The organism is Xanthomonas sp. NCPPB 2250 (assembly GCF_056725265.1).
In genome coordinates, this window is sequence record NZ_CM161520.1 from 3,374,521 (window position 1) to 3,489,863 (window position 115,343).

A 115,343-nucleotide genomic window follows, 5' to 3' on the forward strand; every position below is an offset into this window, starting at 1 on the left:
CGCACCGAGCAGCAGGCCGCCAGCCTGGAAGAAACCGCCGCGTCGATGGAAGAGCTGACCGCCACGGTGAAGCAGAACGCCGAGCATGCGCGCCAGGCCAACCAGCTCGCCGCCGGCGCGGCCTCCGTGGCCTCGCAGGGCGGCACCGTGGTCGGACAGGTCGTCACCACCATGGACGGCATCGAGGCGGCCTCGAAGAAGATCGCCGACATCATCGGCGTGATCGACGGCATCGCCTTCCAGACCAATATCCTGGCACTCAATGCCGCGGTGGAAGCGGCACGCGCCGGCGAGCAGGGCCGCGGTTTCGCGGTGGTCGCCAGCGAGGTCCGCACCCTCGCCCAGCGCTCGGCCAGCGCGGCCAAGGAGATCAAGACGCTGATCGACGACTCGGTCGAGCGCGTGAGCGCGGGTTCGGCGCTGGTGGCCCAGGCCGGCACGACGATGCAGGACATCGTGGCCTCGGTGCAGCGCGTGACCGACATCATGGGCGAGATCGCCGCCGCCTCGCAGGAGCAGTCGGCCGGCATCGAGCAGGTCAACCACACCGTCACCCAGATGGACGAGACCACCCAACAGAACGCCGCCCTGGTCGAGGAAGCCACTGCCGCGGCACGCGCGATGGAGCAGCAGGCCGGCGACCTGGTGGAGATCGTCGGCCAGTTCCAGGTGCGCAGCGAGACCTATCCGATGGTGGCGCAACTGGTGGCCCGCGCCACCGCCAACGCGGCGTAGCACGGACGCGCCGTACGGCACGCACGCCACGGAGGGAGGGGCCGTCATTGACGGCCCCGTCCCACACACGGCAACCCGGCCGACGTCGCCGTAGGAGCGGCTTCAGCCGCGACGCGTTACCGGTAAGGCATCGCGGCTAAAGCCGCTCCTACCGCAAAAGAAAAGCCGCCCGCCTCCACCATCCGCACAAAGAAAAAGCCGCGCATCCGCGCGGCTTTTTTGTTCATAGGAGGAAATGTTTCAGGACCAGGAAATCACGCTTTTACGAATCCCCACTCCCGAATCCCCACTCCCAGCCCCATCAGGGCCTACGCGCCAGCGCCTCGACGTCCTTCGACTTCGGCAGCAGGTCCTGCTTGGTGACCTGGAACGGCCCAATCGACAGCAGCGGCACCGCCACGATCACCGAGGACACCACCACCACCACCGCGCCGATCATGTGGGTCAGCGCCAGGCCTTCCATCGACTCGCCGCCGTACAGGTACAGCGCCAGCGCCGACAGGAAGAACATCACCGCGGTGATCACCGTACGCGACAGGGTCTGGTTGATCGACCGGTTCAGCACCTCGATCGGCTCCACGCGCAGGCTGCGGAAGTTCTCGCGCACGCGGTCGAACACCACGATGATGTCGTTGATCGCAAAGCCCATCACCGACAGCAGGCCGGCCAGCACGGTCAGATCGAACTCGCGGCCGGTGACCGACACGTAGGCCACCGTCACCAACAGGTCGAACAGCGCGGTCAGGCTGGCCACCACCGCGAACTTCCACTCGAAGCGGAAGGCGATGTAGATCAGGAAGCCGACCAGCATGAACACCGTGGCGTAGACGCCGTTCAAGGCCAGGTCCTTGCCGACCTGCGGGCCGACGAACTCGCCCGGCTTGACCGTGGCCGGGTTCTGCGGCGTGCTCACCGCCTTGCGCACCTGCTCGGCGAGGTTCTTGGTGATGTCCTCGTTGTTGTGCTCGCCCTGCGGCTGCAGGCGGATCACCACCTCGTTGCCGCTGCCGACGTTCTGCACCTGCGCATTTTCGAAGCCGGCCTTGGCCAGTTGCTCGCGCACCTGGTCGACGTCGACCGGCTTCTGGAAGCTGGTCTGCACCAGCGCGCCGCCGGTGAACTCCAGCGCGTAGTTGAAGCCCTTGGCGAAGATCACCGCGAACGAGGCCAGCGCCAGCACCAGCATCAGCACCAGGGTCGGGTGCCGCCAGCGCATGAAGTCGATCTTGGTGTCGTTGGGGATCAGGTGAAGCGGGAAGATTTTCATTGGAGACCGCTCTGCGTTTTTTTGGACCCCGCGCCTGTCGGCGCGGGGACGTGCGGAAGGTGGCGTGCGTGGCTCAGATGGCCACGGACTTGATCTTCTTGCGACGGCCGTAGATCAGCACCGCCAGCGCGCGCGACACGGTGATCGCGGTGAACATCGAGGCGAAGATGCCGATGATCATGGTCAGCGCGAAGCCCTTCAGCGGGCCGGTACCGAACGCGTACAGCGCCACGCCGACGATCAGGCCGGTGAGGTTGGCGTCGAGGATGGTGCCGCCCGCCTTCTCGTAACCGGCGGCGATCGCCGACTTGGGCGGCACGCCCAGGCGCAACTCTTCGCGGATACGCTCGTTGATCAGCACGTTGGCGTCCACCGACAGGCCCACCGACAGCGCCAGGCCGGCGAAGCCCGGCAAGGTCATGGTGGCGCCGAACAGCGACATCACCGAGACCACGATCAGCAGGTTCATCAGCAGCGCGACCGAGGTGATCAGGCCGAACATGCGGTAATACACGCTGAAGAACACCAGGGTGAACAGGAAGGCGTAGACCACCGCGGTGATGCCGCGCTCCACGTTCTCCGCGCCCAGGCTCGGGCCGATCACGTATTCCTCGACGAAGTCCATCGGCGCCGCCAGCGAACCGGCGCGCAGCAGCTTGGCCAGGTTCTCGGCCTCGGTCTTCTCCAGGCCGGTGGTCTGGAAGTTCTTGCCGAACACGCCGGCGATCCGGGTCGGCGCCAGCGCCTCCTCGTTGACGCGCACGCTGCGCACTTCCTTGCCGTCGACCATGGTCACGGTGGGGATGCGCTCGATGTAGACCACCGACATCAGCTTGCCGGTATTGGCGCTGGTGTAGTCGAACATGCGCTGGCCGGCGGCGTTGTTGAGCGTGACCGCCACGGCCGGCATGCCGTTCTGGTCGGTGCTGACGGTGGCGTTGACCATCTGGTCGCCGGACACCAGCACGCGCTTGCTCAGCAGCACCGGGGCGCCGCTGTCGCGCAGGCGGTAGACCTTGGCGTCGGGCGGGATGTTGCCGCTGCGCACCGCGTCCTCGGCGTTGCCGTCGACCACGCCGCGGAATTCCAGCGTGGCGGTGGCGCCGATCATGCGCTTGGCCTCGGCGGTGTCCTGCACGCCCGGCAGCTCGACCACGATGCGGTCGTCGCCCTGGCGCTGGATGATCGGCTCGGCCACGCCCAGCTGGTTGACGCGGTTGCGCAGGGTGGTCAGGTTCTGCTCGATGGCGCCGGCGGCGATCTGCTTCAGCTCGGCCTCGGGCACGGTCACGGCGATGGTCTGCCCGGACACGGCGTAGCTCAGGGTCGGCTGCGCCTTGGCGATGGCCGCGCGCGCGGCGCTGGCATCGACGCCCTCGCCCAGGCTGACCTGGATGCTGTTGTCGGGACGGCGCTCGACCGAGCGGTAGGCCAGACGGCTGTCGCGCAGCGTGGTGCGGATGTCTTCGGCGAAGGCGTCCAGGCGCTTTTCCAGCGCCGCCTTCTGGTCGACCTGCAGGGCGAAGTGCACGCCGCCGACCAGGTCAAGACCCAGCACCATCGGCTTGCCGCCCAGGCGCGACAGCCAGTCCGGCACGGTCGAGGCCAGATTCAGCGCCACCGTGTAGTTCTCGCCCACCTGCTGGCGCAGCACGTCGTTGGCACGGGTCTGCGCCTGCAGGTTCGGCAGGCGCACCATCAGGCTGTCGCCTTCCTTGTCGACCAGCTTCGGGGTGATCCCGGCCGTCTTGAGGTCGGCGAGGACCCGCTCGCGCAGGGCGTCGTCGATCTTGCCGCCGCGGCTGGCGGTGATCTGGACCGACGGATCCTTCTGGTACACGTTGGGCAGCGCGTACAACGCGCTCAACGCCAGCACGATCAGGATGAGGACATACTTCCAGCGCGGAAACTCGAGCATTGCGGGACCCCGCACGACGCCACGCCGGCGTCGCGCCTAGCAGTAGGAGAAATGGATCAGGCGGACTTCAGCGTGCCCTTCGGCAGGACATTGCCGACGGCGCCCTTCTGCACGCGGATGCGCACGTTGTCGGCCACTTCGATGGTGATGAAATTGTCGCCGATGTCGGTGACCACGCCGGCCACGCCGCCGGAGGTGATGACCTCGTCGCCGCGGCCGAGCTTGTCCAGCATCGATTTGTGTTCCTTCTGGCGCTTCATCTGCGGCCGGATCATCACGAAATACATCACCGCGATCAGGATGATGGGCAGCAGGAACATCTGCAGGCCACCACCGGCCGGGGCGGCGCCGCCAGCGGTCTGCGCCTGGGCGACGGGAATCAGGAAATCGAGCGGATTCATCGGGTACGTCCTATGGTTTGGGCAGCCCGACGCCCTGGGGCACGGACCGCTGGTTTGCCTTGCGGCAGCAAGCAGCCGCCGATTATGCCACGATCTTCCTTCACCCTCCGGAACCGCTGCCCTGCCCTTGCGGCGCAGGAACGGCGCCATGCGCAGTGGGAAGGCAGGCCGGCACCGACGGGCGATGGCGATCTGGCGTACAGGGTCCTGGCGACTGCGTCCGGGAGAGGACCAGGGTTCGGCGGTGGCCGGACCCTCCCCAACAACACGAGGCTGCGCCCGGACCCTCACCCCAACCCCTCCCAAACGGCACGAGGCTTCGCCCGGACCCTCACCCCCAACCCCTCCCAAACGGCAAGAGGCTGCGCCCGGACCCTCACCCCCAACCCCTCCCAAACGGCAAGAGGCTTCGCCCGGACCCTCACCCCAACCCCTCTCCCGGGGGGAGAGGGGCTTTAGCCTTGCTCCGTTGGGAGTGGGGTGGCTTCGACCCCGCGCGCCGCATAGAAGGACCGCCGGAACTGGGCAAAGGTTCCCGCGGCGATCGCCGCGCGCATGTCGGCCATCAGCTTCTGGTAGTACCAGAGGTTGTGCAGGGTGCCCAGCATCGGCGCCAGCATCTCGTTGCAGCGGTCCAGGTGGCGCAGGTAGGCGCGGGTGTAGCCGCTGCTGCAGGCATGGCAGCCGCAGCCTGGCTCGATCGGATCGAGGTCGCGCTCGTACTTGGCGTTGCGGATGCGCACCGTGCCGAAGGAGGTGAAATAGTGGCCGTTGCGCGCGTTGCGGGTCGGCATCACGCAGTCGAACATGTCCACGCCGCGGGCCACGCCCTCGACCAGGTCCTCCGGGCGTCCCACGCCCATCAGGTAGCGCGGGCGGTCGCCCGGCAGGCGCGGATGCAGGTGCTCGAGCATGGCGTTGCGCTCGTGCTCCGGTTCGCCCACGGCCAGGCCGCCGATCGCGTAGCCGTCGAAGCCGATCGCCTGCAGGCCCTCGATCGAGCGGCTGCGCAGGTCCGCATGCACGCCGCCCTGGACGATGCCGAACAGCGCGGCGTCGTTGCCCAGCGCGTCGTGCGCGTCGCGCGAGCGCTGCGCCCAGCGCAGGCTCAGCTCCATCGAGCGCCGCGCCACGTCCTCGGTGGCCGGGTACGGGGTGCACTCGTCGAAGATCATCACGATGTCCGAATCGAGCACCCGCTGGATCTTCATGCTCTCTTCGGGCCCCAGGAACACCTTGGCGCCGTCGGTCGGAGAGGCGAAGGTGACGCCCTGCTCGCTGATCTTGCGCCGGTGCGCCAGCGAGAACACCTGGAAGCCGCCGGAATCGGTCAGGATCGGCCCGTCCCAGCGGGCGAAGCCGTGCAGGCCGCCGTGGTCGCCGATCACGTCCAGGCCCGGGCGCAGGTACAGGTGGAAGGTGTTGCCGAGGATGATCTGCGCGCCCAGCGCCTTGATCTGCTCGGGCAGCACGCCCTTGACCGAGCCGTAGGTACCCACCGGCATGAACGCGGGGGTCTCGACCGTTCCACGCGGGAAGGTCAGGCGGCCGCGGCGCGCGGCGCCGTCGGTGGTGTGGAGCTCGAACTGCAATCGGGACATGGTCTGGCGAATCTCGGTAAGCCGGGCATTGTCGCATTGCCGGGCCGCTGGCGCCGAACCGCCTGGCGGTGCGCCGCCCAGGGGAAGCACCACGGTCGGCCGGCGCCATGCGCGTCGGGCACGCACAGCGCGGGACCCGCCCAGGACCATGCCATGGCGCGTACCCGGCGCCGCCCTGCCCTGGCGGCGCGACACCGATGTCGCGCCGTCGCCGGCCATCCTGGGTGGCGCGCCGCTTCAGTCCGCCGCGACGAAGCCACCGGTCTGGCGCGCCCACAGCCGCGCGTACAGCCCGCCGCGGGCGACCAGCTCGGCGTGGGTGCCGGTCTCGACGATGGCGCCGCGGTCCATCACCACCAGCCGGTCCATCCGCGCGATGGTGGAGAGCCGGTGGGCGATCGCGATCACCGTCTTGCCGGCCATCAGTTCGTCCAGGCTGTCCTGGATCGCCGCTTCCACTTCCGAATCCAGCGCCGAGGTGGCCTCGTCCAGAATCAGGATCGGCGCGTCCTTAAGCAGCACGCGGGCGATGGCGATGCGCTGGCGCTGGCCGCCGGACAGCTTCACGCCGCGCTCGCCGACCTGCGCGTCGTAGCCGCGCTGGCCCTCGCCGTCCTGCAGTTGCTCGATGAACTCGTCGGCGCGCGCCTTGGCCACCGCCGCGCGCAGTTGCGCCTCGCTGGCGTCGGGGCGGCCGTACAGCAGGTTGTCGCGGATCGAGCGGTGCAGCAGCGAGGTGTCCTGGGTGACCAGGCCGATCTGCTGGCGCAGGCTCTCCTGGGTGACGCCGGCGATGTCCTGGCCGTCGATCAGGATGCGGCCCTGCTCCAGGTCGTACAGCCGCAGCAGCACGTTGACCAGGGTCGACTTGCCGGCGCCGGACGGCCCGACCAGGCCGATCTTCTCGCCCGCGCGCACCTGCAGGTCGAGCCCGGCGATGACCCCGCCGCGCTTGCCGTAGTGGAAGTGGATGTGCTCGAAGCGGACCTCGCCGCGCTCCACGCGCAGCGGCACCGCGTCGGCGCGATCCTGCACCTGCGCCGGCTGCGCGATGGTCTCCATGCCGTCCTGCACCGCGCCGATGTCCTCGAAGATGCCGTTGACCGTCCACATGATCCAGCCGGACATGTTGTGGATGCGGATCACCAGGCCGGTGGCCAGGGTGATCGCGCCGACGCTGATCTGGCCGCGGCTCCACAGCCACAGCGCCAGCCCGCAGGTCACCGCGATCAGGAAGCCGTTGATGATGGCGATGGCGCTGTCCATCGCGGTGGTCATGCGGGTCTGCCCGCGGTGCTTGACCGCCAGCTCGTCGATCGCCTCGCGCACGTAGGCCTGCTCGCGCCCGGCATGCGAGAACAGCTTGAGCGTGGCGATGTTGGTATAGCCGTCGACGATGCGGCCCATCGCCTTGGAGCGCGCGTCCGAGGCGATCCAGGCACGGTGCTTCATCCGCGGCACGAAGTAGACCATCAGCGCCACGTAGGCCAGCACCCACACCAGCAGCGGCGCCATCAGCCAGGGATCGGCCTGGGCGAACAGGTACAGCGCGCTGCCGGTGTAGACCACGATGTACCAGAGCGCATCGACCATCTGCACCGCCGACTCGCGCAACGAGGTGCCGGTCTGCATGACCCGGTTGGCGATGCGCCCGGCGAAGTCGTTCTGGAAGAAGCCCAGGCTCTGCCGCACCACGTAGTTGTGCATCAGCCAGCGTGCGCGGTTGCTCAGGCCCGGCACGATGGCCTGGTTCACCAGCAGGTTGTGCAGGGCCACGAACAGCGGCCGCGCCAGCAGCACGACGAACGCCATCCACAGCAGCTCGCCGGCATGGCGCTGGAAGAAGTCCGGCCCCGGCTGCTCGGCGACCATGTCGACGATGCGGCCGAGGAAGTCGAACATCGCCACTTCCACCAGCGCCAGCGCCAGACCGGCCAGCAGCGTGGCGAGCAAGAGCGGCCACAGCGGACGCAGGTAATGCAGATAGAAGCGCACCACCCCGCGCGGCGGCATCTGCGTCTCGATCTTCGGGAAGACCTCGATCAGGGACTCGAACCAGCGGAACATCGCCACGCCACGCGAAAAAGGGGCGTCAGGGTAGCGTATCGGGCGTCGCGTCTTGTGACGCTGGGATTGGGGATTGGGGATTCGCAAGAGCGGCTCCCCGAATGCGTCATCCCCGGCGTAGGAGCGGCTTCAGCCGCGACCGGGCCTTATCGGTAAAGCCTGGTCGCGGCTGAAGCCGCTCCTACGAATCCCGAATCCCCACTCCCGAATCCCGGCCTCACTCCGGCGTCAACACCAGATCCTGGAAATCGAAGCTGAAATCGGTCAGCGGCGAGATCGCCTGCATGCGCGCCTCGCGCACCTTGCCGTCGGCGGTCAGGGCGAAGCTCAGGAAGGCGTCGGCGTTGAGCGAGCGGTCGCGCCAGCGCACGATGAAGGTGTCGTGCTGCCAGTGCTCCAGGGTGCCGACCAGCTGCGCGGTCTTGCTGAACTGCAGCTCCAGGCGCTTGCCCTGCTGGCGCACCACCACATCGCCGTACCACGGGTCGCGGTAGGTGCCGGCATAGCCGGACAGCGGCAGCGACGGGGTGGACTTGGCGTCGCGCGCGGCCACGTGCTTGGCCCAGTCCTCGTCGGCGCTGGCGTCGGCCTTGGCCACGGCCTTGGCGTAGGCGGCGGTCCAGTCGGTCGCCGGCGCGCCCAGGTAGGCGTCCAGCACGCGCAGGGTGATCGCGTTGAAGGCGGCGCCCACTTCCTGGTTGGTCAGCACGATCACGCCCAGCTTGCGCTCCGGCACCAGGGTCAGCCGCGAGACCATGCCCGGCCAGCCGCCGGTGTGCCAGACCAGCTTGGCGCCGCGGTAATCGCTCAGGCTCCAGCCCTCGCCGTAGCCGGCGAAGTTGGGCTTGGCCGGCAGCAGTTCCGGCACGCTCGGCTCGGAGACCGCGATCGGCGTGATCATCTGCCACATCTCCTGCTGGCGCTGGGCGCTGAACAGCTGCCGCGCCTGGCCGTCGGCCGACGGCAGGCGCCCGCCGTCGAGCTGCACCTGCATCCACTTGGCCATGTCGTGCACGTTGGCGTAGATGCCGCCGGCGCCGGAATTGTTGGACCAGGTCAGCGGTGCCACCGTGCGCAGCTCGCGGAAGTCGAACTTGGCATGGCCGACCGCGGCTTCATCGCCGGGCTGCAGGTGGTCGCTGTTGATGCGCGCGCCGGTCATGCCCACCGGCACGAAGATGCGCTGGCGCACGAACTCGGCATAGCTCTGTCCGGAGACCTGCTCGATCAGCTTCTGCGCCACCGCGTACAGGATGTTGTCGTAGGCGTAGCGGTCGCGGAAGCCGCCCTTCAGCGGCACGTGCGCCAGGCGCCGCACCACTTCCTCGTTGCTGTAACTGGTGGCCGGCCAGAACAGCAGGTCGCCCGCCCCCAGGCTCAGGCCGCTGCGATGGCTGAGCAGGTCGCGCACGCGCATCTCGCGGGTGACGTAGGCGTCGGACATCTGGAACCACGGCAGGTGGTCCACCACCCGGTCCTCGAGCTTGAGCTTGCCTTCGTCGGCCAGGATCGACAGCGCGGCGGAGGTGAAGGCCTTGGTATTGGAGGCGATGGCGAACAGGGTCTGCGCATCCACCGGCTCCGGCTTGCCGAGTTCGCGCACGCCGTAGCCGCGCTCCAGCACCACCTGCCCGTCCTTGACGATGGCGATGGCGATGCCGGGCACGTCGAACTGCTTGCGCACGCGCTCCACCTGCGCGTCCAGGTCCTGCAGCCCCGGCGGCAATGCGGCCGGCGCCGGTGCGGGAACCGCGGTGGGGGCCGGCGCCTGCGCCTGCACGGTGGCGCTCATCGCCAGCAACAGGCCGCAGCCCATCGAGATGCTCTTCAACTGCGTCGCTCCTGAAGAAGGGAAACCAAGGCCGCACACTGGCGCGCGTCCCGGGCGAGTGTAGAGCCTGCGGGGCGGTTTGCGGCGGAACCACGGTGCGCCGCGGCGACGCCAAGCAGTGCCGGATGCCGTCCAGGCGGGTGGCGACACCCGCCGCCAACGTCCACCCCGCACGCAGCGGCCAGCGTCGTTTGGCGGCCATTCCCGCCCTGCACGCACGCATGGCGCACGCCATCGCGCAGGCGACGAACACTCGCGGCACAGGCACACGCCGCGCACCACCCAGCCACGCCACCAGGCCGCTGACGCCCACGACCACGCCCCGCAACGCCGCGCTGCGGCACAATCGCCCCCCGCCCGCCGCCGGACACGCCCGCATGAACGACCTCTTCGACTCCGCCCCGGCCGCGCCGGACGGCATCCGTGTCGGCATCGGCGGCTGGACCTACGCACCATGGCGCGGCGGCATGTTCTATCCGCAGGGCCTGGTGCAGCGCCGCGAGCTGGAATACGCCAGCCGCCACGTCACCAGCATCGAGATCAACGGTACCTACTACGGTGCGCAGAAGCCGGAGACCTACGCGCGCTGGCGCGACGAGACGCCGCCGGGCTTCCTGTTCTCGGCCAAGGCGCCCAAGCGCATTACCGCATTGCGGCGGCTGGCCGGCGCCGGCACGCAGATCGAGGATTTCGTCGGCGGCATCGCCAGCCTCGGCGACCGCCTCGGCCCGCTGCTGTGGCAGTTCGAGCACGGCCATCGCCTGGACCTGGACGACCTGGCCGCGTTCCTGGACCTGCTGCCGCGCAAGGCCGGCGGACACCGGCTGCGCCACGTGCTGGAAGTGCGCGATCCCGATTGCGTCGGCCCGGAACTGCTGCAGCTGACCCGCCGGCACGGCGTGGCCACGGTGTTCACCGATTCGCCCGAGTTCCCCTCCTTCGCCGACCTGGGCGCCGACTTCGTCTATGCGCGGCTGATGCGCAGCCGCGCCGACCTCGCCCATGGCTACCCGCCGAAGGAATTGCAGGCCTGGGCCGCGCACGCGCAGGCCTGGCGCCGCGGCGAGGATCCGCAGGCGCTGCCGCACGCCGATACGGCCGTGGCCAAGACCACGCCGCGCGAGGTCTTCGTCTACTTCATCAGCGCGGCCAAGGAACGCAATCCCGCCGCGGCGATGGCCCTGCTGAAGATGCTGGGGTCCGCCGTACAGGCGTGACGCGCTCGGCCACGCGCACGCGACGCCCGGCACGGCGCAAGCGCGACCGCCGACGCCACGGTCGCAGGACGGCTGAACCGGCCCCCGAGCGCGCATGGCCGGCGACACCTGGCGGTCGCCGCACTGCGGTACAACAGCGCCCGTCCGGCGCCGTCGCCGGGCCGCGGCCGCGGGCCGCGCCTGCACACGCGGAGTCCCTCGATGCGGATCAAGCACACGCTCGAACGTCTTCCCGGCGGCATGATGCTGGCGCCGCTGCTGCTCGGCGCGCTCTGCCACACCCTGTGGCCGCAGGCCGGCGCCTGGTTCGGCTCCTTCACCCAGGGCCTGATCGGCGGGCTGGTGCCGATCCTGGCGGTGTGGTGCTTCTGCCTGGGCGCCTCGATCCGGCTGCGCAGCGGCGGCCGCGTGCTGCGCGCCTCCGGCGTGCTGGTGCTGACCAAGATCGCGGTGGCGTGGCTGACCGCGATGATCGCCGCGCGACTGTTGCCGCCGGGCGGCATCGTCTCCGGCATCTGGAGCGGGATGTCGGTGCTGGCAATGGTCGCGGCGATGGACATGACCAATGCCGGCCTGTTCGCCGCGCTCATGCAGCAGTACGGCCGTCGCGGCGAGGCCGGTGCGATGGCGCTGATGTCGCTGGAATCCGGCCCGCTGGTGACCATGCTGATCCTCGGCACGGCAGGCGTCGCCCGCTTCGAACCACGGCTGCTGCTCGGCGCGGTGCTGCCGCTGCTGGCCGGTTTCGCGCTCGGCAATCTCGACCCGGCGCTGCGCGCCCTGTTCGCGCGGGCGGTGCCGGCACTGATCCCGTTCTTCGCCTTCGCCCTGGGCAATACCCTGGACCTGCGCATGGTCGCCCACGCCGGCGTGGCTGGCGTCGCGCTGGGCCTGCTGGTGATCGTGGCGACCGGGATCCCGCTGCTGCTGGCCGATCGCTGGCTGGCCGGCGGCAACGGCAGCGCCGGCCTCGCCGCCTCCAGCACCGCCGGCGCGGCGGTGGCCACGCCCGCGCTGGTGGCGGCGGTGGCGCCGCAGTTCCGCGCCACCGCGCCGGCCGCGACCGCGCTGGTGGCAACCTCGGTGGTGGTGACGGCGCTGCTGGTGCCGCCGCTCACCGCCGCCTATGCGCGCAGGATGGCGCGGACCGCGTCGCCGCCGGCGCCAGACGCCTGATCCGTGTGGCGATCCGCGACCGTCGCGGCGCGCTTTGCGCGACAATACGCGGATGCCGATGCACCCCACCACCAAAGCCCAGCTGCAAATCCATTTCTGCGTCCTGCTGTGGGGGATCACCGCGATTCTCGGCAAGCTGATCACCCTGCCCGCGCTGCCGCTGGTGTGGTGGCGGATGCTGATGGTGGTGGCCGCGCTGGCGCTGCTGCCGCGGGTGTGGCGCGGCCTGGCGGCACTGACGCCGAAACTGGCGCTCGGCTACGCGGTGGTCGGCGCCCTGGTCGGCCTGCACTGGCTGACCTTCTATGGCGCGATCAAGCTGGCCAACGCCTCGGTCGCGGCGACCTGCATCGCGCTGGCGCCGGTGTTCACCGCGGTGATCGAACCCTGGGTGGCGAAACGGCCGTTCCGTCCCAGCGAACTGGCCTTCGGCCTGGCGGTGCTGCCGGGCGTGGCCCTGGTGGTCGGCGGGGTGCCGCACGGGATGCGCGCCGGCGTGGCGGTCGGCGCGGTGTCGGCGCTGCTGGTGGCGGCCTTCGGCTCGCTCAACAAGCGCCTGGTGGACCATGCCGATCCGCTGACCGTGACCGCGCTGGAACTGGGCGCCGGCACCCTGACCCTGACCGCGCTGGCGCCGTTGCTGCCGTTCGTGCTGCCAGCGTTGAGCGGACCCTTGCTGGTGCTGCCCAGCCTGCACGACACCGCGCTGCTGCTGGCGCTGGCGCTGCTGTGCACGCTGCTGCCGTTCGCCCTGGCCCTGGTCGCATTGCGCCGGCTCAGCGCCTACGCGGTGCAACTGGTCACCAACCTGGAACCGGTCTACGCGATCGTGTTCGCGATCGTGCTGCTGGACGAGCAGCGCCAGCTCACCGGGCTGTTCTACCTCGGCGTGGCGGTGATCCTGGGCGCGGTGTTCCTGCATCCGCTGCTGACCCGCACGCGTCCGCTGCAGCACCCTGAGCTGCTGGCGACCTGCGAGGCGAAGAACGTGGTGGAGTGAGCGCTGGGGCGCTCACTTCGGGATTGGGGATTGGGGATTCGGGAGGCGGGATTGGCCCCATCCTGCGCATTTGCGGCATGACCGCAGGCCCAACTCAAAGGTGCGGCATGTTCGGGGAGGCGCGGTACTTCTAGCCCCTCTCCCCCCGGGAGAGGGGTTGGGGTGAGGGTACGGCGCGAAAGCGTCAGGAGGAGTGTGAGTGCGCGATACGGCGCACCTCCCTCATCCGCCCCTGCGGGACACTTCCCCAAAACGGGGCCATGGTCCCGGCGAGAGAAGGAAGAACTTAGGTGTCGCTCCGCGATGAAGTGGCGTGCCTACGCCGCCAGCGACACGCAGTCGCGACCGGCACGCTTGGCCTGATACAGGCCCTGGTCGGCGCGCTTGAGCAGGTCCTCGGCGCTCTCGCGGCCCTGCAGCGTGGCCACGCCGATGCTGGCGGTGAGCGGCACGCCGAGCTGCAGCAGGCTGGTGTCCTGGCGCAGGCGCTCGCAGGCGCGCATGGCCTGCGCCGCGTCCATCCCCGGCAGCAACAGCGCGAACTCGCCGCCGCCGTAGCGCGCCACGACGCTCTCGGGCGGCAGGCGCGCGCGCAGCATGTCGGCCAGCGCCAACAGCGCCTCATCGCCCTTGTCGTGACCATGCAGGTCGTTGACGCTCTTGAAGTAGTCCAGATCCAGGATCGCCACGCTGAGCGGCGCCGAACCCGGCTGCGCCGCCTCGGCGTGGATCATCAACGCGGTGGCGAAGGCGCGGCGGTTGAGCAGGCCGGTCAGCGGATCGGTGCGCGCCTGTTCCAGCAGTTCGGCGTTGAGCGATTCCAGCGATTCCTGGTACTGCAGCAGCTGTTGCTCGTACCAGGCGCGTTCGCGCAACTGCAGCGCCAGCGCATGGCTGCTGCGGCGCAGTTCGATCAGCTGCATCACCTGCCGCGACAGCGCCTGCAGCGCCGCCAGTTGTTCCGGCTGCAGGGTGCGCGGGCGGTTGTCGAGGACGCAGACGGTGCCCACCGGCAAGCCATCGCGGGTCAGCAGCGGCGCGCCGGCGTAGAAGCGCACCCCACCCTCGGTGACCAGCGGGTTGTGCTGGAAGCGCGCATCGGCGGTGGCATCGGCGACCACCATCACCTGCTCGGGGGTCAGGATGGTGTGGCCGCAGAACGACTCGTCGCGTGCGGTGCTCAGCAGGCAGACATTGCGCTGCGCCTTCAGCCACTGGCGCTCGTCGTCGACCAGCGAGATCAGCGCCGAGGGCGTGTCGCACAACTTGGCGGCGATGCCGACCAGATCGTCGTAGGACGCTTCCGGTTCGGTGTCGAGGATCTGCAATGCGTGCAACGCCTGCAGGCGTGCGGCTTCGTTGTCGGGCTTGCGGGGCTTGATCACGGAATACCCGGCGGCGGCGATGGTTCGCGTTGCGCAGTATGGCCAAATCCGCGGCGGACGCCAGCCCTGGCGGGCGCGCCGCCTGTACGGTTGGGCCGCGCGGCGGCGGCCGACCGCCGACACTGCGACGTGGTTACCACTCCTGGCGCTGCGGCAGCAGGCCGCGCAGTTCCTGTTCGGTGAGATTGCGCCACTGGCCCGGCTTCAGCGCGCCGAGCTTGATGTTGTCGATGCGCACGCGGCGCAACTGGGTGACCCGGTAGTCGAAGGCCGCCGCCATCAGCCGGATCTGCCGGTTGAGCCCCTGCTCCAGCACGATGCGGAAGCCGAACTTGGCGATCCGCGCGGTGCGGCACGGCAGCGTCATCTGGTCGTGCACGCGCACGCCGCGCGCCATGCCGCGCAGGAACTCGTCGGTGACCGGCTTGTTCACCGCCACCAGGTATTCCTTCTGATGGCGGTTCTCCGCACGCAGGATCTCGTTGACGATGTCGCCGTTGCTGGTCATCAGGATCAGCCCCTCGGACTCCTTGTCCAGGCGCCCGATCGGGAAGATGCGCTGCTCGTGGCCGACGAAGTCGACGATGTTGCCCTTGACCGCGCTCTCGGTGGTGCAGGTCACCCCGACCGGCTTGTTCAGCGCGATGTAGACGTGGCGGCGCCCGCTCTTGGTCTTGGCGCGCGCGCGCAGCGGCTGCCCGTCGACCTTGACCTCGTCGCCCTCGCCCACCACCGAACCGACCCCGCCCGGCTGGCCGTTGACGGTGACCCGGCGCGCGGCGATCAGCCGATCGGCCTCCCGGCGCGAGCAAAAACCGGTCTCGGCGATGTGCTTGTTGAGGCGGACTGGCATTGGGCGGGGATTTGGGATTAGGGATTGGGGATTCGTCAAAGCACGTGATCGCGTGCGGCGACGATACGGGTAGCCAGGCAATGAACACGGTCAGGTGTCAGGCGAACGGCGACCAGGCCGCGGCTCGCATGCCCGAGTCACCGCACGGAAGCGACCTGACCGACGGCACGGGAGACATCAGGATCAGGGAACGCGACAACCAATCCCCAATCCCGACTCCCCAATCCCGGCCTCTCAGCGCTTCGGCGGTCCCTTGCGCGGCGGCCGGTCGGCGGCGAAGCGGCCGGCCGGGCGCGGGCCGGCGGCGTTGGGCTTGCCGCCGGGCTTGCCGGTACGGGCGAACTTCGGCTTGAACGGCGCGCCGCCGGCATCGTCGCCCTCGAGCTTGCGCATCTGCAGTTGCTGACCGGACACCCAGACCTTCTTCAGGTGCGTCAGCAATTCGCGCGGCATGTCCGCCGGCAGGTCCAGCACCGAATGGTCGTCGTGGATGTCGATGCGGCCGATGTATTTGCTCTCCAGCCCGGCTTCGTTGGCGATCGCGCCGACGATGTTGGCCGGCTTGACCCCATGCTGGTGGCCGACCTCGATGCGGTAGGTCTCCATGCCCACTTCCGGCGCGCCGCGCGGCGCTTTCGGCGCCTTGTCGCGGCGCGGCGCCTCGAAGCTGCCGACGTCGCGGTGGTAGTCGAAATCCTCGCCACGCGCGGCCGGGGCCGGACGCGCCGGACGCTCGCCGTCGTCGCGCCGCGGCGCACGCGGCTCGCGCTCGAACTTCGGCTCGAACCGGGGACGGTCCTGGCGCTCGCCACGCTCGGGCCGCTCGCGGCGCTCGAAACGCTCGCCCTGCGGCGGACGCGGACGGTCCGGGGCCAGCAGCAGCGGCGTCTCGCCCTGCAGCAGGCGCGCCAGCGCGGCGGCCACTTCCACCATCGGCACGTTCTTCTCGGCCTCGAACTTCTGCAGCAGATCGCGGTACATGTCGATGCCGCCGCTGGCGATGGTCTCGCTGATCTTTTCCATGAAGCGGCTCACGCGCTGGTCGTTGACCGCGTCGACGCTGGGCAGCTGCATTTCCTCGATCGGCTGGCGGGTGGCGCGCTCGATCGCGCGCAGCATGCCGCGCTCGCGCGGGCTGACGAACAGGATCGCCTCGCCGCTGCGCCCGGCCCGGCCGGTGCGGCCGATGCGGTGCACGTAGCTTTCGGTGTCGTAGGGGATGTCGTAGTTCAGCACGTGGCTGATCCGCTCCACGTCCAGGCCGCGCGCGGCCACGTCGGTGGCGACCAGGACGTCGAGCTTGCCGTCCTTGAGCTGCTGGATCACCCGCTCGCGCTGCGCCTGCTGGATGTCGCCGTTGATCGCCGCCGCGGCCAGGCCGCGCGCCTGCAGCTTCTGCGCCAGCTCGTCGGTGCCGGCCTTGGTGCGGGCGAAGATGATCATCGCGTCGAACGGCTCGACCTCCAGGATCCGGGTCAGCGCGTCGAGCTTGTGCAGCCCGCTCACCGCCCAGTAGCGCTGGCGGATATTGGCCGAGGTGGTGGTCTTGGAGGCGATGATCACCTCGGCCGGGTCGTTCAGATAGGTCTGCGCGATGCGCTTGATCGCCGGCGGCATGGTCGCCGAGAACAGCGCCACCTGGCGCGAGTCCGGCAGCTTCTTCAGCACCGCCTCGACGTCGTCGATGAAGCCCATGCGCAGCATCTCGTCGGCTTCGTCGAGCACCAGCGTCTTCAGCTCGGACAGGTCCAGGGTGCCGCGGTCCAGATGGTCGATCACCCGCCCCGGGGTGCCCACCACCACGTGCACGCCGCGCTTGAGCGCCGACAGCTGCTGCACGTAGGGCTGGCCGCCGTACACCGGCAGCACCTGGAAGCCGGGGATCGCCGCGGCGTAGCGATGGAACGCCTCGGCCACCTGGATCGCCAGTTCGCGCGTGGGCGCCAGCACCAGCGCCTGCGGCTTGCGCTGGGCGAAATCCAGCCGCGAGAGGATCGGCAGCGCGAACGCGGCGGTCTTGCCGGTGCCGGTCTGCGCCTGGCCGAGCAGGTCGCGGCCGGTCAGCAGCGCCGGGATGGTGGCGGCCTGGATCGGCGACGGCGACTCGTAGCCGACGTCGGCGACGGCTTTCATCACAGCAGGGGAGAGGCCGAGATCTGCGAACAGCAGCGGCGCGGGGGTATCTTGGGACATGGGAGACTCCGGGGGCGCCGCAGAGAACCGGCAGGCGCAAAGAAGCACCTATTGTGCGCCCTGCCGGGCCGCATGTCGAAACCAGGTGAACGACACCGTTCAGGCGTGACCCTCTCCGCACTGCCGGACGCCGGCCACCGCGGCCGCCTCCAGCAGGCGCGGCGGCGCGGGCCGCGGCGACGGCGATAGCCCCCAGCCGCCGACATGGCGGGCGTTTTGCCCGCGAATGACCGACAATGGGCGCCGATTTCCGAGCAAGCCCCCAATGCAGACCATCGATCTCCAGCTAGAAAGCGACTACGTGGAACTCAAGCACCTGTTGAAACTGACCGGCCTGTGCGACAGCGGCGGCGCGGCCAAGGCCGTGATCAGCGAAGGCCAGGTGCGCGTGGATGGCGAGGTCGAACTGCGCAAGGCCTGCAAGGTGCGCGCGGGCCAGGTGGTGCAGCTGGGCGACGTACAGGTGCAGGTGCTCGGCAAGGCATGACCGCCATCGGCGCCCCTGGCCTGCCACTCGCCGGCCGGTGGCGCCGGACAGCGCGGATCCCCGCACGATGCTGATCACGCTCGGCATCCGCAACATCGCGCCGTCTGCGGAAGATCCGCACCACGACGTGTACATCGCGCAGCTCGACCCCGACGCTGCGCAGCCGTTCCGCCTGGGCCAGTCCATCCGCGGCGGCCATGCGGAGCGCGGCGGTTCCATCTCCCTGGCGCTGGACGAACTGGAAGGCTGGACCGGCGACTGGCGCCAGCACCTGCGCCACGCCGGCTGCGCCTGGGCCATCGCCCCGATCGAAGCGGCGCTGCGCAGCGGCGACCTGCAGAGCGCCCTCGACGCGCTGGTCGCCGGGGCGGAACAGCGGCGCATCGACGCTAATTAGGATCTCTGCTGCACCGGGTGCTTTCCTTCCGTCCCGGGCGCCCCCTTCCATCTGACTGATGCCATGCGCTCTTTGTGGTCGCTTCGCCATGCGTCCCGCACTGGGATGACAGCCCTGCGCCCTCCTCGCCATCGCCGCGCCCTCTGCCCGCACACCTTGTAGGAGCGGTTTCAGCCGCGACGAGGTGATGCAGGGAATCGGGATTGGGGATTGGGGATTCGCCAAAGCGTCGCCTGCGGCGTATCGCCCCCGTGTAGGAGCGGCTTCAACCGCGACCGGATTGCAAAGGGGAAAGCCCCATCGCGGCTGAAGCCGCTCCTACGACAAGCGACAAGCAAAGCGGTTCATACCCTTCTCGGCAAAGGCCAGGCCGAGGTCGCATCAACGGAATCGCCGCCGCGCATACACCTCAGCGCGCCATGGCCGCCACGCGCTGGGTCAGGTGCGCCGCGATCGCGCGCTTGAACGGCGCGACCCGGTCGGCCACGCGCAGCGCGGCGCTGCGCAGGGCGCGCGCCGGCAGGCGGTCGTCGGTGTACAGCGCGGCAATCGCATTGGTCGCTTCGTACAGCGGCCGCGTGGCCAGGCGGTGCCCGCGCTGGTAGCCGGCCAGCAAGGCCGGCGCAGCGATGTCGCCGCCGCGCGCCACCGCGTCGTGCAGCGCGCGCGCCAGCCGCGCTTGGCTCTGCAGGCCGAAGTTGAACCCATGCGCGGTCACCGGGTGCATGCCCACCGCGGCGTCGCCGATCAAGGCATAGCGCTCGGCGACGAAGCGCTGCGCATAGACGGCCACCAACGGGTACGCCTGCGGCCGCACCAGCGGCGTCATCGCGCCCAGGCGGTGCTCGAAGCAGGTACTGATCTCCGCCCCCAACGCCGCCTCGTCCATCTGCAGCAGCGCCTGCGCGCGTTCCGGCGGCAGGGTCAGCACCGCCGAGGCCTCGTTGCCGTGCAGCGGCAGCAGGGCCATGGTCCGGCCGTAGCCGAACCACTCCCAGGCGGTCTGATGGTGCGGGCGCTCGTGGCGCACCCGGCACACCAGCATGGTGCGGCCGAAATCGCGCAGCTGCGCGCCGATCCCGCTCATGCGCCGGGTACTGGAGAAGCGGCTGTCGGCGGCGACCACCAGGCGCGCCGCCACGCTGCGCCCGTCGGAGAGCTGCAACTGCGCCTGGCGCGCGTCGCGACGCAGCGCCTGCACCGAGACACCGTTGAGCAGGCTCAGACCGGGCTGGTCCTGCACCGCGGCGAAGGCAGCGCGGCGGATCAGGTGATTGGGCACCAGCCAGCCGAGATCGCCACGGCCGTCCTCGCCCGCGGCGAAGGTCAGCGCGAACGGCGAGGAGCCGTTCATCACCCGCGCATCGCGCAGCGGCGCGATCGCCTGCGGGTCGATGCGCGCCCACAGGTCCAACTGGTCCAGCAACGCCCGCGAAGCATGGGTCAGGGCGATTTCGCGGCCGTCGAAGGCGGCCTCGGCCAGCGCCGCGCGCGGCTGCGGCTCGATCAGCGCCAGCGACAGGCCGCTGCCGGCCAGCGAGCGGGCGAAGCACAGGCCGGAAGGGCCGGCCCCGACGATGGCGATATCCACTTGCATGCGGCGACTCCGTGATCGGACCCGGCCAGGATACGACCGCCGCGCACCGCGTCCTTGATCTGGATCAGCGCTGCGACGATCGGTCGCAGCCCGTGGTGCTCAGAACAGCGCCCACACCAGCTGCAGGATCGCCCACAGCGACACCACCCACACCAGGCTGCGCACGTACGGCACGCCCGCCGCGTACAGCGGCACGTAGGCCACCCGCGCCCACAGGTAGATTTGCGCCGACAGCGCGGTGTGCGCATCGCCCTTGCCCAGCGCCGCCACCGCCACCGCCGCGGCGGCGAAGAACGGGAAGGTCTCCAGGAAGTTGCGCAGCGCGCGGTCCAGGCGCCCGGCCACGCCGGCCGGCGGCGGTTGCGGCGCATCGCGCGCGCCGGCGTTCCACTTCAGTCCGCGCTGCGCGGTGACGAAGGCGGAGGCGAGCAGCAGTTGCGCGATCCCGAGCAGGATCGCCCAGGCCAGCATGCGGATTTCGATGGGCATCGGAGCCTCGGAGGAGAGGAAAGGAAGACGGCGCGCAGCATGCCGCTCAATCGGGCATGGCCACGTGATAGCCGACCAGGCGCCAGGTCTTGTCCTCGTCCAGCCGCAACGACACCAGCTCGCGCACAGGCTGCGGCGCATTGGCGAAGCGGCTGGGGAAGCTGATGTTGACGTAGGTACCCGGCGGCACCTGCGAGCCGGCGGCGTACTGCACCCGCGCCACGCTGGCGACGCCGCGGCCGAGCAGCGCGCCCAGCCGCGCACGCGCGGCGTCGATCTCGCGCACGAACACCGCACGCGTCACCGCCTTCTTCGCCACAACCGAGGCGCCGTCCCACAGCTCGCCGGTGCGCCCGGCATCGACCAACTGCGCGGCGCGCAGGCCGGCCTGGGCCATCTGCGCATCCTGCTTGGCCAGCGGTCCAGGCGCGGGCGCGGCAGCGGCGGCATGGCGCGGCGCCGGTTTCGGTGCCGCCGTTGGCGCGGCAGCAGGTGCGGCGGGTGCCGCTGGCGGGGCAGTCGTCGGCGCGGGCGCGGACGATGCCGGGGGCGCGTTCTGCGCGGAAGCGGCGCTAGCAACGAGGGCCAGCAGGACGGGAGTGAGGCGGAACGTGACGGAGATGGACAAGGACATCGCTCGGCAGCGGCGGTGGCAAGGGCCGCAGTCTACGCGGCCTGCGTGGGCCAGCGCAGCGGCCCTACGGCGTCTCCTCGCTCGCCACTACCGTATTCTCGCTCGCCACTACCGCGGCCGCGGCCGGGGCGGCATAGCGCTGGCGGTGCCAGGCACGCCAACTCGCCCACAGCGCCCACGCGGTCGCCGCGAGCAGGCCGAACAGGCTCAGCAGCGAACCGGTCCGCGCCAGCCACGGCGCATGCAGGCCATTGGCGAGGTGCAGCAGCACTTCGGCGATCACGAAACCGCCCAACGCCAGCAACGCCGGGGGCAGGTACAGCCGCAGCATCAAGCGGGTTCCGGCGGCCATGCGCGCGCTCCGGGATGGGATGCGGCGACGCTAGTCCCGCGCCCATGCCCGCCACGTGAATGGGCGGCATGCGCCGCAGCGGCCGTTCAGGCGCCGGGCGAGGCCAGCGGCAGGGTCGCCACGTCGATTTCCGAGAGCGGGCTTTCCGCCGGACAGGCCTGGTCCGGGAACCCGAAGCGCTGCTTCAGCGCCTGGCCGCAGGCGGTCAGGCTCTCCAGGTCCACGTCCTTGCGGGTCTTGCACTCCTGGTCGAAGGCGACCAGGAACGCATCCTTGCGCCGCACGAAATCGTCGCCGCACTTGCGCAACTGCTTGATCCGCTCCAGGTCGTCCTGCACCGCGTTGGTGCCGTCGAGCCCGTACTGCTTGAGTTCGTCGCTGGTGAGCAGGCGCAGGCTGCGGTTGGGTACGGTCATCATCAGGTCGGCCACCGCCACCGCCACGCCGTTGCGCTCCAGGTAGTCCTTGACGTTGCCATAGACCTCCTGCAGCTCGCGATTGAGCTCGGCGCGCGAGGTCGCGGTGGAACTGATCCGCATCATCCGGTGGATGCCGACCTTGCCGGAGATCAGCCGGTTGTCGCCGGCGGCCAGCACGAACACGCAGGCGCTGTGGCAGACCGAGCCTTCGCGCACCCACACGGTCCAGCCGGATTCGCCGATCGCATCGCCGGCACGGATCGCCGCCTCGACCTGGCCGCCGCTGGAATCCAGATCGAGCACGCGCTTGCCGATGCCGGTCTGCCTGGCCACCTCGGCCAGGCGCCGCACCATTTCGGCGAAGCCGGCGTTGATCTTGCCGACATAGCGCACCCGCATCAGTCCTCGCTCGCGGCACGGTGCCAGCGCCGCTTCCACGGCGGGCCGGTCCAGCCCGGCCAGCGGCTGGCCATCGCCGGCCTCGGCGGCATAGTCGGTGTCGCAGCTGATGAAGGCCTCGCCGTTCTCCAGGGTGGCCTCGTCCCAGGCCTGCGGATCGCGCTTGGGCGTGACCGCATGCGGCGGCGGTGCCGGCGGCGTACCGATCGAGACCATGTGCTCGCCATCGGCGGACGGGCTGTCGGCGACGGTCCGCGGTGCCGACGCCGGCTGCTGCCCGCAGGCCAAGAGGCCCAAGCAACACAGCGACAACCAGCAGAGTCTGAACGGAGCGGCCAAACGGGGGTCCATTGGGAGCATGAAAAAGACAGGCGCCAGGCGCCCGTGGACCTAGTCTAGTGCCGCCGCGCGGAACCTCCCCAACTGCGCCTAAACCGCGGGCACCGCGGCCACGCGATAGCCGCGGCATTGCTGTCCGAAAACGGCCAGTGCGCCGCGCCGAGGCCGACTAGACTGGCGCCATGCCTGCCCTCGCCGCTACCGACCACGCCCTCTACGACCGCGCCCGCCAGTCCCGCGACGCGCGCTTCGACGGCGTGTTCTTCACCGCCGTGCGCAGCACCGGCATCTACTGCCGGCCGGTGTGCCCGGCGCCGGCGCCCAAGCGCAGCAACGTGCGCTACTACCCCAGCGCCGCCGCGGCCGCGGCGGCCGGCTACCGGCCGTGCCTGCGTTGCCGCCCCGAACTCTCGCCGGAGGCGCAGCAGCACCTGGGCGAAGAAGTCGTGCGGCGGGCGCTGGCACTGATCACCGAGGGCGCGCTGCAGGACGCCAGCGTCGCCGCGCTGGCGGCCGAACTGGGCATCAGCGCGCGCCAACTGCAGCGCCTGTTCGTGGCCCAGCTCGGCGCCACCCCGGCGGCGGTGCACGCGACCCGGCGCCTGTTGCTGGCCAAGCAACTGCTCACCGAGACCGCCTTGCCGATCACCCAGGTGGCGCTGGCGGCCGGCTTCAACAGCCTGCGCCGCTTCAACGCCGCCTTCCTCGACGGCTGCGGCATGCCGCCCTCGGCGATCCGCAAGCAGCGCACCGACAGCCCCGGTGGCGATCTGGTGCTGCGCCTTGGCTACCGGCCGCCACTGGACTTCCCGGCGATGCTGGCCTTCCTGCGCAAGCGCGCGATCCCCGGCATCGAGCGCATCGGCGAGGCCAGCTACGAGCGCGTGCTCGGCCCCTGCGAGGCCTCCACGCGCATCCGTGTCGAGGCCGATCCGCAGCGCCACGAACTGCGCCTGCACATCGCCGCGGCCGATCCGCGCGCCATTCCCGACATCGTGCGCCGGGTGCGCCGCGTATTCGACCTGGATGCCGACCTGCGCGCGGTGCATGCCACGCTCGGCGACGATCCGCTGCTGGCGCGCGCCATCGCGCGGCGCCCCGGGCTGCGCGTGCCAGGCGGCTGGGACGGCTTCGAAGTGGCGGTGCGCGCGGTGCTCGGCCAGCAGGTCAGCGTGGCGGGCGCCGCGACCCTGGCCGCGCGCCTGGTCGATCGGCACGGCGCCGCACGGCCCGGCCAGCCGCCGGGACTGGACCGCGCCTTCCCGACCCCGCAGGCGCTGCGCGACGCGCCGCTGGAAGCCATCGGCCTGCCGCGTTCGCGTGCGGCGACGATCCGTGCGCTGGCGCAGGCGGTGCTGGACGGCCGCCTGTCGTTCCGTGCCGGCCAGCGCCTGGACGACTTCGTCGCCCACGCCATCACCTTGCCCGGCATCGGCGCCTGGACCGCGCAGTACATCGCCCTGCGCGCGCTCGGCCAGCCCGACGCCTTCCCCGCCGGCGACCTGGTCCTGCAGCGCATGCTCGGCGCGGACGGCGCACGCCTGAGCGAGCGCGCCACCGAGGCGCGCGCGCAGGCCTGGCGGCCATGGCGCGCCTACGCGGTGCTGCACCTGTGGCACCTGGCCAACGATCCTCCCGAGGAGACCCGCGCATGACCGCGTCCCCGCTGTACTACGACCGTTTCGATACTCCGATCGGCATCCTGACCGTCGCCGTCGGCAGCGATGGCGTGCGTCACATCCTGTTCCCCGAGAACCGCTACGACGCCCGCGGCCGCGCCGACTGGATCCACGATCCGGCGCCCGTGCGTGAGGCGCGCGAGCAGTTGCTGGCCTACTTCGCCGGCGAGCGCGACCACTTCGACCTGCCGCTGGCGCCGCACGGCACCGACTTCCAGCGGCGGGTGTGGCTGGCGCTGGCCGAGATCCCGTTCGGCGCGACCTGGAGTTACGCGCAATTGGCACAGCATGTGGGCCAGCCGCGTGCGGTGCGCGCGGTCGGTGCCGCCAATGGCCGCAACCCGCTGCCGATCGTGCTGCCCTGCCATCGGGTGATCGGCGCCAACGGCGCGCTCACCGGCTTCGGTGGCGGCCTGCCGACCAAGGCCGCGCTGCTGGCGCTGGAGCGACGCGATGGCGGCGACGCGGCCGCCGGCACCATGGCCCCGCTGTTCGACTGAGCGTCGCAGCCATGCGGCGGCGACGCCGCGAGCGCTGCGGCATCGCGCGCCCCGGATACCGATGCACGCGCGCGGCAGGCGCTGTCTTCGCCACGTCACCGTCCGCGCTTTATGATGCCGCGATGATGTCTTCCGTCCTGCGCTCCACGCTCGTCTGCGCCACCCTACTGCTCGGTGCCTGCGCCTCCGCCCCCTCCACATCGCCGCACGCGACCGCCGCGGCCGCCGCACCCAGCGCCGCCGCACCGGCGAGGCTGCCCACGCCGGTGCTGCTGATCTCGATCGACGGCCTGCGCGCGGACATGCTCGATCGCGGCATCACCCCGAACCTGAGTCGCATGGTCCACGACGGCGTGCGCGCGCAGTGGATGACGCCCTCCTATCCGTCGCTGACCTTCCCCAACCACTACACCATCGCCACCGGCCTGCGCCCGGACCATCACGGCATCGTCCACAACAGCATGCAGGACCCGCTGCTGGGCACGTTCCAGCTCAGCGATCGCGCCGCGGTCAGCGATGGCCGCTGGTGGGGCGGCGAGCCGATCTGGGTCGGCGTCGAGAAGGCCGGCCTGCACGCGGCGACGTGGGCCTGGCCGGGCAGCGAGGCGGCCATCCAGGGCGTGCGCCCCAGCCGTCGCCAGGCCTTCGACGCGGACATGCCGCCGAACGCGCGGGTCGACCAGGTGCTGGGCTGGCTCGACGATCCCAACGCGCCGCGTCCGCAGCTGCTGACGCTGTACTTCGAACAGGTGGACGAAGCCGGCCACGACCACGGCCCGGAGTCGCGCGAGTACGCGCAGGCGGTGGCCAAGATCGATGCGGCGATCGGACATCTGCTCGACGGTCTGGCGCAGCGCGGCGAACTGGACCGGATCAACCTGGTGCTGGTCTCCGACCATGGCATGGCCGCGGTACCGCCCAAGCAGGTGCTGGCGGTCGAGGAGATGGTCCCGCCGCAACAGGTCACGGTGATCAGCTACGGGCAGTCGGTGGGCATCGCGCCGCGCGCGGGCCAGGAGGCGGCGGTCGAGGCGCGCCTGCTCGGCGCGCATCCGCAGTACGACTGCTGGCGCAAGGGCGAACTGCCGGCGCGCTGGCACTACGGCAGCAATCCGCGCATCCCGCCGATCGTGTGCCAGATGCACGAGGGCTGGGATGCGCTGCCGCGTGCGCGCATCGCCGAGAAGCCGCGCAGCCTGCGCGGCTCCCACGGCTACGACCCGGCGCTGCCGTCGATGCGCGCGGTGTTCGTCGCCCGCGGCCCGGCCTTCCGCCAGGGCGTCACCCTGGCGCCGATCGACAACGTCGACGTCTACCCGCTGCTGACCCGCCTGCTCGGCATTCCCGCCGCCCCCAACGACGGCGATCCGCAGGCGCTGCTGCCGGCGCTGCGCTAGGGCGGGTCCCCCATCCCGAGCATGCCGCGCCGCGATTGCGCGTGCCTGTGGCAAGGAAGAGCGAGGAAGTGGATGCCCGTCCACGCCCGAGCGATAACGCGGCCACGGGCGCGCGCAATCGCGGCCCTTCGGCTTGGGTCTGGCAGGCGCGCGGCCGGCGCCGCGCGGCTTGACCTGACGGCCAGTCAGGCGCTGCGCCACGCAACGCCGGCAGCGCGCCTGCCAGACCCAACGCGGCATGCTCGGGGATGGGTGACACGCCCTGAGCGCCACGACAATGGTCGCGGCGCAGCGACGCCCGCCCGTGGCGACGCGTGCGACAATGGCCGCATGCATTCGCCCGACTCCGCGCAACCACCGCGCCTGCGCCAACTGATCTCGCAGGAGAGCTGGAAGCAGCGCGCCGTGCTGTGGGGCGGCGCGGTGGCGGTGGCCCTGGTCTCCATCGTCTTCGCCAAGGCCAGCGACGCCGCCTTCCACGTGTTCCAGCGCATCACCGCGCATTCGCCGTGGTGGGCGCTGCTGCTGACCCCGGGCGTGTTCGCCCTGCTCGCCTGGCTGACCAACGGCGCGCTGCGCCCCACCCGCGGCAGCGGCATTCCGCAGGTGATCGCCGCGCTGGAGCGCCCCGACGACGGCTTCCGCCAGTCCAACCTGTCGCTGCGCGTGTCCGCCGGCAAGCTGTTGCTGACCACCATGGCCCTGTTCGGCGGCGCCTCGATCGGCCGCGAAGGCCCCACCGTGCACGTCGGCGCCAGCCTGATGTACGTGTTCGGGCGCTGGTTCGGCTTCCGCGACGCGCGCCAGGCCAGCCATTTCCTGCTGGCCGGCGGCGCCGCCGGCATCGCCGCCGCGTTCAACACGCCGCTGGCCGGCGTGGTGTTCGCCATCGAGGAACTGAGCGGACGCTTCGAGCACCATTTTTCCGGCACCCTGCTGACCGCGGTGATCGTCGGCGGCGTGATCTCGCTGGGCTTGCTCGGCGACTACACCTACTTCGGCCGGGTCGCCACCGCCGGCCTGCCGCTGGGCAAGGCCTGGCTGGCGATCCTGCTGTGCGGCGTGGTCGCCGGCCTGCTCGGCGGCGCCTTCTCGCGCATGGTGCTGGCCAGCGCCGCCGGCAGGCCACGCTGGCTGGGCGACCTGCGCCGGCGCCAGCCGGTGCTGCTGGCCGCGCTGTGCGGCCTGGCGCTGGTGCTGCTGGGCCTGATCTTCGGCGCCGGCGCGTTCGGCACCGGCTACGAGCAGGCGCGCAGCCTGGTGCAGGGGCACGCCAGCGTCGGCCACGAATTCGGCCTGATGAAGCTGCTGGCGAACCTGGTGTCCTACGTGGCCGGCATCCCCGGCGGCCTGTTCTCGCCGGCCCTGGCGGTCGGTGCCGGGCTCGGCCACAACCTGGCAGTGCTGATGCCGGGCGTGGACCCGCGCGTCTTCGTGCTGCTGGGCATGTGCGCCTATCTGACCGGGGTGACCCAGGCGCCGCTGACCTCGGCGGTGATCTCGCTGGAACTCACCGACAGCAGCGACATGCTGCTGCCGATCCTGGCGACGGTACTGATCGCCCGCGGCGCCTCGGCGCTGGTCTGCCGCACGCCGATCTATCGCGGCCTGGCCGAGCTGTTGCTGGTGGCGCCGCCGCCGGCGCCCACGCCGCCCGCCGAAGAGGACGCGCCGACCTCGCTGGTGGCCGACCTGGCCGGCAGCGACCACGACGACCGCGACGACGGCCCCAGCGCGCCGCGTCCGCACTGAGCGGCGGCTCGCCTCGAGCGGCCGCGTGTCCTGAGCGGCAAACGAACGACCGGGGAGTTCGCCTCCCGCTCCATCCTCCTCGCTGCAGGACCTTCTGTCTCCGCCTCACGGCGACCGCCAGGCATGAACGCCAGGCATAAAAAAACGCGGCGCAAGCGCCGCGTTTTTCGTCGCAACCGGTGGCTGGCTCAGCCAGCCTTGGCGACCGTCTTCTTGGCCACGGCCTTCTTCACCGCCGGCGCCTTGACCACCGACTTCTTCGCGGCCGGCGATGCAGCGCCCACGGCCACCTTGCTCACGCTGTGCGAGCGCGAATTGCCGTAGCTGGCGTTATAGCGCTTGCCCTTGGCGGTCTTGCGGTCACCCTTACCCATGCTCATCGACTCCTGAATGTGTTTGCGAAAACCCCCGCGAGATGCACGGGGTTTGGCGAGGCCAACGCGGTCAGCGCCCTCGCGCAAGGGCGGCAAGCCTACCACGTGCGCTCAATGGGCGCAGCTTGCGTCGTGCACGTGGCCGTGGTTCAGGCGCAGGTTGAGCAGGTGGGCCAGGCCGACCAGGGTGCCGCCGAAGGTCATGATCGCCGCGTGCGGCGCCACCGCGTGGTGCAGCGCCGGCACCAGCAACCCGGCCCACAGTGCCAGCAAGCCGAGGATGAGCAATCCCAGCGCCTGCCACACGCGGTGCCGGCGATACCCAAGCACCAGGCTGAACAAGCCCAGGCAGGTCACGAACAGCACCAAAGTGCGCTCCACGCCCTCGCCGAGCCACATCGCCAGGCCCAGCGACGGCAGCACCGCCAGCGCCAGCGGCAACACCGCGCAATGCACCGCGCACAGCAGCGAACCGGTGGCGCCGAGGCGGTCGAGCGCGGCGCGCAGATCGAACGGTGAGGACATGACGGTCGGCACGGGTTGAAAGTGTTACGGAATAATATAACATTCGGCCGCCGGCGACCAGCGCGTCCCGTGCCCCTTCCCCGACCGTCCACCGCCGCTGTGCGGTGCCGGCAGCGCGCACGTCGCCCCCGACTGTCCCTCCTAATGGAATGCCCATGCCCTCTCCCCGTCCCGTCCTGTTCCGCCGTTCCGCCCTGTCCCTGGCCCTGCTTGGCCTGCTGAGCCCGTCGCTGGCCCTGGCCGCCGACCCGACCACTGCGACGACCGCGGCCGATGCCACGCCGCCGGCTAGCGACAGCCGCCACGGCGCAGGCCACAAGCAGGACCGGCACGTGAAGGACATGGACCAGGTGGTGGTCACCGCCAGCCCGCTGCGCGATGCCGCCGGTGCGCTGAGCCAGCCGGTGGACGTGCTGGCCGGCGAGCGCCTGGACGAGAACCGCGGCGCCAGCATCGGCGAGACCGTGGCCAGCCTGCCGGGCGTGCAGAGCTCCAACTTCGGCCCCGGCGTGGGCCGGCCGATCATCCGCGGCCTCGACGGCCCGCGCGTGGCGGTGCTCAACGACGGCCTGTCCTCGCAGGACGTGTCCACCGTCAGCCAGGATCATTCGCCTGCCGTTGAGCCGTTCCTGGCCGACCAGATCGAAGTGCTGAAGGGTCCGTCCACCCTGCTGTACGGCTCCGGTGCGATCGGCGGCGTGGTCAACGTGGTCGACGGGCGCATCGCCGAGACCCCGGTCGACGGCGTACACGGCCGTGCCGAAGCGCGTTGGGAAGGCGGCGACAAGAGCGGCAACACCGACATGTTCCGCGTCGATGCCGGCAACGGCAGCGGCCTGTCGATCCATGCCGACGGCGTGTACCGCAACCTCAAGGACTACGACACGCCGCAGGGCCCGCAGCTGAACTCGTTCGTCAAGTCCAAGGTCGGCTCGATCGGCAGCTCGCTGGCCGGCGACTGGGGTTTCGTCGGCGTGTCGATCTCGCGCTTCCGCGACAACTACGGCAACCCGGGCGAGCCGGGCGATCCGGCCGCCGGCGAGCGCGGCGTGTCGCTGCAGCTGCACCAGGACCGCTTCGAGCTCAAGGGCGCGTTGAACGATCCGTGGGGCGACGGCAGCGCGCTGCGCTACAGCTTCGGCCACACCGCCTACACCCACACCGAGTTCGAAGGCGCGGAAGTGGGCACCAAGTTCGACAAGCGCGCCAACGAAGGCCGCGTGGAGGCCTCCTTCGGGCTGGGCGGCGGCTGGCAGACCGCGGTCGGCGTGCAGGGCAGCGACTCGACCTTCCAGGCCACCGGCGAAGAGGCCTTCGTGCCGAAGACCGACACCCGCGCCATCGGCGTGTTCGCGCTGGCGCGCAACACCTGGGACCGCGTGCAGGCCGAGGTCGGCGCGCGCGTGGACAAGACCAAGTACGAGACCGACACCGGCGTGGACCGCGATTTCACTCCGAAGAGCCTGTCGCTGAGCGGCGGCTTCCGCTTCAACGAGCAGTGGCGCCTGACCGCCAACCTCGACCACGCCGAGCGCGCCCCGGCCGAGGAAGAACTGTTCGCCAACGGTCCGCACATCGCCACCCTCGCCTACGAGATCGGCAACCCCGACCTGAAGACCGAGAAGGCCAACCAGGCCGAGCTGGGCCTGATCTTCAAGAACGACTGGGTCGACGCCAAGGTCGCCGGCTACTACAACCGCTACGACGACTTCATCTACATCGTCGACACCGGCGGCCAGTGGTTCCACGAGGAGGACAACGACTTCCTGCCGATCCGCCAGTGGACCCAGGCCGATGCGGTGTTCCATGGTTTCGAGGGCGAGGCCACCTTCCACCTGGCCGACAACGACAGCGGCGCGTGGGACCTGCGCGTGTTCGGCGACACCGTGCGCGCACGCCTGAAGGACGGCGGCAACCTGCCGCGCATCGCGCCGGCGCGCTACGGCGCGCAGCTGCGCTGGGACGCCAGCAACTGGCGCGCCGCGCTGGGCGCCACCCGCTACCAGAAGCAGGACAAGGTGGCGGTCAACGAGACGCCCACCGCCGGCTACACCCTGGTCGATGCGCATCTGGCCTATCACGTGGATGCGGGCAGCACCGCCTGGGAAGTGTTCCTGGACGGCAACAACCTGACCAACCAGGATGCGCGCGTGCATACCTCGTTCCTCAAGGACGACGTCATGCTGCCCGGCCGCAGCGCCTCGTTCGGCGTGCGCCTGTTCTTCTGATCGGGCGGGTTCGCTGCAGCGTGACGAGGCCGCCTTCGGGCGGCCTCTTTGTTTCCGCTAATGCGGCGCGCTGCGCGAGAACACGTTGATCACCACCACGCCGGCGACGATCAGCGCCATGCCGACGATCGCCGGCGGGTCCAGCGCCTGGCCGAACCGCCACCACGCCAGCAGCGAGATCAACACGATGCCGATGCCCGACCAGAGCGCATAGGCCACGCCCACCGGCACGCTGCGCAGGGTCAGCGACAGCAGGTAGAAGGCGATGCCATAACCGCACAGCGCCAGCAGCGTCGGCCACAGCCGGGTGAAGCCCTCGCTGGCCTTCAGCGCCGAGGTCGCGACCACCTCGGCGAGGATGGCCACCAGCAGGAACAGCCAGTTCTTCATTGCAGGACACTCCTGGACGCGCAGCGCGCCACGATAGCAAGCGGCGCGTGGCGACGATGGCGACGGCCCTTGTCCGGGATGCACGCTGCGCAGGAGCGGCGCGTTGCGTCCTTCTGGAAATCGACCGCGATCGGCATTCCGGGATCATCTCTGTCACGGCTGCGTCCCTCCTGCGACGCCACGCATGACCACACGCATGACCAACCGAAGCGACGCCGCACTGCGCAGCGAACGCCGCAGGTTGCGGTGCGATGGCGACCTGCCTGGGCAACCTGTCACGCAAACGCGGCCCGTACTGCGCTGCACAACGGTTCGATCGCCCGACGGCGTTACAAAGGGCGCCGCGCGTCGCCCCCTGCTTCGCGCCGTCCCGGCCGATGCGACGCGGCAGCGCGCCGCACGCGCGTGCCGCATCCCGGCCGATCGTTCCGAATGAAGAAAGGAGAGATTCTTCATGCATCTTGCGCCGCTTCGCCATCTGCTGCCCCTGTCCGTCGCCGCCGCCCTGCTCGCGCCCCCCGCGCTGGCCCAGAGCGCCGACGCACCCGCCGCGCCTGCAACGCAACCCGACGCAACTACCCTGGATGCCGTCGTCGTCAGCGGCACCGCGCGTTTCAAGGGCCTGCGCAAGCGCGACGCGAGCTTCTCGATCACCACCGCCACACCCGAGCAGATCCAGCAGGCGGTGCCACAGAGCAGCGCCGACCTGCTGAAGATCGTGCCCGGCGTGTGGGCCGAGCCCAGCGGCGGCGGCACCGGCGCCAACATCTTCGTGCGCGGCATGCCCTCCGAAGGCGATGCGCCATTCGTCACCTTCCAGCTCGACGGCGCGCCGCTGTTCCCGCCGCCGACCCTGTCGTTCCTGGAAAACTCCACGCTGTTCCGCACCGACGACACCATCGAGCGCATGGAAGTGCTGCGCGGCGGCCCCAGCCCGATCTTCTCTAATGGGCAAGCCGGCATCACGGTGAATTTCATCCAGAAGAAAGGCCAGGACGAGCCGGAAGGCAGCGTGCGCGTCACCGGCGGCAGCGACGCCCTGCGCCGCATCGATCTGTTCGACAGCGGGCCGATGGGCAACGGCTGGTACTACAGCGTCGGCGGTTTCTTCCGCGAGACCGACGGGGTGCGCGACCCGCAGTTCCCCGCCGACAAGGGCGGCCAGTTCAGCGCCACCCTGAGCAAGCGCTGGGACAGCGGCGAACTGTCGTTCTATGCGCGCCACACCGACGACAACAACGCCTTCTACACCGCGATCCCGTTGCTGTCGCGCAACAACGGCAACGACCTGTCCAGCTTCCCCGGCCTCGACGCACAGCGCGGCACGCTGCTGAGCGACGATTTCCGCAACGTCACCCTGCCGGTCGGCCCGAACGGCCAGACCATCCAGCGCGATCTGGGCGACGGCCGCGGCGTCAACATCGACGTGTTCGGCGGCGAACTGAACTGGGAGGTGGGCGACTGGACCGTCGCCGACCGCTTCAACGTGATGGGCGGCACCGCGCCGACCTACGCGCTGTTCACCGGCGACGCGCCGCAGCGGCTGGGCGACTTCATCGCCGGCTACGGCAGCACCGGCAGCGCGCGCTATACCAACGGTGGCGGCGCGGTCGATCCGAACCAGCAGGTGCTGGAAGCCGGCTGGTGGTCGGTGGACAAGCGCCTGAACTCCTTCACCAACGACCTGCGCCTGAGCCGTGCGCTGTTCGCCGGCAACACCCTCACCGTGGGCAGCTACTACGCCAGGTACACCTCCAACGACACCTGGTACCTCGGCAACACCATGCTGCTGACCGCGCAGAACCATGCGCGGCGCATCGACGTGACCCTGGACGATGGCCGCCAGCCCACCCGCGACGGCTTCACCAGCACCGCCTTCCTGGCCCTGCGCGCGCACTACCGGGGCGAGAACGCCGCGGTGTTCGTCGCCGACGAATGGGAACTGGACGACCGCCTGCGCCTGGACCTGGGCGTGCGCTACGAGCGTCAGCGTGTCACCGGCACGGTGCACGACACCGCCACCGTGGACCTGGACGGCAATCCGGCCACGCTCTACGACAATGCCACCTCGATCTCGCTGCCGAGCGCGCGGCGCATCGACCAGGACGACAACGCGCTGTCGTGGACCGCCGGGCTCAACTACAAGCTCGACGCGCACAACAGCGTGTTCGCGCGGGTCAATTCCGGGGTCAAGTTTCCCGGCTTCGACAACCTGCGCGACGGGCAGACCAAGGTGCAGGACATCCGGCAGTACGAATTGGGATTGAAGTCGGGCGCGGCCAACTACGACCTGTACCTCACCGCGTTCTACAACACCTTCAGGAATTCGCCGTTCCAGGCCTTCCTGGCCAACGGCAGCAACTTCACCACGGTCGGCGATTCGCGCGCCTACGGCCTGGAAGTGGAAGGCGCGATCCGCCCGTTCGGCGGCTTCGAACTGGCCGGCACCGGGGTGTGGCTGGACGCCAAGTACCGCAACTACCGCGAGTACACCGGCAACCAGGTCATGCGCCAGCCCAAGCGGCAGTTCCGGCTGACGCCGAGCTACTACTGGATGCTGCCGTTCGGCGACCTGCGCGTGTTCGCCACCTATTCCTACATCGGCGAACGCTACGCCGACCTGGCCAACAGCCAGCGCCTGCCGTCCTACGACATGCTCGACGTCGGTGCCAGCCTGCACAGCGGCGAGCACTGGGAGTTCACCGTCAGCGGCAGCAACGTGACCGACACGCTGGGCCTGACCGAGGGCAATGTACGCGTGCCCGGCGCGGCCACCGGCGGCGTGTTCATGGGCCGCCCGATCGCCGGCCGCCAGTATCAGGCGTCGGTGGCGTATCGCTGGTAGCGCCTGACGCATCGCAGACGCACGCGACGCCATCGCTGCACTGGCGTCGCGTGGCGCCGACCATGACAGGCGCAATCGGGCGCCTGTCGTGGCGACGACGGCATCTGCAGGAGCGCATGCACGCGCATCCCGAGCCAGTACGGCCACCCGTCCGTATCACTGCCTCGACACCCTCCCTTCGCGCCCTCTTCGCAATCCCTTCGCGGTACCGCCGCGATGCTGGCGGCCGGGTTCCGATGCGTGCCCGTACGCCGGCGCCGCGATGGCGCTGCTACCCAGGTCGACTCGCTTCCTGCGGCGCCATGACGCGCGCGGTGGCGGTCCCCAGGCAGGAGAGACCGATGCAGCATGAGCCCCACCGTTCCGCTGACGCGTCCGGCGCCGCCGACAGCGCGCGCGACACCCCGCTGAGCGAGGACGAGGCCGCGCTCGCGCGTCGACTCGGCATCAACGGCCTCTCGCGCCGCGAATTCATTGCCCTGCTCTCGGCCGCCGGCCTGAGCAGCGCGGGCGGGCAGATCCTCTTCAGCGAGGCCGCGTTTGCCGCGCCGGCCGCCAAGGCCGCGCCGCCGCAGAACGCCTTACCGGTGGTCCTGGAGGTCAACGGTCAGCGCCATGCCCTGCAGCTGGATCCACGGACCACGCTGCTGGACGCGCTGCGCGAACATCTGGCGCTGACCGGTACCAAGAAGGGCTGCGATCACGGCCAGTGCGGCGCCTGCACGGTGATCGTCGACGGCGAGCGCCGCCTCTCCTGCCTGACCCTGGCCGCGCAGGCCGAGGACACGCAGATCACCACCATCGAAGGCTTGGCCGACGGCGAGCGGCTGCATCCGATGCAGGCCGCGTTCGTGCAGCACGACGGATTCCAGTGCGGCTACTGCACGCCGGGACAGATCTGCTCTGCCGTGGCGCTGCTCAACGAGATCAAGCGCGGCGACGCCAGCCACGTCAGCGCCGACGTCAGCCGGCCGGTCACCGAACTCAGCGACGCCGAGGTGCGCGAGCGCATGAGCGGCAACATCTGCCGCTGCGGCGCCTACCCGAAGATCGTCGCCGCGATCCAAGACGTGCACAGCGGCGGCGCGCCGCGGCCGCTGACCTGGCGCTATGTCGACCAGTCCGAACTGACCGCCCTGAAGATGGCGAAGGAGGTGGCCGATGACGCCGTTTAAGTATCAGCGTGCGACATCGCCGGAGGACGCGGTGCGCCGTGTCGCCGCCAACCCGAACGCGCGCTTCCTCGGCGGCGGCACCAATCTGCTCGACCTGATGAAGGAAGGGGTGACCGGTGCCGACGAGATCGTCGACCTGACCCGGCTCAAGGGCCTGGCCGAGATCGCCGAAACCGCCGATGGCGGCCTGCGCCTGGGCGCGCTCGCCAACAACACGCAGACCGCCAATCATCCTCTGGTGCGTCAACGCTATCCGTTGCTGAGCCAGGCGATCCTGGCCGGGGCCACGATGCAGCTGCGCAACATGGCCAGCAACGGCGGCAACCTGCTGCAGCGCACGCGCTGCGGCTACTTCTACGACACCGCCCTGCCCTGCAACAAGCGCGAACCGGGCAGCGGCTGCGGCGCGCGCGAGGGGCTTAACCGCACCCACGCCATCTTCGGCCACAGCGCGCAGTGCGTGGCGGTGCATCCGTCGGACATGTGCGTGGCGCTCGCCGCGTTGGACGCGACGGTCAACGTACGCACGCCAGCCGGCGCACACCGCGAGATCCCGTTTGCCGAGTTCCACGTGCTGCCGGACGCACGCGCCGACCTGGACAACCAGTTGGCGCACGGCGAACTGATCGAGTCGATCACGCTGCCTGCGCAGAGCTTCGCCGCACACAGCCACTACCTGAAGGTGCGCGACCGGGCCAGTTATGCGTTCGCGCTAGTCTCGGTGGCCGCGGCGCTGGCGCTGGAACCGGATGGACGCATCCGCGAAGCGCGCATCGCCATGGGCGGGGTGGCGCACAAACCCTGGCGCGCGCACGCGGCAGAACGTGCGCTCGTCGGGCAGCATGTCGGCGAGACCGCCTTCGCCGCCGCCGCACAGGCCGAGATGGCCGCGGCGCGGCCGCTGGCGCACAACGCCTACAAGATCCCGATGGGCACGCACGCGATGGTCCGCGCCCTGCACCGCGCCAGCGGCAGCGATGCCGCGTGAGCGGCCAACCGGAGAACCGGCAATGAACTACATCGGCAAGGAAATGCGCCGCGTCGACGGCTACGCCAAGGTCACCGGCAAGGCGCGCTATGCGGCCGAGTTCCAGATCCCGCATCTGGTCCACGGCTACATCCTCACCAGCACCATCGCCAAGGGCCGCATCGTGCGCATCGACACCCGCGCCGCCGAAGCCGCGCCGGGCGTGATCAAGGTGCTGACCCACCTCAATGCGATCAAGCCGGTGTCCGACGCGGTCAAGAAGAAAGGCGAGGACCTGTCGTTCCGTGCCCTGGTCGACGATCGCATCCATTTCAACGCGCAGCCGATCGCGGTGGTGGTGGCCACCACCTTCGAGCAGGCGCGGCACGCATCGCGACTGATCCAGGTGGACTACGCCACCGAGCCCGCGCACACCGACTTCGACGCGCTGCTCGACCAGGCGCACGATCCGACCCCGGAAGACTCGCCCAAGCCGCGCGGCAACCCGGCGGCCGCGTTCGCCGCCGCGCCGGTGAAGCTGGAGGCCGCGTACACGATGCCTGTGGAGCACCACAACCCGATGGAGCCGCACGGCGGCATCGGCTACTGGATCGGCGACACCCTGACCGTGGTCAACAAGAGCCAGAACGTCTACCAGGACCGCGAGCAGCTGGCCGGCTATTTCGGCATTCCGATGGACAAGGTCAACGTGGTCTCGCTGTTCGTCGGAGGCGCGTTCGGCTCCTGCCTGCGCCCCAACTACTACACCTTCCTGCTCGGCGCGGTCTCCAAGGCGGTCGGCCTGCCGGTGAAGATCGTCTACACCCGGCGGCAGATGTTCAGCGGCCACGGGTACCGGCCTTACTACCGCGTGGAGCTGGGCCTGGGCGCCGATGCCGCGGGCACGCTGCAGGCGATCCGCTACCGGCACGTGCTCAACACCTCGCGCATCGAGGCGTTCAACGAGGCCATCTTCCGCAACGCGCGCTCGCTGTACGCCTGCCCGAACGTGGAGGACCGCTTCGAGGTGGTGGAGACCGACCTGCCGACGCCGCAGGCAATGCGCGCGCCCGGTACCATCAGCCAGATGTTCGGCATCGAGTGCGCGATGGACGAACTGGCCTACGCGCTGAAGATGGATCCGCTGGCACTGCGCCTGGCCAACTACGCCGAGACCGATCCGGAGAGCGGCAAGCCGTTCTCGAGCAAGGCGCTGCGCGAGTGCTACGCGCTCGCCGCCGAGACCTTCGGCTGGAGCAAGCGCACGCCCGAGCCGCGCTCGATGCGCGACGGCCGCCTGCTGGTCGGCTGGGGCATGGCCACCGGCACCTGGGCGTCGATGCAGATGCCGGCGCTGGCACGGGTGGTGCTGAAGGCCGACGGCAGCGCCCGCGTCGGCAGTGCCACTTCCGATATCGGCCCCGGCACCTACACGGTGATGACCCTGATCGCCGCCGAGTACCTGGGCATCGACGCCAAGCGCGTGCAGTTCGAACTCGGCGATACCCGCCTGCCCAAGGCGCCGGCGCAGGGCGGCTCATGGACCACCGCCAGCGTCGGCAGCGCGATCCACGGCGCGGCGCGCGAGATCCGCGGCAAGCTGCTGGAACTGGCCAGGCAGGATGGGCAGTCCGCATTCAGCGGGCTGGACGTGGATGCGGTGGAACTGGTCGATGGCCAGCTGCGCCCGACCGGCAAGCCCGACGCCGGCCTGGAGGTCGCCAAGCTGATGCGCCAGCACGGCCTGCAGGAACTGGAAGTGGTGCACGAATCCAAACCCTCGGCCGAGCGCAAGCAGTACGCCACCGCCGCGCACGGCGCCCAGTTCATCGAGGTCAAGGTCGATCCGGATACCGGCATGGTGCAGGTGACGCGGGTCATCGAAGCCACCGCCTGCGGCAAGATCATGAATCCGCTGACCTCGCACAGCCAGGAAATCGGCGGCGTGGTGATGGGCATCGGCATGGCGCTCAGCGAAGGCACCGAGATCGACCATCGCTACGGGCGCATGCTCAACGCCTCGCTGGCCGACTATCACGTGCCGGTCAACGCCGACGTGCACGAGATCCAGACCATGTTCGTCGAAGAGGACGACACCATCGTCAACCCACTCGGGGTCAAGGGCATGGGCGAACTGGGCATGGTCGGCATTCCCGCGGCCATCGCCAACGCCGTGTTCCACGCCACCGGCAAGCGCATCCGCGACCTGCCGATCACCCCGGACAAGTTGATCGGCTGAGTGCGATCGCCGCGTGCTGCGCCGCGTTTTTGCGCGCAGTTTGCTCTCGTAGGAGCGGCTTCAGCCGCGACAGGCGTTACCGGGAATGCCTGTCGCGGCTGAAGCCGCTCCTACAAGGGGGGGCGTCGGTCGCCGCAACACCGCGGCCGATGCAACCGCTACGGATCCAGCCACCCCTTCGCCACCGCCGCCTGCACATCCTCCGGCGTGTCCAGGTCCAGCGCCAAGGCCGGCGCGACGATGCAGCCGAGGCTGTCCGGCGCCAGCGTTGCGAACAACGCGCGCAAGCCCTGGTCGCCGCCCAATGGCAGCGTGCGCCAGCGCTGCTGCGCCACCACCGCCGGCATGCCACGCACGCCGGCGTAGGCGCTCACCGCGCAACCGGACGCCGCCCGCGCGGCCGCCGCCAGCAGATCCTGCAGATGCGCCGCGGCCAGCGCCGGCTGGTCGCAGCCGAGCACCAGGCTGTGGGTGATCGCGGCATCGTCGCCTACCGCCGCACGCAGGCAGTCCAGGCTGCCGCCCATGCCGGTGGACCAGTCCGGATTGCGCACGCATTCCACCGGCAATCCCTCCAGCAGCGGGTGCAGCGCCTCGGCCTGCGCACCCAGCACCACCACGCAACGCGCCGGCGCCGTGGACAGCGCCAGGCGCACGACCTTGCGCAGCAGCGGCTCGCCATCGCTGGTCAGCGTCTGCTTGGGACGGCCGAGGCGGCGGCTGCCACCCGCGGCCAGGATCAGCGCCGCGTGCGCCTGCGCCATCACCTGGCGCCCTCGGCCAGCAATCGCGGCGCTGCCGTCAGCGCATCGCGGTGCGATCGCCGCGGCCTGTCGCTCGCCTGCGCGACCGCACTCAGCCGCGGCGGCGCCGCCCGGCTGGCCTGCAACTGCGCGGCGATGCTCAGCGCGATCGCCTCCGCGCCGTTGCCTCCCAGGCGCAGCCCGATCGGCGAATGCAGGCGTGGCGACAACTGCGCGCATTGCGTCGGGCTCAGCAAACGGAACAGGTCCTCACGCCGCCGCACCGGTCCCAGCAGGCCGAGGAACGGAATCGCGCTACCGGCCAGCGCGTCCAGCGCTTCGCGATCCAGTTCGAAATTGTGGTGCATCACCAGCGCCGCATCGCTGCCGTCACAGTCGGCCAGGGCGCGGGTCGGCGTGCATGCCAGGGCGCGGTCGGCCAGCGCCGCCAACGCAGACCAGCGCGGCCGCTGCTCGACCAGGGTGGTCATCCAGCCCAATTGACGCAGCAGGGGCAGCAACACCGGGGTTTCCGGGCCGGCACCGAAGACGCTGACCCTCGGCGGCGGCGGCACCTGCACTTCGCCGGCGCGCGGCGGCGCCGCAGACAGCGCGTGCCAAGGCAGGCACCACCGCAACGCGTGCGCGGCCACGCTGGCGGCGATGCGACCGTCGGCCTCGAGCGCCAGGGTCAAGCCACCGCGCCCCTCCAGCCAGGCCTGCGCCAGCCCGTCGAAGCCGGGCAAGGCGAGCAGCGGCAGCAAGGCCAGGTGCAGGCGGCCCCGGCAACCGGCGGACGAACCCGACAGCAGGTCTTCGTCCTCGCGCGTATCGATGTCCATCCACACCGGCATGCCGGCGACGGCGGCCTCCGCGGCGCAGCGCGCGATCTCCGGCTCCAGGCACCCGCCGCTGAGCCAACCTTGCTGTGCACCATCGGGGCCGAACAAGGCCATCGCCCCGGCATGCGCGTAGGTGGAGCCTTCGCGCGCCATCGCCACGGCCAGGACCGCGGGCGTGCCGCGCCGGCAGGCGTCGATTGCAGCATGGAGACAGTGTCGGGCGGCAGACATGCGGCGGCACAGGCAACGTGGGAAACCCGAGCCTAAGCGGCGGCCTGTGGTCGCGAGGTGACCCTGGCCGCTGTGTGTGGGCGTCGGGTTCGCGGCGACGGCAGCGCAAAAAGGCGGCAACCGTCCTACGCATGCGATCAGGGATGCGCGGCACCATCTAGAAGTCCGGCGCTGCGCCGCGGATGCCGTTGGCGCGAGTTGTGCCGCCGCAAGCCATACCTGGCGGCGGCAGCACCCGGCTACAGCAAATGGAAGCGTTCGAACCGCTGCAACGCTGCGTCGATCGTCGCCTGCAGCGCCGGTCGCCGCGGTTCCAGCCAGGTCCATTGCTGGATCAGCAGGCGGCCGGCGCGACGGTCCATCTTCAGATCGAGCGCGGCGACGATACGGTCGCCGACCAGCACCGGCAGCGCGAAGTAGCCCAGCACCCGCTGCGGCGCGGGCACATAGGCCTCGAAGCGGTGGGTATAGTCGAAGAACTGCTGGAGCCGCTTGCGCTGGATCACCAGCGGATCGAACGGCGACAGCAGCAGCGCCCGCGTCGGATCCGGCGGTGGCGGCACACTGTCCAGCAGCTCCGGCTCGGCCCACAGGGCCACGCTTTCCTGGCCCTGCAGATGCACCGGGCGCAGGCGCTTGCGCGCCACTTCCGCGGCGATCAACGCACGCACCGCCGGTTTGGCGGCGGTCTCGCCATAGCAGACCGAGTCCACGCCGACGATGCCCTGCACGCGCAACGCACGCTGCAGCAGGTAGCGCGCATAGTGCGCCTCGCTGACCGGACGCGGCCGCTGCCGCCAGCCGAAGTGCCGTGCAGCCAGTTCATAGGTCTTGAGCATGCCGCTGCGCTGGCTGACCACCAGGTCGCCACTGAAGAAGCCGTACTGCAACGCGGCCCGCGATGGCTTGCGGCTGCCCCACGGATGGGTCTTCTCGACCAGCACCTCGTCGTCGATGTCGCGGATCGACAACGGCCCCTCGCTACGGATGCGCCGCAGCAAGCGCGCGTAATCCTGCGCATCCACCGTGCCCCTGGCATCGGCCTGCGCGCGCCGGCGTGCCATCTGCGCCACGTACATGCGGTAGTCGGCGACCGGCACGTAGGCCAGCGCATGCGTCCAGTACTCGAACAGCGACTTGTGCTGCGACTGCGCCTGCTCCAGGTCCTGCTCGCGGTAGTCGGGAATGCGCGTATACAGCACGTGGTGGTGGCTGCGCGCGATCACGTGGATGGTGTCGATCTGCACATAGCCCAGGTGCGCAGTGGCCTGCTGCACCGCCTCGGCGCCACGGCCGAATGGCGCCGGGGTGGTCAGGCGCTGCGCATGCAGCCACAGTGCGCGCGCCCGTGCGGGCGCGAGCGGGACAGAAGCGACGGGAGTGCGCATCGGAACGAGATTCCTGGCAATGCGGTGGCGCCCACGAGGATAGCAACCCGGGTTGCGCATTGCGGAGCGCATTGCATGGGTCGCCGTGCGTTTTGTCGGCGTCTGCCGCACTTCGTCCGCCATGGCCGCCGCCTGTCCGATCGCGCAGGTGCGGCAGCGCCGCGCTATTGACACTGCGTGCCACCGCCACCGTCGCTCACGCCGTCATGCCCTCGATCACCTCCACGCCGCGCCACCTCGCTCCCACCACGTCACACTTGGCGAGGCCGCCGCGGCCGAAGGCCGGGCAACGCTGGGCGCCACGACTGCTGCGCGGCGCCGCGGCGCTGTGGACGAGCATTGCCATCGGCGGCCAGCTCGTCTTCGCCGCCTATGTCGCCGGCTTCTACGGACGCACCGCGCTGGCCGGCAACCCAGAGCGCTGGAACCAGGTCATGGCGCGCGGCCATGTCGCCGGCGACACCGTGTTCAATGCGGTGCTGGCGCTGCACCTGGGCCTGGCCGTGGCGATCGTGCTCGGTGGCGCAGTCCAGTTGCTGCCGACGCTGCGGCGCCTGCGCCCGGCCATGCACCGCTGGAACGGACGCATCTATCTCGCCGGTGCCGTCGTCCTCAGCCTGGGCGGGCTGGCGATGATCTGGATCCGCGGCGGCGTCGCCGGCGACCTGGGGCAGCATCTGGGCACCAGCGCCAATGCGGTGCTGATCCTGCTGTGCGTGGCCATGGCCTGGCGCCATGCCCGACGCAGCCAGTGGCCGGCGCATCGGCGCTGGGCGCTACGCCTGTTCCTGGCGGTCAGCGGCGTGTGGTTCTTCCGGATCGGGTTGATGGGCTGGCTGGCCGTCAACCAGGCGCCGGTCGGTTTCGATCCGGACCGTTTCGTCGGGCCGACGCTGACCGCGCTGGCGTTCGCGCAGGTATTGCTGCCGCTGGCCGTACTGGAACTGTATCTGCGTGCGCTCGACAGCCGCCGCAGCGGCCCGCAGTGGCTGGCGGCGGTGGTGGTCGCCGCGATGAGCGCGGCCACCCTGGTCGGCACCCTCGCGGCGATCATGGGCATGTGGTGGCCGGTGCTGCGGCACGCCTGAGCGACGGCCGCCGCGCCCGACGCCCACGCTCCGGTATGCTCGCGGCCATGTCGCCTCCGTCCCCGCTCCCCGCACCGCCGCGCGCACCCGCGCTGCTGGCCTGGGCGCGCATCGTGCCGGTGTTCCTGGTCTCCGGCGCGCTCGGTCTGCTGATGAGCCTGAGTTGGGACAGTCCCCTGCCCGTCCTGGCCCGTAGCCTGATGCTGGGCGCGGCCGCACTGGGTGCTTACACGCTGTTCGAACGTTGGCCACCACGGCTGCCGCGCTGGCTGGCGCGCTGGGCGCTGCAGGTGTTCGGCGTCGCACTGGCGATCCCGACGACGACGCTGCTGATCTACCTGGGCTCCACTCAAGCCGGTGCGCCGCCGTTCTGGCAGGACTCGGATCGGCTGGCCGGCTTCGCCACGCTCACCATCGTCGGCGTGCTGATCGCGCCATGGATGGCCCTGGCGGCCCTGGTCCGGCAAAAGGATGCCCTGGCCCGGCATCAGGCGCTGGCATTCGCGCTGGAGCGCAGCGAACTGGAGCGCGAGGCGCTGGACGCGCGCCTGCAGCTGTTGCAGCGCCAGGTCGCCCCGCACTTTCTGTTCAACACCCTGGCCAACGTGCAGGCCCTGATCGATGTCGGTTCGCCGCGGGCCGCGGAGCTGATGCGCAGCCTGATCGCCTACCTGCACGCCGCGGTGCCGCGCCTGCACGACGCCACCAGTACGCTGGGCGACGAACTGGCGCTGGCGCGCGCCTACCTGGAGTTGATGCACATGCGAATGCCCGACCGGCTGCGCTATGCGATCGACGCCGAGGACGCGGTGCAGGAGGTGCGCTGCCCAACCCTCGCCGTGCTGACCTTGGTCGAGAACGCGGTCAAGCATGGCATCGATCCATCCGAGGAAGGCGGCAGCATCGCCATTCGCGCCTGGCGCAGCGGCGAGCGCTGTCATCTGCGGGTGGAGGACAGCGGGGCCGGAGAGGACGACGGCCGCGGCGGGCTGGGCACCGGCCTGCGCACCTTGCGCGACCGCCTCGCGCTTGGCTTCGGCGATACGGCACAGCTGCAGTTGCGTCCACGCCTGCCGCACGGCACCTGCGCCGATCTCAGCCTGCCGATGACGGTACCGCCACGATGATCCCGCCCACCGCGCTGATCGCCGACGACGAACCGCTGCTGCGCGAGGCCTTGCGGCGTCAGCTTGCCCGCCTGTGGCCCGAGTTGCGGATCGTCGCCGAGGCACGCAACGGCCGCGAGGCGGTGCGCCTGTTCGAGGAACACGCGCCGCAGATCTGCCTGCTCGACATCCAGATGCCAGGCCTGTCCGGCGTGCAGGCCGCGCAGCAGATTGGCCGGCGCGCGCACCTGGTGTTCGTCACCGCCTACACCGACTACGCGGTGCAGGCCTTTGCCGAAGGCGCGCTCGACTATCTGGTCAAGCCGGTGCAGGACGCACGCCTGGCCGATACCGTCGGACGGCTGCAACAGCGCCTGCAGGCCGCGCAACCGGCGGCCGACCTCACCGAGCACCTGCTGCGCCTGGCGGAACGGCTGCGCCCGCCCGAGCGCCCCGCCCCGCTGCGCTGGTTGCAGGCGCAGAGCGGCGGCACCGTGCGCCTGATCGCGGTGGAGGCCATCGACTACCTGCGCTCGGACAGCAAGTACACCAGCGTGGCCTGGCGCGACCCGGACGGAAAGGCATGCACCTCGATCGTGGCCGCGCCGCTCAAGGAGCTGGCCGCACAACTGGATCCAGACGACTTCCAGCAGGTGCACCGCGCGGTGGTGGTCAACCGCCGCGCGATCCTGCATGTGGTGCGCGGCGACAACGAGACCGCACAGATCCACCTGCGCGGCCGCCCCGAGACGCTGCCGGTCAGCCGCAGCTACTTGCCGCTGTTCCGGGCGATGTAAAGCCGCCCGGCGGTAACCCCGCAAGACGGGAACGACGGCACCTGCATCGCGGCGAAAAACCACGCGCAGCAGTACCTCACTGCGGACAGGATGTTCCGGCGTTGCGGTGATAGCAGGCATTGCCGACCGCGACCCATCCCGATCCGAGTTGGTTCGCATCCTGCGCGCTCATGTTGCAGGTGTACTGGGTCAGCGTGCCTGCCGCACTGCAGAAGGTGCCACCCGGCCAGGTCTTGACGCTGGGCTCGTACCAGATCGTGGTGCTGATGGTCTTGCCCTGGGTGATATGGCCCATGTACACCGACGTCAGTGTCCAGTGGCTCGGATCGCGGTCCAGGTTGATGGGGTTACCCTGCTTATCGCGCACCGGCTTGGTGTGGCCCTTGCCGATGACCTGCAGCAGCCTGGGCAGGAAATCGACGTCGTTGGACGTCGCCGTGCCGGCGAGGTTCCACTGCCCGCCCATGTTGCGGATGTCGTCGTCCAGGCAGAAGTCCAGACTCTGCGTGTCTTCGTACCCATGCGGGCACCACGGCGTGGACGGGTCCTGCGCAGGGGTCGCGCCGGTATGGCCCAGGTCGATCTGATAGAACAGGGTCTGTCCCTGCGTATTGCCGAGGATGAAGCTGAAGGCATAGCCGGTGCCGCTGGGCGCCGTCCCGCCGCAACGGACATCGTCCTCGTAGGTCCTGCTCAACCCGACCCGCATACGGATCGCGCCAAGGCTGGACAGCGGCGCACTGGGCGTGAAGCCCAGCAGGGCATTACTGCCCCAGAACCTCGAATCGGCGGTCACCAGGAACAAGTCCTTCTCGCCATCGTATGGATTCGGATTGCCCGGATCCGAGCCGGCGCACTTGTTGTCGGCCTGCGCCAGTTCGTAGGCGTTGGCATGACCGGCGTACAGCGGGTAGTACTTCACCCGCGCACGCACACTCTCCGCTTGCTAGCCCTGCCCCGAACCGCCGACGACCGGCTGCAAGGTATCCGAACTGTTCGGATTGGCGCCCCATTGCGCCAGGGCATACGCGGTGGGCTGCTGCGGCCCGGACGTGCCGAGGATCTTGCCGTTGTCGTCGTTGAAGATCAGCGACGCGGGCAGCGCCTGCATGAGTTCGGTGGGGGGATCCGCCATCGCCTGCGCGATCGGCAGCAGCGTCGACGACACCAACCAACACAGCACGCGCACGTTCTTGTCCATGTGCATCCTCCATTGCGCCTGATCCTGCGGCAGGAACCCGGCACACCGCCGGGAACGCGCGGGACTGCGCCCGCGCCGCGCCATTATGGTCCTGCATCCGGCAAGCGGCTGCGCCAAACGTAGACAAGCGGCGTCGCGTTGGGCGCCGCTGTCGAGCTTTGAGGTTCACGCGTGCAGTGCCAGCTTCCGCTGGCTTCCGCGATGTCTGCGTCCTCGCACGATGCCTGCCTCGCGGCGCGGCACGCGCATGACAGCAACGCGACTCAGGTCAGGCGGATTTACCCGGCCGACATATGGCTTGCGATTCCGCGCGCGCCGCTCAGCCCGCGCACTTCGCGCAAAGACCATGCACTTCCAGGGTCTGCGCCTGCGGCTGGAACCCCAGCGCCTTGGCGCGCTGCTCCAGCTGGCTGACCACGTCGCGGTCCTCCAGCTCCACCGCGCTGTGGCAGCGGTCGCAGATCAGGAACGGCACCGAGTGCTGGGCGCTGCTCGGGTGATGGCAGGCGACGAAGGCGTTGACCGATTCGAGCTTGTGCACGAAGCCGTTGGCCATCAGGAAGTCCAGCGCGCGGTACACAGTGGGCGGGGCGTCGGCGCCGACGCCCTTGCCCTCGCGCACCCATTCCAGCAGGTCGTAGGCCTTGACCGGGCGCCCGGCCTCGGCGATCAGCCGCAGCACGTTGGCGCGGATCGGGGTCAGCCGCAGACCGCGCTCGCGGCTCACCCGCTCCACCACCTTGACGAAGTCGGCAGCGTCGTGGACGTGGTGGTGCGGCTCGGTGCAGGCGGTCTTCTTGCTGGACATGGCGGTCTCCCGGGAATCAGCTTCCCGCTGGAATCTTGATGAGCGCGGCGTCGATGCGTTTCAAGGCCTCCTCGCGACCGGCCAGGTAGACGGTCTGCGAGATGTCGGGGCTGACCTGGGTGCCGGTGATGGCCACGCGCAGCGGCTGCGCCACCTTGCCCATGCCGATCTCCATGGCGGCGGCGGTGTCGTGCAGCGCGGCGGCGACGCCATCCAGATTCCACTGCGGCAGTGCGGCCAGCAGTTTGCGGGCCTTGCCCAGCGCCAGTTCGGCGCCCGGCTTGAAATGCTTGGCCACCGCCGCGTCGTCGTAGCGGGTCAGCGGGCGGTACCAGACCTCGGCCTTCTCGGCCATTTCCTTCAGGGTCTGCACGCGCTCGCGCAGCGCCACCACCACCTCGGCCGCGGCCGGGCCGGCGGCCGGGTCGATGCCGAGCTTGCGCAACTGGAACTCCAGCTGCGGCGCGATCGTCGCCGGGTCGTCGCTCTTGAGATAGTGCTGGTTGACCCAGCCGAGCTTGGCCATGTCCAGGCGCGCGGCCTTGGAATTGACGTCCTTGACGTCGAACAGGTCGATCAGCTCCTGGCGCCCGAACAGCTCCTGGTCGCCATGCGACCAGCCCAGCCGCGCCAGGTAGTTGATCAGCGCGTGCGGCAGGTAGCCGGCGTCCTTGTACTGCATCACGTCGGCCGCGCCGGTGCGCTTGGACAGCTTGGCGCCCTGCTCGTCCAGGATCATCGGCATGTGCGCGAACTTCGGCACCGGCGCACCCAACGCCTGGTAGATATTGATCTGCCGCGGGGTGTTGTTGATGTGGTCGTCGCCGCGGATCACCTCGGTGATGCCCATGTCCCAGTCGTCCACCACCACCGCGAAGTTGTAGGTGGGGTAGCCGTCGGGACGGAAGATCACCATGTCGTCCAGTTCGCTGTTGGCGATCTCGATGCGGCCCTTGATCAGGTCGTCGAACGCCACCACGCCCTCGGTCGGGTTCTTGAAGCGGATCACCCGGTTCGGATCGTCGCGGTGCGGCAGGTTCAGTTCGCGCGCGGCGCCGTTGTAGCGCGGCTTTTCCTGCCGCGCCATCGCCGCTTCGCGCATGGCGTCCAGTTCCTCGCGGGTCTCGTAGGCGTAGTAGGCCTTGCCCTGCGCCAGCAACTGCTCGGCGACCTCGCGATACCGGTCCAGGCGCCGGGTCTGGTAGATCGGGCCCTCGTCGTAATCCAGGCCCAGCCACTCCATCGCTTCCAGGATCGCGTCGATCGCCGCCTGGGTGCTGCGCTCGCGGTCGGTGTCCTCGATCCGCAGCACGAATTCGCCGCCGCGGTGGCGCGCCTCCAGCCAGCAGTACAGCGCGGTGCGCGCGCCGCCGATGTGCAGGTAACCGGTGGGACTGGGGGCGAAACGGGTGCGGCAGGCCATGGAACGCTCGAAACGACGGGAATCGGGCGATTTTACCCTGCCAAGCAGGCGCCTGCCGGCGCGCGGGATTCGGGATTGGGGATTCGGGATTGGTACGAGCAGCATTTTGCCCAGGGACAGGACCTGCCACGCCAGGGCGGACTGCTGACGGCGCAAAATCCTGCTCTACGCGAACCCGCTCAGTTCCGCGCGCACCAAGGCCGGTGCCAGTTGGCCGCGCCAGTCGCGGTCGTTGGCTACTTGCGCATTGGCGCGACTGGCCTCGAACGCGGCGAAATCCAGCTCGGCGATTGCCCAGACCTGCTCGCCACGGGTCTGCGCGACGATGCCGTCGGCCGGGAAACCAGCGTCCATCGGCGCGTACAGCGTGGCCTCGCCGGTGTTCACGTCCAGCGCCGGGCTCCACTCGGCGACGCCGGCGGTCACCGACTGGGCCACGAAGATGCGGTTCTCCAACGCCCGCGCCAGGCAGCCCACGCGCACGCGGGTGGCGCCGGCCTCGGTGTCGGTGCAACTGGGCACCACCAGCAGGCGCGCGCCAGCCTCGTACTGGGCGCGGACCGGCAGCGGGAACTCGCTGTCGTAGCAGACCGCCACGCCGGCGCGCACGCCTTCGGCCTCGAACACCTTCAGTACCTCGCCGCCGTCGATCAGCCCGGTGGCCTTTTCGAAGCCGGTCAGCTGCAGCTTGTCCTGCCAGCCCTGGCCACCCTCGGGGGTGAACCAGTACGCGCGATTGCGATAGCGCCCCTGGCCCACGTCGAGCAGGAAGCTGCCGGCGACCACGTGCAGGCGATGGCGCCGCGCCAGGTCGGCGAACAAGGCCAGGTACGGCGCATGCAGTGCCTGGATCGCGGCCAGCGAGGCCGGCAGCCGCGCCGACACCTCGGCACCGAAGGTCGCGGCCAGTTCCAGCGACAGGTACTCCGGCAGCACCGCCAGCTGCGCGCCGGCCTGCGCGGCCTCGCCGAGCAGCGCGGCCTGCTTGTCGGCGAAGGCGGCGAAATCGGCGGGCGCGCCGATCGGATACTTGGCGACGGCGACTTTCATGCGGCAGGCTCCAGCGCGCGGGTCCAGAAACCCAGGGTATGCGGCGTTTCGCCGCGGTCGACCTCGTTCCACGGCAGGTGCATGCGCAAGGCCGGCTGCGGCTGATAGCCGCGCTTGCGCCAGAACGCATCATTGCCGCGGTAGTCCGGCGGCCGCCGCGGATCGTCGGGCGCCCGCTCCACCGAACAGAACGCGGTCAGCCGGAAGCGACCGAGCGCGCGCGCATGCGCCTCGCGCTCGTCGAAGAAGGCATGGCCGATCCCACGACCGCGGTATTGCGGCAACAGCACCGATTCGCCGAAATAGAACACCTCGGCCGAGTCGATGCCGCTGCCGGCGAAGGCTGCGGCGAACGCCTCGGCATCATCGACCAGCGGCAGCCCGGTGGAGGCGCCGACCACCTGGTCGCCGTCGCGCACCAGTACGAACACGCTGTCGGGCGAGGCGGCATAGGCCGCCAGGTACTCGCGTTCGTAGCCCAGGTCGCCGTCGTAGAGGTACGGCCAGTCGCGGAACACCGCGATGCGCAGCTGCGCGACCGCGTCCAGGAACGGCACGATCCCGGCGCCGCGCAGGCGCTGAATGGAGAGCGGAGAGTGCATCCGTGCACTCTACCGCAAGCGTTTCCCTGGCGCTGCCTGCCTGGCGATGCCCTTGCATGTGCCTCCTTGCTGCGTCCCTGCATGGGCGTCCTGCCCGTCCTGTGATGCAGGCGCTTCCTTGCCCTGCCTGCGACGCCTTGGCGTGTGCGTCCTTGCCGCCTCCCTGCGTGAGCGTCCTGCCCGTCCTGTCAGACAAGCGCCTCCTTGCGCTAGCTGCCTCGGCAATGCGCTTGCGTGCGCCCTTGGTGCCTCTCTGCGTGGCGTCCCGCACGTCCTGTGCCCCATGGCGGCATCCATGCCACCGTCGGTGTTCCTGTCGTCAATGCCCGATGACCATCCGACCGATCCCGCCGCCATGGCGGCGATCGACGTAAGCTCCTGCCTCAGCGCCACCAGCGGCACAGCAGCGCGGCCTGTGCCGGCAGCACCAGCAAGCGCGCGCGGCCTTCCGCTTCCCAGGTCACGAACCCCGGCGCAGGCGTGTCCCCGCACCGCTCCACGTCCATCGCCCAGGCCGGATCGCGGCGCACCGCGCGCCAGGGGCAGTAGCGCCACGGCGCGGCATCGCCCGGCAAGGCCGCACGCGCCTGCAGCGCGCCGGCCAGGAACGCCACCGCATCGCCGGCCAGGGCGGCGCGGCTGCGTTCGCTCAAGCGCAGCCACAGGGCACCGCCGCGATCGGCGGCGGTGACCAGCGCAGCCTGCGCGCTGCGCGCCAGCGCCCCCGGCAGGTTGCCGGGATGCAGGCCATGGGTCTCCAGGGCGGGCGGCAGCAGCGCCTGCAGACGCCGATGCAGATGACGATGCGCGACCATGTCCGGCTCTCCTCGCGGTGGCTCAGCGCAGCGACGCGCCGAGTTCGTACCAGTCGATCCGGCGGGTGATCCACATGATCGCGCCGAGGATGCCGAACAGCAGCAGCGAGCCCATCAGCAAGGCGTTGTCTTCCGAGGCCAGCAGGCCGTACAGCGCGCCGTAGAGCACGGTGAGCATGCTGGCGAAGCCGGCCGCGCGCAGGCGGCTGCGCAATACCCCGGACAGGTAGAAGAACTGCAGCCCGATGCAGGCCACCGCCGAGACCAGATACGCCTGCCAGAACGGGATGTGCTCGGACAGGCTGAGCAGCAGCAGGAAGAAGATCGCCAGCGCCAGGCCCACCAGCAGGTACTGCAGCGGATGGATCGGCAGGCGCTTGATCAGCTCGAACAGGCCGAAGGCGACGAAGGTCAGCACCACGAACAGCAGGCCGTACTTGCTGGCGCGCTCGGCCTGGGTATACACGTCCACCGGGTCGACCAGGTCCACGCGCAAGGCGTCGAGATCCTGTCCGCCGGAGGCCAGCTGCGCCTGCGCACCGGTCGCCAGCGACGACAGCGCCCAGCTCGCCTGGAACCCCTGCGCGGTGATGCGGCGCTCGTTGGGCAGGAAGCGGCCGCCGAACAGCGGATGCGGCCACGGCGAATTCAGCGCGATCTGGTTGTCGTCGCCGACCGGCACGATCGACAGCGCCTGGGTGCCGTCGAGCACGAACTCCATCTGCACGTCGTGCAGGTCGGTCAGCCGCCCCTGCTGCGTATCGCGCAATGCCGGCAGCACCGCGTGCACGCCCTTGGAGATGTTGGCCAGCCCTTCCGAGCCAGGCTGCAGCGGCAGCGCGCGGCCGTCGGCGCGCAGGTTCGGCGTGCCGACCAGGCCGCGCACGTCCTGCAGGCCGATCGCCAGATACGGCGTGCCGTACTGGCGGCGATCGACAGCGGCATAATCGAGATCGTCGAACTCGGCCTTGAGCCGCGCATGCCAGCTGTACACCTGCACCTTGAACAGGCCGATGTGGCGCTGCGCGGGCTTCAGTTCGCCTTCGACCTGCAGCCGCCGCGGCGCCTGCAGCACGTAGCCGGTCTCGGTCTCGCGCTTGGTCACCCGCTTGCCGTCGGCGTCGAGGACGGCGACCTCACGCTCCTGGGTCCACGGGATCACCCGCAGCGGGCCGAGCAGGCGCTGTTCGCCGGCCTTGCTCTGCGACACCCGCTCCACCGCTTCGTCGCGGTAATGCTGGCGGTCCTGCACGGTACCGCGAATCATCAGCAGCGGGATCAGCAACAACAGGATCAATCCGCCGATGGTGGCGAATCGCAGGAGCAGTTTCAGGGACTTCATGGTCGCCTCGCGTCTTGGGAGGGCGCCAGGATGCGGCCGCTGCGTGGGCGGGGTTTGAGGCGAATTTGAAGTGAGTGTGAAGCCGGGATTGGGGATTGGGGATTGGGGAATTGGAATTGGCAGCTGGCATCCAGTCGACGCGGCGCCCCCCTGTGGGAGGGACTTCAGTCCCGACGCGGGAACGCCGGCAGGCCGCGTCCAGCACGCCCTCGCGCGAATCGATCCGACTCAGGCCAGCGGCAATGCCAGGCAGGCCACCGCGCCGTCGCCGTCGCGGTTGCGCAGGCTGGCGTCGCCGCCGTGCAGGCGCGCCACCTCGCGCACGAACGGCAGGCCGAGGCCGGAGCTGCGCTGGCCGGTGGCCGGCCGCGCCAGCGAATAGAAGCGCTCGAACACCCGCTCCAGCGCGTAATCGGGAATGCCCGGACCGGCATCCTCCACCGTCAGCAGCACGCGCGCATCGGCGCCGCGCTCGGCACGCAGCACGATGACCGCACCCTCCGGCGAAAAGGCGATGGCATTGTCGAGCAGGTTGTGCAGCGCCTGCCGCAGCAGGTAGGCATCGCCCGACACCGCCAGCGCCGGGTCCAGCACCTGGACCTGCAGTTGCAGGCCGCGCGCCTGCAGTTGCGGCGCCAGCGCTTCGGCCAGTTCGGCGCACAATGGTGCCAGCGCCACGGGTTCGCGCCGCTGCAGCCAGCCGTGCTGCTCGACCTCGGCCAGCGCCAGCAGCTTGTCGATGGTCTCGGTGAGGCGCTGCTGCTGCTCGGCGATGTTGCGCACGAAGCGCTGCCGCTCCGGTTCCGGCAACGGCTCCTGCAGCAGCTCCGCCGCGCCGCGGATCGCGGCCAGCGGGCTCTTCATCTCATGGGTCAGCGACTGCACGTACTGCTCGACGTACTGCTTGCCCTCCAGCTTGCGGCGCATGGTCTCCAGCGCACGGCCGAGATCGCCGATCTCGTCGCGGCGTGGCGGCGGCGGCGGCACCGGCGCACCGGCACTGACCGCCTGCGCGTAGCGGTTGAGCCGGCCGATTCCGCGCAGCAGGCCCCACGTCATCAATATCCCGATCAGCGCCGAGATGCCGATCAGCCAGGCGCCGCGCAGCAGGATGCTGCGCTGACTGGCGACGATGAACGGCTCGATGCTGCGGTTGGGCTGGGACAGGGTCAGCACGCCGATCAGCCGCTGCGGGTCGGCCGGATCGTAGACCGGCGCGGCCACGTGCATCACCGTGTGGTTGGGGTCGCCGTCGGCCTCGGGACTGGAGCGGGCGCCGTACTCGCCGCGCAGGGTGCGGTACACGTCGTTCCAGCGCGAGTTGTCGCGGCCGATGTCCTGCCCGCGCGAATCGAACACCACGATGCCCGCCGCATCGGTGAGGGTGACGCGGTAGTCGACGCTGTGCTTGGGAAAACGCCAGACCATCGCCCGTGGATCGCGCCGTTGCGCCGCGGCCAGGTCGCGGGCGAAACGGCCGCTGGCGATGCGCCCGTCCTTGAGATCCTGCGCAGCCATCTGCGCCAGCACGTTGGCCGCGTCCACCAGGGTCGATTCCATCGCCTGGCGCACGCCCGGCTTGACCTCGTTGACGAACACCCGCATCACGAAGAACGCGGCCACGCCGACGATCAGGAAGAAGCCCAGGAACAGCTTCAGACCCAGCCGCACCTCAGGCCTCCAGCGCGTAGCCGAGGCCGCGGTGGGTGCGGATCGGATCGTCGGTGGCGCCGGCCGCGCGCAGCTTGGCGCGCAGGGTCTTGATATGGGTGTCGACGGTGCGGTCGGCGCTGTCGGCGCTGTTGTCCCAGCCGCGGTCCATCAACTGCGCGCGACTGAGGATGGCGCCTGGCCGCTGCAGCAGCGCCGCCAGCAGCGCGTACTCGTAGCGGGTCAGGTCCAGCACCGCACCGCGCCAGCGGATGCGGCGGCCGTCGCGATCGATGGCGAAATCGCCGTGCTGCTGCCAGCCGGCCTCGGCGTCGCCGACGACCACCGCCGGGCGCCGCAGCCGCGCCCGCACCCGCGCGACCAGTTCGCGCGGCGAGAACGGCTTGGCCACGTAGTCGTCGGCGCCCAGTTCCAGGCCGAGCACGCGATCGATCTCCTCGTTGCGCGCGGTCAGGAACAGCACCGGCACCTGGCTGAAACCGCGCAGCGTGCGACACACCTCGAACCCGCTCAGATCCGGCAGGCCGACGTCCAGCACCACCACGTCGATGCCGCCGGCGCGCAACTGCGCCAGCGCCTCGCGCCCGAGCTGGCAGTGACGCACCTGGTAGCCCTCGCTGCGCAGCGCGTACAGCACGGTATCGGCGATGGCGGATTCGTCCTCGACCACGAGGACACAGGCGGCGGCGGACGTGGACATGGCGCGCAGCATAGCCGTCGCGCGGGCGCCGCGGCAGTCCGTGCAGCCATTCCGCGGCACCGGTCGTGGGTTGGCACGTAACCCGGTGCGCACCCGCGGCGCGTCAGCTGTCGCCGCCGCCGCGCGCGTTGGCCGCGCCCGGCGGCGCCGCCAGTTCCACGCGGTTGCGGCCGCCGTGCTTGGCCCGGTACAGCGCGGCATCGGCGCGCGCCAGCAGCGCCTGGCTGCTCTCGCCGGCGCCCGCTTCGGCGATGCCGATGCTGACGGTCAGGCGCAGGCCCGGCACGACCGCGTCGAACGACTGCCGCTCCAGCACCTCGCGCAGCAGCCCGGCCAGCTCCCGTGCCTCGGCACAGGTGGCGCCGGGCAGCAGCGCCAGGAACTCCTCGCCGCCGGTCCGGCCGAAGCTGTCGTTCCTGCGCAGGCTCTGCCGCAGGGTCGTGGCGACCAACCGCAGCACCTGGTCGCCCGCCGCATGGCCGTGCTCGTCGTTGATCCGCTTGAAGTGGTCCACGTCCAGCGCCAGCACCGACAGCGGCATGCGCCCGCCACGCGGCAACGCCGCCAGCGCGGTATCCAGTTCGCCCAGGACCTGGCGCCGCGAGGCGACGCCGGTGAGGCTGTCGATCCGCACTTCGCGGCGGGCGCCGCGCAGGCGCCCGAGGGTCAGGAACAACACCCCGCCGAGCACCGCCAGCAACAGCAGCGCCGCGCCCAGCAGCGCGCGCCGCAGGGTCGCCTCGCGCTCCATCGCCTGCAGCCGGTTACGCTGGGTTTCCGCCTTCTGCGCCAGTTGCAGCGCTGCCAGGTCGCGTTGGCGGCTTTCCGATTCGGCGATCAGGAACTGCGATTGCTCGCGCTGCATGCGCGTATCCAGTTCCTGCTGCACGCGCATCTGCGCCTCGCGCGCATCCAGTGCCTGGCGCCAGGCGGCCAGCGCGCGCAAGGCCGTGGCCTTGAGGTCCAGCACGTCGCTGAGGCTGCGCAGGTCGCCGTTGGCGCGGTAGCCCTGCTCGGCCTGTTCGGCCAGCGCCAGCGCGGCCCGCGCATCGCCGCTGCGCTCGGCGATCAGCGCATCGACGTAATCGCGGCGCGCGCGCATCAACCGCGTGGCGCCCATCGCGACCAGTTGCGCCTCGGCCTGCTGCCGCTGCGCCCGCGCCTGCGGCAGGTTGCCCAGCAACGCGTTGACCCGTGACGCGCGCAGCAACAGCGACGCCTGCGACCCCTCCAGCGGATGCCGGCCATGCAGCTCGGCCGCACGCAGGTAGGCGGCCAGTGCCGCTGGCAGATCGCCGCGTTGCTCGGCGATGGCGCCTTCGCGTTCCACCGCCAGCGCCTGCATGTAGCCGCCATCGCCCTGCCTGGCCCGCTGCAGGACCTCGGCGACGACCTGGTGCGACAGGTCCGGCAGGCCCATGTCCAGGTAGGCGTCGGCGATGCCGATCAGGGTCAGCAGTGCGACCCAGCCGCCATCGCGCTGTTCGTCGAGCCGGCGGAGTTCCTGCAAGGTACGCAGCGACTGGGCGTAGTGGCCGGCATCGCGCTCGGCGAAGGCGCGCATGCGCAGGGCCGCCGCGCGCAGGCGCGGGAAACGGTGCGCATCGGTCAACGCCAGGATCGTGGTGGCGGGCCGCAGATAGGCCGGGCGCTGGCCGTCGTTGTACAGCGCATAGGTCTCGCACAGCAGGTACTCCAGGCGCACCTGCACATGGGCGCGCGCGATCGCGCCGCGCTCGCCGCGCCGGGCCTGCTCCACCGCCGCGGCCGGGCCCTGCGGAAAATGCTGGCAGTCGAAGGCGTCCAGGCGCGCCCGCCGCACCGGGTCGCCGGCGGGCAGCAGCGCCTGCAGGCGCGCATGCGCGACGCGGTAGGCCTGCTCGTCGGCGGCCATGTCCTTGCCGTGCGCACCGACATCCTCGATCAGCGCATCGAACGCCGCAGCCTGCGCTGCGCCCGGGGGCGCGGCTTCGGCACGGGAAGCGCCGCAGGCGGCGAACGGCAGCGCCAACGCCAGGACACCGAGCAACAGGGGAGAAGAGATGAGCATGCGAACCGTGGCACCCGCCGACCGCCCACGCGGTATCGGCACTGCGCACCCGAACGCTCCGACGACGCCTGCGCCCGGATGCACAGGCCCATCGTCCACACCTTCCGGCCTCATGCCCGGCAGGCGCCGTGCGGCCGCCAGCGGTCGCCAGGCTAGTGTACCGCGGCCGCGGACCCGCCCTGCCCGGCACCACGGCAGGCGTGGCCGGCCGGCGTGGCGCCCCGTACACTGCGCGGATGAATTACCGCCACGCCTTCCACGCCGGCAACCATGCCGATGTCCTCAAGCACATCGTGCTGCTGGCGCTGCTCGATGCGTTCAAGCGCAAGGACAGCCCGTTCTTCGTGCTCGATACACACGCCGGGCGCGGCCGCTACCTGTTCGCGGCCAACGAGGCGCGCAAGACCGGCGAGGCCGCCGCCGGCGTGCTGCGGTTGATGGGCCAGCCGACCCTGCCCGACGTGGTGGAGCGCTACCTGCGCGCGGTGCAGGCCGACAATCCGGTCGGCGCCCTGGTCGCCTACCCTGGCTCGCCGCTGCTGGTGGCGCAGGCGCTGCGCGCGCAGGACCGGCTGGCCGCCTGCGAACTGCAGGCCGAGGAAGCCGCCGAACTCAAGGCGTTGTTCGCCCACGACCGCCGCGTGCAGGTGCATGCCGGCGATGGCTATGCGGCGATCAAGGCATTCCTTCCGCCGAAGTCCGGGGCCAACCGGATCGGCCGCGGGCTGGTGCTGATCGATCCGCCCTACGAGGCGCAGGATGCCGAGTACCCGCTGATCGTGGCCGCGCTGCGCGAAACGCTGAGCCGCTGGCCGCAGGCGGTGTGCGCGGTGTGGTACCCGATCAAGCAGCGCCGCAGCCTGCAGCCATTCTTCCGCAAGGCCGCGGCCCTGCCGGTGACGTCGGCGCTGGTCGCCGAACTGCAGGTGCGCCCGGACGATTCGCCGCTGCGGCTCAACGGCAGCGGCATGCTGCTGCTCAATCCGCCCTGGCAGTTCGAGCAGACGCTGGCACAGGCGCTGCCGCCGCTGAAGGCGCACCTGGGCGAAGCCGGTGCCAGCACGCGCCTGGAATGGCTCAAGCGCGAGGCGTGAGGTGCGTGGGGCGGCGCACGCGCGCGCTCAGAAGCAATCCCAGTTGTAGGCGATGCGGCTGAAATCGCCGCGCCGCAGGTCGTCCGGATCGATGAAGAAGTTGGCGACGCCGCTGTCGCCCCACATCATCTCCTCGTCGCTGTCCAACTGCAGCAGCAGGACCTGCTTGTCCTGCAGGGTACGCGGGTCTTGCTGGGTGAACTCCGGGTAGCCGCCGAGCTTGTTCCCGCTCCGGTTCAGCGTGTCGTACAGCGCGTCGTCCAGCGCATCCTGCGGCACCGCGTGACGCTTGGCGTACGCGGCGGCGACCTCCTCCAGCGGCTTTCCCAGCACCTGCTCGAAGCGCACGTCGCTGCTGCCGATGGTTTCCTCACCGGCATCGAACTGCATCGCCCGCGGCCGCGCCGGATCGAACGGCAGCGTCTCGGCGGCCGGCAACGGCACCTCGACCTGCCGCGCCGACGCCTGTGGCTGCGGCCAGTACACCACGCGGAAATTGCGTTGCTCGCTCAGCGCGGCCAGGTCGCTGCGCGCACCGCCGAAGTTGGCGCCATAGAAATCGTCGCCGCCGATGAAGAACTGCAGCATGCCCTGGGGCGGGTAGCCGGGCAGCGGCGGCATCCGCGCCAGATCGATCTGTGCCAGCAACGCCAGCGGCTGGCCATCGGCCGCATGCGGATACGGCTTGTCGCCAGTCCAATAGGGGCGCCCGCCGACCTTGCTGGCCATGCGATCGTCCTGCGCCATCGGCCGCAGTCGCAGTTGCACCACCGGCCGGCGCGTGGCCTGCAGCCGCGCCTGGTACGGGGCCAATGCCTGTGTCGCCAGTTGCTCCGCATCGGCGACTGGAGCGGCAGTGGTGGCGGTCGGCGTGTCGTGGTGCTGCACGCGCAGCAGCCACCTGCCACCGCCCACCAGCAGCCCCACCAGCAGCGTGGCCAGGCCCAGCCCGATCGCCGCGGAGACGGCCACGGCATGCGATGTCTTCATCGTCGCGCATTCCCTTGAACGAAGCGCCACTCTAGCAAGACCACCCGAACGGCACATCGGCAGGACGCTGCGTTCACGGGCGTAAGGTTTTGGTAATGCGAGAATCCAGGCTTCGTCGAGGATCATACGGCCATGGCTACCCGCAACCGCATGCCTCCGTGGCATGAAACCTTCACCCTGCCCAGTGGGCGCGAACTGCTGATCCGTCCGATCCGGCCGGAGGACAGCGCGCCGCTGCAAGGTGCCTTCGGCCTGCTCGGGCCGACCGAGATCCGCGAGCGCTTCCTGCATTCGACGCAGGAACTGACCGAGGACATGGCGCAACGCCTCACCCATCCCAATCCGAAGTCGGAACTGATCCTGGTCGCGGCCGAGCCGCTGCCGCCGGGCGAAGCCGTGGTCGGCGCGGTGGCGCGCGCCGCGATCACCCCCGGCACCCGCGAGGCGCAGTACGCGATCCTGGTCAGCAGCTTCGTCTCCGGCCAGGGCCTGGGCCGGCAATTGATGCGCAAGCTGGTCAAGTGGGCACGCCGCAAGTACCTGGATCGCCTCTACGGCGATGTGCTCGAACGCAACGTGCCGATGTTGCAGCTGGCCGAGTCGCTGGGCTTCCAGCGCATGCCGCATCCGGACAATCCGGACCTGGTGCGGGTGGTGCTGGAATTGGGCAACTGAAAACTCGGGACCCGGGACCCGGGACCCGGGGCCCGGGACCGGAAAAAGCCAGCGCTCCGCAGGCAGCTTCAGCTCCTGCTCTTACGGGTCCCGGGTCCCGACCTTGCTAAACTAGTTGGTCCATGCCGCCCCTTCCCTTCCCCGTTCCGCCGCTGCCCAAGTCCGGCCAGCTCCGCGCGCACTGGCGCGCCCCCGCGTCCTCCACCGCTCTGGCCTGGCACATCGCCTGCGCCGCGTCCGCGCATCGCGGGCCGTTGCTGGTGGTCGCCCGCGACAACCAGAGCGCGCACCAGCTCGAAGCCGACCTGCATAGCCTGCTCGGCGACGATCCCAGCCTGCCGGTAGTGCCGTTCCCGGATTGGGAAACCCTGCCCTACGACCAGTTCAGTCCGCACCCGGACATCGTCAGCCAGCGCCTGGCGGCGCTGCACCGGCTGCCGACGCTGACCCAGGGCATCGTGGTGGTGCCGGTGCAGACGCTGATGCAGCGGGTGGCGCCGCTGCGCTACATCGTCGGCGGCAGCTTCGACCTGCGCGTGGGCCAGCGCCTGGACCTGGATGCGGAGAAGCGCCGGCTGGAAAGCGCCGGCTACCGCAACGTGCCGCAAGTGATGGACCCGGGCGATTTCGCCGTGCGCGGCGGCCTGCTCGACGTGTACCCGATGGGCACCGATGCGCCGCTGCGGATCGAGCTGCTGGACGAGGACATCGACTCGATCCGCGCCTTCGACCCGGAATCGCAGCGCTCGCTGGACCATGTGCAGGCGGTGCGCATGCTGCCCGGGCGCGAAGTGCCGATGGACGACGTCAGCGTGGACCGGGTATTGACCGCGCTGCGCGAACGCTTCGACGTGGACACCCGGCGCAGTGCGCTGTACCAGGACCTGAAGGCCGGGCTGGCGCCGTCGGGCATCGAGTACTACCTGCCGCTGTTCTTCCAGGAGACCCGCAGCAGCGGCGCACGCGAGGCCACCGCCACCCTGTTCGATTACCTGGGCGAGCACGTGCTGCCGCTGATCGCACCGGGCGTGGGCGCCGCCGCCGATGCGTTCTGGGCGCAGACCCAGGCCCGCTACGAGCAACGCCGCCACGACGTGGAGCGCCCGCTGCTGGCGCCGGAAGAGCTGTACCAGGCGCCGGACGCACTGCGCGAACGCCTCAACGGGCTGCCGCGCATCGACGTATGGGCCGCCGACCACCCGCGCATCGACGAGGCGCAGGCACTGGGCGACCAGCCGCTGCCGCCGTTGCCGGTGGCGGCCAAGGACGCTGCGCCGGGCGCGGCGCTGAAGAGCTTCCTCGATCACTACCCGGGCCGGGTGCTGATCGCCGCCGATTCGCCCGGCCGCCGCGAGGCGCTGCTGGAAGTGTTGGCCGCCGCGGAGTTGAAGCCGGAGGTGCTGCCGAACTTCGCGGCGTTTGTTCCTTCTCCCACAGGGAGAAGGTGGCGCGAAGCGCCGGATGAGGGTGCGGCGACTGCGCGGTCCTCATCGAAGAAGGCTGCTGCTTCGTCCGCGTCCTCGAAAGCAGCGCAAGCAAAACTCCCTAGCGGTCGTACCCTCACCCCAACCCCTCTCCCGGAGGGAGAGGGGCTCGACTCCGGCGAGATCGGTGCACGCTTCGCCATTGCGGTTGCACCGCTGGACGACGGCTTCGCGCTGGAGTCGCCGCGGATCGCGGTGCTGACCGAGCGCCAGTTGTTCCCCGAGCGCGCCAGCCAGCCGCGGCGCAGCCGGCGCGTGGGGCGCGAGCCGGAAGCGATCATCCGCGACCTCGGCGAATTGTCCGAGGGCGCGCCGATCGTCCACGAGGACCACGGCGTCGGCCGCTACCGCGGGCTGATCGTGCTCGATGCCGGCGGCATGCCCGGCGAGTTCCTGGAAATCGAATACGCCAAGGGCGACCGGCTGTACGTGCCGGTCGCGCAGTTGCACCTGATCAGCCGCTACTCCGGCGCCTCGGCCGAGACCGCGCCGCTGCATTCGCTGGGCGGCGAACAATGGACCAAGGCCAAGCGCAAGGCCGCCGAGAAGGTGCGCGACGTAGCCGCGGAGCTGCTGGAGATCCAGGCGCGCCGCCAGGCCCGTGCCGGACTGGCGCTGCAGGTGGACCGGGCGATGTACGAGCCGTTCGCCGCCGGCTTCCCGTTCGAGGAAACCCCCGACCAGCTGGCCGCGATCGACGCCACCCTGCGCGACCTGGCCAGCAGCCAGCCGATGGACCGCGTGGTCTGCGGCGACGTCGGCTTCGGCAAGACCGAGGTCGCGGTGCGCGCGGCCTTCGCCGCGGCCAGCGCCGGCAAGCAGGTGGCGGTGCTGGTGCCGACCACGCTGCTGGCCGAACAGCATTACCGCAACTTCCGCGACCGCTTCGCCGACTACCCGCTCAAGGTCGAGGTGCTGTCGCGCTTCAAGAGCAGCAAGGAGATCAAGGCCGAGCTGGAGAAGGTCGCCGCCGGCAGCATCGACGTGATCGTCGGCACCCATCGCCTGCTGCAGCCGGACGTGAAGTTCAAGGACCTGGGCATGGTCATCGTCGACGAGGAGCAACGCTTCGGCGTGCGCCAGAAGGAAGCGCTGAAGGCGCTGCGCGCCAACGTGCACCTGCTGACCCTGACCGCCACGCCGATTCCGCGCACCTTGAACATGGCCATGGCCGGCCTGCGCGACCTGTCGATCATCGCCACGCCGCCGCCGAACCGGCTGGCGGTGCAGACCTTCGTCACCCAGTGGGACAACGCGCTGTTGCGCGAAGCCTTCCAGCGCGAACTGGCGCGCGGCGGCCAGCTGTACTTCCTGCACAACGACGTGGAGAGCATCGGCCGCATGCAGCGCGAGCTGAGCGAGCTGGTGCCGGAGGCGCGCATCGGCATCGCCCACGGGCAGATGCCCGAGCGCGAGCTGGAAAAGGTGATGCTGGATTTCCAGAAGCAGCGCTTCAACGTGCTGCTGTCGACCACGATCATCGAATCGGGCATCGACATCCCCAACGCCAACACCATCGTCATCAACCGCGCCGACCGCTTCGGCCTGGCGCAGTTGCACCAGTTGCGCGGCCGCGTCGGCCGCTCGCATCACCGCGCCTATGCCTATCTGCTGGTGCCGGACCGGCGCAGCATCACCCCGGATGCGCAGAAGCGGCTGGACGCGATCGCCTCGATGGACGAACTGGGCGCCGGCTTCACCCTGGCCACCCACGATCTGGAGATCCGTGGCGCCGGCGAACTGCTCGGCGAGGACCAGAGCGGGCAGATGGCCGAGGTCGGCTTCAGCCTGTACACCGAACTGCTCGAACGCGCGGTGCGCAGCATCCGCCAGGGCAAGCTGCCGGACCTGGACGCCGGCGAGGAAGCGCGCGGCGCCGAGGTGGAACTGCACGTGCCGGCGCTGATCCCGGACGACTACCTGCCCGACGTGCACACCCGCCTGACCCTGTACAAGCGCATCTCCAGCACCCGCGACAGCGACGGCCTGCGCGAACTGCAGGTGGAGATGATCGACCGCTTCGGCCTGCTGCCGGATCCGGTGAAGCACCTGTTCGCCATCGCCGAACTGAAGCTGCAGGCCAACGTGCTGGGCATCCGCAAGCTGGAACTGGGCGAGCACGGCGGGCGCCTGGTGTTCGAGGCCAAGCCCAACGTGGATCCGATGACCATCATCCAGATGATCCAGAAGCAGCCCAAGCTGTATGCGATGGACGGCCCGGACAAGCTGAAGCTCAAGCTGCCGCTGCCGGAAGCGGCCGACCGCTTCAATGCCGCACGCGGCCTGCTGACCGCACTGTCGCCCCGCTGAGCGGCGCGGGCGCGTCCGCCCGCGTCGGCTCCCGCAGGCGGCCGGCTGCCTCGACCCCACAACCACCCTGCCCCGCTCCGGACTGCCACAACGTTCGGTGGCGTATGGGCGCTCGCGCCGCTGTGTTCCCTCGCCTGCGGCGATCTTCACGCGTAGACCGCCGGCGCGTCGCGCGTATGGCGTGGCCTTTTTGACGCCTCACCCGCTGCCGCGATTGGCACGGCGCGTGCAGAGACCTAGGGACCGACCGCATCGGCGCGGTTATGGGATGCGTGTCCTGGCACCGGTCTGAACCACTCAGGCTCGCGTGCGGCCTGCGAGACAAATGCTTCACGCAGGCTAAATATTTCTAAATATTTCCCGTCCGCGCCGATATCGCTGGTACCCAGGCCTGCACACGCCCTTCACGGCGTGACGCCGGCTTTCCACTCGCCACTGCCGGAGACCCGCCATGCGCTCGACGCCCCCCGACGAACAGGATCCGCCGCTGCAGTTGATCGTGGACGGCGACATGACCATCCGCCATGCAGCCGAACTGAAGCCGCTGCTGCTGCCCGCGCTGGAGCATCCCGGCGGCCTGCGCCTGCAGTTGCAGGCGGTGAACGACATCGACGCCACCGGCGTGCAACTGCTGCTGGCCACCCAGGCCGCGCTGCGCGCGCTGGGACGGCCATTCCAGCTCGAGGGCTGCACCACGGCGGTCGGCGATGCGCTGGACCTGCTCGGCCTGAGCGACGCGTTCGAGCGCGTCGGCGACGACATTCTTCACTAATCGGCAGCACGACATGAACATGGATCAATTGCTGCAGACCTTCATCGCCGAGAGCCGCGACCTGCTCGAGGACATGGAACGCAACCTGCTGGAAGCCGAGCGCGGCGAAGCCGGTCCCGACGCGGTCAACGCGATCTTCCGCGCCGCCCATACCATCAAGGGCTCCGGCGGCCTGTTCGATCTGGCGCAACTGGTCGGCTTCACCCATGTGGTGGAGAGCGTGCTGGACCTGGTGCGCGAGCACGCGGTCGCGCTGGATTCGGACCTCATCCAACTGATGCTGGCCTGCTGCGACCACATCCGCACCCTGGTGGAAGCGGCCGCCGGCGCCGAGGCGGACGAAGCCACGCTGGCCACCGAGGGTGCGCCGCTGCTGGAACGCCTGCAGACCTACCTGCACCCGGCTGCCGCGCCGGCCGCCAAGGCCAGCGCCGCCGCAACGCCCGCGGCACCGGCCGCGCCGGCGCAGACCGGCTACTGGCGGATCTCGCTGCAGCTGTTCACCGATGCGCTGCGCTTCGGCAACTCGCCGCTGCACCTGATCCGCTGCCTGCGCAGCCTCGGCAGCCTGGAAGCGGTGCGCACCCGTCACGAGCGCGTGCCGGCATTGCCGGAACTGGATCCGGAGGCCTGCTACCTGGGCTTCGACATCCTGCTGCGCAGCGACGCGCAGCAGGCCGCGATCGAGGACATCTTCGAATTCGTGCGCGACGACTGCGACCTGCAGGTGCTGGCGGTGGACCCGCTCGGCGACGCCGCCAACCTGGATCTGCCGCTGCTGGTGGCCGAGGCCGGCAGCCAGGCCAGCGCCGACGACTTCGCCGGGTTCGAAAGCGCCGCCACACCGGAGGCCGCACCGGCTGCAGCCGCACCGGCCGTGCCCAGTGCGCCGGCCGCGGCAGCGGCCCCCGCCGCCAATGCCGGCCCCGCCAAGGCCGCGGGCGCGCGCGGCGAAGGCGGCTCGATCCGTGTCGACGCCGACAAGCTCGACCGCATGATCGACCTGGTCGGCGAGCTGATCATCGCGGTCGCCAGCACCGGCGCCAACGCGCAGCGCACCGGCGATGCGCAGTTGCTGGAATCCACCTCGATCCTCGCCGGCCTGGTCGAGGAGGTGCGCGAAAGCGCGCTGCAACTGCGCATGGTCAAGATCGGCGGTACCTTCAGCCGCTTCCACCGCGTGGTCCACGACGTGGCCCGCGAATTGGGCAAGGACATCGCGCTGGTGGTCAACGGCGAGGACACCGAGCTGGACAAGTCGGTGGTGGAGAAGATCGCCGATCCGCTGACCCACCTGGTGCGCAACGCCATGGATCACGGCATCGAACCGGCCGAGGTGCGCCAGGCGCGCGGCAAGCCGGTGCGCGGCACGGTGCGGCTCAATGCCTTCCACGATTCCGGCAGCATCGTCATCCAGATCAGCGACGACGGCGGCGGCCTCAACCGCGACCGGATCCTGGCCAAGGCGCTGGAACGCGGCCTGATCGAACCCGGCCGCCTGCTCTCCGACCGCGAGGTGTTCGCGCTGATCTTCGAGCCGGGCTTCTCCACCGCCGAGAAAGTCACCAACCTGTCCGGCCGCGGCGTCGGCATGGACGTGGTCAAGCGCAACATCGCCGCGCTGCGCGGCAGCGTCGACATCAGCAGCCAGCAGGACGTCGGCACCACCATCTCGGTGCGGCTGCCGCTGACCCTGGCGATCATCAACGGCTTCCAGGTCGGGGTCGGCAAGTCGGTGTTCGTGGTGCCGCTGGACGTGGTCGAGGAATGCGTGGAGTTCGCACCGAACTACCAGAGCGAGTACATCGACCTGCGCGGCAACGTGCTGCCCTACGTGCGCCTGCGCTCGCTGTTCGCCATCGCCGGCGCGCCGCCGGCGCGCGAGAGCATCGTGGTGATCCGCCAGGGCTCGCAGCGTTTCGGCCTGGTGGTCGACACCCTGCTGGGCGAGTGGCAGACCGTGATCAAGCCGCTCTCCAAGGTCTTCGCCCAGGTCAAGGGCATCAGCGGCTCCAGCATCCTCGGCAGCGGCGGGGTCGCCCTGATCCTGGACGTGCCGTCGCTCATTGGCCAGTTGCAACCCGGCACCGAATCGCTGGCGGCCTGAGCCGCCGCATCGCCTGCCGTCATTCCTACGTCACGCCATCAACCAGGAATCGCCGTCATGTCCCAGAACCGGACGCCCATTACCACCCTGCCGACGGCCGCGGTCGTCGCCGTCGCCCTGCCCGCCGCCGCGGCCGTCGCGGCGCTGACGCTGCCGCTGGCCGGCGGCCTCGCCTGGACTGTGGTCGCCGTGGCCACGCTGGTCGCAGGCGTGGTGCTGGGCCGCAGCGTGCGTTCGGCGCAGCAGGCATCCGCTGCCGCGCAGCGCGAACTGGACCTGGCCCGCACCGGTCTGCAGGCGCTGGCGCAAGGCGAACTGGAGCGCGTGGACGCGACCGCCGGCGGCAGCGAGATCGGCCAGGCCCTGCTCGCCGCGCAGCGGCCGCTGCGGCAACTGCAGGCCGACGTCGCGCACATGACCAGCGCACACGCCGCCGGCGACTGCGACGTGATGCTGGATGCGACGCAGGCCGGCGGCGCCTACCGGACCCTGGTCGGCGACATCAACCAGCTGGTCGGTGCCCACATCGGCGTGTGCAAGCAGGCGATCGACTGCGTGGGCGAATTCGGCCATGGCAATTTCGCCGCGCCGCTGGCTGCGTTCCCGGGCAAGAAGGCCTATATCAACGACACCATCGAGCAGGTGCGGCGCAACATGCTCGGCCTGATCGCCGAGATGCGCCGCGTCTCCGAACAGCACGAGGCCGGCGAGATCGACGCCAGCATCGACAGCGCGCACTTCCAGGGCGACTTCCGCGGCATGGCCGACGGCATCAACCGCATGGTCGGCAGCCACATCGCGGTCAAGAAGCAGGCGTTGGGCGTGGTCGCCGAGTTCGGCCGCGGCAACTTCGACGCGACCATGCCGCAGCTGCCGGGCAAGAAGGCCTTCATCAACGAGACCATCGAGCAGGTGCGCGGCAACTTCAAGCGCCTGATCGGCGAGATCGCGCGCATGTCCGACGAGCACGACAAGGGCGACATCGACGTGCAGATCGACTGCACCCACCTGGACGGGCAGTTCTGCGCGATCGGCAAGGCCATCAACCGCATGGTCGCGGCGCACATCGCGGTCAAGAAGCAGGCGCTGGGCGTGGTCGCCGAGTTCGGCCGCGGCAACTTCGACGCGCCGATGCCGCAGCTGCCGGGCAAGAAGGCCTTCATCAACGAGATCATCGAACAGACCCGCGGCAACCTGCGCAGCGTCGGCGACGTGATCAAGGTGATGGGCGCGATGGCCGAGGGCGACCTCAGCCGCCAGGTGCAGGGCCACTACGAGGGCGCCTTCGCCGACATGCAGCGCTACGTCAACGCCACCATCGACAAGCTCACCAGCATCGTCAACGAGGTCAACGGCAATGCGGTCACCCTGGCCAGCGCCGCCGAGGAACTGTCCTCCACCGCGCAGTCGCTGAGCCAGGCGGCCAGCGAGCAGGCCGCCGGCGTGGAGGAGACCAGCGCCTCGCTGGAGCAGATGAACGGCTCCATCGCGCAGAACGCGGAGAACGCCAAGATCACCGACGGCATGGCCGCCAAGGCCTCGCGCGAGGCCGCCGAAAGCGGCGAAGCGGTCCGCGCGACCGTCTCGGCGATGAAGGAGATCGCACGCAAGATCGGCATCATCGACGACATCGCCTACCAGACCAACCTGCTGGCGCTGAACGCGGCGATCGAGGCCGCGCGCGCCGGCGAGCACGGCAAGGGCTTCGCGGTGGTCGCCGCGGAAGTGCGCAAGCTGGCCGAGCGCAGCCAGGTCGCCGCGCACGAGATCAGCGACGTCGCCAGCACCAGCGTGAACCTGGCCGAGACCGCCGGGCGCCTGCTCGGCGAAATGGAACCGTCGATCCGCCGCACCTCCGACCTGGTGCAGGAGATCACCGCCGCCTCCGAAGAGCAGAGCTCCGGCGTCGGCCAGATCAACACCGCGGTGGTGCAGCTCAGCCAGACAACACAGCAATCCGCTGCCAACGCTGAAGAATTGGCCGCCACGGCCGAAGAAGTAAGTAGCCAGGCCGAACAGTTGCAAACGCTCATGAGCTTCTTCACCACCGGCGCCACGAGCACCCCGGCACCGGCCCCGCAGCCGCGGCGACTGCCGACGCCGATGCAGCGCGGGCCACGCTCGCGCAGCTTCGGCGGGCCTGCCGCCACGGCGCAGGCGGCACGCATGGAAGAAGCCGCGTTCGTCTCGTTCTGATCCATCTCCGCACCGGCCCGGCAGGCCGGTGCCCTCTCTTCCCGCACAGGTACCACGGCATGTCCAACTCTCTTTCGCTGTCCTCCAAGCTGTGGAGCGGCTCGGCCATCGCCATTGCGCTGCCATTGGCCGCCGCCGTGTGCGGGTTCGCCCTCGGCCTGCCCGCCGGGCAGACCCTGGCGCTGGGCATCGGCGCCACGGTGCTCGCCGCCGCGGTACTGGCCTATACCGTCCACGCCATCACCCGCTCGCTGCGGATCGCCACCACCACCCTGGCGCGCTTCGCCACCGGCAACTTCGAGGTGGTGATGCCGACGGTGCGCAACGACCAGGCCTGCGAAGTGCTGCTGGCACTGCGCCAGGTGCAGACCGGCGTGCGTCAGATCAACGACGAGATCGTGCGCATGTCGCGCGAGCACGATGCCGGCGACATCGACGTGGTGATCGAGAGCCACCGCTTCGACGGCGAGTTCAAGGTCATCGCCGAAGGCATCAACCGCATGGTCGGCGATCACATCGCCACCAAGAAGAAGGCGCTGGCCTGCGTGGCCGAGTTCGGCCGCGGCAACTTCGATGCGCCGCTGGAGACGCTGCCGGGCAAGAAGGTCTTCATCAACGAGATCATCGAGCAGGTGCGGCGCAACATGCAGGGGCTGATCGCGCAGATGAAGCACATGTCCGCGCAGCACGACGCCGGCGACATCGACGTGGTGATCGAGAGCCACCGCTTCGAAGGCGATTTCCGCAGCATGGCCGACGGCATCAACCGCATGGTCGGCGACCATATCGCCACCAAGAAGAAGGCGATGGCCTGCATCGCCGAATTCGGCCGCGGCAACTTCGACGCGCCGCTGGAGGCTTTCCCGGGCAAGAAGGCGTTCATCAACGACACGGTCGAGCAGGTGCGTTCCAACCTGCGCGCGCTGATCCGCGACACCAGCCTGCTGGTCGATGCCGCCGCGGCCGGCCGTCTGGACGTGCGTGCCGACGGCAGCCTGCACCATGGCGACTTCCGCCGCATCGTCGACGGCGTCAACCTGACCCTGGACACGGTGATCGGCCCGCTGAACGAAGCCGGCGCCGTGCTCAAGGCGATCGAGGCCGGCGACCTGACCCGGCTGGCGGACGTGCAGTGCCAGGGCCAGCTGAAGGAACTGTGCGACAGCATCAATGCCACCGTCGCGCGCCTGGCGCAGGTGGTCGGCGAGGTGAACATCAATGCCGAAGCCCTGGCCAGCGCCTCCGAGCAGGTCAGCGCCACGGCGCAGTCGCTGAGCCAGGCGGCCAGCGAACAGGCCGCCGGCGTGGAGGAGACCAGCGCCTCGCTGGAACAGATGACCGCGTCCATCGCGCAGAACACCGAGAACGCCAAGGTCACCGACAGCATGGCGGCCAAGGCCGCGCGCGAAGCCAACGAAGGCGGCGACGCGGTGCGCTCGACGGTGACCGCGATGAAGCAGATCGCGCAGAAGATCGGCATCATCGACGACATCGCCTACCAGACCAACCTGCTGGCGCTGAACGCGGCGATCGAGGCCGCGCGCGCCGGCGAGCACGGCAAGGGCTTTGCGGTGGTCGCCGCCGAGGTGCGCAAGCTGGCCGAGCGCAGCCAGGTGGCCGCGCAGGAAATCGGCCAGGTCGCCGAGTCCAGCGTGGAGCTGGCCGAGAACGCCGGCAAGCTGCTGGACCAGATGGTGCCGTCGATCCGCCGCACCTCCGATCTGGTGCAGGAGATCACCGCCGCCTCCGAGGAACAGACCTCCGGCGTCGGCCAGATCAATGCCGCGGTCGGTCAGCTCAACCAGACCACCCAGCAGGCCGCAGCCAACTCCGAGGAACTGGCCGCCACGGCCGAGGAAATGAGCGGGCAGGCCGAGCAGCTGCAGCAGTTGATGAGTTTCTTCCGTACCAACCAGGTCGTGGCGCCGCGGCGTCCGACGGCGGTCACCGCCGGTCCGTCGCGTCGTGCGGCGCCGGCACGCAAGCGTGGGTTCGGGGAGGTCGGCCTGGCACTGGTGTCGGCGCCGGACGAAGCCCATTTCGATACGTTTTGATATCCACACTTCCGTATATCCGACAGGGGGATCACGGTGTTCAAGCAAATGAAGATAGCGACCAGAATCGGACTCGGCTTCGCCGCCGTCTTGCTGCTCATGTTGGGCATGGGCCTGTTCGCTGTGGACAAATTGGCCAAGGTCAATCAGGCGTCCACCGACATCGCCACCAACTGGATGCCCAGCATCCAGTACATCCAGGCAATGAACACCAACCTCTCGGACCTGCGGGTGGCCGAACTGCAGCACGTGGTCACCGAAAGCCCACAGGAAATGCGTAACTTCGACCAAAAAATGGATCAGATCCTCGCCGAGTACGCGAGCAATCGAGACCATTACGTCAAGCTCATTTCCTCGGAGGAGGAAAAGAACATCTACACGGACTTCAATAGCAAGTTCGACAAGTACCTGGCCTTGCATAAACAGGTACTCGACCTGTCGCGGACGCTGAAAACCAGCGAGGCGATGGCGTTACTGAACGGCGACCAGCAAAAACTGTACGACGATGCATCGACCATCCTCGATAGCCTGGTAGTGCTTAACACAAAGGGAGGCGACGCTGCGAGCGCGCAGGGCGATACGCTCTACGCGAGCGCGCGCCAGTGGATCATCGCCGTGATCGTGGTATGCGTGCTGCTGGGCGCCGGCATTTCGGTCTTCATCGTGCGCGGACTGATGCGCCTGCTGGGCGGCGAGCCGGTCTATGTGGCCGAGATCGCCAACAAAGTGGCGCAGGGCGACCTCAACCTGGAGGTGGCCGTGCGTGCCAACGACAGCGGCAGCGCGCTGTATGCGATGCGGACCATGGTCGAGCGGCTGAAGCTGGTGATCGACGGCCAGCGCCGTGTGGTCGCGGCCGCCAATCGCGGCGACTTCTCCGAGCGCATCGCGCTGGACGGCCTGGCCGGGTTCCAGCGTGAGATGGGCCAGGGCCTGAACGAGCTGGCGACCACGACCGGCGGCAGCATCCAGGACGTGGTGCGGGTAATGGGCGGCCTGGCCGAGGGCGACCTGACCCAGAGCATCGACAAGCACTACGACGGCGCCTACGCCGAAATGAAGAACTACGTCAACGACACGATCGCGCGCCTGTCGCAGGTGGTCAGCGAGGTCAACGGCAATGCCGAATCGCTGGCCAGCGCGTCGGAAGAGGTCAGCGCCACGGCGCAGTCGCTGAGCCAGGCGGCCAGCGAACAGGCCGCCGGCGTCGAAGAGACCAGCGCCTCGCTGGAGCAGATGACCGCGTCGATCTCGCAGAACACCGAAAACGCCAAGATCACCGACGGCATGGCCAGCAAGGCTTCCAGCCAGGCGCTGGACGGCGGCGAATCGGTGCGGGCGACCGTGCAGGCGATGAAGCAGATCGCGCAGAAGATCGGCATCATCGACGACATCGCCTACCAGACCAACCTGCTGGCGCTGAACGCGGCGATCGAGGCCGCGCGTGCCGGCGAGCACGGCAAGGGCTTCGCCGTGGTCGCCGCGGAAGTGCGCAAGCTGGCCGAACGCAGCCAGATCGCGGCGCAGGAGATCGGCGACGTCGCCAGCTCCAGCGTGGAACTGGCCGAGAACGCAGGCAAGCTGCTGGACGAGATGGTGCCGTCGATCAAGCGCACCTCCGACCTGGTGCAGGAGATCACCGCCGCCTCCGAGGAACAGACCTCCGGCGTCGGCCAGATCAATGCCGCGGTCAGCCAGCTCAACCAGACCACCCAGCAAGCCGCGTCCAACTCCGAGGAGCTTGCCGCCACGGCCGAGGAGATGAGCGCGCAGGCCGAACAGCTGCAGCAGCTGATGAGCTTCTTCAAGGTGCAGGGCACCCCGCCGGCCAGGACCGCGGCGCGACGTCCCGGCGCCGGTCGCGGCCGCAACGGGCAGTCAGGATCCAAGCCGATCGCACGCGTCGCCGGCGGCAAGCTGGTCCTGGCCGACAGCCTCGACGAAACCAACTTCGAAACCTTCTGAGGCATGGCCATGAACGCTCCCGCTTCGCTCTCCCCCTCCGACACCGGCGACCTGGCCACGGACCAGTTCCTGACCTTCCTGCTCGGCAAGGAAATGTTCGGCGTCGGCATCCTCGGCATCAAGGAGATCATCGAGTACCGCACGCCGACCGACGTGCCGATGATGCCGCCCGCATTGCGCGGGGTGATCAACCTGCGTGGCGCCGTGGTGCCGGTGGTGGACCTGCAGCAGCGCTTCGGCCGCGCGCCCAGCGAGATCAGCAAGCGCACCTGCATCGTCATCATCGAGGTGGCCGCCGGCGAGGAACGCCAGGTGCTGGGCCTGCTGGTAGACGCGGTCAGCGAGGTGCTGGAGATCGCCACCGCCGACATCGCGCCGCCGCCGGCGTTCGGGACCGGCATCCGCCGCGATTTCATCCACGGCATGGGCAAGGTCGGCGAGCGCTTCGTGATCCTGCTCGCCGCCGATGCGGTGCTGGCGCCCCAGGAGTTCGCCAGCATGACCGCCCTCGACGCCCACCTGGAAGAAGGCATCGCCGCCTGAGCTGCCGTTGCCGCGCAGCGCCCTGCCCTTTCCTCGAAACGGATTTCGCATGCCCACGGCCCCCGACACCGCCGCTCTGCACCACTTCGGTACGGTCCTGGTGGTCGACGACAGCCAGGTCCAGCGCGAACATGCGCTGGCCCTGTGCCAGCGCATGGGGGCCGTAGCGGTGGAAGGCGCGGCCGACGGCCATGCCGCGCTGGCGCGGGTCAACCAAGGCGCGCCGCTGGGGCTGTTGATCCTGGATCTGGAAATGCCCGGCATGGACGGTGTGCAGTTGCTCGACGCACTGGCCCGCTGCAATGCGCGCGTGCCGATCGTGGTCGCCTCGCAACGTGGCGCGGCCCTGATCGACTCGGTGCTGCAGGTCGGCCGCAGCAACGGCCTGCAGGTGCTGGCGGGACTGGAGAAGCCGCTGCGCGCCGCCCAGCTCGCGGCCGCGGTGCGCGCCCACGCGCCGAGCGCGCCGGCGCCGCGTGACGACGCCGAGGCGCCCGGCGAGGCGACCATGGCGGCGATGCTGCGCGAGGCCCTGCAACGCGGCGAGATCGAGGTGGCCTATCAGCCCAAGGTGGACATGCGCAGCGGCCGGGTCGGCGGCGTGGAAGCGCTGGCGCGCTGGCGCCATCCCAGTGCCGGGCCGATCGCGCCGGACCGCTTCATCGCCGTGGCCGAGCGCGAAGGCCTGATCCACGCGCTCACCGCCTGCGTCGCCGACCAGGCGATGGCGCGGCTGGCGGCGTGGAAACAGGACGGGTTTCAGCTGACCCTGGCGTTGAACCTGTCGCCGAGCACGCTGCAGAACCCGAACCTGCTCGACGAACTGCTCGGGCTGCTGCGCCAGCACGGGCTGGCGCCGTCGGACCTGGTGCTGGAAATCACCGAAAGCTCGCTGGTCTGCGGCAGCGCTCTGGGCATGCTGGCGCGGCTGCGGCTGCAGGGCTTCGGCCTGTCGCTGGACGACTACGGCACCGGCTTCTCCTCGCTGCAGCAGCTCACCCGCATCCCCTTCACCGAATTGAAGATCGACCGAATCTTCGTCCACGACGCGCACCGCAGCCGCAACCTGCGCACGGTCCTCGAATCGGCACTGGGCATGGCCCAGCGGCTGGGCCTGAGCACCGTCGCCGAGGGCATCGAAACGGTGGAGGACTGGACCCTGCTGCAGGAGCTGGGCTGCGACTTCGGCCAGGGCTACCTGCTGGCGCGCCCGCTGGGGGGCGGCGCGCTGCACGCCTGGCTGCTGGAGCACCAGCGCCTGCTGCAGGAACACGGCCCCACCGGCAACGCCAGCGTCCCCGCTCCCGCCCCTACCCACTGACCGACCGGCCATGACCATGACCAGCCACGACACCATCACCGAGCAGGAATTCGGCCGGTTCCAGCGTTTCATCTTCGACGCCGCCGGCATCACCATCTCGCCGGCCAAGAAAGCCATGCTGTGCGGGCGCCTGGGCAAGCGCCTGAAGGCGCATTCGCTGCAGACCTACACCCAGTACCTCAAGCTGCTGGAAAGCCGCGAGGGCAGCGGCGAGGTGCAGACCGCGATCGACCTGCTGACCACCAACGAAACCTATTTCTTCCGCGAACCCAAGCACTTCGACCTGCTGCGCAGCATCGCCGCCGCGCATACCGGCAGTGCGCCGTTCCGTTGCTGGAGCGCGGCCAGCTCCAGCGGCGAGGAGGCCTACAGCATGGCCATGGTGCTGGACGATACCCTGCAGGGCCGCCCGTACGAGGTGGTCGGCACCGACATCAGCACGCGCGTGCTGGCCAAGGCGCGGACCGGCCATTACCCGCTGCTGCGCATCGAGCACATGCCGCCGGCCATGCTCAAGCGCTACTGCCTCAAGGGCCGCGGCGAGTACGAGGGCAGCATGCTGATCGACCGCAAGATCCGCGACCACGTGCGCTTCCTGCACGCCAACCTCAACGCGACGCTGCCCAACCTGGGCCAGTTCGACGTGGTGTTCCTGCGCAACGTGATGATCTACTTCAACGGCCAGACCAAGCGCGAAGTGGTGACCCGGGTGCTGGGCACGCTCAAGCGCGGCGGCATCTTCTGCATCGGCCACTCCGAAAGCCTCAACGACGTCAACGGCGACGTCGTGCAGATCGCGCCGTCGGTGTACCGCAAGCCATGAACCACGACGTCCCAGGAGGGAACCCCGCATGACCACGATCAAGGCCATGGTGATCGACGATTCGGCGGTGGTGCGCCAGGTGCTGGTCGCCGTGCTCAACGACGCGCCCGGCATCGAGGTCATCGCCGCCGCGGCCGACCCGCTGCTGGCGATGGACAAGATGCGCCAGCAGTGGCCGGACGTGATCGTGCTGGACGTGGAGATGCCGAAGATGGACGGCATCACCTTCCTGCGCAAGATCATGAGCGAACGCCCCACCCCGGTGGTGATCTGCTCCACGCTCACCGAGAAGGGCGCGCGGGTGACCATGGACGCGCTGGCCGCCGGCGCGGTGGCGGTGGTCACCAAACCCAAGCTCGGCCTCAAACAGTTCCTCACCGACTCGGCCGAGGAAATGATCGCCACGGTGAAGAGCGCCGCGCGCGCCAACGTCAAGCGCCTGTCGGCGCGGCCGGCCGTGGCGCCGGCGGAGCCGGAGATCAAGCACACCGCCGACGTGATCCTGCCCGCACAGGGCGGCCGCGCGCTGTCGCAGACCACCGAACGGGTGGTGGCGATCGGCACCTCCACCGGCGGCACCCAGGCGCTGGAGGAAGTGCTGACCGCGCTGCCGCGGGTCAGTCCGGGCATCGTCATCGTCCAGCACATGCCGGAGAAATTCACCGCCGCGTTCGCCGCGCGCCTGGACACGCTGTGCCAGATCTCGGTGAAGGAAGCGGCCAACAACGACCGCGTGGTGCCGGGACGCGCGCTGATCGCGCCGGGCGGCAAGCACATGCTGCTGCGCCGCAGCGGCGCGCAGTACTTCGTCGAGGTGCTGGACGGGCCGCCGGTGAACCGGCACCGGCCATCGGTGGACGTGCTGTTCCGCTCCGCCGCGCGCGCCGCCGGCGGCAACGCGCTGGGCATCATCATGACCGGCATGGGCGACGACGGCGCGGTCGGCCTGCTGGAGATGCGCCAGGCCGGCGCACGCACCGTGGCCCAGGACGAACAGAGCAGCGTGGTGTTCGGCATGCCCAAGGAAGCGATCAAGCGCGGCGGCGCGGAGAAGATCCTGCCGCTCAACGCGATGGCGCGCGAGATCGGCCAGCAGCTGAGCTAGCGCGGCCAGCCGCCGCAGCCGCACCACCCCACCGCAGGAGCGGCTTCAGCCGCGACGGAGAGTCTCCACGAAATCGCGTCGCGGCTGAAGGGCACCTCTCACAACGACGAAGTCCATTTGTAGGAGCGGCTTCAGCCGCGACGGGCGTTACCGGGAATGCCCGTCGCGGCTGAAGCCGCTCCTACAATCGAGAAAAGACATCACGCCGCGCCGCGGCGATCACGCGTTATTAGATGTGCCCTGAAGCCGCTCCTAAGACGCAGGCAGGCTGCGCATTGCCACGGCCGCCAAACGACACGCGCGCACGCGCAAAGGTGCGTGGCAGCAGCACGCACACCGCACCCGCAAAGCCCCTCACCCCGAATTGATGTGCTCCTTGCAGTACAGCCGCCGATACGCACTGGGGGTCATGCCCAGGCGTTGGCGGAACACGCGGCGGAAGTAGCCGCTGTCGCTGAAGCCGGCGCGCTGCGCCACGTCGTCCACCGCGCAGGTGTTGACCAGCAGCAGTTTCTCGGCGAAGGCGATGCGCTGGCGGTGGATCGCCTCGGTCAGCGTGGTGCCGAAGCTGCGCCGGTAGATGCGGCCCAGATAATCCGGATTGCAGTGCAGTTGCGCGGCCAGCGACGAGGCGGTGAGCGCGGTGTGGAACTGGGTGCCGATCAGTTGCTTGGCACGGTACGCCAGCGCCACCCCGGCGCGTTCGGAATCGTGCGGATCCGGCCAGGCGCCGGCCACGCATTGCAGCATCGACAGCACGATCGGCTCCAGCATCGGCAGCGTGCGCCGTTCCTCCTGCTCGGCCAGAAACCAGCGGAACAGGCCGACGAAGCGGTCCGGATCGCGGATCGCAGTGCGCTGCGGCATCGACAGCGCCACCGCGTTGTCCGCCTGCGCCACGCCCGGTTCCAGTTCGAAATGCACCCAGTAGAACCGCAGGTCGTCCGGGAACTGCCCCAGGCCGGCGTGCGCGCGGCCGGGCCACAGCAACAGCGTCTCGCCGGGGCCGACGTGGAAGTCGTTGTCCTGTTCGCGAATCGAGAGGATGCCGCGCTCGACGAAGATCAGCTCGTAGGACTGGATCACCCGCGCCGGATGCGCGCCCACGCCGCGGGAAATGAACAGGCCTCCGTTCTGGACCCGGATCGGATAGGCGACGGCGAATTCGAGCATGTCGGAAACGTCTCCCCTTGCCTGCGCGGCGCTGCACTGCAGCATTCGAATGAACGACGCCGCGCAGAGACGCTGCGGCCGCCGTGGTCGGAATCGTACCGGTTTTATACCGCACAGACTCTTGTCGCGGGTGCGCCGCCATGCCACTTTGCGCTGGCGCCGGACCGGGCGCGCCAGGAGCCGTTACGTTGACCGCGACCGCCATCGGCCACGCCACCGCAGACGCCGCACCGGCCGCGACCACGCCGCGTCTGTCGCGCCTGGAAAAGTTCGGCTACGGCCTGGGCGATGCCGGCGGTACGGTGGTCACCTGCTTGATCGCCAACTTCCTCACCTTCTTCTACACCGACGTGTTCGGCCTGACCCCGGCGCTGGTCGGCACCCTGTTCACCGTGCTGCGCGTGGCCGACGCGGTGTCCGATCCGGTGATGGGCCTGATCGCCGACCGCACCCGCAGCCGCTGGGGCCGTTTCCGCGCCTGGCAACTGTGGGTCGCGCTGCCGATCGGCATCGCCTGCGTGCTGACCTTCAGCGCGCCGCAGCTGAGCGCCGGCGCCAAGATCGCCTACGCCTTCGCCAGCTATTTCCTGCTGTCGCTGTGCTACACCGCGATCAACGTGCCCTACTGCGCGCTGATCAACAGCATGACCGGAGACCACCGCGACGTGGTCTCGGCGCAATCCTGGCGCTTCGTGCTGTGCGGCATCGCCGGTTTCCTGGTGTCGGTCGGGCTGCCGTGGCTGGTGCGGGAACTGGGCAACGGCGACGCCGCGCGCGGCTACCAGCTCGGCGTGGGCGTGCTGGCGGTGCTGGCGGTGGCGATGTTCCTGTGCTGCTTCTTCGCCGTGCGCGAACGCGTGCCGGTCAGCCTGCTCGGCGGTGCCGGCATCGGCGCACATCTGCGCGGCCTGCTGCAGAACGACCAGCTGCGGCTGGTGCTGCTGATGTCGTTCCTGCTGATCAACGTCTACAACATCCGCGGCGGCGCCTATCTGTACTTCATCACCTATGTGCTCGGCGGCAGCAGCGGCTACGCCTCGCTGTTCTTCGCGATGGTGGCGCTGGCCACGGTACTTGGCGCGATCGTGGTCAACGCGCTGTGCCGCCGCTTCGATCCGCTGGCGCTGTACCTGCACACCAACCTGGCGCTGGCCGCGTTCGGCGTGGCGCAGTGGTGGCTGCCGACCGGACCGGCGCAGCAGACGCTGTGGCTGGGGGTGATCTTCGTGCACTGCCTGGTGCTCGGCTTCGCGCTGCCGCTGCACTTCTCGCTGATGGCCTTCGCCGACGATTACGGCGCCTGGAAGAACCGGGTGCGCTCCTCCGGCATCAACTTCGCCTTCAACCTGTTCTGCATCAAGCTGGCGTGGGCCTCGAGCGCGGTGGTGATCAGCGCGCTGTTCGTCTACGCCGGCTACCGCGCCGGCGCCGCGCAGCAGAGCCCGGCGTCGCTGCAGGCCATCACCCTGCTGGAAACGCTGATCCCCGCCGGCCTGCACCTGCTGCTGGCCGCAGTGATCCTGCGCTGCCGGCTGCGCCGGCCACTGCTGGCGAATATCGCCGCCGATCTGGCCGCACGCCCGGTGCACTGACCTTCCCCACTCTCCAGGATCTCCGCTCCATGCCGCATTCGCCCGTGCCGTCCCCTGAACTGCCGCTCGCCCACCTGCGCATCGCCGATCCGTTCTGGCAGCGCTACCAGCGCCTGGTGCAGGAGGTGGTGCTGCCCTACCAGTGGGATGCGCTCAACGACAAGGTCGCCGATGCCGAACCCAGCCACGCCATCGAGAATTTCCGCATCGCCGCCGGCCGCAGCGACGGCACGTTCTACGGCATGGTGTTCCAGGACAGCGACGTGGCCAAGTGGCTGGAAGCAGTGGCCTACCTGCTGGCGCAGCATCCCGATCCGGCGCTGGAGCGCGATGCCGACGCCACCATCGAGCTGATCGGCGCCGCGCAGCAGGCCGACGGCTACCTCAACACCTACTTCACCGTGAAGGCGCCGCAGGAACGCTGGACCAACCTGGCCGAGTGCCACGAGCTGTACTGCGCCGGGCACATGATCGAAGCCGGCGTGGCCTACTTCCAGGCCACCGGCAAGCGCGCCCTGCTCGACATCGTGTGCCGGCTCGCCGACCACATCGACGCCACCTTCGGCCCCGGCCCGACGCAGTTGCACGGCTATCCCGGGCATCCGGAGATCGAACTGGCGCTGATGCGCCTGTACGAGGCCACCGGCGAGGCGCGCTACCTGGCGCTGGCGCGCTATTTCGTCGAACAGCGCGGCACCACGCCGCACTACTACGACGAGGAGTACGCCAAGCGCGGCCAGACCTTCTTCTGGGGTGGGCACGGCCCGGCCTGGATGATCCAGGACAAGGCCTACAGCCAGGCGCATCTGCCGGTGGCGCTGCAGGACATCGCGGTCGGCCATGCGGTGCGCTTCGTGTACCTGTACGCCGGCGTGGCGCACCTGGCCCGGCACAGCGGCGACGCCACCCTGCGCGCGGCCTGCGAGCGGCTGTGGGACAACGCCACCCAGCGGCAGATGTATCTCACCGGCGCGATCGGCGCGCAGAGCTACGGCGAGGCCTTCAGCGTCGACTACGACCTGCCCAACGACACCGCCTACAACGAGAGCTGCGCCTCGATCGGGCTGATGATGTTCGCCAACCGCATGCTGCAGCTGGCGCCGGACGGACGCTACGCCGACGTGATGGAGCGGGCGCTGTACAACACCGTGCTGGGCGGCATGGCCCTGGACGGGCGCCACTTCTTCTACGTCAACCCGCTGGAAGTGCACCCGCCGACGGTCCACGGCAACCACACCTTCGATCACGTCAAGCCGGTGCGCCAGCGCTGGTTCGGCTGCGCCTGCTGCCCGCCCAACATCGCCCGCGTGCTGACCTCGCTCGGCCACTACCTGTACACCCGCCGCGACGACACGCTGTACGTGAACCTCTACGTCGGCAGCGACGCGCGGTTCGAGGTCGGCGGGCAGACCCTGACCCTGCGCCAGCGCGGCGAATATCCGTGGCAGGACACGATCGCCTTCGAGGTGGAGTGCAGCGCACCGGTGGAGGCGGCACTGGCGCTGCGCCTGCCGGACTGGTGCCAGGCGCCGCAACTGCAGCTCAACGGCGAGCCGGTGGCGATCGACGCGCATCGCCAGCACGGCTACTGCGTGCTGCGCCGGCGCTGGCAGTCCGGCGACACCTTGCAGCTGCGCCTGCCGATGCCACCGATGCGGGTCAGCGGGCACCCGCGCGTGCGCCATCTGGCCGGCAAGGTCGCGGTGCAACGCGGACCGCTGGTGTACTGCCTGGAGCAGGCCGACAACGGCGCCGACCTGCATCAGCTGCGCCTGCCGGCAAGCGCCACGCTGCAGGCCGTGCCCGGCAGCGGCGCACTGGATGGCCAGGTGCTGCTGCAAGCCACCGGCGAACGCCTGCACGGCGACGTCGACGTCGCAACCGCACCGCTGTACCGCTACGATGCGCCGCCGCCGACGCGGCAGCCACAGACCCTGACCTTCGTGCCCTACTTCGCCTGGGCCAATCGCGGCGAGGGCGAGATGCGGGTGTGGGTGGACGCCAGCGACGGCTGAAGGCAACGCCGCGGAGCGTCACCTGTAGGAGCGGCTTCAGCCGCGACCGGCGTTACCGGGAACGCCGGTCGCGACCGATTCCGCAAAAGGAAACAAGAGCCTCTCCTACCGGACAAGCTGCATTCGGATTGATCCTTGCGGAAACAGGTCGCCAACGCGATGCCTGCCCTGCGACGCCCCACGCCTGCATCGCACGCGCCGCACAGCCAGCACACGCTCTAAGCTAGGGCCATGGATGCCCTGGCCCTCGCCGCCCCGCCGTTCGCCCGCCTCGCCCTCGGCGCGCATCGCATCGCCGTGCCGGACGCCTGGCTGCTGCCGTTCGAGGTCGATGCCTTCGACAGCGACGATTTCCAGCGCCACCGCGTGCAGCCGCCGCCGTCGATCGTGCGCAGCGTGCGCAAGCGCCAGGCCGAGTACCTGGCCGGACGGCGCGCGGCGCTCGCCGCGCTGCGGGCGGCCGGCAGCCCGGCCACCGACCTTCCGATCGGCCCCGACCGCGCCCCGCTCTGGCCGGACGGTTTCCTTGGCAGCCTCTCGCATACCGACGGCGTGGCGATCGCCATCGCCGTGCCGACGTCCGCCGGAGCCAACGGCATCGGCCTGGATATCGAACGTGTGGTGGCGGCGGACCAGCTCGAGGCGATCCGCAGCGTGGCCCTGGACGCCAGCGACTGTGACGCGTTGGCTGCGCTCGCCCGCGTGCGCGGCTGGCCGTATGCGCTGACCCTGGGCTTCTCGGCGAAAGAGAGTTTCTACAAGGCCACCGCGGCGACCGTCGGCCGCTTCTTCGACTTCGACGCCTTGCGCATCGAAGGCTGCGACCCGGCCAGCGGCAGCGTGGAGGCGCGGATCGCCACGCCGCTGGCGCCGGCCTTGCCGGCCGGACAACCGCACCGTCTGCGCTGGGTGGACGTACAGCCCGGGCTGCTGCTCACCAGCTGCGTCTGGTAAGGAGACTGCGGGGGTTACGCCGTTGCCGCACAGCTGCGGCAACGCGCGCTGCACGCAACACGCGGCGCGGCGTCGACACCGCACTTCCGCTTGGCAGGCCGCGAGAACGCGGCGCCTGCCGAGGCGTCACACACTTACAACGCGGCCAGGATCTGCTCGCGCCGGCGCGTGTACTCCGCCGCATCGATCAGCCCCTGCGCCTTCAGCTGCTCCAGCGCGCGCAGGCGCTGCTCGACCGAGGCAACGGGCGGCAGCGGCGGCGGCACCGCCGCAGCCGGCCGGCGCCGCTGGGCGCGGATCGCCAGCCACACCACCATGCCGATCAGTAGCGGAAAGGCGAGCACGACCAGCAGGATGAGCCAATGCCAGATGCTGAATCCACCCATCGCGTTCTCCTGCCGGCCGCGTGCCGATCCTGGTACTTACTTCGCCTTGCCCTGATTGGCCACCGCTTCGGCGGCCTTCTTGGCCGCTTCAGGATCGCCCAGGTAGCGGTAGGACTGCACCTGCAGGCTGTCGTCCAGTTCGAACAGCAGCGGAATGCCGGTGGGGATGTTGAGCTCGAGGATTTCTTCGCGCGACACGTCGTTCAAGTACTTGTAGAGCGCACGCAGCGAGTTGCCATGGGCAGTGACCAGCACGGTCTGCCCGGCCTTGAGCTGCGGCGCGATGGCGTCGTGCCAGTACGGCAGCACGCGCTCGAGCGTGGTCGCCAGCGACTCGGTGGCCGGCAGCGCATTGCGGTCCAGGGTGGCGTAGCGGCGGTCGTGCAGCGGATGGCCCGGATCCTCGGCGTCCATCGGCGGCGGCGGGATGTCGTAGGAGCGGCGCCAGATCTTGACCTGGTCCTCGCCGTGCTTGGCCGCGGTCTCGGCCTTGTCCAGGCCCTGCAGGCCGCCGTAGTGGCGCTCGTTGAGACGCCAGCTCTTGTGCACCGGCAGCCAGTCCTGGTCGAGTTCCTTCAGCGCGCCCTGCAAGGTGTGGATGGCGCGCTTGAGCACCGAGGTATGGGCGACGTCGAACTGCAGCCCCTCCTCGCGCATCAGCCGGCCGGCGGCCACGGCTTCCTGGCGGCCCTGCTCGGTCAGGTCGACGTCGACCCAGCCGGTGAAGCGGTTATCCAGGTTCCACTGGCTCTGGCCATGGCGCAACAGTACGAGTTTGCGGGTCACTGCGACGGTCTCCGTTGGGGGATGCGTGGGTCGTGCGGCCCTGGATTGTAGCCGGTGGCGGGGATTCGGGATTCGGGATTGGGGATTCGCAAGGGCCTGGTTCTCCAGCAAGCGAAGCCGCCAAGCGCCACCTGATCGCCAGAGCCGCGCGGGAAGCGCCTTCAACGAATCCCCAATCCCGACTCCCCAATCCCAGCCTCTCCACACCCCAGCCACGAACGCGGCGCGATCATCGGCGCATGGACAGTTCTTCGCATTCCGTATTCGGCGACTGGGACGGCAGCATCGTGCAGGCGCGCGCGCTGCAGGCGACGCTGGCGCGCCAGGTCAGCCTGCAGGACGATGTGCCCGACCGGCCGCGCTGGCTGGCCGGCTTCGACGTCGGCTTCGAGGACGACGGTCAGGTCACCCGCGCCGCCGCGGTACTGCTCGACGCGCAGACCCTGCAGCCGCACCAGGCCGAGATCGCGCGCGTGCCCACCTCGATGGCCTACGTCCCCGGCCTGCTCAGCTTCCGCGAACTGCCGGCGCTGTTGGCTGCGCTCGGTCTGCTGCGGCAGCGACCGGACCTGGTGTTCGTCGACGGCCAGGGCATCGCCCATCCGCGCCGGCTCGGCATCGCCGCGCACTTCGGCGTGGTCACCGGGCTGCCCAGCATCGGCGTCGCCAAGACCCTGCTGGCCGGCCGCTTCGAGGAGCCCGGCGCGCAGGCCGGCGACCACAGCCCCATCGTGCATCGCGGCGAGGTGGTCGGCTGGGCGCTGCGCAGCAAGCTGCGCTGCAATCCGCTGATCGTCTCGCCCGGCCATCGTGTGGCGGTGGACAGCGCACTGCAGTGGACCCAGCGCTATCTGCGCGGCTACCGCCTGCCGGAACCGACCCGGCTGGCCGATCGGCTGGCCTCGCGCCGCGGCGAGGTGGCGATCGCCCAGCCGGGCTTGCTGTAGCCTCGGCATCCGCTGACGCGACCGCGAAGGCGCACTCTCTGCATCCGCACTGTTGTGTCGCGTCCGAGGCGGACGCGTTGGATTGAAACCACATGGCGTTGTCGCCACCCGCGTCGTCGATCGGTCGCCCCCGCCCGGGGGCGTGGATCCACGCAGTCGCCTGCATCGTGTCGCGATGCGCACCTGCGAAGGCGCATCATCTGCGCAAGAGAGGCGCACACCAGGCGCCGCGGCACGCGGAACATTGCGTCTTGCGTCGCTGGCGTCCGTGCCACGCGTCCGCATGCGAAGCTTGCGCTCCGTTCCTGCCACCACGAGCGCCGGCATGCCCACCCTGATCGCCCCCCGCGTCCACGATATCGGCGGCTTCGAAGTGCGCCGCGCCGTCCCCAGCGTGCAGGCGCGCAGCGTCGGCCCTTTCGTCTTCATCGACCACATGGGGCCGGCGGTGTTCGAGCCGGGCCACGGCGTGGACGTGCGCCCGCATCCGCACATCGGCCTGGCCACGGTCACCTTCCTGTGGTCCGGCGAGATCGGCCACCGCGATTCGCTCGGCTCGGACCAGGTGATCCGCGCCGGCGACGTCAACTGGATGACCGCCGGCCGCGGCATCTCCCACTCCGAACGCACACCGACCACGCTGCGCGAGCATGCGCATCCGCTGCACGGCATGCAGACCTGGGTGGCGCTGCCGAAATCGGCGGAAGAGACCGCACCGGCGTTCTACCACCATGCCGCCGCCAGCCTGCCGCAGCAGCGCCGCGACGGCGCGTGGCTGCGGGTGATCGCCGGCCGCGCCTACGGCGAGGAGTCGCCGGTCACGGTGTTCGCCGACACCCTCAACGTGGCCCTGGACCTGGACGCGGACGCGGAAATCGACCTGGACGCGCGGCATGTCGAGCGCTCGCTGTACATCCTGGAAGGCGAGGCGCAACTGGACGGCGTGGACATCCCGGCGCGGCACCTGGTCCTGCCCGAGCCCGGCGCGCGCGGGCGGCTGCGCGCCAAGACCCCGCTCAAGGCGATGCTGATGGGCGGCGAACCGCTGGATGGCCCGCGCCACCTCTGGTGGAACTTCGTGTCCAGCTCGGTGGAACGCATCGAGCAGGCCAAGCAGGACTGGCGCGAGGGCCGCTTCGGAACCATCCCGGGCGACGACCAGGAGTTCATTCCGTTGCCCGAACCCGGCCGCTGAGCCGGCGGCAGGCCTGCATCGGGCCACCGCCCCTCCACACGCGAAGCGCCACCGCCCTCGTCAGCCCGCGATCCGCAGCCGGAACTGCCTGATCGGCACAGCCGGGCGGGTGCCGCCATGCCGTACTTCGCGTACGGACATTCCGGAATTCACATCCCAATTGTCAGCGCGGCCACGCTGGGCTATGGTGCAGACGCGGCCGCGCACGCGTGACCGCACACGGGACACGCACTGCGTCGGGGGATGCACTGCCGGGATCCCGCACAGGATGGGCGCTCCCGCAGACGACGCCACAGGCGTGCGTATGGATCGAACGCGTCGCAGCGCGGCGTATGGGGAACATCGCGAATGAAGACACTCTTGCGCAAGGCGCTGCTGACCGCTGCGGCGGCGTTGCCGGCCGCTGCCGCCACCGCGCAGCAGGCACAGAACTGCCCACCGCTGCCGCCGCAGAGCAAGCTGCAGTGGAGCGAACGCAGCGACAAGGGCTTCATCGTCTGCCGCGCCAGCGACGCCGACGGACGTCAGGTGCTGGGCATGATGCTCACCGCGCGCGACCCGAACATTCCGCTGCAGCGCACGCTGCGCGAGGAAAAGGGCGCCATCGCCGGCGAGCAGGTGTACTGGTACCGGCCGGACCTCGGCGGCGCCGACCTGCCGGGCCTGGCCTCGCGCCGGATCGCGGTCGCGGAGCTGAAGAAGGGCCAGTTCGCGCAGGTGTGGATCGACGCCGCCGACACCCAGGAACTGCAGACCCTGCAGTCGCTGGTGCAGGGGCTGGACATGCGTCAGTCGAGCCTGGCGCTGGAGCGCTGAAGGCCGTAGCCCGGGAGACCCACGTAGGAGCGGCTTCAGCCGCGACAGGTGTTCCCGGGAACGCCCGTCGCGGCTGAAGCCACTCCTACGACGAACGGCACGACGCCGCAGAGAAGGCGCGCGACGCGCGCCGTCAGAAGCGCCCTTCCTGGAAATCCACGAAGGCCTGCATCAGTTCCTGACGCGTGTTCATCACGAACGGCCCATGCCGCGCAACCGGCTCGCGCAACGGCCGTCCGGCGACCAAAATCAGCCGTGCGCCCTGCGTGCCGGCCTGCACCTGCAGCAGGTCGCCGCCGCCGAGCACCGCCAGCGTCTGCGCCGGCAACATGCGCGCCGCCTCGCCTTCGCCCAGCGCCGCTTCGCCCTCGAACATGTAGGCAAAGGCGTTGTGTCCGGACGGCAGTTCGAACGCCCAGCACGTGCCGGCGTCCAGCGCGATATCCAGATACAGCGGGTCCGTGGCCGGCTGCGCGATCGGGCCCTGCACCTCGCCGACCTGGCCGGCGATCACCTTGACCGCCCCCCCCGGCGCCGGCTGCGCCACCGGGATGCGCTCGGGCGCGAACTCCTGGTAGCGCGGCGCGGTCATCTTGTCGCGCGCGGGCAGGTTCACCCACAGCTGGAAGCCGCGCATGCGCCCCTTTTCCTGCTCCGGCATCTCCGAATGCACCAGGCCGCGGCCGGCGGTCATCCATTGCACGCTGCCCGGGGTCAGCAGGCCATCGTTGCCGTGGTTGTCCTTGTGCCGCATGCGCCCGTCGAGCATGTAGGTCACGGTCTCGAAGCCACGGTGCGGATGGCTGGGGAAGCCGCCGATGTAGTCCTCGGCCCGGTCGGTGCCGAACTCGTCGAGCAGCAGGAACGGATCCAGTTCGGGCAGCGCACCGCCGCCGATGACGCGGGTCAGCTTGACCCCATCGCCGTCGGCGGTGGCGTGGCCGCGGATCGCGCGCAGGATGCGCGCGGGGGCGACGGTGGTGGAAGCGGTCATGTCGGACGATCTCCTGATGAGCTCCCTACTGTGGGCGCCGCCGCCACCGCGGCCAACCGCGACAGGCGCAACCCATCGTTCCATCGGGTGCGGAGACCGGTTCCCTTCTCCCTCCGGAGAAGGTGCTCCGCAGGGGGGCGGATGAGGGTATGGGCGCAGCCTCGTGCGCAGACTGGCTTCGCGAGGGCTTCGCCCCCACCCTCACCCCAACCCCTCTCCCGGCGGGAGAGGGGCTTAAGCGTCCCTGAGGTGCCCACTTCTCCCGTCGAGACCATGAACTCCCTTCTCCCACCGGGAGAAGGTGCCAAGTAGGGGCGGATGAGGGTACGGGCGCAGCCTCGTGCGCAGGCAGGCTTCGCGACGGCTTCGCCCCGTACCCTCACCCCAACCCCTCTCCCGGTGGGAGAGGGGCTCGCGCCCTTCCCTTCTCCCACCGGGAGAAGGTGCCCCGCAGGGGCGGATGAGGGTACGGGCGCAGCCTCGTGCACAGGCTGGCTTCGCGAGGGCTTCGCCCCGCACCCTCACCCCAACCCCTCTCCCGGTGGGAGAGGGGCTCGCGCCTTTCCCTTCTCCCACCGGGAGAAGGTGCCCCGGAGGGGCGGATGAGGGTACGGGCGCAGCCTCGTGCAGCGAATCATGGCGCATGGTTGGATTCGCGACGGCTTCGCCCCCGTACCCTCACCCCAACCCCTCTCCCAGGGGGAGAGGGGCTCGAGCGCTGCGCCGTCCGTCCCCGCCACGCCGTTCGTCACAAGGACTGTCTACGACCAAAGTACTAGCCCCTCGGCCCTCCCCGCCATTGACCCCCCAAGGCCATCGGGGCGACCCTTGCGGCAATCTCCGGGGGAGCGTTCTGCATGAAAGGGTTTTCCAAGCTGGCCTGGGCCGCACTCGCCATCCTGGCGGCGTTCTGCCTCGGCACCATCGCCCTGCGCCGCGGCGAACACATCAATGCGCTGTGGATCGTGGTGGCCGCGGTGTCGATCTACCTGATCGCCTACCGCTTCTACAGCCTGTTCATCGCCGACAAGGTGATGCAGCTCGACCCCACCCGGGCCACGCCGGCGGTGCTCAACAACGACGGTCTGGACTACGTACCGACCAACAAGCACGTGCTGTTCGGCCACCACTTCGCCGCCATCGCCGGCGCCGGGCCGCTGGTCGGGCCAGTGCTGGCCGCGCAGATGGGCTACCTGCCTGGGCTGCTGTGGCTGGTGGTCGGCGTGGTGTTCGCCGGCGCGGTGCAGGACTTCGTGGTGCTGTTCCTGTCCAGCCGTCGCAACGGCCGTTCGCTCGGCGACCTGGTGCGCGAGGAGATGGGCCAGGTCCCCGGCACCATCGCCCTGTTCGGCGCGTTCCTGATCATGATCATTATCCTGGCAGTGCTGGCCATGGTCGTGGTCAAGGCGCTGGCGGAAAGCCCCTGGGGCATGTTCACGGTGATTGCGACCATGCCCATCGCGATCCTGATGGGCGTGTACATGCGCTACATCCGACCCGGCAAGATCGGCGAGATCTCGATCGTCGGCCTGATCCTGCTGCTGGCGGCGATCTGGTTCGGCGGCAAGGTCGCCGCGGATCCCACCTGGGGCCCAGCCTTCACCTTCACCGACGTGCAGATCACCTGGATGCTGATCGGCTACGGCTTCGTCGCCTCGGTGCTGCCGGTGTGGCTGCTGCTGGCGCCGCGCGACTACCTGTCCACCTTCCTCAAGATCGGCACCATCATCGCCCTGGCCATCGGCATCCTGGTGGTCATGCCCGACCTCAAGATGCCGGCGCTGACGCAGTACGCACACAACGGCATGGGTCCGGTGTGGACTGGCGGTATCTTCCCGTTCCTGTTCATCACCATCGCCTGCGGCGCGGTGTCCGGCTTCCACGCACTGATCTCCTCCGGCACCACGCCCAAGCTGCTCGCCAACGAGTCGCACATGCGCTACATCGGCTACGGCGGCATGCTGATGGAATCGTTCGTCGCGGTGATGGCGCTGGTCGCCGCCTCGATCATCGAGCCGGGCGTGTACTTCGCGATGAATGCGCCGGCGTCGATGGTCGGCAACGACGTCGTCGCGGTCGCCGCCAAGGTCAGCGAATGGGGATTTGCGATCACCCCCGATGTGCTCGAAGCCACCGCCCGCGACATCGGCGAGACCACCATCCTGGCCCGCGCCGGCGGCGCCCCGACCCTGGCGGTAGGTATCGCGCAGATCCTGCACCAACTGCTGCCGGGCGAGGACATGATGGCGTTCTGGTACCACTTCGCGATCCTGTTCGAGGCGCTGTTCATCCTCACCGCGGTCGATGCCGGCACCCGCGCCGGGCGCTTCATGCTGCAGGACCTGCTGGGTAATTTCGTGCCGGCGCTGAAGCGGACCGAATCATGGGCCGCCAACATCGTCGCCACCGGCGGCTGCGTGGCGCTGTGGGGCTACCTGCTGTACACCGGGGTCAAGGATCCGTACGGCGGCATCCGCACGCTGTGGCCGCTGTTCGGCATCTCCAACCAGATGCTCGCCGGCATCGCGCTGATGCTCGGCACCGTGGTGCTGTTCAAGCTGAAGCGTGACCGCTACGCCTGGGTCACCATCGTGCCGGCGCTGTGGCTGCTGATCTGCACCACCTACGCGGGGCTGATCAAGATCTTCGACCCGAACCCGGCGCAGGGTTTCCTCGCGCAGGCACACAAGTTCCAGGACGCGATCGCCAGCGGCACGATCACCGCGCCAGCCAAGACGGTGGCGCAGATGCAGCAGATCGTGACCAACGCCTACGTCAACACCGGGCTGACCGCACTGTTCCTGTTCGTGGTGTTCTCCGTACTGATCTACGCGGTGAAGACCATCCTCGTCGCCCGCCGCACCCCGCAGCGCAGCGACCGCGAGACTGCGTATGTGGCCTTGCAGCCGCATCAAATGGCGGACCTGTAATGGCTGGCGCCCTGGTTCCGGTCGGGCAGTACCAGGCGCACCGCCGGCTATGGCGGCGCCTGGTGCAGACCGCGCGGCTGTGCTGCGGCATTCCCGACTACGACAACTACGTGCGGCACATGCTGGAAAAGCACCCGGACCGCGAGCCGATGGACTACAAGACCTTCTTCCGCGAGCGCCAGGAGGCGCGGTACGGCGGCAAGAGCGGGTTTCGCTGTTGTTGAAGGGCGGGGATTGGGGCGTCGGGATTGGGGATTGGTGGCGGGCGCCTGGAGGTAGTCGGCGAACCCGGCGGATCAGGCGGCGGTGATCCTGATGAAACTGCGGCGATGCTTGCAATGAGCATCGCCGCTTGGCTGTCGTAGGAGCGGCTTCAGCCGCGACGCGTTACCGGCAAAGCGTCGCGGCTAAAGCCGCTCCTACGGAGAAGCACGCGGATGCCTTGCACTCGCAGGGCTGCTCCCATTCCCCAATCCCGATTCCCGAATCCCCGCGCTTCAGGCCGCCGCAGCGCGCACCAGTTCCGCATAGGTCTGCGGCAGTTCGCGCATGTGCTCCATCACCGCGGCCACGCCGAGCTGGCGCAGGGTCGCGGCATGCCCGGCGGGAATGTGCGCGGCGCCAGTAAAGCCGATCACCGTCATGCCCGCGGCCAGCGCGGCGCTGGCGCCGGTGGCGCTGTCCTCGATCACCAGGCAGCGTTCCGGCGCCACGTCCAGCGTGCGCGCCGCCAGCAGATACACGTCCGGCGCGGGCTTGGGTCGCGCCACCATGTCGGCGCTGAAGATGCGCTCGCCGACACGCTCATGCAGGCCGGCGCGCGCCACCGAGGCGACCACGCTCTCGCGCATGCTGTTGGAGGCGACCGCCAGCGGCAGCGGCAACGCCAGCAAGGCCTCGCGCACGCCGTCGATCGGCTGCACCTCGGCGGCAATCAGCGCCTCCGAGCGCGTGCGGATCTCCTCGTACAGGCTCGACGGCAGCGCCAACGCGTACTGTCGCTGCACGCGCTGCACGATTTCCTGCGCGGTGAGGCCGAAGCTGCCGGCGAGAAACTGTTCCAGTTCGGCCCGCGGCACATAGGCGCCCAGCGCGTCGAGCATCACCCGGTCGGCCAGCACTTCGCTGTCGACGAGCACGCCGTCGCAATCGCTGATCAACAGGTCGAAGGGGGTCGCCGTCATCGCGCGCTCCTTTGGGAAAACATCCATTATGCCGCTGCGCACATGTCCCTCGCCTGTGCGGCGCCTGCAGTCGTGGCAGCGCGGCCAATCACATGGCGCACGCGCTGTACGCGCCTGCGGCGCTGCCTGTCCGCCCTGCCCGCTCGCAGCAGCAATCGCGTCTCGGCGGCATCCGTGTCTTGGCGACATCCCCGGCCGCCAAGCGTTTGTTTCCGGTTAAACAACGGACCGCCTGGCGGGACGCCACCAAAGATTCGCAGACCGCGTCACAAAACTGGCACAACACCACCGCGATCCGCTGCTAGCATCGGCAACGGCGCCAGGACGTGCGCCGTCATCCCAGGACCGCGAACAGGAAAGGAGCCTTGCATGCGTACGCCCGTCCCCGCCTTGATCGCACTCGCGACCTCGCTGTTCTTCTCGGTCAGTTGCGCCGCACAGCCCGGCGCCAAGGAGCATTCCGCCATGTCAGCCTCGCTGCAGGATCATTCGGTCGCGTTCCGCGACCCCGCACTCGCCGACATCGCCGCCGCCATCGCGCGCGGCGACGTCGCCCGCATCGCCGCCCTGGCGCCCAGCACGGACCTGTCCGCGCACGGCGACCAGAACGTCACCCTGCTCGAATGGGCCATCTGGAACGAACAGCCGCGCGCCTTGGCGGCGCTGCTCGATGCCGGTGCCGACCCGTCCCTGCCGGGCATGGACCAGGAAACCGTGGTGCACATGGCGGCCATGGCCAAGGATCCGCAATACCTGGAGATCCTGTTGCAGCACGGCGCCCCGGTCGACCCGGTGAGCGCGCGCGCGAACTGGACGCCGCTGTTCCGCGCCGTGCAGAGCAAGCGCGACGCGCAGATCGAGATGCTGCTCAAGGCCGGCGCCGATCCGAAGCGGGTCGACGCCACCGGCAACTCGTTGCTGCACCTGGCCGCGCAGAGCAGCGCCGGCAACCCATGGGTGCCCAGGCTGCTTCAGGCCGGTGTCGATCCGGCCCTGCGCAATGCCCAGGGCAAGACCTTCCAGGCGTACTTCTTCAACACGCCCGAGCGCCTGCTCAACGCCAACGCGCAGCAGGTCCGCAACGACGTGCGCGCCTGGCTGAGCGCCCACGCCATCCCCCTGGAAGCGACCCGCTGATGCGGTCGGTCGCCACACTCGCACGGAGCCGCGCATGAACCAGAGCGATCTTTCCCCGTCCGATCCGTCCACCCCGTTCTCCGACGCGGTCCGCGGCCAGCAGCCGCAGGCCGTGGATCGGCAACTGCCGCCGTTGCTGCAGGACCTCTACCACACCGCCGCCGAGCGCCGCGCCGGCGGCGCCGAGACCTTCGCCACGCTGCCCGATGGCTGGTCGCGCATGGACGACGCCGCGCTGCAGCGCGCCGGCATCGATCCCAGCCTGCAGCACGACGCCAAGAGCGGCTTCGATGCCGCGTTCTACCGCAACCCGCAGGGCAAGGTGGTGCTGGGCTTCTGCGGCACCGACGAACTGAAGGACTGGAAACACAACCTCGGCCAGGGCTTGGGCTTTTCCGACGCGCAGTACGCCTCGGCGATCCAGCTCGGCAGCCAGGCCAAGCAGGCCTTCGGCGACAACCTGCTGATCTCCGGGCACTCGCTGGGCGGCGGCCTGGCCGCGGCCTCGTCGATGGTCAACGACGTGCCGGCGGTGACCTTCAACGCCGCCGGGGTCAACAACAAGACGCTCGAGCGCGAAGGGCTGGATGCCGACGCGGCCAAGGCCTATGCCGCCGACGGGCTGATCCGCGGCTATCACGTCAAGAACGAACTGCTGACCTACCTGCAGGAAGACAACCTGCTGACCCGCGGCCTGATGCCCGACGCCGCCGGCCACCAGATCCAGCTGCCGGAACCGGACCCGCTGTCGTTCGGCCAGCGCCTGATCCCCGGGATGATGCTCAAGCATCGCCTGGACCTGCACGGCATCGATTCGGTGATGAAGGCCGAGGACCTGGCGCAGAACCAGAGCCAGGGTCAGGTCCAGAGCCAGGCGCAATCGGGTTCGCTGTCGACCGGCAGCCGCCTGTTCAACGACGCGGTGGTGCAGTTGGACGGCCAGCGCGACCGGCTCGGCCTGCACGACGACGCGGCCTTCCTCAACACCGCCGCCAGCGTCGCCGCGCGCGCCGGCCAGGACGGCCTGCAGCGCATCGACCAGGTGCTGCCCAGCCGCGATGGCGACCGACTGTTCGCCGTCCAGGGGCAACCGGAGAACCCGGCGCACCTGCGCAGCCAGGTCCAGACCGCGGCCGCGGCCCACGAGCCGTCGCAGGCCAACGTCGGCCAGTTGCAGCAACAGAACCTGCAGGCGCCGCCACAGCAGCAGGAAGAACGGCAGCGCAGCGTGGCGATGCAGTAGTCGCCGCCTGCGACTGCATCACGGCAGGCGTCCACGCCGACGCCTGCCGTGGCGTCCACCACCCAGACCAGCGATTTCGCAAGCGCACTGCCGGACGCAACGCCCCAGACCCACGCCCGCGGCGTACGGCAGCAGGCCCAGCGCCGGCACCCACATCGCGCCGCCGCACGCGAACAGGCCGCGGCCGTCCCGCAGCCGCGGCTCAGCCAGCGCCGGCCATCGCGCGCAGGGTGATGCCGACCAGATAGGCCAGGTACGTGCCGGTGGCGTAGCCCATCGTGCCCAGCAACACGCCGACCGGGGCCAGCGCCGGGTGGAACGCGGCCGCCACCACCGGCGCCGAGGCCGGGCCGCCGACGTTGCTCTGCGAGCCGATCGCGAAGTAGAAGAACGGTACCCGCAGCAGCTTGCCCAGCGCCAGCAGCAGCAGGACGTGCACGATGAGCCAGATCAGGCCGAGCGCGAAGATCCAGGGCCGGTCGAACAGCGCCAGCAGATCCATCTGCATGCCGATGCAGGCAATCAGGAAATACAGCAGCAGCGTGCCGATGCGCGAGGCGCCGGCGCCCTCGAGCGTGCGTGCGCGGGTGAAGCTGAGCAGCAGGCCGAAGGTGGTCGCCAGCACCACCACCCACACGAACGGCGAGCCGAGGCTGAACTGCTTGGCCCAGCTGACGTTGGCGTCGAACCACGCCGCGGTCGGGGTGGCGATCGCATGCGCCAGGCCGACCGCGCCGAAGGCCACGCCGACGATCAGCATCAGGTCGGTGAGGCTGGCGACGCGCTCGTGCTGGGCCTGGAAGTGGGCGATGCGCTGCTTGAGGTCGTCGATGCCGCGGGTGTCGGCGCCCGTGCGCGCATCGATCGCCGGCGCGCGTTGCGCAAAGAAGATCAGCAGCGCCATCCACACGTAGCCGACGCCGACGTCGACCACCGCGAACTGGCCGAAGGTGGTGGCATCGACCTGGAACACTTCGCGCATCGCCAGCATGTTGGCGCCGCCGCCGATCCAGCTGCCGGCCAGCGCGGCCATGCCGGCCCAGGTGTCGCCGGCAACGGTCACCGGATGCAGCCACTTCATCACCTGGAACGCGACCACCGCGCCGAGCATGATGCTGAAGGACGCGCCCAGGTACATCGCCACCAGCTTCGGCCCCAGCCGCAGGATGCCCTTGAGATCGATGGTCAGGGTGAGCAGCACCAGCGCCGCCGGCAGCAGCACATCGCGCGCGACCGGGTTGTAGAGCGAATTGTGCTGGCCGTCGATCAGGCCGACGGTGTTGTAGATGCCGGGAATCAGGTAGCACAGCAACAGTGCCGGCACGACGCCGTAGAAGCGCTTCCAGAATCCCGACGGCCGCGCCGCGGTCCAGAACACCGCACCCAGGGTGGCGGCGATCAGGCCGAAGATGACGATGTCGTTGGTGATCAGGGGCGTCGAGGGCATCGGGCTGTGGGGCGGGGATTGGGGAGTGGGGATTCGGGATTCGTGCGCCGCGGCTGGAGGTTTGGAGGTTTGGAGGTGTAAACAACGATCGAAAGAGAGCAACAGAGCGCGGGTGAATTCGCAGGAGCGACGCGCTGCAAGCGCCCTGTTGTTTTTGTGAGAGGGGCTTCAGCCCCGACGCTTTAGCGGTAAGGCGTCGGGGCTGAAGCCCCTCCCACAAGGGCCATCGGATTACTGAAATCGCGGGAAAATCCCGAATCCCCAATCCCGAATCCCGAATCCCGAATCCCGAATCCCGAATCCCCAATCCCCAATCCCCAATCCCCAATCCCGGGACCTGGGCCATGACCCAGGACGGGGCCCGGAAACCCAGGCCCCAGGTCCCCTCACTGCCCGATATGCTGCTTCAGCCAGCCGTTGACCGTGTCGTGCCAGAGGATGCTGTTCTGCGGCTTCAGCACCCAGTGGTTCTCGTCCGGGAAGTACAGGAACTTGGACTCGATGCCCTTGCGCTGCAGCGCGCCGAACGCGGCCAGGCCCTGCTCCATCGGGATGCGGAAATCCTGCTGGCCATGGATCACCAGCATCGGCACCTTCCACTTGTCCACGTGCAGGATCGGGTTGAACTTCTCGTAGCCGGCCGGGTTCTGCCACGGCGTGCCGCCGTTCTCCCACTCGCTGAACCACAGCTCTTCGGTGGCGTAGCCCATCATGCGGTTGTCGAACACGCCGTCGTGGTCGACCAGGCACTTCCACGGCTTGTTCCAGTTGCCGGCCATCCAGTAGACCATGTAGCCGCCGTAGCTGGCGCCGAGCGCGCAGGCCTTGTCGCCGTTGAGGAAGCCGTACTGCTTCTGCGCCGCGTCCCAGCCCTTCTGCAGGTCTTCCAGCGGGCGGTCGCCCCAGTGCTGGCTGATCGCATCGGTGAAGGCCTGGCCGTAGCCGGTGGAGCCGTGGAAGTCGATCATCACCACCGCGTAGCCCTGCCCCGCGTAGGTCTGCGGGTTCCAGCGATAGCTCCAGCCGTTGCCGAAGCTGCCCTGCGGGCCGCCGTGGATCAGGAACGCGACCGGATAGGTCTTGCCTTCCTGATAGTTGTACGGCTTGACCACATAGCCGTGCACGGTGTCGTTGTTCCAGCCCTTGAACGAGAACTGCTCGTAGTCGCCGAACTTCACGTCCGGGAGCAGTTCGCCGGCGCTGGGGGTGATGGCGCGCGGCTGCTGGCCATCGGCATCGGCGACCATGATCTGGTCGCCGCTCTTGAGGCTGTTGCGGGTGAAGGCCAGGGTGTTGCCGGCCAGCACCGGTGAGCCGACGCTGCCGTCGGCGGCCACGGTGCGGACCTTGCCGTCGGCCACGTCGACCGCGAACAGCGGATGCTGGCCCATGTCGTCGGCGGTGGTGTAGACGGTCTTGCCGTCGGCCGACAGCACGATCTCGCCAGCCGAGCGATCCCACTGCGGGGCGATCTCGCGGGCCTTGCCGCTGGCCACGTCCATCGCCATCAGGCCGAAGCGGTCGGCCTCGAAGCCGGGGCGCTTCATCGCGCGATAGAACAGCGTCTTGCCGTCGGCGGAGAACACCGGGCCGGCGTCCCAGGCCGGGTTGGACGCGGTCAGGTTGACCGGCGCGGCCTTGCCGGCGGCGTCCAGCCGGTACAGGTCGAAGTTGGTCGACCACGGCTCCTCGCGGCCGGCCACGCGCACGCTGGCGACCAGCGACTGCCCGTCCGGCGCCCAGGTGTAGTCCTCGCTGCCGCCGAACGGCTTGGAGGGGATGTCGCCGGCCAGGGTCACGCTGACCGCCGAGGCGCCGGCGACCGGCTTGGCCTTGGCGCCGGCCGGCAGCGGCGCGACGAACAGGCTGTTGCGGCGGCCGTCGTTCCAGGTGTCCCAGTGGCGCACGAACAACTGGTCGAACACCACGCCGGTGGCCTTGGACTGCTTCTTGGCGTCCAGGCGCTTCTGCGTGCAGGCCAGGTCCGAGCCGCAGTCCTGGAACACGCCGGCACTGAAGGCCACGCGGTCGCCCTGCGGGGCGATGCGGTAGCTGTCCACGTCCAGCGCGAAATCGGTGAGCTGGCGCGGCGCGCCGCCGGCCAGCGGCAGCGCGTACAGCTGCTGGCGGCCGGACTTGGCGCTGAGGAAGTACACGGTCTTGCCGTCGGCCGACAGCTCCGGCGAATTGACGTTCCAGCCTTCCGGGGTCAGCCGCTTCGGCGGCGCCGCATCGCGGGTGCGCAGGTCGCGCAGCCACAGGCTGGTGCTGGACTTCTCCAGCGCCTTGTCCATCTGCCGCTTGGCGAAGATCACCGTGCCGCCATCGGGCGTCAGCAGCGGCGAGGACACCCGCTCCAGCGCGACCATGTCGCGAACTTCGAAACCGCGGGTGGCGGCCAGCGCGGGCAGCGCGGTCAGCAGGGCCAGGGGCAGCAAGGCGTAGCGCAGGGTCATCGGGCGTCTCCGGAACACGGCAAAACGTCGATGGTAGGGGCCGTGGTGGGCGTGGCGCAAAGGACTGAAGTCATGGAGGGGCTGGGATTGGGGAGTCGGGATTGGGGATTGGGAAGAGCGAGGTGCTGGCTCGGCTGGGACCTACGAAGGTCCTGACGGACCGGTGTCGTGCAACAGGCGGACCGCGGTCTACGCGCGGCTGGATGAGAAGCGGATCGGGATTGGCAGATGCGGTGCGTTGGTTCGGCCAGGGCGATCAGGAGCAGCCTGGCACCTGGTTCGGATAGCGCGGACGGGCAGATCCGCCGCTGGACGGAAAGACGCGTCGGGATCGACAGTGTGATGCGCAGGCTCGGCCACGCGCGAGGTCGGTTTGGGCCGGCTTCCGGTGGCGTGGCGGAGCGCGATGCACGCGCGGCTGCGGCGCAATTCGCTCCTGGGCCTGCGCGACACACGCGGCGCGGAGCAGCCAGCGAGAAGCTGGCGGGATCGGCACGTGCGGCGTGCGGGCCCGGCCGGAAAAAGCGAAGCCCGGCGCGGGGCCGGGCTTCGGATGTTGCATTGCAGGAGGCGGTTGCGCGGGTTACGCGCGCGGCGCAGCCGCGGCTTCGCCCTTGCGGCCGGTGCGGTACAGCAGCCAGCCGACGAAGGCCAGCAGCGCCAGGCCGTACCACTGGTTGAGGTGGAACGCTTCCGGCAGCGCCAGCACATCGGCGCGGCCCGAGGCCACGATCGGCACCGCGATGGCAATGCCCATCAACGCCTCGCCGGTGATCAGGCCCGCGGCGAACAGCGTGCCCGGGCGGTGCACGCGGTCGCGGCCCTCTTCGTCATCGGCGCGGATCTTGTGGAAACGCTCGACCAAGTGGGTCAGCAGGCCGCCGAGGAAGATCGGCACCATCAGTTCCAGCGGCAGGTAGATGCCGATCGCCGCGGCCAGCACCGGCACGCGGAAGCGCTTGCCGGTCTTCTTCAGCCACTCGTCCAGGGCGATGATCGCCGCACCGACGCCGGCACCGATGCCGATCATGGTCCACGGCAACTCGCCGCCAAACAGGCCCTTGGCCACCGACGCCATCAGCGTGGCCTGCGGCGCCGCCAGCGCATTGGGATGCTGCGGCGTGGCTGCGCCGATGCCATAGGCCTGGGCCAGCAGATTCAGCACCGGCGCCATGATCAACGCGCAGGAGAACGCACCGATCGCCAGCATCAGCTGCTGCTTCCAAGGCGTGGCGCCGACCAGGTAGCCGGCCTTCAGATCCTGCAGGTTGTCGCCGCCCACTGCGGCGGCGCAGCACACCACCGCGCCGATCATGATCGCGGCGACCGCGCCGATCGGCGAATCGCGCCCGAGCAGCAGCACCAGCACCGCCGAGGCGAACAGGATGGTGGAGATGGTGATGCCGGAGACCGGGTTGTTCGACGAGCCGATCAGGCCGGCCAGGTAGCCGGACACCGAGACGAACAAGAAACCGGCGACGATCATGATGATGGTCATCGGCACGCTGACGTGCCACTGGCCGACGATGGCCTGGTAAAGACCCAGCAGCGGCAGCGTGCACAGCAGCAACGCCACCAGCATCCACTTCATCGGCAGGTCGCGATCGGTCTCGGCCACCGCGGCCCCGCCGGTGCTCTTGCGCGCCGCCGCGAAGCCGCTCTTGACGCCCGACAGCAGCGACTTGCGCAGCGAGAACAGCGTCCACACGCCGCCGATCAGCATCGCGCCCACGCCCAGGTAGCGCACCTTGGCCGCCCAGATGCCGAACGCGGCTTCGGCCGCCGGCGCATTGGCCAGACTCTGCGCCAGCGCCGGGTCGGAGCCCATGAAGAACTGCTGGTAGAGCGGGATGGCCAGGTGCCAGGACAGGATCGAGCCGGACAGCACCACGATGCCGACGTTGAGCCCGACGATGTAGCCCACGCCCAGCAGCGCCGGCGACAGACCGGTCCCGATGTAGCCGACCATCTTGCTGCTGCCGATGTACGCGGCCTGCGCCCAGGTATCCGGAATCACCTTCAGGCCGCTGGCCGCGCCGAGCTTGACCAGCCCGCCGATCGCCGCCGACAGGCCCAGGATCTTCAGCCCCGGCCCGGGATTCTCACCAGCCTTGAGCACTTCCGCGGCGGCCTTGCCCTCCGGGAACGGCAGCGGGTCCTCGACGATCATCGAGCGTCGCAGCGGCACCGAGAACAGCACCCCGAGCAGACCGCCCATGCCGGCGATGCCCAGCACCCACCAGTACTTGAAGTCCGGCCAGTAGCCCATGATCACCAGCGCCGGGATGGTGAAGATCACCCCGGCCGCGATCGAGGAACCGGCCGAGGCGCCGGTCTGCACGATGTTGTTCTCGAGGATGGAGCCGCCGCCGAGCAGGCGCAGCACCCCCATCGACACCACCGCCGCCGGAATCGCGGTGGCGATGGTCAGGCCGGCGAACAGACCGAGGTAGGCATTGGCGGCGGACAGCACCACGGCCAGCACGATCGCCAGCACCACGGCACGGAACGTGAGCTGGCGCGGCGCGGCAGCGTTGTTCATGGTTACCCCTGAAACGACAAAAACGCTTTGCACGCTAGCGTCTGGGGCCGGGCAAGTCCAGCATCGCGGTGCCCAGCTTGTGGCACATGCCTGGGGGGCCGGGATTGGGGATTGGGGATTGGGGATTCGTAGAAGCGGCAGTGCTCAGGGGCGGACGGTTGCTCCTCTCGCACCGGGATGTGGGTTGGGGTGAGGGTTCGGCAGCAAGCAGGTCACCCACCTTTTCGTGCCGGCCTGCCCCTCATCCGCCCCTGCGGGGCACCTTCTCCCGGGGGGAGAAGGAACCGCAGCTAGCCCCTCTCCCACCGGGAGAGGGGTTGGGGTGAGGGTCCGGCCTCGCGCCGAACCGCCCATGCCGCGCGCCGCCATTCGAGCAAGCGTCCGCGCGCCTATACTCCGCCGCTGCCTTCCTGCGCCGAGAGTCGCCGTGTCCGTGTCCTCCCTGCCGCTGCGCGACGCGCGCGACGATTTCCTCGGCCATCCCAAGGGCGTCTACGTCTGCTTCTTCACCGAGATGTGGGAGCGCTTCTCCTTCTACGGCATGAAGGCGCTGCTGCTGCTGTACCTGACCAAGTACCACCTGTTCGGCGACGACGCCGGACTCGACCTGCTCGGCGCCTACGGCGGCCTGGTGTACTGCGTGCCGGTGCTCGGCGGCCTGCTCGCCGACCGCTGGCTGGGCATGCGCAAGGCGGTGGTGTTCGGCGGCCTGCTGCTGGTCCTCGGCCACATCGGCATGGCCTTCGAGGGTCACGCCGCCACGCGGGTCAACGGCGAGGTGGTGCGCGACACCGCATCCCTGGGCGTGACCTACCTGTCGCTGGCGCTGATCATCATGGGCGTGGGCTTCCTCAAGCCCAACATTTCCACCATCGTCGGCAAGCTGTATCCGGCCGACGACCCGCGTCGCGACGCCGGCTTCTCGCTGTTCTACGCCGGCATCAATCTCGGCGCGCTGTTCGCCTCGCTGGTCTGCGGCTTCCTCGGCGAGGCCTACGGCTGGCGCTACGGCTTCGGCGCGGCCGGCATCGGCATGCTGCTCGGCCTGGGCATGTTCCTGTGGGGCCAGAAATACCTACATGGCCACGCCGAACCGGCGCAGCCGGCGCTGCTGCGCGAGCGCGTGCTCGGCGTGCCGCGCGAATGGGCGATCTACCTGTGCGCCGTGCTGGGCGTGCTGCCGGTGGCCGCGCTGATGTGGGCCGCGGCCAACGGCGCCTTCAGCCTGGGCGGGGAAATCTCCCTGGCCCTGCTGCTGATGCTGCTGGTGCTCGGCGCAGTGCTGCTGTGGTTCGCCTGGTTCACCGGCACCCAGTGCACCCCGGTGCAGCGCCAGCAGATGATCGCGCTGATGGTGCTGATCGCGATGGCGCTGGTGTACTTCACCCTGTACGAGCAGACCTACGGCTCGTGGGTCACCTTCACCGACCGGCTGATGACCAAGGACATCGTGCCGTCGCTGGTGATCCGCGGCGGTACGCCCCTGCCCTGGTCGATCGCCTCGCTGCTGCTGGCGCCGCTGGGCTTCGTGCTGGCGGCCTCGTTGTCCGACCGCCGCCCTGGTTCGTCGGCGCCACGGCGGCTGTTCGTCGCGGTCAGCGCGTTGATGCTGTTGTTCCTGATCCGCGACTGCCTGGTGCTGCCGCAGACCGCAGGCTCGCTGACCTACCTGGGAGCGCTGTTCCTGGTGTTGCTGGCGCCGCTGTTCGCCGCGCTGTGGGCGTGGCTGGCGCGGCGCGGGCGCGAGCCGTCCAAGCCGGCCAAGTCGGCAATGGGGCTGTTGCTGGCCGGCCTGTCCTTCGTGCCGCTGGCGCTGGCCGCGCAACAGGTCGGCGCGACCGGCCAGATGGCGAGCGTGTGGTGGCTGGTGCTGGCCTACTTCGTGCTGGAGGCGGGCGAAATGTGCCTGTCGCCGGTCGGCCTGTCGGCGGTGACCCAACTCGCGGTGCCGCGCGTGGTCAGCCTGATGATGGGCACCTGGTTCCTGGCCACGGCGTTCTCCGAGGCGCTGGCGGCGCTGTTCGGCAAGCTGGCCGCGATCGAGGTGCCGGATGGCCAGACCCTCAACATCGCCGACGCCGCGGCCAAGTACGCGCACCTGTTCTGGCTGCTGCTGTGGATCGGCGTGGGCTGCGCAGTGCTCGCCTTCCTCGCCGCGCCGCTGCTGCGGCGGATGATGCATGGGGTGCGTTGAGCGGATTGCCACTGAGGTCGCATCATTGCGACCGCGATTCCACCGCAACGGACGTCAGGCCGAGCTGCCGACCAATCAAGGCGAGTGCGGTCCGGACCTGCCCCGGACCGCACTGACGTCGTGCACCTGCGATGCATGCCGTGCAGGCATGCATCGCCAAGCGGATCGCTTACGGCTTCGCTGCCGCCGGCGCCGCCTGCGCACCGCCCAGCGACTTGCTCAGGAACGCCAACAGCCGGGTGTAGAACTCGCGACGGTGTTCTTCGGTATAGAAGCCATGGCCCTCGGTCGGGACATACAGCGTTTCCACCGGCACTCCGGCCTTCTTCAGGGCGGCTTCCATCTTCTTCGAATGCAGAATCGGGGCGCGCTCATCCTCGCCGCCGGCCACCAGGAACACGGGCACCTTGATCCTGTCGGCCAGGTTGACCGGCGACACAGCGGAAAGTTCGCTGCTCGGCCCCAACCACTCGCGCAGATAGGTCTGGCCCGCGTCGCGTTGCTGGATGTCGCCCTTTGCATACATCAGCGGCAAGTCGTAGACACCGACATAACCTGCCGCACACCGGTACAGCGAAGGCTCCTTTGCGACCCCCATCAACGACGCGTAAGCACCATAGCTGGCGCCGAACAGGCAGATGCGCTGCGGATCAGCGATGCCCTGGGCAATCGCCCAGCGGGTGGCATCGGTGACGTCGTCCTGCATCTTGCCACCCCACTGGCCGGCACCGGCCTGCTTGAACGCGCGGCCATAGTTGCCGGAACCGCGATAATTGACCTGCAATACCGCATAGCCGGCACTGGCCAGGATCTGGGCATCCTCGTCGAACAGGCCGCTGTCAAAGATTCCGAAGGGGCCGCCATGCGGCATTACCACCATCGGCACCTTGCCTGGGGCAGCCGACGTGGGCAGCGTCACGAAGCCGTGCAGGGTCAGGCCATCGCGTGCCTGTAGCTCGATCGGCCGCACCTCGCCCAGCTTGGGCGGCTGCAAGGCAGCACGACGTGCAAAGACGAACTCGGCCTTCTTCGCCACCGTATCGAACAGATAGAACTCGCCCGGATTGCGCCCGGACTGCACCTGCACCAGATTGAGCCGGCCGTCGCGGGTGCTCGAGGTGGCATAGACCGCCTGCCCAGGGAAGGCCGCTTCCAGCGAGCGCTGGGTCTTGGCTTCGGGCGAGCTCGCGTCGAAGAACAGGCTGCGCGGCTTGTCGCCCAGCACCTCGACACCGACCGGGACACGGGTGCCGTGGCGGTACATGATCCGGTAGGGATCGGCCAACACATCGCGCACCACCACCTTGCGCTCGCCGCTGTCCGCGTTCCACGACTCGATCGCGTCGCTTCCCTTGGCCTCCTGAACCTGCAGATAGGCGATCTTCCCATCCTCGGAGAAGCCGAGCGGCGTCTCCACGTGCTGACTGACGTTTTCGTCGTTGATCAGCTTCCAGTCGCTGCCCTGCGCATCGCGGTAGAACAGCTTCCTGGCATTGTCGGCGTCTGCGCCCGAAGCGAAGCGCACCTTGCCCTGCTCATCGCTGTAGAACTCGGCGCCGCGCACTTTCGGCGAACCGGCCAGCGTCCGGCGTCGGCCCGTGTACACATCCATGATCTCTGCGCGGCTGTAAGGATCCTTGCTGACGCTGAATGGACGGACTTGGATGATGACATTGCGGTCATCCCCTGGCAGAGGACCGACCATGTCGGCGATGACGTCCTCGACCTTCTTGGTCTGAATCAAGGTACCGGGGCCGTTGCCGGTCACCCGCTGACCCACCAGCAATTCGGCAGCACTGCCGTCGGCATTGATCGCGAACAGTTCGCCCGTCCCCCGCGGCGCGTCCAGCGACCCCATCTTTTCGGCCATGCTGAACACCACACGGGTATCGTTGACCCACTCGAACGCGTTGACGTGGCTGTTCTTGTCCATCGAAAAGCTGCCGACGATCTTGCTGTCGGAGCGGCGCATCACCGCTAGCGCGGTGCGGTCGGCCAGCGGCACGGTCGCTGCGTAATACTCACCGGTGGGCGACAGCTTCAACTCGCCAACCTGTTCCTTCTTGAGATACGGCGCCAGATCCACCTGCGCCCATGCATTCCCCGCTCCCAGCAGACACAACAACGCGACTGCGTACAGTCCCCTCTTCATTCCTTGTTCCCCTGTTCCTGTTGGCGTCACGTACGTGTGAAGTCTAATCCAGGCGCTTGTCCGATGGCGTGCCGGAAGCTGGGCGCCGACCTCCGACGACGTCGGGGCGGGAAACCAAAAAAGCGTGCTGCCCGGAGGCCGCACGCCCGTCGTCTGCCGTGGAAACGGCAGCGCGCACCGATCAGGCGCATCGCCGCCGCCCTGGCGTCACCTACTCTCTCGGCGCGCCGGTCGACCCGCGCACCATCAAGCTGAAGTCCAGCGTCTGCTGCAACGGCACGTCCACCCGTTCGATGATGGCTAGCAGCAGGTTGACCGCGCGGACACCGATTTCCCGCATCGGCTGCCGGATGGTCGTCAACGGCGGCGTGAGGTAACTGGACGAGGCCAGGTCATCGAAGCCGACGATGGACAGGTCGTCCGGCACGCGGATACCCAGGTCCCGGCAGGCCGCCAGGGCACCCAGTGCCATCTGATCGCTGAAGCAGAAGATCGCGGTCGGCGCGGGTGTACGGCCCAATAGCGCCATCGCCGCGGCATGGCCGGATTCCACGGAGAAGTCGCCCGGCACGACGGTCAGGTTGCGCAGGCGGCCGCGCGCCTTGGCGGAGGCGCGAACCCCTTCCAGTCGTTGCTGATGCAGGGGATTGTCGGGCGGGCCGCCCACCACGGCGATCCGCGCGTGCCCCAGTCCATACAGGTGTTCCATCACGGCGCGCGCGGCGGCCGCGTTGTCGATGTGGACGCTGGGAATCCCCAGCGCCGGGTCGAACTCGCAGCCGTTGACCACCGGCGCGGCGCCGCCCTGCTGCTTGACGATCTCACGCGCCGTCGGCGGCAGGCGATGTCCCAGCACGATCAGGCCGTCCGCCTCGTTGCGCGGGAGCATCTGCGCGTAGCGCTCCTCGCGGTCGGGCTGGTGCTGGGTATCGCCCAGCAGCACGGCGTAGCCGACCGCCTGCGCGGCGTCCTCCGCGCCCTGCAGGATCTGGGCGAAGAAGGGATTGGCGATGTCCGGGACGGTGACCAGGAGCTTGCCGCTGCGCTGGGTCTTGAGCGTCCTGGCCACCGTGTTGGGGACATAGCCCAGCGCGGCGGCGGCCTGCTCGATGCGCGCGCGCGTGGCGGGCAGGACTTTTTCCGGCCGGGAGAGCGCCCGCGACACCGTGCCCGCGGTGACGCCAACGTGCTTTGCGATGTCGTAGATGGTTGTCGCCATGAACTGAGCTCTGGTGTCTGCTGTGCAGTGCACAACGGGTCTTGCGGGAGGCCCATGCTAGGATGATTCAATCGATTGCATGAGGGCGAATCACGTTGAAGACGCTCAAGGGTCCAGCGCTGTTCCTGGCACAGTTCATCGCCGACACACCTCCCTTCAATCGCTTGGACACGCTGGCCGAATGGGCCGCGGGCCTGGGCTATTCTGGCCTACAAGTACCGACCAGCGCGCCCCACCTGTTCGATCTGGCCCAGGCCGCGCACAGCCAGGCGTACTGCGACGACCTCGCCGGCATGCTGGCCGGGCATGGCCTGCAGATCACCGAGCTGTCCACCCACCTGCAGGGACAGCTGGTCGCCGTCCACCCCGCCTACGACAGCCTGTTCGATGGCTTCGCACCGCCGGACAAGCGCGGCAACCCCGCCGCCCGCCAGGCCTGGGCGGTGGAGCAACTGCAGCTGGCCGCCAAGGCCAGCCAGCGCCTCGGGCTGACGGCGCATGCCACGTTTTCCGGCGCGCTGGCCTGGCCCTACTTCTATCCCTGGCCGCAACGCCCACCCGGGCTGGTGGAGGAGGCCTTCGTCGAACTCGGCCGCCGCTGGCATCCGATCCTGGATGCCTTCGACGCCTGCGGCGTGGACCTGTGCTTCGAGATCCACCCGGGCGAAGACCTGCACGACGGCGCGACCTTCGAGCGCTTCCTCGACGTGGTCGACCAGCACCCACGCGCCAAGATCCTGTACGACCCCAGCCACCTGCTGCTGCAGCAGATGGACTACCTGGGTTTCATCGACCGCTACCACGCGCGCATCGGCATCTTCCACGTCAAGGACGCGGAGTATCGCGCCAGCGCGCGCAGCGGCGTCTATGGCGGTTACCAGGACTGGATCGATCGTCCGGGGCGGTTCCGCTCGCTCGGCGATGGCCAGATCGATTTCAAGGCGATCTTCTCCAAGTTCGCGCAATACGATTTCCCGGGCTGGGCGGTGCTGGAGTGGGAGTGCTGCCTGAAGCATCCGGAAGATGGAGCACGCGAGGGGGCCGCGTTCATTCGCGACCACATCATCCGCGTGACCGAACGCGCCTTCGACGACTTCGCCGGCAGCGGCGCCGATCCGGCATCGCTGCGCCGCATGCTGGGAACCTGAGCCATTACCGCCCTGGGAGGGGACGCCATGACGCACACCATGTCGCGCTTGGGCGCGATGATGTTTCTGCAGTTCTTCATCTGGGGGGCATGGTTCGTGACCCTGGGGACCTACCTGGTGCAGGGGCCGCTGCACGCCAGCGCGAGCCAGGTGGCGACGGCGTTCCTCAGCCAGTCCATCGGCGCCATCGTCGCGCCGTTCCTGGTCGGCCTGATCGCCGATCGCTACTTCGCGGCGCAGCGCATCCTGGGAGTGCTGCATCTCGCCGGTGCGGTACTCATGTGGCTGGCATCCACCGCGACGAGCTTCGGCGTGTTCTTCGCCTGCGTCATGGGCTACATGCTGCTGTTCATGCCGACGCTGGCGCTGGCCAACAGCGTGGCGATGCGGCACATGCAAGCGCCGGAAAAGCAGTTCCCGCCGGTGCGCGTGGCCGGCAGCGTCGGCTGGATCGTGGCCGGCGTGCTGATCGGCTGGCTGGGCTGGGAACAGGCACATCGGCTCGAGCTGACGTTCCGGATGGCGGCGCTGGCCTCGCTAGCCCTGGGCCTGTATGCCTTCACCCTGCCGCACACGCCGCCGCTGGCGCAGCAGCGCGACGCCGGGCTGGGGCAGATCCTGGGGCTGGACGCGCTGCGGCTGCTCAAGTCGCGCTCCTATCTGGTGTTCTTCCTGGCGTCCATCGCCATCTGCATCCCGCTGGCGTTCTACTACAACTTCACCAACCCCTACCTCAACGATCTGGGCGTGCGCGGCGCGGCCGGCCTGCAGTCCCTGGGCCAGGTGTCCGAAGTCCTGCTGATGCTGGCCATGCCGTTCCTGTTCGTGCGGCTGGGGGTCAAGACCATGCTGGCGGTGGGCATGGCGGCGTGGGTGGTGCGCTACGCGATGTTCGCCTTCGGCGATGCGGGCGGCGGCTTCTCCCTGCTGGTGATCGGCATCGTGCTGCACGGCATCTGCTACGACTTCTTCTTCGTCACCGGCCAGATCTACACCGATGCGCATGCCGGCCCCGCCGCGCGCAGCAGCGCGCAGGGCTTCATCACCCTGGCCACGTACGGCGTGGGCATGCTGATCGGCACGTTCCTGTCCGGCGCGGTGGTGGAGCATTACACCACCGCCACAGGCCCGGACTGGCAGCGGATCTGGCTGTTCCCGGCCGGCGTCGCGCTGCTCGTGCTGGTCGCCTTCCTGCTGCTGTTCCGCGACCGGCCCGCCGTCGCGGCCGCACGCTCCGCACCTTGAGGATCCCCTCGATGCCCAAGCTTGGAATCGCCATCGTCGGCACCGGCATGATCGGCGCCGTGCACCGTCGCGCAGCGCTGCTGGCCGGCGCCTCGGTCCGCGGCGTCGCCGCCTCGTCCCCACAGCGCGCACGCGAGGTGGTACAGGCGTGGGATGTCCCGCAGGCGTATCGCGATATCGAGGAGGTGGTCGCCGATCCGCAGGTGCAGGTGGTGCACGTCTGCACGCCCAACCATCTGCACCGCGCCATGGCGCAGGCGGCGCTGGACGCAGGCAAGCACGTGATCTGCGAGAAGCCGCTGGCGACGACGCTGGAGGACGCCCGGGCGTTGGCGGCCCTGGCCCGCGCGACCGGACTGGTCGCCACAGTGCCCTTCGTCTACCGCTACCACCCGGTGGTCCGCGAGGCGCGCGCCCGCATCGCCCAGGGTGAGCTGGGGCCGCTGCGCCTGATCCACGGCAGCTATCTGCAGGACTGGCTGCTGGACCCCGCCAGCAACAACTGGCGCGTGGACCCGTCGCTGGGCGGCGCGTCGCGCGTGTTCGCCGACATCGGCTCGCACTGGTGCGACCTGGTGGAATGGGTGAGCGGCGAGCGCTTCGCCGAGGTCAGCGCCGCGTTCGCGACGGTGATCGCCGAACGCGGCACCAATACCGGGCAGAGCTTCACCACGCCGGCGGCGGGCGGCGCGATGCAGGCGGTGTCGAGCGAAGACGTGGCCATGGCGATGCTCAGAACCGGCGCGGGCACGCTGGCCTCGTTGACGGTCAGCCAGGTCTCGGCGGGGCGCCGCAATCGCCTCTGGTTCGAGATCGATGGCGCCCAAGCCAGCGTGGCGTTCGACCAGGAGGACGCCGAACGCCTGTGGATCGGCCGGCCGGACCAGCGCGAGGAAGTCTTCGTGCGCGGACCTGGTGCCGGCAGTGCCGAACAACGCCGGCTGGCGACGCTGCCGGCCGGGCACGCGCAGGGCTACGGCGATTGCTTCGAGGCGTTCGTCGCCGACACCTACCGCGCCATCGCAGGCGAGCGGCCGGAAGGCCTGCCCACCTTCGACGACGGGCTGCGTTCGGCGCTGATCGTCGATCGCGTCATCACATCGGCCAGGACACGCGGCTGGACATCCATCGATTGACTCCCGGGAGGACTTCCTGATGAACACAGCGACACGCAGAACCGCAACCCTCGCCCTGCTGCTCCTCGCGGCCCTGCCCGCCTTCGCACACGACACCACCGGCGCGCAGGCCCCCATCGCCGTGCAGATGTACACGCTGCGCAACGCCGGCACGCTCGACCAACAGTTGAAGATCGTCCATGACGCCGGCGTGGGTGCGGTGGAAACGGTCGGCACGCAGAACGTCAGCGCGGTGGAACTCAAGCAGTTGCTGGACAAGTACGCGATCAAGGCGATCTCCTCGCACGTGCAGCTGGCCGACCTGCGCAAGGACCTGGACGGCGCGGTGGCCTTCAATCGCTCGATCGGCAACACGACGTTGGTAGTGCCTTACCTGGACCAGAAGGAGCGGCCCACCGATGCCGCGGGCTGGACCGCACTGGGCAAGGAACTGGGCCAGCTCGCGACGCGGGCACGCGCCAAGGGCATGCGCCTGGCGTACCACAACCACGACTTCGAGCTGGTCGACTTCGATGGCAAGACCGGCCTGGAACTGCTGTTCGCCGCGGCCGGCCCCGATCTCAAGACCGAGCTGGACCTGGCGTGGGTCGCGCGCGCGGGCTACGACCCGGCGGCGATGCTGGGCAAGTTCAAGGGCCGCATGTTCGCGGTCCACGCCAAGGACAATGCACCGAAGGGCCAGGCCGAAGACGAAGGCGGCTTTGCCGCGGTCGGCAAGGGCGTGCTGAACTGGAACGCGATCCTGCCTGCCGCGGCGGCGAGCGGCGTGCAGTGGTACATCATCGAGCACGACCAACCGCGCGATCCGGCCAGCGTCGTCCGGACCGGGGCGGAGTACCTGCGTGAACATCTGCCCGCCAGCACACAGCGCTAGCACGCAAAGGAGTTCGGCTTGAAAACGATCACGACGATGGCCGTGGTGCTGCTGGGGGCGACGCTTGCGCCAAAGGCCTGGGCCAAGGACGACCCGGCGGCCGGCGCGCAGCTCTACGCGAACCACTGCATTGCCTGCCACGGCCCGACGCGCGCGGGGGTCCCGCCCACCTTCCCCGCACTGACCGACGTGGGCAAGCGCCTGCAGCCGGCGCAGATCAAGGAGAAGATCCGCAAGGGTGGCGGGCTGATGCCGCCGTTTTCGCAGCTGTCGCAACAGGACGTCGACGACCTCGCCAGCTTCCTGGCGCAGTAGGGCGCGCCCTCCATTCCCGGTATGCCGCGTTGGGCGCGGCATACCCGGGATCGCCGACACGCCCCAGGCGATCGGCGCCGACTGCGCGCCGGCGCTACAGCTCGCGCACCCAGATGTTGCGGTAGCTGACCTTGGAATCGTGCTCCTGCAGGAAGATCGGCGCGCATGCATGCGGCGCATACGACGGCGCGCCGATGTATTCGGTCTTGCCCGACAGCACGGTGTCGTTCTGCACCAGGACACCGTTGTGCAGGACAGTGATGCGGGCGGGTGACGTGAGTCCGCCGCCCTGCGAGAAACGCGGCGCCTTCCAGATGATGTCGTACACCTGCCACTGGCCCGGCGCACGCGAGGCATTCACCAGCGGAATGGCCTGCTTGTAGATCGCACCGGCCTGGCCGTTGGCATAGGTCGGGTTGTTGTAGCTGTCGAGCACCTGCAACTCATACAGCTCCTGCAGGAAGATGCCGCTGTTTCCCCGCTGCTGGCCGTCGAAGCCACGGATCGCGCTGGGCGTGCGCCACTCGACATGCAGCTGGATGTCGCAGAAGCGCTGCTTGGTGCGGATGCCCTTGCTGCCCGGCACCACGGTCAGCGCGCCGTCGGCGACGCTCCAGGGCACGCGTCCGCCCTGCTCCGACTCCCAGGCCGACAGATCCTTGCCATCGAACAGCACGATCGCGTCGGAGGGGGCGCCGCCCAGGGGCGTGGCCACGGTCGCGGGCACGGGCTTCCACACTTCGGTCTTGGCAGGATCGTGTGCGGGGTCGCCGTCGGCCTGCGCGACCGCAGGCGCCACGGCCAGCAGGCAGGCCGCCATCAGCAGGGATCTGGTCATCGTGTTTCCAGGAGAAGGAGGAAGGGCGAAGCGTGGCGCTCCATCAGCCGGTGGCCCAGGCGGGCGTGCCGGGAACGTAGGTGATGTCTTCATAGCGGCCCGGCACGGCGACGTAGCGCAGCACTTCGGTCGCGCCGACCTCGGAGGTGAAGAAGCCGAAGATGGTCAGTTGCTTGATCATGGTGAAGGGATGCGGCATCGCGTCCGCCGCGTCGGCGGTGCCGGTGTCGGTCACGTCGACGGCCTGTGCCCTGGCCTCCGCATCCAGGGCGCGCAGCAGTTCGGCGCGCGCCTGCGGGGCGAGCGACACGAATCGACCGCCGGCACGTTTGTCGATCTCGGCCAGGCCGGCGCGGAACGTCGCCTGCTGCCGCGGGGTGTAGCAGTCGGTAACGAATTTCGCCATGAACGCGCCGGCCCCGGCGTCCTTCGCCCCCGGCGTCTTGGTCCGCGGCAGGATGGTCTCGGCGATCTCGTCCAGCGTGCCGATCTCGACGGCGGAGAACAGCGCCTTCGTTCCCGTAGCCGACGCCTGTGCCGGGGCGAGCGCGGGCAGGCCGACCATCGCCGCGCCCGTAGCGGCGAAGATCATCTTCAGCAGTTCGCGACGTTCCATTACAGGTTCCCCGCTTTCAGTTCGCGCACGGCATGATCGGCGGCACGTGCGGTCAGCGCCATGTAGGTCAGCGAAGGATTCACGCAGCCGCTGGAGGTCATGCAGGCGCCGTCGGTCACGTAGACGTTCGGCGCGTCCCACACCTGGTTGTACTGGTTCAGCACGGAGTTCTTGCGGTCCCGACCCATGCGCGCGGTGCCCATCTCGTGGATGCCCTTGCCCGGCGCGTAGTCGCCATCGTGCATCTTCACGTCCTTGACTCCGGCCGCCTCCAGCATCTCGGCGGCATCGGCGGCCATGTCCTTGCGCATGGCCTTTTCGTTCTCGCGCATGGCCACGTCCATCGCCAGCACCGGCAACCCCCATTTGTCCTTGCGCTGCGGGTCCAGGCGAATCGTGTTGTCGTGGTGCGGCAGCATTTCGCCGAATCCGGTCATGCCGATGCGCCAGTCGCCCGGCACGGTCAGCGCCTCCTTCAGGTCGGCACCGATGTTCAGCTCGGCGATCTCGCGCGACCAGCCGGTGCGGCTCGCACCGCCCTGGTAGCCGAAGCCGCGCAGGTAGCCACGCTTGTCCATGGCGACATTGCGGAACCGGGGGATGTAGAAGCCGCAGGGACGGCGGCCGAAGTAGTACTTGTCCTCGTAGCCCTCGACCCGGCCGGAGGCACCGGCGCCGAAATGATGGTCCATCACGTTGTGCCCGAGCTCGCCGGACGACGACCCCAGGCCGCCGTCCCAGACATCGGTGGCCGAGTTCATCAGCAGCCAGGTCGAATTGAACGAGGACGCGTTGAGGAAGATGACATTGGCCGTGTACTGGTAGGTCTGTCCGCTCTCGGCGTCGATGATCTCCACGCCGCGCGCACGCTTGCGGTCCTTGTCGTAGAGCACCTCCTTGACGATCGAGAACGGCCGCAGGGTCAGGTTGCCCGTCTTCATCGCCGCCGGCAGCGTGGCCGCCTGGGTCGAGAAATAGGCGCCGAAGGGACAGCCCAGGATGCACTTGTTGCGATACTGGCAGTTGACGCGGCCCTGCTCGACCTTGGGCTGGGTGATGTTGGCGGTGCGCGAGTGGATCAGGTGCCGGGTGCCGCCGAAGGCCTTCTTGATCCGCGCGGCGACGTCCTTCTCGACGATGTTCAACGGGATCGGCGGCAGGAACTCGCCGTCCGGCAACACGTCCAGTCCCTCGCGCGTGCCGGCGATGCCGGCGAACTTCTCCACGTGGTCGTACCAGGGCGCGAGGTCGGCGTAACGGATCGGCCAATCGGTGGCGATGCCATCCTTGAGGTTCGCCTCGAAATCCAGGTCCGACAGGCGATAGCTCTGCCGTCCCCACATCAGCGAACGGCCGCCGACGTGATAGCCGCGGAACCAGTCGAATCGCTTGATCTCGGTGTAGGGCGATTCCTTTTCGTTGGCCCACATCCCCTGCAGGTTCTCGACCAGGGCGTAGTCGCGCATCAGCACCGGATAGGCGGCCTTCATCGCCTGGGTCGGGCGGTTGCGGTGCGGGAAATCCCACGCCTCCTTCATCGCGTTGACGTAGTCCTTGACGTGCTCGATGTTGCGTCCGCGTTCCAGCATCAGGACCTTGAGTCCCTTCTCGGTCAGCTCCTTCGCCGCCCAACCGCCACTGATGCCCGAGCCAACGACGATGGCGTCGTAATGATTGTCTGCCATGGGTTCTACTTCACCTCGGTGGATAGCGTTTCAGACGTCGCAGAGGCGGATCGCCTCGCGCAGCGAGCCGACGGGATCCGGCGCGGTGGGAACGAATTCCTGCGCCAGATAGCCGTCGAAACCGGTATCGCGGATCGCGCGACAGATGGCGGGATAGTGGAGCTCCTGATCGTCCCCGACCTCGTGCCGGCCCGGGACGCCGGCGGTGTGGTAGTGCTTGAAGCACGCGTGATGCTTGCCGATGGTGGCGATGATGTCGCCCTCCATGATCTGCATGTGGTAGATGTCGTACAGCAGGCCGAAATGGTCCGAGCCGATCCGCCGGCACAGCTCCACGCCCCAGGCGGAGTGGTCGCACAGGTAGTCGGGGTGATCGACCTTGGAGTTCAGCAACTCCATCACCAGCACGACCCCGCGCTTCTCGGCATGGCCGAGGATGCGCTTGAGTCCGACTTCGGCGTGGGCCATGCCCTCCTGGGGATCCATGCCATTCCGGTTGCCGGAAAAACAGATGAGGTTGCGATAGCCGGCATCGGCCACCAGGTCGATGTGACGCGTGTAGCGCTCGACCAGCGCATCGTGGAACTGGCTGCCGGCAAAGCCCTTGTCCAGGCCGAGTTCCGCGCCATTGCACATCGCGCTGTAAACACCATGCGCCTTCAGCGTGGGCCAATCCGCCGGACCCACCAGATCGATGGCGGCGAACCCCATCCCCTTCACCACCTGGCATAGCTGGGCGGTCGACAGCTGCGGAAACGTCCAGCGGGCGACGGACTGCTTCAGGTTGCCCTTGAGCGGCGTGGCCGCCGCAAGCGCTGGCAGCATGCCCATCGCACCAAGGCCAAGGCTCCCGGCGACCGCCATGCGCAGCGCGTCGCGCCTCGTGAAGCCCGAGGCCGGCGCCGGTCCGATCGAATGGATAGACATCCACCTTCCGGCCTCCCAACCGGTGTCAAACGCTGACGAATCGCAGCGATTCAATCGATTGAACCATAGAGGAGTGAATTGCGCTTTTGCAAGACGCAGTGCAAGAAAACCCATGCTGCAGGGCACAATGCCTGTGGCGTCGACCGCCACATGACGGTGACGGAATGTCGGGCGGTGCACCGAGGGAGACGCGCGGGTGGACAGCAAAAAGCAGGCCGGCATCGCCGTGGCCATGGCGACGCAGGCGACGCATGGCGAGAAGCCGGTGAAACCGCGACGTCTCCTTGGACTAGGACATCAACCTGCCTGCAGGTGGCCGGGATGGCGGGTTCGGCTGGGCGTTCAGGGCCTCTCCGCCATGCTGACACGCGCATTCACGGGGCGCGAATCGTGCTGTCGCAGCAAGCGGCGCCAATGCGCTTTTTGTAGGAGCGGCTTCAGCCGCGACAGGCTTTCCTATGAAAGCCTGTCGCGGCTGAAGCCGCTCCTACGATGCTTGATCCGATCCGGTCGGGCCGGCCATCCGTGAGCGACATGACCGCATGGACTCGGCACGAACAGCCACGCCAAGGTGTTGGTGTGGCGGCTGCGCGCGAAGTCACGCTCGGCAATAAATCCATTGCAGCGAAGGCGAGAACAGCGAGGCACTCGCTGCTTGCACGCACGCTTCGGCCCAATTCCCCAAGTTTCGAGAAGGACGATGCCGATGATCACCCGCTCGACCGACACCATCTGGTTTTCGCGTCGCCTGCGTTGAAGGACCGGACAAACTCGCGCCGAAAGGGAAACGCCTCGCAAGAACAGAAAACCCCGGCAAGCACAATGGCTTACCGGGGTCTATTTGCATCGCACGAACGACGAAAAATCAGAACGGGATATCGTCGTCCGCGAAATCGTCCATCGGCGCCGACTGCTGCGGCGCCGGCTGCTGGCGACGCGGCGCGTAATCCTGCCCGCCGCCACCGCCGCCACCGCCCATGCCGGAGCGCTCCTGGCGCGGCGGTGCCGAGCGCTGCGGACGGTCGCCGCCGCCCATGCCGCCGCCACCGCCCTCGCCGCGGCCGCCGAGCATC

General features: G+C 69.4%; 94 protein-coding genes (2 of these 94 only partly in view). 47 read left to right on the top strand and 47 right to left on the bottom strand.

Features of this window, described 5'->3' with window-relative positions:
• Positions 1-735, top strand: partial view of a methyl-accepting chemotaxis protein gene (locus AC1PMG_RS13425; RefSeq protein ID WP_481109208.1) — the final stretch only. 1,413 nt of this gene lie to the left of the window's left edge; only the last 735 of its 2,148 coding nucleotides appear in the window; its start codon lies off the left edge, out of view; it ends in the stop codon at positions 733-735.
• 301 nt (positions 736-1,036) lie between these two features.
• On the opposite strand, the gene secF is transcribed toward AC1PMG_RS13425, so the two are convergent.
• From secF to AC1PMG_RS13455, 6 genes are all read right to left on the bottom strand, one after another.
• Positions 1,037-2,002, bottom strand: coding sequence for a protein translocase subunit SecF (gene secF / locus AC1PMG_RS13430; protein ID WP_017910687.1), 966 nt, complete (start codon positions 2,000-2,002; stop codon positions 1,037-1,039).
• Positions 2,003-2,075: 73 nt separating this feature from the next.
• Complete coding sequence (secD, locus tag AC1PMG_RS13435; protein ID WP_017910688.1) at positions 2,076-3,920, bottom strand: protein translocase subunit SecD; 1,845 nt, start codon at positions 3,918-3,920, stop codon at positions 2,076-2,078.
• A 56-nt stretch (positions 3,921-3,976) separates the two neighbouring features.
• Positions 3,977-4,321, bottom strand: a complete 345-nt coding sequence (gene yajC, locus AC1PMG_RS13440; RefSeq protein WP_017910689.1) for a preprotein translocase subunit YajC — start codon at positions 4,319-4,321, stop codon at positions 3,977-3,979.
• A gap of 455 nt (positions 4,322-4,776) precedes the next feature.
• A complete protein-coding gene (gene tgt, locus AC1PMG_RS13445) occupies positions 4,777-5,922 on the bottom strand; it encodes a tRNA guanosine(34) transglycosylase Tgt (protein WP_481109209.1) in 1,146 nt (381 codons plus the stop codon).
• 237 nt (positions 5,923-6,159) lie between these two features.
• Positions 6,160-7,989, bottom strand: a complete 1,830-nt coding sequence (locus tag AC1PMG_RS13450; RefSeq protein WP_152240327.1) for an ABC transporter ATP-binding protein — start codon at positions 7,987-7,989, stop codon at positions 6,160-6,162.
• A 217-nt stretch (positions 7,990-8,206) separates the two neighbouring features.
• Complete coding sequence (locus tag AC1PMG_RS13455) at positions 8,207-9,781, bottom strand: serine hydrolase (RefSeq protein WP_481111673.1); 1,575 nt, start codon at positions 9,779-9,781, stop codon at positions 8,207-8,209.
• A 416-nt stretch (positions 9,782-10,197) separates the two neighbouring features.
• On the opposite strand from AC1PMG_RS13455, the gene AC1PMG_RS13460 reads away from it, so the two are divergent.
• From AC1PMG_RS13460 to AC1PMG_RS13470, 3 genes are all read left to right on the top strand, one after another.
• Positions 10,198-11,037 carry a DUF72 domain-containing protein gene (locus tag AC1PMG_RS13460; protein WP_481109210.1) on the top strand — a complete coding sequence of 280 codons (840 nt, stop codon included), beginning with the start codon at positions 10,198-10,200 and terminating at the stop codon, positions 11,035-11,037.
• Between the two features lie 201 nt (positions 11,038-11,238).
• Positions 11,239-12,213: a 2-keto-3-deoxygluconate permease gene (locus AC1PMG_RS13465; protein WP_481109211.1), complete on the top strand. Its 975-nt coding sequence runs from the start codon at positions 11,239-11,241 to the stop codon at positions 12,211-12,213.
• A 52-nt stretch (positions 12,214-12,265) separates the two neighbouring features.
• Complete coding sequence (locus tag AC1PMG_RS13470) at positions 12,266-13,213, top strand: DMT family transporter (protein WP_152238653.1); 948 nt, start codon at positions 12,266-12,268, stop codon at positions 13,211-13,213.
• Between the two features lie 317 nt (positions 13,214-13,530).
• On the opposite strand, the gene AC1PMG_RS13475 is transcribed toward AC1PMG_RS13470, so the two are convergent.
• From AC1PMG_RS13475 to AC1PMG_RS13485, 3 genes are all read right to left on the bottom strand, one after another.
• Positions 13,531-14,598 (bottom strand): sensor domain-containing diguanylate cyclase, encoded by a 1,068-nt coding sequence (locus AC1PMG_RS13475; protein ID WP_043095650.1) that lies wholly within the window; start codon positions 14,596-14,598, stop codon positions 13,531-13,533.
• A 133-nt stretch (positions 14,599-14,731) separates the two neighbouring features.
• Positions 14,732-15,451: a pseudouridine synthase gene (locus AC1PMG_RS13480; protein WP_481109212.1), complete on the bottom strand. Its 720-nt coding sequence runs from the start codon at positions 15,449-15,451 to the stop codon at positions 14,732-14,734.
• Between the two features lie 234 nt (positions 15,452-15,685).
• Positions 15,686-17,644, bottom strand: a complete 1,959-nt coding sequence (locus AC1PMG_RS13485; protein WP_481109213.1) for a DEAD/DEAH box helicase — start codon at positions 17,642-17,644, stop codon at positions 15,686-15,688.
• 265 nt (positions 17,645-17,909) lie between these two features.
• Here AC1PMG_RS13485 and AC1PMG_RS13490 point away from each other — a divergent pair, with 265 nt between their 5' ends.
• On the top strand, positions 17,910-18,131 hold the full coding sequence (locus tag AC1PMG_RS13490; RefSeq protein ID WP_017909138.1) for an RNA-binding S4 domain-containing protein: 222 nt from the start codon (positions 17,910-17,912) through the stop codon (positions 18,129-18,131).
• 67 nt (positions 18,132-18,198) lie between these two features.
• Entirely contained in the window at positions 18,199-18,528 is a 330-nt protein-coding gene (locus AC1PMG_RS13495; RefSeq protein WP_481109214.1) for a hypothetical protein, read from the top strand.
• Between the two features lie 409 nt (positions 18,529-18,937).
• Here AC1PMG_RS13495 and ubiM read toward each other — a convergent pair whose 3' ends face one another.
• The 5 genes from ubiM to AC1PMG_RS13520 form a co-directional block, all read right to left on the bottom strand.
• Positions 18,938-20,125 (bottom strand): 5-demethoxyubiquinol-8 5-hydroxylase UbiM, encoded by a 1,188-nt coding sequence (gene ubiM / locus AC1PMG_RS13500; RefSeq protein WP_481109215.1) that lies wholly within the window; start codon positions 20,123-20,125, stop codon positions 18,938-18,940.
• Positions 20,126-20,224: 99 nt separating this feature from the next.
• A complete protein-coding gene (locus tag AC1PMG_RS13505) occupies positions 20,225-20,614 on the bottom strand; it encodes an MAPEG family protein (RefSeq protein WP_026143987.1) in 390 nt (129 codons plus the stop codon).
• A gap of 46 nt (positions 20,615-20,660) precedes the next feature.
• Positions 20,661-21,248, bottom strand: coding sequence for a DUF4019 domain-containing protein (locus AC1PMG_RS13510; RefSeq protein WP_481109216.1), 588 nt, complete (start codon positions 21,246-21,248; stop codon positions 20,661-20,663).
• Between the two features lie 64 nt (positions 21,249-21,312).
• Positions 21,313-21,600, bottom strand: coding sequence for a hypothetical protein (locus AC1PMG_RS13515; RefSeq protein WP_267084753.1), 288 nt, complete (start codon positions 21,598-21,600; stop codon positions 21,313-21,315).
• Positions 21,601-21,686: 86 nt separating this feature from the next.
• Positions 21,687-22,769 carry a COG3904 family protein gene (locus tag AC1PMG_RS13520; protein WP_481109217.1) on the bottom strand — a complete coding sequence of 361 codons (1,083 nt, stop codon included), beginning with the start codon at positions 22,767-22,769 and terminating at the stop codon, positions 21,687-21,689.
• 170 nt (positions 22,770-22,939) lie between these two features.
• Here AC1PMG_RS13520 and AC1PMG_RS13525 point away from each other — a divergent pair, with 170 nt between their 5' ends.
• The 4 genes from AC1PMG_RS13525 to AC1PMG_RS13540 all read left to right on the top strand — a co-directional run bounded on the left by AC1PMG_RS13525 (position 22,940) and on the right by AC1PMG_RS13540 (position 28,085).
• Positions 22,940-24,412 (top strand): DNA-3-methyladenine glycosylase 2 family protein, encoded by a 1,473-nt coding sequence (locus AC1PMG_RS13525; protein WP_481109218.1) that lies wholly within the window; start codon positions 22,940-22,942, stop codon positions 24,410-24,412.
• Positions 24,409-24,936: a methylated-DNA--[protein]-cysteine S-methyltransferase gene (locus AC1PMG_RS13530; RefSeq protein ID WP_481109219.1), complete on the top strand. Its 528-nt coding sequence runs from the start codon at positions 24,409-24,411 to the stop codon at positions 24,934-24,936. The genes AC1PMG_RS13525 and AC1PMG_RS13530 overlap by 4 nt, the downstream gene beginning before the upstream one ends.
• Positions 24,937-25,058: 122 nt before the next feature.
• Complete coding sequence (locus AC1PMG_RS13535; RefSeq protein ID WP_481109220.1) at positions 25,059-26,333, top strand: alkaline phosphatase family protein; 1,275 nt, start codon at positions 25,059-25,061, stop codon at positions 26,331-26,333.
• Between the two features lie 330 nt (positions 26,334-26,663).
• Positions 26,664-28,085 (top strand): chloride channel protein, encoded by a 1,422-nt coding sequence (locus AC1PMG_RS13540; RefSeq protein WP_481109221.1) that lies wholly within the window; start codon positions 26,664-26,666, stop codon positions 28,083-28,085.
• A gap of 188 nt (positions 28,086-28,273) precedes the next feature.
• Here the strand turns inward: AC1PMG_RS13540 and AC1PMG_RS13545 are convergent, their stop codons facing one another.
• Both AC1PMG_RS13545 and AC1PMG_RS13550 read right to left on the bottom strand, forming a co-directional pair.
• Positions 28,274-28,459 carry a 30S ribosomal protein THX gene (locus tag AC1PMG_RS13545; protein ID WP_017911843.1) on the bottom strand — a complete coding sequence of 62 codons (186 nt, stop codon included), beginning with the start codon at positions 28,457-28,459 and terminating at the stop codon, positions 28,274-28,276.
• Between the two features lie 111 nt (positions 28,460-28,570).
• Entirely contained in the window at positions 28,571-28,984 is a 414-nt protein-coding gene (locus AC1PMG_RS13550) for a MerC domain-containing protein (RefSeq protein ID WP_019801916.1), read from the bottom strand.
• Between the two features lie 155 nt (positions 28,985-29,139).
• On the opposite strand from AC1PMG_RS13550, the gene AC1PMG_RS13555 reads away from it, so the two are divergent.
• Entirely contained in the window at positions 29,140-31,212 is a 2,073-nt protein-coding gene (locus AC1PMG_RS13555) for a TonB-dependent receptor (protein WP_481109222.1), read from the top strand.
• 57 nt (positions 31,213-31,269) lie between these two features.
• Here AC1PMG_RS13555 and AC1PMG_RS13560 read toward each other — a convergent pair whose 3' ends face one another.
• Positions 31,270-31,602, bottom strand: coding sequence for a DMT family transporter (locus AC1PMG_RS13560; protein WP_010343489.1), 333 nt, complete (start codon positions 31,600-31,602; stop codon positions 31,270-31,272).
• Between the two features lie 454 nt (positions 31,603-32,056).
• On the opposite strand from AC1PMG_RS13560, the gene AC1PMG_RS13565 reads away from it, so the two are divergent.
• From AC1PMG_RS13565 to AC1PMG_RS13580, 4 genes are all read left to right on the top strand, one after another.
• Positions 32,057-34,447: a TonB-dependent receptor gene (locus AC1PMG_RS13565; RefSeq protein ID WP_481109223.1), complete on the top strand. Its 2,391-nt coding sequence runs from the start codon at positions 32,057-32,059 to the stop codon at positions 34,445-34,447.
• Between the two features lie 341 nt (positions 34,448-34,788).
• Entirely contained in the window at positions 34,789-35,622 is an 834-nt protein-coding gene (locus tag AC1PMG_RS13570) for a 2Fe-2S iron-sulfur cluster-binding protein (protein ID WP_481109224.1), read from the top strand.
• Complete coding sequence (locus AC1PMG_RS13575) at positions 35,609-36,610, top strand: FAD binding domain-containing protein (RefSeq protein ID WP_481109225.1); 1,002 nt, start codon at positions 35,609-35,611, stop codon at positions 36,608-36,610. Before AC1PMG_RS13570 ends, AC1PMG_RS13575 begins: the two co-directional genes overlap by 14 nt.
• A 22-nt stretch (positions 36,611-36,632) precedes the next feature.
• Entirely contained in the window at positions 36,633-38,828 is a 2,196-nt protein-coding gene (locus tag AC1PMG_RS13580; protein WP_481109226.1) for a xanthine dehydrogenase family protein molybdopterin-binding subunit, read from the top strand.
• Positions 38,829-38,986: 158 nt separating this feature from the next.
• Here AC1PMG_RS13580 and AC1PMG_RS13585 read toward each other — a convergent pair whose 3' ends face one another.
• From AC1PMG_RS13585 to AC1PMG_RS13595, 3 genes are all read right to left on the bottom strand, one after another.
• A complete protein-coding gene (locus AC1PMG_RS13585; RefSeq protein ID WP_043095661.1) occupies positions 38,987-39,592 on the bottom strand; it encodes a nucleotidyltransferase family protein in 606 nt (201 codons plus the stop codon).
• Positions 39,592-40,566 (bottom strand): XdhC family protein, encoded by a 975-nt coding sequence (locus AC1PMG_RS13590; protein WP_481111674.1) that lies wholly within the window; start codon positions 40,564-40,566, stop codon positions 39,592-39,594. Before AC1PMG_RS13590 ends, AC1PMG_RS13585 begins: the two co-directional genes overlap by 1 nt.
• Positions 40,567-40,883: 317 nt before the next feature.
• Positions 40,884-42,032, bottom strand: a complete 1,149-nt coding sequence (locus AC1PMG_RS13595; RefSeq protein WP_481109227.1) for a winged helix-turn-helix domain-containing protein — start codon at positions 42,030-42,032, stop codon at positions 40,884-40,886.
• Between the two features lie 257 nt (positions 42,033-42,289).
• Here AC1PMG_RS13595 and AC1PMG_RS13600 point away from each other — a divergent pair, with 257 nt between their 5' ends.
• From AC1PMG_RS13600 to AC1PMG_RS13610, 3 genes are read left to right on the top strand one after another with little or no spacing between them, the layout of a single operon-like run.
• A complete protein-coding gene (locus tag AC1PMG_RS13600) occupies positions 42,290-43,120 on the top strand; it encodes a DUF2306 domain-containing protein (protein WP_481109228.1) in 831 nt (276 codons plus the stop codon).
• Between the two features lie 47 nt (positions 43,121-43,167).
• Entirely contained in the window at positions 43,168-44,247 is a 1,080-nt protein-coding gene (locus tag AC1PMG_RS13605; protein WP_481109229.1) for a sensor histidine kinase, read from the top strand.
• Complete coding sequence (locus AC1PMG_RS13610; protein WP_481109230.1) at positions 44,244-45,023, top strand: LytR/AlgR family response regulator transcription factor; 780 nt, start codon at positions 44,244-44,246, stop codon at positions 45,021-45,023. Before AC1PMG_RS13605 ends, AC1PMG_RS13610 begins: the two co-directional genes overlap by 4 nt.
• A gap of 76 nt (positions 45,024-45,099) precedes the next feature.
• Here the strand turns inward: AC1PMG_RS13610 and AC1PMG_RS13615 are convergent, their stop codons facing one another.
• The 11 genes from AC1PMG_RS13615 to AC1PMG_RS13665 all read right to left on the bottom strand — a co-directional run bounded on the left by AC1PMG_RS13615 (position 45,100) and on the right by AC1PMG_RS13665 (position 56,685).
• Positions 45,100-45,957 carry a hypothetical protein gene (locus tag AC1PMG_RS13615; RefSeq protein ID WP_481109231.1) on the bottom strand — a complete coding sequence of 286 codons (858 nt, stop codon included), beginning with the start codon at positions 45,955-45,957 and terminating at the stop codon, positions 45,100-45,102.
• 12 nt (positions 45,958-45,969) lie between these two features.
• Positions 45,970-46,224 (bottom strand): hypothetical protein, encoded by a 255-nt coding sequence (locus AC1PMG_RS13620; RefSeq protein ID WP_481109232.1) that lies wholly within the window; start codon positions 46,222-46,224, stop codon positions 45,970-45,972.
• 319 nt (positions 46,225-46,543) lie between these two features.
• Complete coding sequence (locus tag AC1PMG_RS13625) at positions 46,544-47,032, bottom strand: transcriptional repressor (RefSeq protein ID WP_017907264.1); 489 nt, start codon at positions 47,030-47,032, stop codon at positions 46,544-46,546.
• Positions 47,033-47,048: 16 nt separating this feature from the next.
• A complete protein-coding gene (gltX, locus tag AC1PMG_RS13630; RefSeq protein ID WP_481109233.1) occupies positions 47,049-48,455 on the bottom strand; it encodes a glutamate--tRNA ligase in 1,407 nt (468 codons plus the stop codon).
• A gap of 165 nt (positions 48,456-48,620) precedes the next feature.
• Positions 48,621-49,505, bottom strand: a complete 885-nt coding sequence (locus tag AC1PMG_RS13635) for a carbon-nitrogen hydrolase family protein (protein ID WP_481109234.1) — start codon at positions 49,503-49,505, stop codon at positions 48,621-48,623.
• Positions 49,502-50,107, bottom strand: coding sequence for a GNAT family N-acetyltransferase (locus AC1PMG_RS13640; RefSeq protein ID WP_481109235.1), 606 nt, complete (start codon positions 50,105-50,107; stop codon positions 49,502-49,504). Before AC1PMG_RS13640 ends, AC1PMG_RS13635 begins: the two co-directional genes overlap by 4 nt.
• Positions 50,108-50,490: 383 nt before the next feature.
• On the bottom strand, positions 50,491-50,922 hold the full coding sequence (locus AC1PMG_RS13645; RefSeq protein ID WP_267112681.1) for a hypothetical protein: 432 nt from the start codon (positions 50,920-50,922) through the stop codon (positions 50,491-50,493).
• 22 nt (positions 50,923-50,944) lie between these two features.
• Positions 50,945-52,264, bottom strand: coding sequence for a cell envelope integrity protein CreD (gene creD, locus AC1PMG_RS13650; protein ID WP_152246690.1), 1,320 nt, complete (start codon positions 52,262-52,264; stop codon positions 50,945-50,947).
• Positions 52,265-52,492: 228 nt separating this feature from the next.
• Entirely contained in the window at positions 52,493-53,935 is a 1,443-nt protein-coding gene (gene creC / locus AC1PMG_RS13655; RefSeq protein WP_481109236.1) for a two-component system sensor histidine kinase CreC, read from the bottom strand.
• 1 nt (position 53,936) lies between these two features.
• Positions 53,937-54,647 carry a two-component system response regulator CreB gene (gene creB / locus AC1PMG_RS13660; RefSeq protein ID WP_481109237.1) on the bottom strand — a complete coding sequence of 237 codons (711 nt, stop codon included), beginning with the start codon at positions 54,645-54,647 and terminating at the stop codon, positions 53,937-53,939.
• A 91-nt stretch (positions 54,648-54,738) separates the two neighbouring features.
• Positions 54,739-56,685, bottom strand: coding sequence for a diguanylate cyclase (locus tag AC1PMG_RS13665; protein WP_481109238.1), 1,947 nt, complete (start codon positions 56,683-56,685; stop codon positions 54,739-54,741).
• A 236-nt stretch (positions 56,686-56,921) separates the two neighbouring features.
• On the opposite strand from AC1PMG_RS13665, the gene AC1PMG_RS13670 reads away from it, so the two are divergent.
• Positions 56,922-57,779 carry a 23S rRNA (adenine(2030)-N(6))-methyltransferase RlmJ gene (locus AC1PMG_RS13670; RefSeq protein WP_481109239.1) on the top strand — a complete coding sequence of 286 codons (858 nt, stop codon included), beginning with the start codon at positions 56,922-56,924 and terminating at the stop codon, positions 57,777-57,779.
• A 27-nt stretch (positions 57,780-57,806) separates the two neighbouring features.
• On the opposite strand, the gene AC1PMG_RS13675 is transcribed toward AC1PMG_RS13670, so the two are convergent.
• Positions 57,807-58,769, bottom strand: a complete 963-nt coding sequence (locus AC1PMG_RS13675) for a YwqG family protein (protein ID WP_481109240.1) — start codon at positions 58,767-58,769, stop codon at positions 57,807-57,809.
• A gap of 132 nt (positions 58,770-58,901) precedes the next feature.
• On the opposite strand from AC1PMG_RS13675, the gene AC1PMG_RS13680 reads away from it, so the two are divergent.
• The 11 genes from AC1PMG_RS13680 to AC1PMG_RS13730 all read left to right on the top strand — a co-directional run bounded on the left by AC1PMG_RS13680 (position 58,902) and on the right by AC1PMG_RS13730 (position 76,124).
• The gene (locus AC1PMG_RS13680) at positions 58,902-59,444 is read left to right on the top strand and encodes an N-acetyltransferase family protein (RefSeq protein WP_481109241.1); all 543 of its coding nucleotides are present in this window, start codon (positions 58,902-58,904) and stop codon (positions 59,442-59,444) included.
• 122 nt (positions 59,445-59,566) lie between these two features.
• Positions 59,567-63,238, top strand: a complete 3,672-nt coding sequence (mfd, locus tag AC1PMG_RS13685) for a transcription-repair coupling factor (RefSeq protein WP_481109242.1) — start codon at positions 59,567-59,569, stop codon at positions 63,236-63,238.
• Positions 63,239-63,689: 451 nt separating this feature from the next.
• On the top strand, positions 63,690-64,010 hold the full coding sequence (locus AC1PMG_RS13690; protein WP_481109243.1) for an STAS domain-containing protein: 321 nt from the start codon (positions 63,690-63,692) through the stop codon (positions 64,008-64,010).
• Positions 64,011-64,023: 13 nt separating this feature from the next.
• A complete protein-coding gene (locus AC1PMG_RS13695; protein ID WP_481109244.1) occupies positions 64,024-66,117 on the top strand; it encodes a chemotaxis protein CheA in 2,094 nt (697 codons plus the stop codon).
• 57 nt (positions 66,118-66,174) lie between these two features.
• Complete coding sequence (locus AC1PMG_RS13700) at positions 66,175-68,313, top strand: methyl-accepting chemotaxis protein (RefSeq protein WP_481109245.1); 2,139 nt, start codon at positions 66,175-66,177, stop codon at positions 68,311-68,313.
• A 59-nt stretch (positions 68,314-68,372) separates the two neighbouring features.
• Positions 68,373-70,367 (top strand): methyl-accepting chemotaxis protein, encoded by a 1,995-nt coding sequence (locus AC1PMG_RS13705; RefSeq protein WP_481109246.1) that lies wholly within the window; start codon positions 68,373-68,375, stop codon positions 70,365-70,367.
• A 48-nt stretch (positions 70,368-70,415) separates the two neighbouring features.
• On the top strand, positions 70,416-72,332 hold the full coding sequence (locus tag AC1PMG_RS13710; protein ID WP_481109247.1) for a HAMP domain-containing methyl-accepting chemotaxis protein: 1,917 nt from the start codon (positions 70,416-70,418) through the stop codon (positions 72,330-72,332).
• Between the two features lie 3 nt (positions 72,333-72,335).
• Positions 72,336-72,875 carry a chemotaxis protein CheW gene (locus tag AC1PMG_RS13715; RefSeq protein WP_481109248.1) on the top strand — a complete coding sequence of 180 codons (540 nt, stop codon included), beginning with the start codon at positions 72,336-72,338 and terminating at the stop codon, positions 72,873-72,875.
• A gap of 49 nt (positions 72,876-72,924) precedes the next feature.
• Positions 72,925-74,196, top strand: a complete 1,272-nt coding sequence (locus tag AC1PMG_RS13720; protein WP_481109249.1) for an EAL domain-containing response regulator — start codon at positions 72,925-72,927, stop codon at positions 74,194-74,196.
• A 16-nt stretch (positions 74,197-74,212) separates the two neighbouring features.
• Positions 74,213-75,019 carry a CheR family methyltransferase gene (locus AC1PMG_RS13725; protein ID WP_342074235.1) on the top strand — a complete coding sequence of 269 codons (807 nt, stop codon included), beginning with the start codon at positions 74,213-74,215 and terminating at the stop codon, positions 75,017-75,019.
• Between the two features lie 28 nt (positions 75,020-75,047).
• Positions 75,048-76,124: a protein-glutamate methylesterase/protein-glutamine glutaminase gene (locus AC1PMG_RS13730; protein WP_017909387.1), complete on the top strand. Its 1,077-nt coding sequence runs from the start codon at positions 75,048-75,050 to the stop codon at positions 76,122-76,124.
• 354 nt (positions 76,125-76,478) lie between these two features.
• Here AC1PMG_RS13730 and AC1PMG_RS13735 read toward each other — a convergent pair whose 3' ends face one another.
• Positions 76,479-77,297, bottom strand: coding sequence for a helix-turn-helix transcriptional regulator (locus AC1PMG_RS13735; RefSeq protein ID WP_481109250.1), 819 nt, complete (start codon positions 77,295-77,297; stop codon positions 76,479-76,481).
• Positions 77,298-77,485: 188 nt separating this feature from the next.
• Between AC1PMG_RS13735 and AC1PMG_RS13740 the strand changes: the two genes are divergently transcribed.
• From AC1PMG_RS13740 to AC1PMG_RS13750, 3 genes are all read left to right on the top strand, one after another.
• Positions 77,486-78,889 carry an MFS transporter gene (locus tag AC1PMG_RS13740; RefSeq protein ID WP_481109251.1) on the top strand — a complete coding sequence of 468 codons (1,404 nt, stop codon included), beginning with the start codon at positions 77,486-77,488 and terminating at the stop codon, positions 78,887-78,889.
• Between the two features lie 29 nt (positions 78,890-78,918).
• The gene (locus AC1PMG_RS13745; protein WP_481109252.1) at positions 78,919-80,904 is read left to right on the top strand and encodes a glycoside hydrolase family 127 protein; all 1,986 of its coding nucleotides are present in this window, start codon (positions 78,919-78,921) and stop codon (positions 80,902-80,904) included.
• 231 nt (positions 80,905-81,135) lie between these two features.
• A complete protein-coding gene (locus AC1PMG_RS13750; RefSeq protein WP_481109253.1) occupies positions 81,136-81,858 on the top strand; it encodes a 4'-phosphopantetheinyl transferase family protein in 723 nt (240 codons plus the stop codon).
• A gap of 134 nt (positions 81,859-81,992) precedes the next feature.
• Here AC1PMG_RS13750 and AC1PMG_RS13755 read toward each other — a convergent pair whose 3' ends face one another.
• On the bottom strand, positions 81,993-82,244 hold the full coding sequence (locus tag AC1PMG_RS13755) for an SHOCT domain-containing protein (protein WP_481109254.1): 252 nt from the start codon (positions 82,242-82,244) through the stop codon (positions 81,993-81,995).
• Positions 82,245-82,280: 36 nt separating this feature from the next.
• Complete coding sequence (gene gpmA, locus AC1PMG_RS13760; protein WP_010342084.1) at positions 82,281-83,030, bottom strand: 2,3-diphosphoglycerate-dependent phosphoglycerate mutase; 750 nt, start codon at positions 83,028-83,030, stop codon at positions 82,281-82,283.
• Between the two features lie 239 nt (positions 83,031-83,269).
• Here gpmA and nfi point away from each other — a divergent pair, with 239 nt between their 5' ends.
• The 3 genes from nfi to AC1PMG_RS13775 all read left to right on the top strand — a co-directional run bounded on the left by nfi (position 83,270) and on the right by AC1PMG_RS13775 (position 85,988).
• Positions 83,270-83,977, top strand: a complete 708-nt coding sequence (nfi, locus tag AC1PMG_RS13765; RefSeq protein WP_481109255.1) for a deoxyribonuclease V — start codon at positions 83,270-83,272, stop codon at positions 83,975-83,977.
• A 325-nt stretch (positions 83,978-84,302) separates the two neighbouring features.
• Complete coding sequence (locus AC1PMG_RS13770) at positions 84,303-85,172, top strand: pirin family protein (RefSeq protein ID WP_481109256.1); 870 nt, start codon at positions 84,303-84,305, stop codon at positions 85,170-85,172.
• Between the two features lie 348 nt (positions 85,173-85,520).
• Positions 85,521-85,988 carry a hypothetical protein gene (locus AC1PMG_RS13775; RefSeq protein ID WP_017917461.1) on the top strand — a complete coding sequence of 156 codons (468 nt, stop codon included), beginning with the start codon at positions 85,521-85,523 and terminating at the stop codon, positions 85,986-85,988.
• A 133-nt stretch (positions 85,989-86,121) separates the two neighbouring features.
• On the opposite strand, the gene AC1PMG_RS13780 is transcribed toward AC1PMG_RS13775, so the two are convergent.
• Positions 86,122-86,982, bottom strand: coding sequence for a pirin family protein (locus AC1PMG_RS13780; protein WP_481109257.1), 861 nt, complete (start codon positions 86,980-86,982; stop codon positions 86,122-86,124).
• Between the two features lie 857 nt (positions 86,983-87,839).
• Between AC1PMG_RS13780 and AC1PMG_RS13785 the strand changes: the two genes are divergently transcribed.
• Both AC1PMG_RS13785 and AC1PMG_RS13790 read left to right on the top strand, forming a co-directional pair.
• Positions 87,840-89,912 carry a carbon starvation CstA family protein gene (locus tag AC1PMG_RS13785; protein WP_342073715.1) on the top strand — a complete coding sequence of 691 codons (2,073 nt, stop codon included), beginning with the start codon at positions 87,840-87,842 and terminating at the stop codon, positions 89,910-89,912.
• Positions 89,912-90,136: a YbdD/YjiX family protein gene (locus AC1PMG_RS13790; protein ID WP_017909376.1), complete on the top strand. Its 225-nt coding sequence runs from the start codon at positions 89,912-89,914 to the stop codon at positions 90,134-90,136. The genes AC1PMG_RS13785 and AC1PMG_RS13790 overlap by 1 nt, the downstream gene beginning before the upstream one ends.
• 273 nt (positions 90,137-90,409) lie before the next feature.
• Here AC1PMG_RS13790 and AC1PMG_RS13795 read toward each other — a convergent pair whose 3' ends face one another.
• Positions 90,410-91,096 (bottom strand): HAD-IA family hydrolase, encoded by a 687-nt coding sequence (locus AC1PMG_RS13795; RefSeq protein ID WP_481109258.1) that lies wholly within the window; start codon positions 91,094-91,096, stop codon positions 90,410-90,412.
• 92 nt (positions 91,097-91,188) lie between these two features.
• Between AC1PMG_RS13795 and AC1PMG_RS13800 the strand changes: the two genes are divergently transcribed.
• From AC1PMG_RS13800 to AC1PMG_RS13810, 3 genes are all read left to right on the top strand, one after another.
• Positions 91,189-91,401 (top strand): hypothetical protein, encoded by a 213-nt coding sequence (locus AC1PMG_RS13800; protein WP_481109259.1) that lies wholly within the window; start codon positions 91,189-91,191, stop codon positions 91,399-91,401.
• Positions 91,402-91,465: 64 nt separating this feature from the next.
• Positions 91,466-92,233 carry an ankyrin repeat domain-containing protein gene (locus AC1PMG_RS13805; protein WP_481109260.1) on the top strand — a complete coding sequence of 256 codons (768 nt, stop codon included), beginning with the start codon at positions 91,466-91,468 and terminating at the stop codon, positions 92,231-92,233.
• A 34-nt stretch (positions 92,234-92,267) separates the two neighbouring features.
• On the top strand, positions 92,268-93,476 hold the full coding sequence (locus AC1PMG_RS13810; protein WP_481109261.1) for a Tle-like phospholipase domain-containing protein: 1,209 nt from the start codon (positions 92,268-92,270) through the stop codon (positions 93,474-93,476).
• A 202-nt stretch (positions 93,477-93,678) separates the two neighbouring features.
• On the opposite strand, the gene AC1PMG_RS13815 is transcribed toward AC1PMG_RS13810, so the two are convergent.
• The 3 genes from AC1PMG_RS13815 to AC1PMG_RS13825 form a co-directional block, all read right to left on the bottom strand.
• Positions 93,679-94,923 (bottom strand): DUF819 family protein, encoded by a 1,245-nt coding sequence (locus tag AC1PMG_RS13815; RefSeq protein ID WP_481109262.1) that lies wholly within the window; start codon positions 94,921-94,923, stop codon positions 93,679-93,681.
• 386 nt (positions 94,924-95,309) lie between these two features.
• Positions 95,310-97,379, bottom strand: a complete 2,070-nt coding sequence (locus AC1PMG_RS13820; RefSeq protein ID WP_481109263.1) for a S9 family peptidase — start codon at positions 97,377-97,379, stop codon at positions 95,310-95,312.
• Positions 97,380-97,962: 583 nt separating this feature from the next.
• The gene (locus AC1PMG_RS13825; protein WP_481109264.1) at positions 97,963-99,921 is read right to left on the bottom strand and encodes an OPT family oligopeptide transporter; all 1,959 of its coding nucleotides are present in this window, start codon (positions 99,919-99,921) and stop codon (positions 97,963-97,965) included.
• A 427-nt stretch (positions 99,922-100,348) separates the two neighbouring features.
• Between AC1PMG_RS13825 and AC1PMG_RS13830 the strand changes: the two genes are divergently transcribed.
• Entirely contained in the window at positions 100,349-102,115 is a 1,767-nt protein-coding gene (locus AC1PMG_RS13830) for a peptide MFS transporter (protein WP_017909369.1), read from the top strand.
• Between the two features lie 169 nt (positions 102,116-102,284).
• On the opposite strand, the gene AC1PMG_RS13835 is transcribed toward AC1PMG_RS13830, so the two are convergent.
• Positions 102,285-104,267 (bottom strand): alpha/beta hydrolase family protein, encoded by a 1,983-nt coding sequence (locus tag AC1PMG_RS13835; RefSeq protein WP_481109265.1) that lies wholly within the window; start codon positions 104,265-104,267, stop codon positions 102,285-102,287.
• A 211-nt stretch (positions 104,268-104,478) separates the two neighbouring features.
• Complete coding sequence (locus AC1PMG_RS13840; protein WP_481109266.1) at positions 104,479-105,486, bottom strand: LacI family DNA-binding transcriptional regulator; 1,008 nt, start codon at positions 105,484-105,486, stop codon at positions 104,479-104,481.
• A 95-nt stretch (positions 105,487-105,581) separates the two neighbouring features.
• Between AC1PMG_RS13840 and AC1PMG_RS13845 the strand changes: the two genes are divergently transcribed.
• Genes AC1PMG_RS13845 through AC1PMG_RS13865 form a run of 5 tightly spaced genes read left to right on the top strand, consistent with a single transcriptional unit; the run spans position 105,582 to position 110,204 of the window.
• Positions 105,582-106,634 (top strand): sugar phosphate isomerase/epimerase family protein, encoded by a 1,053-nt coding sequence (locus tag AC1PMG_RS13845; protein WP_481109267.1) that lies wholly within the window; start codon positions 105,582-105,584, stop codon positions 106,632-106,634.
• 27 nt (positions 106,635-106,661) lie between these two features.
• Positions 106,662-107,879 carry a nucleoside permease gene (locus AC1PMG_RS13850; RefSeq protein ID WP_481109268.1) on the top strand — a complete coding sequence of 406 codons (1,218 nt, stop codon included), beginning with the start codon at positions 106,662-106,664 and terminating at the stop codon, positions 107,877-107,879.
• An 11-nt stretch (positions 107,880-107,890) separates the two neighbouring features.
• A complete protein-coding gene (locus AC1PMG_RS13855; protein ID WP_481109269.1) occupies positions 107,891-109,015 on the top strand; it encodes a Gfo/Idh/MocA family protein in 1,125 nt (374 codons plus the stop codon).
• 19 nt (positions 109,016-109,034) lie between these two features.
• A complete protein-coding gene (locus tag AC1PMG_RS13860) occupies positions 109,035-109,889 on the top strand; it encodes a sugar phosphate isomerase/epimerase family protein (protein WP_481109270.1) in 855 nt (284 codons plus the stop codon).
• A gap of 36 nt (positions 109,890-109,925) precedes the next feature.
• On the top strand, positions 109,926-110,204 hold the full coding sequence (locus AC1PMG_RS13865; protein WP_407136657.1) for a c-type cytochrome: 279 nt from the start codon (positions 109,926-109,928) through the stop codon (positions 110,202-110,204).
• A 94-nt stretch (positions 110,205-110,298) separates the two neighbouring features.
• On the opposite strand, the gene AC1PMG_RS13870 is transcribed toward AC1PMG_RS13865, so the two are convergent.
• From AC1PMG_RS13870 to AC1PMG_RS13890, 5 genes are all read right to left on the bottom strand, one after another.
• Positions 110,299-111,042 (bottom strand): 3-keto-disaccharide hydrolase, encoded by a 744-nt coding sequence (locus AC1PMG_RS13870; RefSeq protein ID WP_481109271.1) that lies wholly within the window; start codon positions 111,040-111,042, stop codon positions 110,299-110,301.
• Positions 111,043-111,085: 43 nt separating this feature from the next.
• Positions 111,086-111,658, bottom strand: a complete 573-nt coding sequence (locus AC1PMG_RS13875; RefSeq protein ID WP_481109272.1) for a gluconate 2-dehydrogenase subunit 3 family protein — start codon at positions 111,656-111,658, stop codon at positions 111,086-111,088.
• Positions 111,658-113,343 (bottom strand): GMC oxidoreductase, encoded by a 1,686-nt coding sequence (locus tag AC1PMG_RS13880; RefSeq protein WP_481109273.1) that lies wholly within the window; start codon positions 113,341-113,343, stop codon positions 111,658-111,660. Before AC1PMG_RS13880 ends, AC1PMG_RS13875 begins: the two co-directional genes overlap by 1 nt.
• 30 nt (positions 113,344-113,373) lie before the next feature.
• Positions 113,374-114,270: a hydroxypyruvate isomerase family protein gene (locus tag AC1PMG_RS13885; protein ID WP_481109274.1), complete on the bottom strand. Its 897-nt coding sequence runs from the start codon at positions 114,268-114,270 to the stop codon at positions 113,374-113,376.
• An 865-nt stretch (positions 114,271-115,135) separates the two neighbouring features.
• Positions 115,136-115,343 carry the 3' portion of a single-stranded DNA-binding protein gene (locus AC1PMG_RS13890; protein WP_010341990.1) on the bottom strand. It continues 317 nt past the right edge of the window, so the window shows 208 of its 525 coding nt (coding positions 318-525); the start codon falls outside the window, past its right edge; the stop codon is at positions 115,136-115,138.

Bases quoted from the DNA above. Each gene is read 5' to 3' on its own strand.
- secF (WP_017910687.1), bottom strand. From the start codon at position 2,002: ATGAAAATCTTCCCGCTTCACCTGATCCCCAACGACACCAAGATCGAC.
- secD (WP_017910688.1), bottom strand. From the start codon at position 3,920: ATGCTCGAGTTTCCGCGCTGGAAGTATGTCCTCATCCTGATCGTGCTG.
- yajC (WP_017910689.1), bottom strand. From the start codon at position 4,321: ATGAATCCGCTCGATTTCCTGATTCCCGTCGCCCAGGCGCAGACCGCT.
- tgt (WP_481109209.1), bottom strand. From the start codon at position 5,922: ATGTCCCGATTGCAGTTCGAGCTCCACACCACCGACGGCGCCGCGCGC.
- AC1PMG_RS13450 (WP_152240327.1), bottom strand. From the start codon at position 7,989: ATGTTCCGCTGGTTCGAGTCCCTGATCGAGGTCTTCCCGAAGATCGAG.
- AC1PMG_RS13455 (WP_481111673.1), bottom strand. From the start codon at position 9,781: ATGAGCGCCACCGTGCAGGCGCAGGCGCCGGCCCCCACCGCGGTTCCC.
- AC1PMG_RS13460 (WP_481109210.1), top strand. From the start codon at position 10,198: ATGAACGACCTCTTCGACTCCGCCCCGGCCGCGCCGGACGGCATCCGT.
- AC1PMG_RS13465 (WP_481109211.1), top strand. From the start codon at position 11,239: ATGCGGATCAAGCACACGCTCGAACGTCTTCCCGGCGGCATGATGCTG.
- AC1PMG_RS13470 (WP_152238653.1), top strand. From the start codon at position 12,266: ATGCCGATGCACCCCACCACCAAAGCCCAGCTGCAAATCCATTTCTGC.
- AC1PMG_RS13480 (WP_481109212.1), bottom strand. From the start codon at position 15,451: ATGCCAGTCCGCCTCAACAAGCACATCGCCGAGACCGGTTTTTGCTCG.
- AC1PMG_RS13485 (WP_481109213.1), bottom strand. From the start codon at position 17,644: ATGTCCCAAGATACCCCCGCGCCGCTGCTGTTCGCAGATCTCGGCCTC.
- AC1PMG_RS13490 (WP_017909138.1), top strand. From the start codon at position 17,910: ATGCAGACCATCGATCTCCAGCTAGAAAGCGACTACGTGGAACTCAAG.
- AC1PMG_RS13495 (WP_481109214.1), top strand. From the start codon at position 18,199: ATGCTGATCACGCTCGGCATCCGCAACATCGCGCCGTCTGCGGAAGAT.
- ubiM (WP_481109215.1), bottom strand. From the start codon at position 20,125: ATGCAAGTGGATATCGCCATCGTCGGGGCCGGCCCTTCCGGCCTGTGC.
- AC1PMG_RS13505 (WP_026143987.1), bottom strand. From the start codon at position 20,614: ATGCCCATCGAAATCCGCATGCTGGCCTGGGCGATCCTGCTCGGGATC.
- AC1PMG_RS13510 (WP_481109216.1), bottom strand. From the start codon at position 21,248: ATGTCCTTGTCCATCTCCGTCACGTTCCGCCTCACTCCCGTCCTGCTG.
- AC1PMG_RS13515 (WP_267084753.1), bottom strand. From the start codon at position 21,600: ATGGCCGCCGGAACCCGCTTGATGCTGCGGCTGTACCTGCCCCCGGCG.
- AC1PMG_RS13520 (WP_481109217.1), bottom strand. From the start codon at position 22,769: ATGGACCCCCGTTTGGCCGCTCCGTTCAGACTCTGCTGGTTGTCGCTG.
- AC1PMG_RS13525 (WP_481109218.1), top strand. From the start codon at position 22,940: ATGCCTGCCCTCGCCGCTACCGACCACGCCCTCTACGACCGCGCCCGC.
- AC1PMG_RS13530 (WP_481109219.1), top strand. From the start codon at position 24,409: ATGACCGCGTCCCCGCTGTACTACGACCGTTTCGATACTCCGATCGGC.
- AC1PMG_RS13535 (WP_481109220.1), top strand. From the start codon at position 25,059: ATGATGTCTTCCGTCCTGCGCTCCACGCTCGTCTGCGCCACCCTACTG.
- AC1PMG_RS13540 (WP_481109221.1), top strand. From the start codon at position 26,664: ATGCATTCGCCCGACTCCGCGCAACCACCGCGCCTGCGCCAACTGATC.
- AC1PMG_RS13545 (WP_017911843.1), bottom strand. From the start codon at position 28,459: ATGGGTAAGGGTGACCGCAAGACCGCCAAGGGCAAGCGCTATAACGCC.
- AC1PMG_RS13550 (WP_019801916.1), bottom strand. From the start codon at position 28,984: ATGTCCTCACCGTTCGATCTGCGCGCCGCGCTCGACCGCCTCGGCGCC.
- AC1PMG_RS13555 (WP_481109222.1), top strand. From the start codon at position 29,140: ATGCCCTCTCCCCGTCCCGTCCTGTTCCGCCGTTCCGCCCTGTCCCTG.
- AC1PMG_RS13560 (WP_010343489.1), bottom strand. From the start codon at position 31,602: ATGAAGAACTGGCTGTTCCTGCTGGTGGCCATCCTCGCCGAGGTGGTC.
- AC1PMG_RS13565 (WP_481109223.1), top strand. From the start codon at position 32,057: ATGCATCTTGCGCCGCTTCGCCATCTGCTGCCCCTGTCCGTCGCCGCC.
- AC1PMG_RS13570 (WP_481109224.1), top strand. From the start codon at position 34,789: ATGCAGCATGAGCCCCACCGTTCCGCTGACGCGTCCGGCGCCGCCGAC.
- AC1PMG_RS13575 (WP_481109225.1), top strand. From the start codon at position 35,609: ATGACGCCGTTTAAGTATCAGCGTGCGACATCGCCGGAGGACGCGGTG.
- AC1PMG_RS13580 (WP_481109226.1), top strand. From the start codon at position 36,633: ATGAACTACATCGGCAAGGAAATGCGCCGCGTCGACGGCTACGCCAAG.
- AC1PMG_RS13585 (WP_043095661.1), bottom strand. From the start codon at position 39,592: ATGGCGCAGGCGCACGCGGCGCTGATCCTGGCCGCGGGTGGCAGCCGC.
- AC1PMG_RS13590 (WP_481111674.1), bottom strand. From the start codon at position 40,566: ATGGCGCGCGAAGGCTCCACCTACGCGCATGCCGGGGCGATGGCCTTG.
- AC1PMG_RS13595 (WP_481109227.1), bottom strand. From the start codon at position 42,032: ATGCGCACTCCCGTCGCTTCTGTCCCGCTCGCGCCCGCACGGGCGCGC.
- AC1PMG_RS13605 (WP_481109229.1), top strand. From the start codon at position 43,168: ATGTCGCCTCCGTCCCCGCTCCCCGCACCGCCGCGCGCACCCGCGCTG.
- AC1PMG_RS13610 (WP_481109230.1), top strand. From the start codon at position 44,244: ATGATCCCGCCCACCGCGCTGATCGCCGACGACGAACCGCTGCTGCGC.
- AC1PMG_RS13620 (WP_481109232.1), bottom strand. From the start codon at position 46,224: ATGGACAAGAACGTGCGCGTGCTGTGTTGGTTGGTGTCGTCGACGCTG.
- AC1PMG_RS13625 (WP_017907264.1), bottom strand. From the start codon at position 47,032: ATGTCCAGCAAGAAGACCGCCTGCACCGAGCCGCACCACCACGTCCAC.
- gltX (WP_481109233.1), bottom strand. From the start codon at position 48,455: ATGGCCTGCCGCACCCGTTTCGCCCCCAGTCCCACCGGTTACCTGCAC.
- AC1PMG_RS13635 (WP_481109234.1), bottom strand. From the start codon at position 49,505: ATGAAAGTCGCCGTCGCCAAGTATCCGATCGGCGCGCCCGCCGATTTC.
- AC1PMG_RS13640 (WP_481109235.1), bottom strand. From the start codon at position 50,107: ATGCACTCTCCGCTCTCCATTCAGCGCCTGCGCGGCGCCGGGATCGTG.
- AC1PMG_RS13645 (WP_267112681.1), bottom strand. From the start codon at position 50,922: ATGGTCGCGCATCGTCATCTGCATCGGCGTCTGCAGGCGCTGCTGCCG.
- creD (WP_152246690.1), bottom strand. From the start codon at position 52,264: ATGAAGTCCCTGAAACTGCTCCTGCGATTCGCCACCATCGGCGGATTG.
- creB (WP_481109237.1), bottom strand. From the start codon at position 54,647: ATGCTGCGCGCCATGTCCACGTCCGCCGCCGCCTGTGTCCTCGTGGTC.
- AC1PMG_RS13665 (WP_481109238.1), bottom strand. From the start codon at position 56,685: ATGCTCATCTCTTCTCCCCTGTTGCTCGGTGTCCTGGCGTTGGCGCTG.
- AC1PMG_RS13670 (WP_481109239.1), top strand. From the start codon at position 56,922: ATGAATTACCGCCACGCCTTCCACGCCGGCAACCATGCCGATGTCCTC.
- AC1PMG_RS13675 (WP_481109240.1), bottom strand. From the start codon at position 58,769: ATGAAGACATCGCATGCCGTGGCCGTCTCCGCGGCGATCGGGCTGGGC.
- AC1PMG_RS13680 (WP_481109241.1), top strand. From the start codon at position 58,902: ATGGCTACCCGCAACCGCATGCCTCCGTGGCATGAAACCTTCACCCTG.
- mfd (WP_481109242.1), top strand. From the start codon at position 59,567: ATGCCGCCCCTTCCCTTCCCCGTTCCGCCGCTGCCCAAGTCCGGCCAG.
- AC1PMG_RS13690 (WP_481109243.1), top strand. From the start codon at position 63,690: ATGCGCTCGACGCCCCCCGACGAACAGGATCCGCCGCTGCAGTTGATC.
- AC1PMG_RS13695 (WP_481109244.1), top strand. From the start codon at position 64,024: ATGAACATGGATCAATTGCTGCAGACCTTCATCGCCGAGAGCCGCGAC.
- AC1PMG_RS13700 (WP_481109245.1), top strand. From the start codon at position 66,175: ATGTCCCAGAACCGGACGCCCATTACCACCCTGCCGACGGCCGCGGTC.
- AC1PMG_RS13705 (WP_481109246.1), top strand. From the start codon at position 68,373: ATGTCCAACTCTCTTTCGCTGTCCTCCAAGCTGTGGAGCGGCTCGGCC.
- AC1PMG_RS13710 (WP_481109247.1), top strand. From the start codon at position 70,416: ATGAAGATAGCGACCAGAATCGGACTCGGCTTCGCCGCCGTCTTGCTG.
- AC1PMG_RS13715 (WP_481109248.1), top strand. From the start codon at position 72,336: ATGGCCATGAACGCTCCCGCTTCGCTCTCCCCCTCCGACACCGGCGAC.
- AC1PMG_RS13720 (WP_481109249.1), top strand. From the start codon at position 72,925: ATGCCCACGGCCCCCGACACCGCCGCTCTGCACCACTTCGGTACGGTC.
- AC1PMG_RS13725 (WP_342074235.1), top strand. From the start codon at position 74,213: ATGACCAGCCACGACACCATCACCGAGCAGGAATTCGGCCGGTTCCAG.
- AC1PMG_RS13730 (WP_017909387.1), top strand. From the start codon at position 75,048: ATGACCACGATCAAGGCCATGGTGATCGACGATTCGGCGGTGGTGCGC.
- AC1PMG_RS13735 (WP_481109250.1), bottom strand. From the start codon at position 77,297: ATGCTCGAATTCGCCGTCGCCTATCCGATCCGGGTCCAGAACGGAGGC.
- AC1PMG_RS13745 (WP_481109252.1), top strand. From the start codon at position 78,919: ATGCCGCATTCGCCCGTGCCGTCCCCTGAACTGCCGCTCGCCCACCTG.
- AC1PMG_RS13750 (WP_481109253.1), top strand. From the start codon at position 81,136: ATGGATGCCCTGGCCCTCGCCGCCCCGCCGTTCGCCCGCCTCGCCCTC.
- AC1PMG_RS13755 (WP_481109254.1), bottom strand. From the start codon at position 82,244: ATGGGTGGATTCAGCATCTGGCATTGGCTCATCCTGCTGGTCGTGCTC.
- nfi (WP_481109255.1), top strand. From the start codon at position 83,270: ATGGACAGTTCTTCGCATTCCGTATTCGGCGACTGGGACGGCAGCATC.
- AC1PMG_RS13770 (WP_481109256.1), top strand. From the start codon at position 84,303: ATGCCCACCCTGATCGCCCCCCGCGTCCACGATATCGGCGGCTTCGAA.
- AC1PMG_RS13775 (WP_017917461.1), top strand. From the start codon at position 85,521: ATGAAGACACTCTTGCGCAAGGCGCTGCTGACCGCTGCGGCGGCGTTG.
- AC1PMG_RS13780 (WP_481109257.1), bottom strand. From the start codon at position 86,982: ATGACCGCTTCCACCACCGTCGCCCCCGCGCGCATCCTGCGCGCGATC.
- AC1PMG_RS13785 (WP_342073715.1), top strand. From the start codon at position 87,840: ATGAAAGGGTTTTCCAAGCTGGCCTGGGCCGCACTCGCCATCCTGGCG.
- AC1PMG_RS13790 (WP_017909376.1), top strand. From the start codon at position 89,912: ATGGCTGGCGCCCTGGTTCCGGTCGGGCAGTACCAGGCGCACCGCCGG.
- AC1PMG_RS13795 (WP_481109258.1), bottom strand. From the start codon at position 91,096: ATGACGGCGACCCCCTTCGACCTGTTGATCAGCGATTGCGACGGCGTG.
- AC1PMG_RS13800 (WP_481109259.1), top strand. From the start codon at position 91,189: ATGGCGCACGCGCTGTACGCGCCTGCGGCGCTGCCTGTCCGCCCTGCC.
- AC1PMG_RS13805 (WP_481109260.1), top strand. From the start codon at position 91,466: ATGCGTACGCCCGTCCCCGCCTTGATCGCACTCGCGACCTCGCTGTTC.
- AC1PMG_RS13810 (WP_481109261.1), top strand. From the start codon at position 92,268: ATGAACCAGAGCGATCTTTCCCCGTCCGATCCGTCCACCCCGTTCTCC.
- AC1PMG_RS13815 (WP_481109262.1), bottom strand. From the start codon at position 94,923: ATGCCCTCGACGCCCCTGATCACCAACGACATCGTCATCTTCGGCCTG.
- AC1PMG_RS13820 (WP_481109263.1), bottom strand. From the start codon at position 97,379: ATGACCCTGCGCTACGCCTTGCTGCCCCTGGCCCTGCTGACCGCGCTG.
- AC1PMG_RS13825 (WP_481109264.1), bottom strand. From the start codon at position 99,921: ATGAACAACGCTGCCGCGCCGCGCCAGCTCACGTTCCGTGCCGTGGTG.
- AC1PMG_RS13835 (WP_481109265.1), bottom strand. From the start codon at position 104,267: ATGAAGAGGGGACTGTACGCAGTCGCGTTGTTGTGTCTGCTGGGAGCG.
- AC1PMG_RS13840 (WP_481109266.1), bottom strand. From the start codon at position 105,486: ATGGCGACAACCATCTACGACATCGCAAAGCACGTTGGCGTCACCGCG.
- AC1PMG_RS13850 (WP_481109268.1), top strand. From the start codon at position 106,662: ATGACGCACACCATGTCGCGCTTGGGCGCGATGATGTTTCTGCAGTTC.
- AC1PMG_RS13855 (WP_481109269.1), top strand. From the start codon at position 107,891: ATGCCCAAGCTTGGAATCGCCATCGTCGGCACCGGCATGATCGGCGCC.
- AC1PMG_RS13860 (WP_481109270.1), top strand. From the start codon at position 109,035: ATGAACACAGCGACACGCAGAACCGCAACCCTCGCCCTGCTGCTCCTC.
- AC1PMG_RS13865 (WP_407136657.1), top strand. From the start codon at position 109,926: ATGGCCGTGGTGCTGCTGGGGGCGACGCTTGCGCCAAAGGCCTGGGCC.
- AC1PMG_RS13870 (WP_481109271.1), bottom strand. From the start codon at position 111,042: ATGACCAGATCCCTGCTGATGGCGGCCTGCCTGCTGGCCGTGGCGCCT.
- AC1PMG_RS13875 (WP_481109272.1), bottom strand. From the start codon at position 111,658: ATGGAACGTCGCGAACTGCTGAAGATGATCTTCGCCGCTACGGGCGCG.
- AC1PMG_RS13880 (WP_481109273.1), bottom strand. From the start codon at position 113,343: ATGGCAGACAATCATTACGACGCCATCGTCGTTGGCTCGGGCATCAGT.
- AC1PMG_RS13885 (WP_481109274.1), bottom strand. From the start codon at position 114,270: ATGTCTATCCATTCGATCGGACCGGCGCCGGCCTCGGGCTTCACGAGG.